Annotated in this window: 100 protein-coding genes, 1 tRNA gene and 1 pseudogene (1 of these 102 only partly in view); 29 read left to right on the forward strand and 73 right to left on the reverse strand. The window is 71.8% G+C overall.

The window, feature by feature from the left end:
* Window positions 1-657: CHAP domain-containing protein (locus tag HEQ75_RS00005; RefSeq protein WP_168026861.1), on the forward strand; the 657-nt coding region annotated here is incomplete at its 5' end.
* A gap of 28 nt (window positions 658-685) precedes the next feature.
* On the forward strand, window positions 686-1192 hold the full coding sequence (locus HEQ75_RS00010) for a cupin domain-containing protein (protein ID WP_168026862.1): 507 nt from the start codon (window positions 686-688) through the stop codon (window positions 1190-1192).
* A 213-nt stretch (window positions 1193-1405) separates the two neighbouring features.
* Here the strand turns inward: HEQ75_RS00010 and HEQ75_RS00015 are convergent, their stop codons facing one another.
* Genes HEQ75_RS00015 through HEQ75_RS00025 form a run of 3 tightly spaced genes read right to left on the reverse strand, consistent with a single transcriptional unit; the run spans window position 1406 to window position 4857 of the window.
* A complete protein-coding gene (locus tag HEQ75_RS00015) occupies window positions 1406-2371 on the reverse strand; it encodes a lysophospholipid acyltransferase family protein (RefSeq protein WP_168026863.1) in 966 nt (321 codons plus the stop codon).
* Window position 2372: 1 nt separating this feature from the next.
* Window positions 2373-3761, reverse strand: a complete 1389-nt coding sequence (locus HEQ75_RS00020) for a cytochrome P450 (RefSeq protein WP_235961152.1) — start codon at window positions 3759-3761, stop codon at window positions 2373-2375.
* Window positions 3762-3789: 28 nt separating this feature from the next.
* A complete protein-coding gene (locus HEQ75_RS00025) occupies window positions 3790-4857 on the reverse strand; it encodes an alcohol dehydrogenase (protein ID WP_168026864.1) in 1068 nt (355 codons plus the stop codon).
* Between the two features lie 161 nt (window positions 4858-5018).
* Between HEQ75_RS00025 and HEQ75_RS00030 the strand changes: the two genes are divergently transcribed.
* Window positions 5019-6311, forward strand: coding sequence for an NtaA/DmoA family FMN-dependent monooxygenase (locus tag HEQ75_RS00030; protein ID WP_168026865.1), 1293 nt, complete (start codon window positions 5019-5021; stop codon window positions 6309-6311).
* A gap of 120 nt (window positions 6312-6431) precedes the next feature.
* On the opposite strand, the gene HEQ75_RS00035 is transcribed toward HEQ75_RS00030, so the two are convergent.
* The 17 genes from HEQ75_RS00035 to HEQ75_RS27985 form a co-directional block, all read right to left on the reverse strand.
* Entirely contained in the window at window positions 6432-7403 is a 972-nt protein-coding gene (locus HEQ75_RS00035; protein WP_209318271.1) for a tripartite tricarboxylate transporter substrate-binding protein, read from the reverse strand.
* A gap of 73 nt (window positions 7404-7476) precedes the next feature.
* Window positions 7477-8349 (reverse strand): alpha/beta hydrolase, encoded by an 873-nt coding sequence (locus HEQ75_RS00040; RefSeq protein WP_168026866.1) that lies wholly within the window; start codon window positions 8347-8349, stop codon window positions 7477-7479.
* Between the two features lie 64 nt (window positions 8350-8413).
* Entirely contained in the window at window positions 8414-9607 is a 1194-nt protein-coding gene (locus HEQ75_RS00045) for a toxic anion resistance protein (protein WP_235961153.1), read from the reverse strand.
* Window positions 9604-10389: a hypothetical protein gene (locus tag HEQ75_RS00050; RefSeq protein ID WP_168026867.1), complete on the reverse strand. Its 786-nt coding sequence runs from the start codon at window positions 10387-10389 to the stop codon at window positions 9604-9606. Before HEQ75_RS00050 ends, HEQ75_RS00045 begins: the two co-directional genes overlap by 4 nt.
* Window positions 10390-10636: 247 nt before the next feature.
* On the reverse strand, window positions 10637-11533 hold the full coding sequence (locus HEQ75_RS00055; protein WP_168026868.1) for an ABC transporter permease: 897 nt from the start codon (window positions 11531-11533) through the stop codon (window positions 10637-10639).
* Window positions 11530-12477, reverse strand: coding sequence for an ABC transporter permease (locus HEQ75_RS00060; protein ID WP_168026869.1), 948 nt, complete (start codon window positions 12475-12477; stop codon window positions 11530-11532). Before HEQ75_RS00060 ends, HEQ75_RS00055 begins: the two co-directional genes overlap by 4 nt.
* Window positions 12478-12610: 133 nt before the next feature.
* Window positions 12611-14125, reverse strand: a complete 1515-nt coding sequence (locus HEQ75_RS00065) for an ABC transporter substrate-binding protein (protein ID WP_168026870.1) — start codon at window positions 14123-14125, stop codon at window positions 12611-12613.
* Window positions 14122-15180 (reverse strand): ABC transporter ATP-binding protein, encoded by a 1059-nt coding sequence (locus HEQ75_RS00070; protein ID WP_168026871.1) that lies wholly within the window; start codon window positions 15178-15180, stop codon window positions 14122-14124. Before HEQ75_RS00070 ends, HEQ75_RS00065 begins: the two co-directional genes overlap by 4 nt.
* Window positions 15177-16163 carry an ABC transporter ATP-binding protein gene (locus HEQ75_RS00075; RefSeq protein ID WP_168026872.1) on the reverse strand — a complete coding sequence of 329 codons (987 nt, stop codon included), beginning with the start codon at window positions 16161-16163 and terminating at the stop codon, window positions 15177-15179. The genes HEQ75_RS00070 and HEQ75_RS00075 overlap by 4 nt, the downstream gene beginning before the upstream one ends.
* On the reverse strand, window positions 16160-16861 hold the full coding sequence (locus tag HEQ75_RS00080) for a DUF1028 domain-containing protein (RefSeq protein ID WP_168026873.1): 702 nt from the start codon (window positions 16859-16861) through the stop codon (window positions 16160-16162). The genes HEQ75_RS00075 and HEQ75_RS00080 overlap by 4 nt, the downstream gene beginning before the upstream one ends.
* Window positions 16862-16993: 132 nt before the next feature.
* Window positions 16994-18964, reverse strand: a complete 1971-nt coding sequence (locus HEQ75_RS00085; protein ID WP_168026874.1) for a methyl-accepting chemotaxis protein — start codon at window positions 18962-18964, stop codon at window positions 16994-16996.
* Between the two features lie 75 nt (window positions 18965-19039).
* On the reverse strand, window positions 19040-20029 hold the full coding sequence (locus HEQ75_RS00090; protein WP_168026875.1) for a branched-chain amino acid ABC transporter permease: 990 nt from the start codon (window positions 20027-20029) through the stop codon (window positions 19040-19042).
* A 3-nt stretch (window positions 20030-20032) separates the two neighbouring features.
* A complete protein-coding gene (locus HEQ75_RS00095; protein WP_456237371.1) occupies window positions 20033-20920 on the reverse strand; it encodes a branched-chain amino acid ABC transporter permease in 888 nt (295 codons plus the stop codon).
* Window positions 20921-21000: 80 nt separating this feature from the next.
* The gene (locus HEQ75_RS00100; protein WP_168026876.1) at window positions 21001-22245 is read right to left on the reverse strand and encodes an ABC transporter substrate-binding protein; all 1245 of its coding nucleotides are present in this window, start codon (window positions 22243-22245) and stop codon (window positions 21001-21003) included.
* Between the two features lie 52 nt (window positions 22246-22297).
* Complete coding sequence (locus tag HEQ75_RS00105; protein ID WP_209318282.1) at window positions 22298-22990, reverse strand: ABC transporter ATP-binding protein; 693 nt, start codon at window positions 22988-22990, stop codon at window positions 22298-22300.
* A 19-nt stretch (window positions 22991-23009) separates the two neighbouring features.
* Window positions 23010-23786, reverse strand: a complete 777-nt coding sequence (locus tag HEQ75_RS00110; RefSeq protein WP_328733089.1) for an ABC transporter ATP-binding protein — start codon at window positions 23784-23786, stop codon at window positions 23010-23012.
* Between the two features lie 183 nt (window positions 23787-23969).
* Window positions 23970-28727, reverse strand: coding sequence for a Calx-beta domain-containing protein (locus HEQ75_RS27985; RefSeq protein ID WP_168026879.1), 4758 nt, complete (start codon window positions 28725-28727; stop codon window positions 23970-23972).
* Window positions 28728-28965: 238 nt separating this feature from the next.
* Here HEQ75_RS27985 and HEQ75_RS28970 point away from each other — a divergent pair, with 238 nt between their 5' ends.
* The gene (locus HEQ75_RS28970) at window positions 28966-29583 is read left to right on the forward strand and encodes a GAF domain-containing protein (RefSeq protein WP_168026880.1); all 618 of its coding nucleotides are present in this window, start codon (window positions 28966-28968) and stop codon (window positions 29581-29583) included.
* Window positions 29584-29597: 14 nt separating this feature from the next.
* Here HEQ75_RS28970 and HEQ75_RS00125 read toward each other — a convergent pair whose 3' ends face one another.
* The 7 genes from HEQ75_RS00125 to HEQ75_RS00155 form a co-directional block, all read right to left on the reverse strand.
* Window positions 29598-30911 carry a TRAP transporter large permease gene (locus tag HEQ75_RS00125; RefSeq protein WP_168026881.1) on the reverse strand — a complete coding sequence of 438 codons (1314 nt, stop codon included), beginning with the start codon at window positions 30909-30911 and terminating at the stop codon, window positions 29598-29600.
* Entirely contained in the window at window positions 30908-31462 is a 555-nt protein-coding gene (locus tag HEQ75_RS00130) for a TRAP transporter small permease subunit (protein ID WP_168026882.1), read from the reverse strand. Before HEQ75_RS00130 ends, HEQ75_RS00125 begins: the two co-directional genes overlap by 4 nt.
* Before the next feature lie 71 nt (window positions 31463-31533).
* Window positions 31534-32601 (reverse strand): C4-dicarboxylate TRAP transporter substrate-binding protein, encoded by a 1068-nt coding sequence (locus tag HEQ75_RS00135; RefSeq protein ID WP_168026883.1) that lies wholly within the window; start codon window positions 32599-32601, stop codon window positions 31534-31536.
* 17 nt (window positions 32602-32618) lie between these two features.
* Window positions 32619-34994, reverse strand: coding sequence for a xanthine dehydrogenase family protein molybdopterin-binding subunit (locus HEQ75_RS00140; protein WP_168026884.1), 2376 nt, complete (start codon window positions 34992-34994; stop codon window positions 32619-32621).
* Entirely contained in the window at window positions 34991-35452 is a 462-nt protein-coding gene (locus HEQ75_RS00145; RefSeq protein ID WP_168026885.1) for a (2Fe-2S)-binding protein, read from the reverse strand. Before HEQ75_RS00145 ends, HEQ75_RS00140 begins: the two co-directional genes overlap by 4 nt.
* Window positions 35453-35455: 3 nt before the next feature.
* Window positions 35456-36286 carry an FAD binding domain-containing protein gene (locus tag HEQ75_RS28975; protein WP_168026886.1) on the reverse strand — a complete coding sequence of 277 codons (831 nt, stop codon included), beginning with the start codon at window positions 36284-36286 and terminating at the stop codon, window positions 35456-35458.
* Between the two features lie 145 nt (window positions 36287-36431).
* Entirely contained in the window at window positions 36432-37208 is a 777-nt protein-coding gene (locus HEQ75_RS00155) for a cyclase family protein (protein WP_168026887.1), read from the reverse strand.
* A 188-nt stretch (window positions 37209-37396) separates the two neighbouring features.
* Between HEQ75_RS00155 and HEQ75_RS00160 the strand changes: the two genes are divergently transcribed.
* Window positions 37397-38560 carry a multidrug effflux MFS transporter gene (locus HEQ75_RS00160; RefSeq protein ID WP_168026888.1) on the forward strand — a complete coding sequence of 388 codons (1164 nt, stop codon included), beginning with the start codon at window positions 37397-37399 and terminating at the stop codon, window positions 38558-38560.
* A gap of 2 nt (window positions 38561-38562) precedes the next feature.
* On the opposite strand, the gene HEQ75_RS00165 is transcribed toward HEQ75_RS00160, so the two are convergent.
* The 10 genes and pseudogenes from HEQ75_RS00165 to HEQ75_RS00210 form a co-directional block, all read right to left on the reverse strand.
* The gene (locus tag HEQ75_RS00165) at window positions 38563-39735 is read right to left on the reverse strand and encodes a hypothetical protein (protein ID WP_168026889.1); all 1173 of its coding nucleotides are present in this window, start codon (window positions 39733-39735) and stop codon (window positions 38563-38565) included.
* The gene (locus HEQ75_RS00170; protein ID WP_168026890.1) at window positions 39732-40706 is read right to left on the reverse strand and encodes a Bug family tripartite tricarboxylate transporter substrate binding protein; all 975 of its coding nucleotides are present in this window, start codon (window positions 40704-40706) and stop codon (window positions 39732-39734) included. The genes HEQ75_RS00165 and HEQ75_RS00170 overlap by 4 nt, the downstream gene beginning before the upstream one ends.
* Before the next feature lie 138 nt (window positions 40707-40844).
* Window positions 40845-40921: transfer RNA gene (locus HEQ75_RS00175), tRNA-Pro, on the reverse strand.
* A 159-nt stretch (window positions 40922-41080) separates the two neighbouring features.
* Window positions 41081-41393 (reverse strand): annotated as a pseudogene (locus HEQ75_RS00180) (MerR family transcriptional regulator); the annotation flags it as partial.
* The gene (locus tag HEQ75_RS00185) at window positions 41390-41710 is read right to left on the reverse strand and encodes an integration host factor subunit alpha (RefSeq protein WP_168026892.1); all 321 of its coding nucleotides are present in this window, start codon (window positions 41708-41710) and stop codon (window positions 41390-41392) included. The gene HEQ75_RS00185 and the pseudogene HEQ75_RS00180, both read right to left, overlap by 4 nt.
* 138 nt (window positions 41711-41848) lie before the next feature.
* The gene (locus tag HEQ75_RS00190) at window positions 41849-42835 is read right to left on the reverse strand and encodes a beta-ketoacyl-ACP synthase III (protein WP_168026893.1); all 987 of its coding nucleotides are present in this window, start codon (window positions 42833-42835) and stop codon (window positions 41849-41851) included.
* 11 nt (window positions 42836-42846) lie between these two features.
* Window positions 42847-43914 carry a phosphate acyltransferase PlsX gene (gene plsX / locus HEQ75_RS00195; protein WP_168026894.1) on the reverse strand — a complete coding sequence of 356 codons (1068 nt, stop codon included), beginning with the start codon at window positions 43912-43914 and terminating at the stop codon, window positions 42847-42849.
* A 46-nt stretch (window positions 43915-43960) separates the two neighbouring features.
* Window positions 43961-44161, reverse strand: coding sequence for a 50S ribosomal protein L32 (gene rpmF, locus HEQ75_RS00200; RefSeq protein ID WP_168026895.1), 201 nt, complete (start codon window positions 44159-44161; stop codon window positions 43961-43963).
* A 129-nt stretch (window positions 44162-44290) separates the two neighbouring features.
* Complete coding sequence (locus HEQ75_RS00205) at window positions 44291-44827, reverse strand: YceD family protein (RefSeq protein WP_168026896.1); 537 nt, start codon at window positions 44825-44827, stop codon at window positions 44291-44293.
* Window positions 44824-45369, reverse strand: a complete 546-nt coding sequence (locus tag HEQ75_RS00210; protein ID WP_168026897.1) for a ubiquinol-cytochrome C chaperone family protein — start codon at window positions 45367-45369, stop codon at window positions 44824-44826. The genes HEQ75_RS00205 and HEQ75_RS00210 overlap by 4 nt, the downstream gene beginning before the upstream one ends.
* Before the next feature lie 107 nt (window positions 45370-45476).
* Between HEQ75_RS00210 and HEQ75_RS00215 the strand changes: the two genes are divergently transcribed.
* A complete protein-coding gene (locus HEQ75_RS00215; RefSeq protein WP_168026898.1) occupies window positions 45477-46028 on the forward strand; it encodes an outer membrane protein assembly factor BamE in 552 nt (183 codons plus the stop codon).
* On the opposite strand, the gene HEQ75_RS00220 is transcribed toward HEQ75_RS00215, so the two are convergent.
* From HEQ75_RS00220 to rpiB, 10 genes are all read right to left on the reverse strand, one after another.
* Window positions 46029-47237, reverse strand: coding sequence for an MFS transporter (locus HEQ75_RS00220; protein ID WP_168026899.1), 1209 nt, complete (start codon window positions 47235-47237; stop codon window positions 46029-46031).
* Window positions 47237-48196, reverse strand: coding sequence for a thiamine-phosphate kinase (gene thiL, locus HEQ75_RS00225; RefSeq protein ID WP_168026900.1), 960 nt, complete (start codon window positions 48194-48196; stop codon window positions 47237-47239). Before thiL ends, HEQ75_RS00220 begins: the two co-directional genes overlap by 1 nt.
* 4 nt (window positions 48197-48200) lie before the next feature.
* Window positions 48201-48728, reverse strand: a complete 528-nt coding sequence (gene nusB, locus HEQ75_RS00230) for a transcription antitermination factor NusB (RefSeq protein ID WP_328733104.1) — start codon at window positions 48726-48728, stop codon at window positions 48201-48203.
* Entirely contained in the window at window positions 48716-49195 is a 480-nt protein-coding gene (gene ribH, locus HEQ75_RS00235; protein WP_168026901.1) for a 6,7-dimethyl-8-ribityllumazine synthase, read from the reverse strand. The genes nusB and ribH overlap by 13 nt, the downstream gene beginning before the upstream one ends.
* Window positions 49192-50319 carry a 3,4-dihydroxy-2-butanone-4-phosphate synthase gene (gene ribB / locus HEQ75_RS00240; RefSeq protein ID WP_168026902.1) on the reverse strand — a complete coding sequence of 376 codons (1128 nt, stop codon included), beginning with the start codon at window positions 50317-50319 and terminating at the stop codon, window positions 49192-49194. The genes ribH and ribB overlap by 4 nt, the downstream gene beginning before the upstream one ends.
* Complete coding sequence (locus tag HEQ75_RS00245; RefSeq protein WP_168026903.1) at window positions 50316-50918, reverse strand: riboflavin synthase; 603 nt, start codon at window positions 50916-50918, stop codon at window positions 50316-50318. The genes ribB and HEQ75_RS00245 overlap by 4 nt, the downstream gene beginning before the upstream one ends.
* Window positions 50919-52031 (reverse strand): bifunctional diaminohydroxyphosphoribosylaminopyrimidine deaminase/5-amino-6-(5-phosphoribosylamino)uracil reductase RibD, encoded by a 1113-nt coding sequence (gene ribD / locus HEQ75_RS00250; protein ID WP_168027141.1) that lies wholly within the window; start codon window positions 52029-52031, stop codon window positions 50919-50921.
* A 2-nt stretch (window positions 52032-52033) separates the two neighbouring features.
* Window positions 52034-52486, reverse strand: a complete 453-nt coding sequence (nrdR, locus tag HEQ75_RS00255; RefSeq protein WP_168026904.1) for a transcriptional regulator NrdR — start codon at window positions 52484-52486, stop codon at window positions 52034-52036.
* 176 nt (window positions 52487-52662) lie between these two features.
* Window positions 52663-53961: a serine hydroxymethyltransferase gene (gene glyA, locus HEQ75_RS00260; RefSeq protein ID WP_168026905.1), complete on the reverse strand. Its 1299-nt coding sequence runs from the start codon at window positions 53959-53961 to the stop codon at window positions 52663-52665.
* Window positions 53958-54419 carry a ribose 5-phosphate isomerase B gene (rpiB, locus tag HEQ75_RS00265; protein ID WP_168026906.1) on the reverse strand — a complete coding sequence of 154 codons (462 nt, stop codon included), beginning with the start codon at window positions 54417-54419 and terminating at the stop codon, window positions 53958-53960. Before rpiB ends, glyA begins: the two co-directional genes overlap by 4 nt.
* Window positions 54420-54678: 259 nt before the next feature.
* Here rpiB and HEQ75_RS00270 point away from each other — a divergent pair, with 259 nt between their 5' ends.
* The 3 genes from HEQ75_RS00270 (at window position 54679) to HEQ75_RS00280 (ending at window position 57344) form a co-directional block, all read left to right on the forward strand.
* On the forward strand, window positions 54679-55974 hold the full coding sequence (locus HEQ75_RS00270; RefSeq protein WP_209318272.1) for an O-acetylhomoserine aminocarboxypropyltransferase/cysteine synthase family protein: 1296 nt from the start codon (window positions 54679-54681) through the stop codon (window positions 55972-55974).
* Window positions 55971-56975, forward strand: a complete 1005-nt coding sequence (gene hemB / locus HEQ75_RS00275) for a porphobilinogen synthase (protein ID WP_168026907.1) — start codon at window positions 55971-55973, stop codon at window positions 56973-56975. Before HEQ75_RS00270 ends, hemB begins: the two co-directional genes overlap by 4 nt.
* Before the next feature lie 75 nt (window positions 56976-57050).
* Window positions 57051-57344, forward strand: coding sequence for a hypothetical protein (locus HEQ75_RS00280; RefSeq protein WP_168026908.1), 294 nt, complete (start codon window positions 57051-57053; stop codon window positions 57342-57344).
* An 80-nt stretch (window positions 57345-57424) separates the two neighbouring features.
* Here HEQ75_RS00280 and HEQ75_RS00285 read toward each other — a convergent pair whose 3' ends face one another.
* Window positions 57425-58261 (reverse strand): alpha/beta fold hydrolase, encoded by an 837-nt coding sequence (locus HEQ75_RS00285; RefSeq protein ID WP_168026909.1) that lies wholly within the window; start codon window positions 58259-58261, stop codon window positions 57425-57427.
* 1 nt (window position 58262) lies between these two features.
* Window positions 58263-59495, reverse strand: coding sequence for a CaiB/BaiF CoA transferase family protein (locus HEQ75_RS00290; RefSeq protein ID WP_168026910.1), 1233 nt, complete (start codon window positions 59493-59495; stop codon window positions 58263-58265).
* Window positions 59496-59631: 136 nt separating this feature from the next.
* On the opposite strand from HEQ75_RS00290, the gene HEQ75_RS00295 reads away from it, so the two are divergent.
* Window positions 59632-61143, forward strand: coding sequence for an aldehyde dehydrogenase family protein (locus tag HEQ75_RS00295; protein ID WP_168026911.1), 1512 nt, complete (start codon window positions 59632-59634; stop codon window positions 61141-61143).
* Window positions 61144-61348: 205 nt separating this feature from the next.
* Here the strand turns inward: HEQ75_RS00295 and HEQ75_RS00300 are convergent, their stop codons facing one another.
* Complete coding sequence (locus HEQ75_RS00300; RefSeq protein WP_168026912.1) at window positions 61349-62377, reverse strand: DUF1796 family putative cysteine peptidase; 1029 nt, start codon at window positions 62375-62377, stop codon at window positions 61349-61351.
* A gap of 148 nt (window positions 62378-62525) precedes the next feature.
* Between HEQ75_RS00300 and HEQ75_RS00305 the strand changes: the two genes are divergently transcribed.
* From HEQ75_RS00305 to HEQ75_RS00315, 3 genes are all read left to right on the forward strand, one after another.
* Window positions 62526-64871 carry a penicillin acylase family protein gene (locus HEQ75_RS00305; RefSeq protein ID WP_168026913.1) on the forward strand — a complete coding sequence of 782 codons (2346 nt, stop codon included), beginning with the start codon at window positions 62526-62528 and terminating at the stop codon, window positions 64869-64871.
* 24 nt (window positions 64872-64895) lie between these two features.
* Window positions 64896-65381: an RDD family protein gene (locus HEQ75_RS00310; RefSeq protein WP_168026914.1), complete on the forward strand. Its 486-nt coding sequence runs from the start codon at window positions 64896-64898 to the stop codon at window positions 65379-65381.
* A gap of 67 nt (window positions 65382-65448) precedes the next feature.
* The gene (locus HEQ75_RS00315) at window positions 65449-66231 is read left to right on the forward strand and encodes an arginyltransferase (RefSeq protein ID WP_168026915.1); all 783 of its coding nucleotides are present in this window, start codon (window positions 65449-65451) and stop codon (window positions 66229-66231) included.
* A 15-nt stretch (window positions 66232-66246) separates the two neighbouring features.
* Here HEQ75_RS00315 and HEQ75_RS00320 read toward each other — a convergent pair whose 3' ends face one another.
* Window positions 66247-67389: an alpha/beta hydrolase gene (locus HEQ75_RS00320; RefSeq protein ID WP_168026916.1), complete on the reverse strand. Its 1143-nt coding sequence runs from the start codon at window positions 67387-67389 to the stop codon at window positions 66247-66249.
* Window positions 67390-67554: 165 nt separating this feature from the next.
* Between HEQ75_RS00320 and panC the strand changes: the two genes are divergently transcribed.
* Window positions 67555-68382, forward strand: coding sequence for a pantoate--beta-alanine ligase (gene panC, locus HEQ75_RS00325; RefSeq protein WP_168026917.1), 828 nt, complete (start codon window positions 67555-67557; stop codon window positions 68380-68382).
* A gap of 52 nt (window positions 68383-68434) precedes the next feature.
* On the opposite strand, the gene HEQ75_RS00330 is transcribed toward panC, so the two are convergent.
* The gene (locus HEQ75_RS00330; protein WP_168026918.1) at window positions 68435-68806 is read right to left on the reverse strand and encodes a YraN family protein; all 372 of its coding nucleotides are present in this window, start codon (window positions 68804-68806) and stop codon (window positions 68435-68437) included.
* A 34-nt stretch (window positions 68807-68840) separates the two neighbouring features.
* Here HEQ75_RS00330 and ggt point away from each other — a divergent pair, with 34 nt between their 5' ends.
* Entirely contained in the window at window positions 68841-70520 is a 1680-nt protein-coding gene (gene ggt / locus HEQ75_RS00335; protein ID WP_168026919.1) for a gamma-glutamyltransferase, read from the forward strand.
* Between the two features lie 41 nt (window positions 70521-70561).
* Window positions 70562-71047 carry a CreA family protein gene (locus HEQ75_RS00340; protein WP_168026920.1) on the forward strand — a complete coding sequence of 162 codons (486 nt, stop codon included), beginning with the start codon at window positions 70562-70564 and terminating at the stop codon, window positions 71045-71047.
* Between the two features lie 44 nt (window positions 71048-71091).
* Here the strand turns inward: HEQ75_RS00340 and HEQ75_RS00345 are convergent, their stop codons facing one another.
* The 6 genes from HEQ75_RS00345 to HEQ75_RS00370 form a co-directional block, all read right to left on the reverse strand.
* Window positions 71092-72141, reverse strand: a complete 1050-nt coding sequence (locus HEQ75_RS00345) for an ABC transporter ATP-binding protein (protein ID WP_168026921.1) — start codon at window positions 72139-72141, stop codon at window positions 71092-71094.
* The gene (locus HEQ75_RS00350) at window positions 72134-73114 is read right to left on the reverse strand and encodes an ABC transporter ATP-binding protein (protein ID WP_168026922.1); all 981 of its coding nucleotides are present in this window, start codon (window positions 73112-73114) and stop codon (window positions 72134-72136) included. Before HEQ75_RS00350 ends, HEQ75_RS00345 begins: the two co-directional genes overlap by 8 nt.
* Entirely contained in the window at window positions 73115-74050 is a 936-nt protein-coding gene (locus HEQ75_RS00355) for an ABC transporter permease (protein WP_168026923.1), read from the reverse strand. It lies immediately after the preceding gene.
* 1 nt (window position 74051) lies between these two features.
* Window positions 74052-75035, reverse strand: coding sequence for an ABC transporter permease (locus HEQ75_RS00360; RefSeq protein ID WP_168026924.1), 984 nt, complete (start codon window positions 75033-75035; stop codon window positions 74052-74054).
* Between the two features lie 61 nt (window positions 75036-75096).
* Window positions 75097-76689, reverse strand: a complete 1593-nt coding sequence (locus tag HEQ75_RS00365; RefSeq protein WP_168026925.1) for an ABC transporter substrate-binding protein — start codon at window positions 76687-76689, stop codon at window positions 75097-75099.
* Between the two features lie 116 nt (window positions 76690-76805).
* Window positions 76806-77882 (reverse strand): AI-2E family transporter, encoded by a 1077-nt coding sequence (locus tag HEQ75_RS00370; protein WP_168026926.1) that lies wholly within the window; start codon window positions 77880-77882, stop codon window positions 76806-76808.
* 144 nt (window positions 77883-78026) lie between these two features.
* On the opposite strand from HEQ75_RS00370, the gene otnI reads away from it, so the two are divergent.
* From otnI to HEQ75_RS00390, 4 genes are all read left to right on the forward strand, one after another.
* Window positions 78027-78806: a 2-oxo-tetronate isomerase gene (gene otnI, locus HEQ75_RS00375; protein WP_168026927.1), complete on the forward strand. Its 780-nt coding sequence runs from the start codon at window positions 78027-78029 to the stop codon at window positions 78804-78806.
* Between the two features lie 3 nt (window positions 78807-78809).
* A complete protein-coding gene (locus tag HEQ75_RS00380; RefSeq protein ID WP_168026928.1) occupies window positions 78810-79454 on the forward strand; it encodes an isochorismatase family protein in 645 nt (214 codons plus the stop codon).
* Window positions 79455-79474: 20 nt separating this feature from the next.
* Window positions 79475-80359, forward strand: coding sequence for a 2-hydroxy-3-oxopropionate reductase (locus tag HEQ75_RS00385; protein WP_168026929.1), 885 nt, complete (start codon window positions 79475-79477; stop codon window positions 80357-80359).
* Between the two features lie 256 nt (window positions 80360-80615).
* Complete coding sequence (locus tag HEQ75_RS00390; protein WP_168026930.1) at window positions 80616-81491, forward strand: helix-turn-helix domain-containing protein; 876 nt, start codon at window positions 80616-80618, stop codon at window positions 81489-81491.
* A gap of 110 nt (window positions 81492-81601) precedes the next feature.
* On the opposite strand, the gene HEQ75_RS28650 is transcribed toward HEQ75_RS00390, so the two are convergent.
* On the reverse strand, window positions 81602-84235 hold the full coding sequence (locus HEQ75_RS28650) for a bifunctional acetate--CoA ligase family protein/GNAT family N-acetyltransferase (RefSeq protein ID WP_268887687.1): 2634 nt from the start codon (window positions 84233-84235) through the stop codon (window positions 81602-81604).
* 91 nt (window positions 84236-84326) lie between these two features.
* Between HEQ75_RS28650 and HEQ75_RS00400 the strand changes: the two genes are divergently transcribed.
* Window positions 84327-85286 (forward strand): alpha/beta hydrolase, encoded by a 960-nt coding sequence (locus tag HEQ75_RS00400; protein ID WP_168026931.1) that lies wholly within the window; start codon window positions 84327-84329, stop codon window positions 85284-85286.
* 99 nt (window positions 85287-85385) lie between these two features.
* On the opposite strand, the gene HEQ75_RS00405 is transcribed toward HEQ75_RS00400, so the two are convergent.
* Window positions 85386-86537 (reverse strand): amidohydrolase, encoded by a 1152-nt coding sequence (locus HEQ75_RS00405; RefSeq protein WP_168026932.1) that lies wholly within the window; start codon window positions 86535-86537, stop codon window positions 85386-85388.
* Window positions 86538-86707: 170 nt separating this feature from the next.
* Here HEQ75_RS00405 and HEQ75_RS00410 point away from each other — a divergent pair, with 170 nt between their 5' ends.
* Complete coding sequence (locus tag HEQ75_RS00410) at window positions 86708-88594, forward strand: autotransporter assembly complex protein TamA (RefSeq protein WP_328733123.1); 1887 nt, start codon at window positions 86708-86710, stop codon at window positions 88592-88594.
* Entirely contained in the window at window positions 88578-92435 is a 3858-nt protein-coding gene (locus HEQ75_RS00415; RefSeq protein ID WP_168026934.1) for a translocation/assembly module TamB domain-containing protein, read from the forward strand. The genes HEQ75_RS00410 and HEQ75_RS00415 overlap by 17 nt, the downstream gene beginning before the upstream one ends.
* Before the next feature lie 13 nt (window positions 92436-92448).
* On the opposite strand, the gene HEQ75_RS00420 is transcribed toward HEQ75_RS00415, so the two are convergent.
* Genes HEQ75_RS00420 through HEQ75_RS00430 form a run of 3 tightly spaced genes read right to left on the reverse strand, consistent with a single transcriptional unit; the run spans window position 92449 to window position 96885 of the window.
* The gene (locus HEQ75_RS00420; RefSeq protein WP_168026935.1) at window positions 92449-94131 is read right to left on the reverse strand and encodes a methyltransferase domain-containing protein; all 1683 of its coding nucleotides are present in this window, start codon (window positions 94129-94131) and stop codon (window positions 92449-92451) included.
* A complete protein-coding gene (locus tag HEQ75_RS00425) occupies window positions 94128-95849 on the reverse strand; it encodes a M28 family peptidase (protein WP_168026936.1) in 1722 nt (573 codons plus the stop codon). The genes HEQ75_RS00420 and HEQ75_RS00425 overlap by 4 nt, the downstream gene beginning before the upstream one ends.
* Before the next feature lie 40 nt (window positions 95850-95889).
* Window positions 95890-96885: a Bug family tripartite tricarboxylate transporter substrate binding protein gene (locus HEQ75_RS00430; RefSeq protein WP_168026937.1), complete on the reverse strand. Its 996-nt coding sequence runs from the start codon at window positions 96883-96885 to the stop codon at window positions 95890-95892.
* Between the two features lie 128 nt (window positions 96886-97013).
* Here HEQ75_RS00430 and HEQ75_RS00435 point away from each other — a divergent pair, with 128 nt between their 5' ends.
* The 5 genes from HEQ75_RS00435 to HEQ75_RS00455 all read left to right on the forward strand — a co-directional run bounded on the left by HEQ75_RS00435 (window position 97014) and on the right by HEQ75_RS00455 (window position 104292).
* Window positions 97014-98828 (forward strand): ABC-F family ATP-binding cassette domain-containing protein, encoded by a 1815-nt coding sequence (locus tag HEQ75_RS00435; protein WP_168026938.1) that lies wholly within the window; start codon window positions 97014-97016, stop codon window positions 98826-98828.
* Entirely contained in the window at window positions 98825-100039 is a 1215-nt protein-coding gene (locus tag HEQ75_RS00440) for a M24 family metallopeptidase (RefSeq protein ID WP_168026939.1), read from the forward strand. The genes HEQ75_RS00435 and HEQ75_RS00440 overlap by 4 nt, the downstream gene beginning before the upstream one ends.
* A 98-nt stretch (window positions 100040-100137) precedes the next feature.
* A complete protein-coding gene (locus HEQ75_RS00445) occupies window positions 100138-100794 on the forward strand; it encodes a glutathione S-transferase family protein (RefSeq protein WP_168026940.1) in 657 nt (218 codons plus the stop codon).
* A 285-nt stretch (window positions 100795-101079) separates the two neighbouring features.
* A complete protein-coding gene (locus tag HEQ75_RS00450) occupies window positions 101080-103032 on the forward strand; it encodes a BCCT family transporter (RefSeq protein WP_168026941.1) in 1953 nt (650 codons plus the stop codon).
* 6 nt (window positions 103033-103038) lie between these two features.
* Complete coding sequence (locus HEQ75_RS00455) at window positions 103039-104292, forward strand: MFS transporter (RefSeq protein ID WP_168026942.1); 1254 nt, start codon at window positions 103039-103041, stop codon at window positions 104290-104292.
* 20 nt (window positions 104293-104312) lie between these two features.
* On the opposite strand, the gene HEQ75_RS00460 is transcribed toward HEQ75_RS00455, so the two are convergent.
* From HEQ75_RS00460 to HEQ75_RS00505, 10 genes are all read right to left on the reverse strand, one after another.
* Entirely contained in the window at window positions 104313-105302 is a 990-nt protein-coding gene (locus HEQ75_RS00460) for a Bug family tripartite tricarboxylate transporter substrate binding protein (RefSeq protein WP_168026943.1), read from the reverse strand.
* A gap of 42 nt (window positions 105303-105344) precedes the next feature.
* Window positions 105345-106532 (reverse strand): hypothetical protein, encoded by a 1188-nt coding sequence (locus HEQ75_RS00465; protein WP_168026944.1) that lies wholly within the window; start codon window positions 106530-106532, stop codon window positions 105345-105347.
* A gap of 109 nt (window positions 106533-106641) precedes the next feature.
* Entirely contained in the window at window positions 106642-107136 is a 495-nt protein-coding gene (locus HEQ75_RS00470; RefSeq protein ID WP_168026945.1) for a GAF domain-containing protein, read from the reverse strand.
* A complete protein-coding gene (locus tag HEQ75_RS00475; protein WP_168026946.1) occupies window positions 107133-108035 on the reverse strand; it encodes a branched-chain amino acid ABC transporter permease in 903 nt (300 codons plus the stop codon). The genes HEQ75_RS00470 and HEQ75_RS00475 overlap by 4 nt, the downstream gene beginning before the upstream one ends.
* Window positions 108035-108904, reverse strand: a complete 870-nt coding sequence (locus HEQ75_RS00480; protein WP_168026947.1) for a branched-chain amino acid ABC transporter permease — start codon at window positions 108902-108904, stop codon at window positions 108035-108037. Before HEQ75_RS00480 ends, HEQ75_RS00475 begins: the two co-directional genes overlap by 1 nt.
* A 24-nt stretch (window positions 108905-108928) precedes the next feature.
* Entirely contained in the window at window positions 108929-110131 is a 1203-nt protein-coding gene (locus tag HEQ75_RS00485) for an ABC transporter substrate-binding protein (protein WP_168027144.1), read from the reverse strand.
* Window positions 110132-110181: 50 nt separating this feature from the next.
* Window positions 110182-110895 carry an ABC transporter ATP-binding protein gene (locus HEQ75_RS00490; RefSeq protein WP_209318274.1) on the reverse strand — a complete coding sequence of 238 codons (714 nt, stop codon included), beginning with the start codon at window positions 110893-110895 and terminating at the stop codon, window positions 110182-110184.
* Window positions 110892-111665, reverse strand: coding sequence for an ABC transporter ATP-binding protein (locus tag HEQ75_RS00495; RefSeq protein ID WP_209318275.1), 774 nt, complete (start codon window positions 111663-111665; stop codon window positions 110892-110894). Before HEQ75_RS00495 ends, HEQ75_RS00490 begins: the two co-directional genes overlap by 4 nt.
* A gap of 54 nt (window positions 111666-111719) precedes the next feature.
* Entirely contained in the window at window positions 111720-111917 is a 198-nt protein-coding gene (locus HEQ75_RS00500; protein WP_168026948.1) for a hypothetical protein, read from the reverse strand.
* Window positions 111918-112050: 133 nt separating this feature from the next.
* Window positions 112051-112677, reverse strand: coding sequence for a nuclear transport factor 2 family protein (locus HEQ75_RS00505; protein ID WP_168026949.1), 627 nt, complete (start codon window positions 112675-112677; stop codon window positions 112051-112053).
* Between the two features lie 99 nt (window positions 112678-112776).
* Here HEQ75_RS00505 and HEQ75_RS00510 point away from each other — a divergent pair, with 99 nt between their 5' ends.
* A protein-coding gene (locus tag HEQ75_RS00510; RefSeq protein ID WP_168026950.1) for a Bug family tripartite tricarboxylate transporter substrate binding protein crosses the window boundary here: on the forward strand, window positions 112777-113538 show its 5' portion. It continues 252 nt past the right edge of the window; only the first 762 of its 1014 coding nucleotides appear in the window; its start codon is at window positions 112777-112779; the stop codon falls past the right edge of the window.

The raw sequence follows: 113538 nt of genomic DNA on the forward strand, positions 1-113538 counted from the left end.
CGCGGTCTTTGCCCGGCTGCCGGCCGCGCCCCGGCGGCGCAACCGGCCCGCCGCCCCGATCTGCGCCTGGCCAGCCTCGGCGTGGTGCGCCCGGCCGGCGCGGCCACGGCCGGCGCCCTGCACGGCACCCCCATCCTGCCGGTCGCCATCACCTCCGGTCTCTCCTGCGTGCCCTTCGCCCGCATGGCGACGGGCATGACGATCAGCGGCGACGCCCGGCTGTGGTGGAACAACGCCGCCGGCACCTATGCCCGCGGCCAGGCGCCGGAACGCGGCTCGGTGCTCGCCTTCACCGCCTCGGGCGGGATGCGGCGCGGCCATGTCGCCGTCGTCTCCCGCATCCTCGGGCCGCGCACCATCCATATCGACCACGCGAATTGGGGCGGCCCCGGCATCCGCCGCGGCACGGTGATGCGTGGCGTGGTGGTGATGGACGTGTCGGACCGTAACGACTGGACGGCGGTGCGCGTGCAGGTCGGCCATGACAGCAGCAACTTCGGCCGCACCTACCCGACCCATGGCTTCATCTACAACCGCCCGGCCGGCACCCGCATGATGACCGCCGAGGCGCCCGCCCTGGTGGAGGTGGCGCAGGCCGCCCCCTCCCCGCATGCCAGCCAGCACCACCGCCTGGCGGCGCAACTCTTCGAGGAATAGGGCGTCATCCTCGGCGGAGGATCGGCCCATGCATGAACGTGGCCCCCATGGGGCGGAGCGTCTGTTCCTGGCCGATGCCAGGGACCAGGGCGGGGAGATCCCCAACAATCCCCGCCTGCCTGTCCTGGTGCATCGCGGCGCCCTGCCGCCCGGCGATCCGGCGGCGGCCGAGGCGATCTTCGCCCGCCATAACTGGTTGCCGGCCTGGCGCAACGGCATCTTCGCCATCGACCACTACCACCCGAACGCGCATGAGGCGCTGGCCATCGCGCATGGCCGGGTGCGCGTGCGGCTGGGCGCGGAGGCGGGCGTGACGCTGGACCTGGCCGCCGGCGATGTGGTGGTGCTGCCCGCCGGCACCGCGCACCGCAACCTCGGCCAGTCCGAGGATCTGCTGGTGGTCGGCGCCTACCCGCCCGGCGACCCGCCCGAGCAATTCACCGGCCGGCCCGGGGAGCGTGAGCGGGCGCTTCATGCCATCGCCGCCACGCCGTACCCGCCCTGCGACCCGGTGACGGGGCATCCCTACCGGTAGCGGGAGCCTCTCCAAGCCTGGCGATCCCGCCTTGCCTGACCAGATCCAAAAGTCCTTGCCTTCTGTGATCAAAAATACGTTCGGATGCTTACTGCTCAACGCCTGTCGCACTGGAGCCGTTTCACCGCCAGCGAAGGCGGTAAAGCGGCTCCAGCTTACCGTTTCGACGCATTTTCCGAGGCGCCTTGCGAAGCCGCAAGGCTTGAAAATGCTCTAACGGTCCGACTGGAAGACATGCGCCATGAACCACTGTTCAGGATGCGCGCGCACCACCTGCTCCACCACCGCATCCAGCGCGGCGATATCGGCCAGCACCGCCTGGCGGCCGCGGCCGGGCGGGCCGATCGGCACCTCCGGCAGGATATGCAGCCGGAAGCGGGCGGCCTGCCCCAGCCTTTCAGCATAGGCCGGCACCAGCGCCGCGCCGGTGGCCGCCGCCAGGCGCACGGCGCGCATGATGTTGCCATCCAGCCGCAAGGGGCGGCCGAGCGCCGGTGCATGCACCCGCCCCTCCCAGAACTCGTCCACATAGTACAGCAGCGCCGCTTCCCGGCTTTCCAGGATGCGATGCGCCTCGAACACCGCGCCGAGGGTGGGCGCCACGGCGACCGCGGCCTGCGCCCCGGCGGCCTGGCGGCTGCGGTTGCGGGCGCGGTCGGCGATGCGCATGCGGAAGCGGTTGGGCAGGCGCTGGTAGATGGCGTGGAAGGGGATGCCCAGCATCGGCATCGCCGCATGCACCACCTCCCAATACCCCACATGCAGCCCGGCGATGATGATCGGCCGGCCGGCCTCGCGCGGGCCGGTCAGGTGCTCCGCCCCGGTGATCTCGATCCGTCCCTCTGCCCGGAAGCGGTACAGGGCGGCGAATTCCACGAAGCTGCGGCCGACATGCTGCCAGTGGGCGCGCAGCATCGCCTCGATCTCGGCGTCGTTCGCCGCGGGGCGCAGCTGCCGGAACAGGGCGCGGGCGCGGTCGGAGCCGACCTGCCGCTTCGCCCCCGCCCGCAGCCCCATCCGCGCCCCGATGGCGGAGGCGGTGTCGGTCGGCAGGGCGCCCAGCAGCCTGTGCGGCAGCCAGTCCGCGAATCCCTGCAGCGGGTCGCGCAGCCAGTAGCGCAGCAGCGCCTGGCGGTCCTGCCAGCGCCAGGGCGGCGCATGGTAGAGGTGATCCGTCATGCTAGCGGGGGGTCAGGCGCATCGGCAGGGTCTCCCCCGGCCGCAGCGTCAGCCGCGCCACCGGCATCACCTGCACCCCCGGCTCCAGCGCCAGGCGGAAGCTGCCGGCCAGCGCGGCCAGGCAGATGGTGGCCTCTGCCAGGCCCAGATGCTGGCCGGTGCAGATGCGCGGGCCGGTGCTGAAGGGGATGTAGGCGTGGCGTGGGGGCTTCGGCGCGCCCGGCATGAAGCGGTCCGGGATGAAGGCATCCGGCTGGTCCCATAGCGAGGGCTTGCGGTGCAGCAGCCAGGGGCAGACCAGGATGATGCTGCCCTTCTTCACCAGCCGGTCGCCGATCCGGTCCGGCCCCAGCGCCTCCCGCGACAGCAGCGGCACGGGGGGGAACAGGCGCAGCGTCTCCTCCACCACCGCCCGGGTGAAGGGCAGGCTGGGCAGGTCCGCCAGGGTCGCCACGCGGTCGCCGAGCACGCCGCGCACCTCGCTGGCCAGCCGCTCCGCGCTGGCGCTGTCCTGGGACAGGCAGAACAGCGCCCAGGCCAGGGTGTTGGCGGTGGTCTCATGCCCTGCCATGAACAGCACGATGGCCTCGTTGCGGAAGGCCCGACGGTCCATGGGCGCGTCGGTGCCGGGCACCTTGGCTTCCGACATGGCGCGGATCAGCGAGGCTTCGCCGGCATCGGCGCCGCCATCGAGGATGCCGGCGATCAGCCCGTCCACCACGGCATGGATGCGCTGCGCCGCGCGCCGCACGCCGGGCCCGTGGAAGCGCGGCCACCAATCCGGCAGGCCGAGCAGCGACAGCACGTCGGTCTGGCCGATGCGCGCCTGGTAGTCGGCGAAGGCGGCGACGACCTTGCCCGCCGCCTCCTGCCCCAGGGCACGGCCGAAGATGGTGCGGCAGATGATCTCGGCGGTGAGGTGGCCCATCTCCGCCAGAACATCCACCGGGCCGGGCGGCAGGGCGCGCCACTGCGCCCGGCGTTCCGCCGCCGCTTCGGTGATGGCCGGCGCCAGCTCCGCCAGGCGCGAGACATGGGTGACCGGCGCGACGACGCGGCGGCGCTCGCGCCACAGCGGGCCGTCGCTGACGAACAGCCCGTCGCCCAGCAGGGGGATCAGCGCGTGGCGGTGCTGCGGGCTCTTGCGCTGGAAGTTCTCGTGCCGCTCCACGAACACGTAGTGGACGCTGTCCGGGCTGTTGCACACCACCACGTCGCGCAGGAACAGGCGGCTGCCATAGACGTCGCGCTCGAAGGAGGATTTGGCCCAGACCGCCAGCCAGTTCTCCCGCGCCACGCGCAGCATCTGCCGCAGCGGCATCCCCTTGTCGGGGCGCGGCGGATAGGGCGGCACGAAGGGGGTCGCCGGGGCAGTGACTTCGGTCAGCATGTCCCGGACACTACATCGGCGCGGCGGTCTACGCAGCCTCCGCCGTCAGCACGATGCGCCCCGTCACCTGGCCGGCGCGCAGGCGCTGCAGGGCCGAATCGGCATTGGCCATCGGCTCCCGCGTCACCGGGATGCCGGGCAGGCCGCCGCCCTGGGCGATCTTCACCAGCGCCCGCAATTCCTTCGGGTTGCCGACATAGCTGCCGCGCACGGTCAGCGCCCGCATGGCCATCAGCGGCAGCGGCACGGTGAGTTCACCGCCGAACAGCCCCACCTGGATCAGCCTGCCGCCCTTGGTCAGCGCGTCGAAGCACATCCGCGCGGTCTGGCTGCCATTCACCAGGTCGATGATCGCCTCCACCGGCCCGCCGCACAGCGCCACCAGCCGCTGCACCGTGTCCTCCCCGCCGGCTTCCAGCGTGTCGCTGGCCCCGGCCTCCCGCGCCGCGGCCAGCTTCTCCGCGCTGAGATCGACCGAGACGATGCGCCGGTGCCCCATCGCCTTCAGCACCGCGATCGCCTGCAGGCCAAGCCCGCCGGCGCCGACCAGCACGATGGCCTCATCCGGCGCCATCGGCATCACCTTGTTGATCGCCGAATAGACGGTGATGCCGGAACAGGCATAGGTGGCCGCCAGCGCCGGGTCGATGTCACCCGGATCGACCAGGTGGCGCGGCTCCGGCACCAGGATGTGGGTGGCGTAGCCGCCATTCTGGAAGATGCCGAGCGCCCGGCCCTGGACGCACATATTGTCCTCCTCCGCCCGGCATTTGGCGCAGGTGCCGCAGCCGACCCAGGGGAAGACGATGCGGGTCTGGCCGACGGCGAGCCCCTGCCCCTCGGCCTCCGGCCCCCATTTCACCACGCGGCCCACCGTCTCATGCCCCATGGCCAGCGGCAGCGTCACGCCGCGGTCCAGCAGCCGCATCTTGCCGCGGCTGCCGAGGTCCCATTCGCCTTCCCAGACATGGATGTCGGAATGGCAGACGCCGGCATGGGTGACTTCCAGCAGCACCTGGCAGCCGGTGGGCTCCGGCGTCGGCAGCTCGATCTCCTGCAGTGGCTTGCCCACTTCCACCATGGCCCAGGCCTTCATCGCGGCGTTCCCCCAACATCCCTGGCGCAAGGCGACCATCGCCGCCGTCCGCGGTCAAGCTTGACAGGCGGGCTTCCGCACCCTGGGATGGTGCGGCGGCGCCGGTGAAGCGCCGGCCCAGGGACACAGCCGGTCGCATCCTGCCCGAGAGGATGTCGCCCATGCCCTGCGCCCCCTTCCACCTCGCCTGGTTCGTCTCCCGCGGCTACGGACCCAAGGCCTGGCGCTACGACTGGGGCGGCGACCCGTCGCGCTGGATGATGCCGGACCTGTTCGTCGACCTGGCGCGCTCCATGGAGCGGGCCGGCTTCGACTACGTGATGATGGAGGACAGCTGCAACGTCCCCTACACCTACCAGGGCAGCCACGACGCCTACCTGAAATACGCCATGGCGGCGCCGAAGCTCGATCCCGCCGTGCTGGTCCCCTACATGGCGATGGCGACGCGGCGAATCGGGCTGGTGACGACGCTGTCCACCACCGAATACCCGCCCTTCCTGCTGGCCCGGCTGATGAACTCCCTGGACCATGTGACGGAAGGCCGCGTCGGCTGGAACATGGTGACCGGCAGCAATGATGGCGGCGCCCAGAACTATGGCATGGACCGGCAGATCGAGCATGACGAGCGCTACGACCGCGCCGACGAATTCGCCGAGATCGTGACCCGGCTTTGGGAAAGCTGGGAGGCGGATGCGATGGTGCTGGACCGGGAGGCGCCGCTGTTCGCCGATGGTGCCAAGGTTCACCCCATCGACTACCAGGGCCGCTACCACAGCTGCCGCGGGCCGCTCAGCGCGCCGCGGTCGCCGCAGGTGCGGCCGGTCCTGTGCCAGGCGGGCGGGTCCGCCCGCGGCCGCCGCTTCGCCGCGCGCTGGTCGGACACCATCATCACCGCGGTGCGCGACGTGGGCGCGATGAAAGCGACGCGGGAGCGCATCCGCCAGGACGCCGTGGCGCTGGGCCGCGACCCGGACGGGATCAAGGTGCTGTTCCTGGTGGACCCCCTGGTGGACCACAGCCTGGCCGCGGCGGAGGACCGCCGGCGCATCCTGGAGGCGGATGTGGCGCTGCATGCCGACCAGCATTTGGCCTCCCTCTCCCGCCTCAGCGGGATCGACTTCGCGCGGTTCCCACTGGACGAGCCGCTGCCGAAGCTGACCAGCAACGGGCATCAATCCGTGGTGGACCATTTCACCGGCCGCACGCCGCGGGAACTCGCCATGCGCGCCGAACTCGGCATCCGCTTCACCGGCACGGTGGAGCAGGTGGCGGGGATGATGGAGGAGGCGATGCAGGAAGCCGGCGGTGACGGCTTCCTGATCGTCCATGCCGATTTCACCCGCCGCTACGTCGCCGAGATCTGCGACGGGCTGGTGCCGGCCTTGCAGCGGCGCGGCCTGACCCGCCGCGCCTACGAGCACCGGACCTTCCGGGAGAACCTGCTGGCCTATTAGAGCCGCTTCACCGAAAGTTAGAGCCGCCTCACCGAAAGCGGGGACGGTGAAACCGCTCTGGCCGATTGTTCCAACGCTTGCTCCGGGTCGCCCTGCGAAGCCGGGAGGCTTGCAGAGCCCCTAGTCGGGCCGGATGTTGTTGTCCCGGACCACGCGGCCCCAGGTGGCGATCTGGCGGGACAGGAAGGGGCCGAATTCGGATTCGCCCTTGGGATCCAGGTCGATGCCGAGGCCGATGACGCGGGCCCGCACCTCCGGCACCGCCAGCGCCTCCCGCAGCGCGGCTTCCATGCGCTGCTTGATCGGCGCCGGGATGCCGGCCGGGCCGAGGAAGCCCCAGAAGGCTCGCGCATCCACCCCCGGCACGCCGACCTCGGCCAGCGTCGGGATGTCCGGCATGGAGGGCGACCGCGTGGCGCCGGTCTGCGCCAGGGGCACCAGGGCCCCGCTGTCGATATGCACGCCGATCGCCGGCCGCGTCGCGATCGGCATGTCCACCTCGCCGGCCACGGCGGCAACGGCGAGCGGGCCGCCACCGCGATAGGGCACATGCACCAGCTGCAGCCCGGCCGCCTTGCCGACCAGCGCCATGGTCAGGTGGGCGAGCGAGCCGTTGCCGATGCTGCCATAGGTCAGCGTGTCCGGCTTCGCCTTCGCCGCCGCCGCCATGGCCGCGAAGCTCTTGAAGGGGCGCGTGCGATGCGCCGTCAGCACCATGGGCGCGGTGCCGAACAGCAGCAGCGGTGTCATGTCCTTTTCGGTGTCGAAGCCCATGTTCGGGATCAGCGCCGGGTTCACCGCATGGGTGTCGAAGACCAGCACCCAGTGGTTGCCATCCGGCGCGCTGCGCGCCACGGCGCCGGTGCCGAGGGAGCCGGAGGCGCCGGGGCGGTTCTCCACCACCACATTGGCGCCCAGGATGCGCATCAAATGCGGCTGCAGCAGGCGGGCCAGCGCATCCGTGCTGCCGCCCGGCGGGAAGGGCGGAACGATGCGGATGGGACCGGAGGGCCAGGCGGGCTGGGCGTGCAGCGCAGGCGCGGCCAGCGCGGCGCCGGCCGCCAGCAGCAGGCGGCGGGTGAGATGCGGCATGGAGATCCTCCCGGGTTTCTTGCTTGCCCGGGATTAGGCCCGGCCGGCGCCGGCAGCGCAAGCCGGCCGAGCGTCAGCCCGCCGCGATCGCCGCCGCCCGGCGCGCCATGCCGCCATTGTCGTGGCCGACGCCCGGCACCGTTTCCAGCCGCCAGTGGAAGGGCACCCCCAGCCGCCAGGCGACAGCGCGGGCCTCGGCATAGAAGCGCATGCCGCGCGCCAGGCGGTGCGGCCCCTGGGCCATGGCGCCGGGCTGGCGCGGGATGGAACGGTGATCCGGGTCCACGTCATCGGCGCCGAGCAGCACCGTGACGGGCCGCGCGAAGGCGGCCGCCAGCCGCTCATCGGGCACGCTGGTGCCGCCCAGGCCGAAGGGGAAGGCCACGTCCCGCACCGGCATGGTGTAGGAGCCGGCATTGGCGGTGATGATCGCCTCCGCCTGGCTCGCTTCCGCCAGCAGCAGGTAGCGGTGGACGAATTGCGCGCCGGCGGAATGGCCGAACAGCGCATAGCCCGGCCGCGTCGCGCCGGTGCGCGCCCGCACGGCCTGCCAGATCCGGTCGATGGCGCCGAAGGTCCAGGCCTCCGGCGGGTTCGGCACCAGCGCCTGCGTCACCACATTGCCCCAGTTGTAGGAGGCGACGGTGGGGAACAGCGCGCGGGAAAATTCGGGCGCCACCACCAGCAGCTTCGCCGCATCCGCCTGCGGCGCCCATTGCGCCAGGTAGCGGTCGGCGTCGCGCTGCAGCCCGTGCAGCACCAGCAGCACGCGCCCATCCGTCTGCCAGCCGGGCGGCCGGTGCAGGAAGACGCGCATGGGCCCGGGCCCGAGCGCCCTCGGTTCCTCCATCTCGAACACGGATTGCGCGGCGGCGGGCTGGGCGGCCGCCTGGCGCGGCAGGGCGGCGATGGCCCCCAGCGCCATCAGGCCTCGACGATGCAGCATGGCGTGGTCCTCCGCCGCCAGCTTCCGCCCGTGCCCGGGCGGGCGCAAGCAGCGACCGCGCGCCTCACACCGGGCGCGGCGCCGGCGGCGGGGGCTTGGCCGCCTTCAGGGCGCGGCGCACATCCATCTCCAGCTTCTCCAGCTCCTCGGCCGCCCGAAGGCGCTGGCCGCGCGCCTCGTCGGCGATGCGCAGGCTGTCCTCGATGGTGGCCACCAGCGCCGCATTGGCCTTCTGCACGGCGGCGAGGTCGAAGACGCCGCGTTCCAGCTCGGTGCGGGCTTCCAGATTGCCGCGGCGCAGCGTCTCGGCATTGGCGGTCAGCAGCTGGTTGGTCAGGTCGGTGGCGGCCTTCACCGCCTGGCCGGCTTCCCGCATCCGGTGGATGGCCAGCGCCTGGGCCAGCTGCTGGCGCCACAGCGGCACGGTGTTGGCCAGCACGGAGTGGATCTTGCTGGCCAGCGCCTTGTCGTTTTCCTGGATCAGCCGGATCGAGGGCAGCGCCTGCATCGCCACCTGCCGCGTCAGGCGGAGGTCGTGCACGCGGCGGTCCAGCTCGTCGCGCGCCCCGCGCAGGTCGCGCAGCTTTTGCGGCGCCAGATCATCCGTGGAATGGGCGACGGCCGCTTCCATCGCGGGGATGGCCTCGGAATCCGTCTTGCGCAGCACCTCCTCGCCGGCCTGGACATGGGTGCCCAGGGCGTGGAACCACTCCAGCGTCGCCTGGTAGAGCCGCTCCAGCCGCTCCACATCCTCCAGTAGCCGGGTGCGGTGGGTGTCCAGCTTGTCGCCGATGCCCTCGATCTGGCCCTTCACCGTCTCGTACCGGCCGATGATCTCGGTCACCTCGGCGCCGGCCTTGGTGAAGATGCGGGCAAAGAAGCCGGGGCGCTCATCCAGCTTGGTCACGTCGAAGCCGCGCAGGGTCTGCAGCAGGCTGGCCAGCGTCCGCCCCGCCTCCCCCGTCTCCTGGTTCCGCGCGCCTTCCAGCATGGCATCCGCCGCGGCCTGGGCCTGGGTCTGGGTCTGCTGGCCGAAGCGCAGGATGGAGCCGGGGTCGGAAAGGTCGATCTGCTGCGCCAGTTCGCCCAGCGCGGCCTCCGGCAAGGGGGCGCGGCTGGGCGCGGCCTCGGCGAGGTCGCGCTCCGCGGCCTCGCGGGCCACGGCCATCGTCGTGGGCGCGAGGATCACCTGCGGCGCCGGCGGCGCCTCGGTGGTCGTGCCATGGGGCTTGGGGCCGTTCCGCCTGGTCGTGCTCATGCGTAACCCTCCTGGCGCAGCCTTTCGGACAGCACCTTCACCTGGATGTCGAGCGCCGCGCTTTCCTCCGCCCGCAGCTTGGTGCGCAGGTCATCGGCCGCCCCCTGCATGTCGGTCAGCAATTGCGGCAGGCCGGCGGGCGGTTCCGCGCCGGCGGCCAGGCGCTGCGCGATGCGGTCCAGCCCGTCCAGGTGCACGGCCAGGAAGCGGCGGGCCAGCGGCAGCCGGTCCGGCCGCGCATCCAGGTCGTCCAGCACCGCATCCATGGCCTGGGCGATGCCGGCCATGCGCGGCTCCGCGCTGATCCGCGCCAGGCGGGCGCGGTGTTCCGCCAGCGGCCCGGGCGGCGGCGGCGGCGCGGGGGCGGCCGGCGGGTCCACCTCCACCTGCGCGCCGTCATACATCAGCCGGGTGCCGAGCCACGCGCCGGCGGCCAGCAGCAGCGGGATGGGCATGTCCATGCGCGCGCCCAGCAGGGCGACCAGCCCCGTGGCTACGGCGACCAGGATCGCGGCGCGCCGCGTGTCGCCGCGCCGGCCGCGCCGCAGCGTGCGCACGGCGAGGAGGGGCAGGAGGATGCCGAGCCCGGCGGCGACCAGCCCGCGCGTGTTGCCGCGCACCACCTCCACCACCACGTCGAACAGCAGCGGCCAGGTGAACAGCGGCAGCAGCAGGCCGCGGGTGCCGTTGCGGAACTGGCTGAAGGCGCCCTCGACCTTGGCGCGGGTGTCGCGCCAGGGGTCGTTCTGCCACGGGCGGTCGCGCGGCGGGGTCCCGGACATCAGCGGAACAGCGCGATGGCGCTGGCCAGCCAGAGGCTGAGCGACAGCAGCCAGAAGCCGGCGACGCGGCGGGCCGCGGCCGGCAGGGTGGGCAGGAGGATGCGCGGGGTCTTGGGCATTTCCGCCTTCAGATCGCCGCGCGGGGCCGCCGGATCAAGCCCTGGGGGCCACCTTCGGGCAATGAACTGCGTGGCAGCCGCTTTGCGCCACCGCGCGCCGTGTCGCCGCCGGTCGGCGCGCCGAGGCCTCAGCGCCGGTCGGCGCGGGGGTCCAGCGCGTCCCGCAGCCCGTCGCCCATCAGGTTGAAGGCCAGCACCACCACGAAGATCGCCGCCCCGGGTGCGATGGCCAGCCAGGGTGCCGTCTCCAGGAAGCGCTGGGCGCTGTTCAGCATGGACCCCCAGCTCGGCGCCGGCGGCTGCTGGCCGAGGCCCAGGAAGCTCAGCGACGCCTCGGCGATGATCGCCTCCGCGATCGAGAGCGTGGACTGCACCAGCAGGGGCGGGACGATGTTGGGCAGCACATGGACGAAGGCGGTGCGCCAGGGCGGGTTGCCGAGGGAGCGCGCCGCCTCCACCCAATCCGTGGATTTCGCGTCCAGCGCCATGCCGCGGGACAGGCGCACGAAGACCGGGCTGGCGGTGATGGCAATCGCCAGCATCGCATTCTCCAGCGCCGGGCCGAGGAAGGCAGCCAGCGCGATGGCCAGGATCAGGAAGGGGATGGACAGCATGGCGTCCGCGATGCGGGAGATCACCGCATCCACCCAGCCCCCCGCCAGCCCTGCCAGCAGCCCGACCGGCACCCCCAGCAGCACCGCGCCGAGCACGGAAATCACGCCCGCCATCAGCGAGGCCCGGGCGCCCCAGATCATGCGGGAGAGCACATCGCGGCCATTCTCATCCGTGCCGAACCAGAACAGCTCGCTGGGCGGCTTGCGGATGCGCGACCAGCTCGTGGCGATCGGGTCGTAGGGCGCGATCCAGGGCGCCAGGGCGGCCACCAGGACGAAGGCCAGCACGACGATGAAGCCGGCCAGCGCCAGGCGGTGGCGGACGAAGCGGCGGATGGCGCGGCGCGTCGGGCTTTCGCCCCGCGCCGGGGGCGCGGCCGGGGCGGCCGGGCTGGCGGCGGTCGCGCTCATGCCTGCCGCAGCCGCGGGTTGATGGCCATGTAGAGGATATCCGCCAGCAGGCTCAGCGCCACGAAGATCAGCGCGGTGGCCAGCACCACGCCCTGCACCACCGGGTAGTCCCGGTTGAACACCGCATCCACCACCAGCTTGCCGAAGCCGGGGATGGTGAAGATCTGTTCCGTCAGCACCGCGCCGGCCAGCAGGCGGCCGAACTCGATGGTGCCCAGCGTCACCACTGGGATCAGCGCGTTGCGCAGCGCGTGCTTCCACACCACCACGCGTTCCGTCAGCCCCTTGGCCCGCGCCGTGCGCACGTAATCCTGGCTGAGTGCCGTCAGCATCGCCGCCCGGGTGTGGCGCATCAGCACGGACGCCACGCCGGTGCCGAGCACGAAGGCCGGCATGATGGTCGTCGCCAGCGACTGCACCGGATCCTCCCACAGCGGCACGTAGCCCGAGGGCGGCAGCCAGCCGAGCTGCACGCTGAAGAACAGGATCATCATGATGCCGAGCCAGAAATTCGGCGTGGAGATGCCGAACAGCGCCACCGCATTGGCCAGCCAGTCCCAGGCCGTGTCCTTCTTCACCGCGGACAGGATGCCGAGCGGCACGCCGATGACCAGCGCGATGAGGAAGGCCATGGAGGCGAGCTGCGCCGTGACCGGCAGTTTCTCCAGGATCAGGTCGGAAACCGGCATGCGGATGCGCCAGGAGAAGCCGAAATCACCCTGCAGCACATTGCCGATCCAGTAGAAATATTGTGCCCAGATCGGCTGGTCCAGGCGCAGCTCGGCGCGGATCTGCGCCAGCACCTGCGGGTCGCCGCGTTCCTCCCCGGCCAGGATCACGGCCGGGTCGCCGGGCATCAATTGCTGCAGCCCGAAGATGATGAAGGACAGGATCACCAGCGTCGGCAGCACCTGGCCGAGGCGTTTCAGAAGCCAGTTCCACATGTCAGGTCAGCTCCCGGCCCCTGCCCCCAACCCGACCCTCCCCCGCCTGCGGGGGGAGGGAGAAGAAGCCTTCCCCTGCGCCAGCGGGGAAGGCTGGGTGGGGCCATCGCAACCGCGCCCCACCCCTGCCCGCTCAGTTCAGGCGCATGCCCTGCAGCCGGATCATGCCGTCCGCGATCGGCTGGTAGCCGGTCAGCCGCGTGTTGTGGATCATCACGTTCTTGCGGTGCCACAGGTAGATCCGCATGTGATCCTGGCCCAGCGCCTGCTCCATCACCTGGCGGTACATGTCCCGCCGGCGCGCCACATCCTGCTCGGTCCGCGCCTGCACCAGAAGCTGGTCGACCGCCGGGTTGGCATACCGGCCGTCATTCTGCCCGCCGGTGGAGTGGATGAAGGAGAAGATGTTGCCGTCCGGATCGGTCCGGCCGGACCAGCCGACCAGGAAGGTCTCGAACTCACCGCGCCCGGCGCCTGCCAGGGCGGAGGCGAATTCGGAGGCGCGCAGCGTCACCTCGAAGCCCGCTTCCTTCGCCATGGCCTGGATCACCTCGCCCACCTGGCGCAAATCCGGGTTGTTCGGGATGGTCAGCTCCACCGGCACCGGCGCGGTGAAGCCGGCTTCGCGCAGCAGCGCGCGGGCGCGGCCGACATCGCGCGGCTCCGGCTGGAAGCCCTGGACATGGAAGCTGCTGGCCGGCGGCACCGGCTGGCGGGTCGGCGTGTACATGCCCTCATAGACCACCTGCACGATGGCGGCGCGGTCGATGGAGAGTTCGAAGGCGTGGCGCACCCGGGCATCGCGGCCCATCGGCGTGTTGGCGCGCGGGCCGTTGCCGATGTTGATGGTGATGCCCTGGTAGCCCAGCTCATCCACCGGCACGCCGCGCAGGCTGCGGTTGCGCTGGATGGAGCGCAGGTCGTCCGGCTCCATCCGCTCACCGAATTCCACGGCGTTGGATTGCAGGTTGGCCAGCCGCACGGTGTTGTCCGGGATCGGCAGGTAGGTGACGCGGTTCAGGTGGATGTTCGCGGCATCCCAGTATTCCGGGAAACGCTCCAGCACGATGCGCTCCTGCGCCACCCGCTCGACGAAGCGCATGGGGCCGGCGCAGACCGGGCGGGTGCCGAAATTGCGCCCGGCCGCCTCGGCGGCCTTCGGCGACAGGATCATGCCCGCGCGGTCGGTCAGGGTCGCGATGAAGGCGGCGTTGGGCCGGCCGAGCTTGATGCGCACGGTCAGCGGGTCCACCACCTCGATGGACGTCACCGCGCCCATCTCGGAGCGGCGAAAGCTGCCCTGCATGGTCAGATGCCGGTTCAGCGAGTAGCGCACCGCCTCGGCGTCCATCATCTCCCCGTCGTGGAAGCGCACGCCTTCGCGCAGCTTGATGGTCAGCGTGGTCGGGTCGTCCCAGGTGAAGCCGGTGGCCAGCTGCGGCACCGGCTCCAGCGCCGCGTTGATGTCGAACAGCTTGTCGCAGAAGCCCATGTAGACGATGCGCCCGACATAGGTGCGCGACAGGGTCGGGTCGAGGATGTCCGGGTCCTCGCGCAGCGCCAGCCGCAGGTTCTGCCCGAGCGCGGGCGGCGTTGCGCCGAAGGCGGCCAGGGCGACGAGCCCGGCGGCGAGGGTCTTTCGGATCATGCCAGTTCTCCTGTTCTTTGCTTCTGGTCGGTGAAGTAGGCCTGCAGGCGGCGCAGCCTCTCGCCCCCGGCATCGGTTTCCCGGGCGGCCGGCGCGGCGGGCAGGCTGTCCTGGAAGTGGCAGGCGGCCCGGTGCACCGCGCCGGCCAGCGGCGGCGGGATTTCGGCGCAGATCGCCTGGGCGTGCGGGCAACGGGTGCGGAAGCGGCAGCCGGAAGGCGGTTTGATCGGGCTCGGGATGTCGCCTTCCAGCAGCGCCGCCGGCCCCTGCCCCTGCCCGGGCACGGCGGCCAGCAGGGCGCGCGTATAGGGGTGGCGCGGGGTGCGGAAGACGGCGTCGGTGGCGCCTTCCTCGACGATGCGGCCGAGATACATCACCGCCACCCGGTCCGCGATGTGGCGCACCACGCCCAGGTCGTGGCTGATCAGCACGAAGGTCAGGCCCAGTTCCCGGATCAGATCCTGCAGCAGGTTCACCACCTGCGCCTGCACCGAGACATCCAGGGCAGACACTGGCTCGTCGCCAATGATCAGCTTCGGCTGGCTGGCCAGGGCGCGCGCGATGGCGATGCGCTGGCGCTGGCCGCCGGAGAATTCATGCGGCCAGCGCCGGGCGAGTTCCGGCCGCAGCCCGACGCGGGAGAGCAGTTCCGCCACCCGCTGCGTCTCCTGCGCCCGCGGCACGATGCGGTGCAGCCGCAGCGGCTCCGCCACCGCCTGCTCCACCGTCATCCGCGGGTCGAGACTCGCGAAAGGGTCCTGGAAGATCAGCTGCATGTCGCGCCGCCGGGCGCGCAGCGCGGCGGGCGACAGCGTGCGCAGATCCTCGCCCTCGAACAGGATCTGGCCGGAATCGGGTTCGATCAGCCGCAGCGCCAGGCGGCCGAGGGTGGATTTGCCGCAGCCGCTCTCCCCGACGATGGCCAGCACGCTGCCCTTGGGCACCGCCAGCGACACCCCATCCACCGCGCGCACCGCGCCACGGCGGCGGCCGATGGCATCGCGGACGGGAAAGCCCTTGGCGAGGTCGCGGAGTTCGAGCAGCGGTGCCGTCACGCCGCCGCCTCCAGCAGGGTGTCGAGCGGCGCGCGCCAGCAGGCCACGTCATGGCCGGGCAGGATGGCGGCCAGCGGCGGTTGCTGCGCACAGCGGTCGAGGGCGAAGGGGCAGCGGGGGGCGAAGCGGCAGCCCGGCGGCGGGTGCAGCAGGTCCGGCACCGTGCCCTCGATGCTCGCCAGCCGCGCCACGCCGCCTTCCAGCCGCGGCGCGGCGCCCAGCAGGCCGATGGTGTAGGGGTGCTGCGGCCGGGCGAAGAGGGAGGCCGCCGGCGCGCGCTCCGCGACCCGCCCGGCATACATCACCACCACCTCATCCGCATGGTCCGCCACCACGCCGAGGTCGTGGGTGATGAGCACCACGGCGGTGCCGCTTTCGGTCTTCAACTCGTCGATCAGCGCCAGGATCTGCGCCTGCACGGTGACGTCCAGTGCCGTGGTCGGCTCGTCGGCGATCAGCAGGCGCGGGCGGCAGGCCAACGCCATGGCGATCATCACCCGCTGCCGCATGCCCCCCGACAGCTGGTGCGGGTAGTTGCGGGCACGGCGCTCGGGTTCCGGGATGCGGACGCGGGCGAACATCTCCACGGCGCGGGCGAAGGCGGCGTCCGGCGCCAGGCCCTGGTGCAGGCGCAGCGCCTCCGCCACCTGTTCGCCGGCGGTGAAGGCCGGGTTCAGGCTGGTCATCGGTTCCTGGAACACCATCGCCATGGCGCCGCCGCGCCGCGCCCGGCGCTGGTCCGGCGTCAGCGCCAGCAACTCCTCGCCATCCAGGCGGATGCCGCCGCCGATCTCGGCGCCCTGCGGCAGCAGCCCCATCACCGCCAAGGCGGTGACCGACTTGCCGCAGCCGCTTTCGCCCACCACGGCCAGCGTCTTCCCCGCTTCGACGCGGAAGGAGATGCCATCAACCGGCCGCAGCCGGCCGCGATCGGTGGGGAATTCCACGCTGACCTGGGTGAGTTCGAGCATCGGCGGGCTCATGCCTGCGTCGCCTCCGCCATGGCGGCCTGGATCACCGCGCGGTCGAAGACGCCAGGATGGTCGCGCCCCGGCAGGAAGCGACGGAAATGGCGCAGGTAGCCGCGCCAGACGCCATGCAGGCGGCGCAGTTCAGCCAGCGGGTCCGGATGGTCGTCCACCCGCAGGTCGAGGTCCGGATAGGGATCGGCGGAAGCCACCTGCATCGCCGCGGATTGCCGGCCGCGCTTGTCGCCGCCCGCCGCCTCCCCGGCCTCCATCGCCAGCAGCAGGCGCTCGGCCATCGGCAGGCCGGTGGCGGCGAGCGCCGCGTCCAGCGTGGCGCGCAGCACCTGCGGCCCGGCCAGCATGTTGCCCGCCACGGAGACATCCGGCGCGGAGAGATGCCCGCACCAGCCGATGCAGGCGCTGCCGGTGTGCTGCGCGCTGCGGCCATCCGCGGCCAGCAGATGCGCCTGGCGGCTCGCCTGGCCGGGATCGGCGGCCACCAGCTCGGCCAGCGCCGCCGCCGCCCCCTGGCCCGCCCGCAGCCGTGCCAGCGAATCCGGCGCCAGGAAGGGGTTCACCAGCGCCTGGGTGCTGGCGGCACCAACCCCGCCTTCGACGCGCGGGCACAGCGCGCCCGCCGCCAGGAAGCGGCTGGCGACCGCGACGCCGAGTTCACCGGTCGTTGGATCGCGCAGGAGGATCGACCACGTCATCCCTGCTTCATGACAGGCTGGCGGGGCGGCGCAAGCCTGACCTGTGCCGCCTTTGTCCCTCCCGCACCCGGGATTGCCCGCGCGGCGGACACTGTGCCGCCGGACCGGGCAGCCGGCGGCGCCCGCCCGGCTTCAGGCCGCCTGTCGCGCCGGCACCCTGGCCAGGATCGCGGCGATTTCCGCATCCGACAGGCCAGGCGCGACAAAGCGCAGCCGGATGCGCCCGGCTTCCGCCTGCACCACCTCCGCCGCCTGGCGCCGGCCGAGGCCGGGCAGTTCCAACGCCACCGCCATCCGTGGCGCCAGGCCGCCCAGTGCCTCCGCGGTGCCGAGCGACGTGCCGCGGATCGACAGGTCCTGCGTCGTCACCGCCAGGACCCGGCCGCCGCCATGCAGCCGCGTGGCGATGCCAACGGCATGGCGCGGCGCGGCGCGGCGATCGACCTCCGGCGTCGCGGTGCGGAGGTTGCGCACCAGCGTGTGCTGCATCGTCTCCAGCCCGGCCAGGACATCTGCCGCCAGGTCGCGCATCGCGCCGGCACGCTCCGCCACCGCATCGCCGGCCTGGGTGACGGCGCTGAGGCGCCCAGTCATCTGCCGCGCCGCGGCGGCGGTGCCGACCACGGTGCGGGCGATGTCGGCCGTCGCCTCGTTCTGCTGGGCCATGGCCGCGGCGATGGTGGAGGAGATGCCGTCGAGCTGGCCGATGCTCTCCAGCGTCGCCTGCACCGCGGCGACCGCCGCCTGGGTGGCGTTGCCGACCTCGTCAATGTGCCGGGCGATGTCTTCCGTGCTGCGGGCGGTCTGGGTCGCCAGCTGCTTCACCTCCCCGGCCACCACGGCGAAGCCCTTCCCGGCCTCGCCGGCGCGGGCGGCCTCGATGGTCGCGTTCAGCGCCAGCAGGTTGGTCTGGCCGGCGATGTCGCCGATCAGCCGCGCCACGGCGCCGATGCGCCCGACCGCCTCCTGCAGCCCGGTGATGGCGCGGGTGCCGGCTTCCGTGTCCTGCACCGCACGGCGCGTCGCGGCGGCGGCGGCCGCCACCTGGTCCGAGATGCTGCGGATGCTGGCGGTCATCTGCTCGGTCGCCGCCGCACCGGATTCGGCGTGCTCCAGCACCTGGTGGGCGGCATTGCCCACCTCGGCGCCGGCGGCGCGGGCATCCTGCGCCCGCTCCCCCATCGCGCCGGCGCCTTCGGTCATCCGGTCCACGCTGCCGCCGATGCGCTGCACGGCATCCGCCGTCTCGCGCTCCACCGCATCGGCCATGGCCCGCAGCGCGCGGGCCTGCTCGGCCTGCGCCGCCAGGCGCAGCTCCTCCTGCGCCGCGCGCAGCCGCACCGTCTCCGCGCTGCGGTCGCGCAGCACGCCCAGCGCCCCGCCCATGGCGCCCAGCTCGTCCTTCCAGGGCGTGTGCGGCGGTCGGCCGTCCAGCCGCCCCTCCGCCACCTCCGCCATGCCGCGCGTCAGCTCGGCCAGCGGGCGCGAGATGCGCGAGCGGATCAGGTACAGCGCGGCCAGGCTCACCAGCAGCGCCAGGGACACCAGGGCGCCCAGCACCCACTCGTACCATTCGGCCAGACGCAGCCCCGCGGCCAGCCGCGCCTCGGTGCGTGCCAGCACGCTGTCGGCCAGCGTGCCCAGCGATTCGGTCAGCGGGTCGATGTCGCGGTACAGGGGGCCGAGCACAAGCGCCTCCAGCGCCGCGGAGTCGCGCGCCGCCAGGGCGGCGCCGATGGCGCGCGTGGTGGTCTCCGCGGCTTCGCGGCGGCGCACCACCTCGGCCCAGGCGGCGGCGTCGGGCGGGTCGCGGTCCAGATCGGCGAAGCTGCGGGCGATGTCGGCCTGCGCCTTGTCGAGCCCGGCGCGCGCCTCATCCCATCCCATCCCGCCATTGCGCACCTTGTGGCTGAGATCGACCACGGAGACCGCATAGGCGTCGGACAGGACCTTCAGGCCGAGCAGTGGCGCCACCGCCTGGGACCGCATCGCCGCCAGGCCCTCCGCGTCATGGCGCGTTGCCGACCAACCGAGCAGGCAGGCGGCACCGACGCAGAGCGCCAGCGCCAATTGGACGGCAGACAGCAGCAGCCTGACGGGCATTGGCGGATTCCATGCTTGATCCGCTGCACTCTCGCCCGTGCCTGTTAATCCCGACTGAACATGATCAACCTGGGATTACAGGCGCACCTTCAGCAGATTGCCGATCTCGCCCACCACGCCGCGCCGGAAGGCCAGCACGCAGGCCACGAAGATGACGCCCTGGATCACGGTGACCCAGGCGCCGAACTCCGCCAAGTAGTTCTGCATGGTGACGATCACCGCGGCGCCGACCACCGGCCCGAAGACGGTGCCGAGGCCGCCCACCAGCGTCATCAGCACCACCTCGCCGGACATGTTCCAGTGCACGTCGGTCAGCGTCGCGATGCCGAAGACCATCGCCTTGGTGCCGCCCGCGACCCCGGCCAGGCCGGCCGAGAGCACGAAGGCCAGAAGCTTGTAGTCATCCGTCCGGTAGCCGAGCGAGGTGGCGCGGGGCTCATTCTCCCGCACCGCCTTCATCACCTGGCCGAAGGGCGAGTGCACCACGCGGTGCACCAGCAGGAAGCCGCCGAGGAAGATGGCCGCGACCAGCCAGTACAGGGTGAAGTCGGTGTCCAGGGGAATGAGGCCGAACAGACGCCCGCGCGGGATCTGCTGGATGCCGTCCTCGCCACCGGTGAAGGGCGCCTGCAGGCAGAAGAAGTAGACCATCTGTGCCATGGCGAGGGTGATCATGGCGAAGTAGATGCCGGACCGGCGGATGGCCAGCCAGCCGATGCCGAGCCCGAGCACCGCGCCCACCGCGCCGCCGCCGATGATGGCGATCTCCGGTGTCAGGCCCCACACCTTGGCGGTGTGGCCGGCAATGTAGCCCCCCATGCCGAAGAAGGCGGCATGGCCGAAGGACAGCAGCCCGACATAGCCGATGAGCAGGTTGAAGGCGCAGGCGAACAGCGCGAAGCACAGCACCTTCATCAGGAAGACGGGGTAGAGGAAGAAGGGGCTGACCAGCACGAAGGCGACCAGCACGCCGAAGGCCAGGGCCTGGGCGCGGGTGAAGCCGAACAGCCCGGCTTCCTCATGGACGGCGTCGGGCGCGGCGACGCTGATGGCGGTATCGGCCATGTCTCAGCCCCTTCCGAACAGGCCGGCGGGCCGCGTTAGCAGCACGATCGCCATGATGACGAAGACCACGGTGGCGGAGGCCTCCGGGTAGACCACCCGGGCCAGTCCCTCGATCAGCCCCAGGCCGAAGCCGGTGACGACGGAGCCCATGATGGAGCCCATGCCGCCAATCACGACCACGGCGAAGACGGTGATGATGAAGTTGGCACCCATGGCCGGGTTCACCGAATAGATCGGCGCCGCCAGCACGCCGGCGAAGGCGGCCAGCGCCACGCCCGCGCCGTAGGTCAGCGTCATCATCCGCGGCACGTTGATGCCGAAGGCCTGCACCAGTTCCGGCCGTTCCGTCGCGGCGCGCAGATAGGCGCCGATCTTGGTCTTCTCGATCACCAGCCAGGTGGCCAGGCACACCAGCACGGAGGCGATGACGACCCAGACGCGGTAGCCCGGCAGGAACATGATGGGAATGTCGATGTTCAGGGCGTTGAAGGCCGCCGGCGGCGCATAGGGCAGGCCGGAGGAGCCGAAGCCGTTGCGGAACACGCCCTCGATGATCAGCGCCAGGCCGAAGGTCAGCAGCAGGCCGTACAGATGGTCCAGCTTGTACAATCGGGCGATCATCGTGCGTTCGATCACCACCCCGAAGACGCCGACGATCAGCGGCGCCAGCACCAGCGCCCCCCAGTAGGGAATCCCGGCCCAGGCCAGCAGCATCCAGGCGACGAAGGCGCCCATCATGAACTGCGCCCCATGGGCGAAGTTGATCACGTTCAGCATGCCGAAGATGATGGCGAGGCCGAGCGAGAGCAGCGCGTAGAAGGCGCCGTTCACCAGCCCCAGGATCACCTGAGGCGCCGCCATCTCGAGTTCGAAGAGCAGGTTTTCGATCACCGGGCGCGGGCCTTGCCGTGATGGATGTCAAGCCGAGGCCGCCCGGCGGGGGATCACCCCCGCCGGGAAGCCGCGCGGTCTCAGCTGCGGACCAGGGCGCAGCTGCCCTCGGTCAGCGGGCGGAAGGCCTGGGCGCCCGGCGTGGTGCCGAGCAGCTTGTAATAGTCCCAGGCGCCCTTGCTCTCGGCCGGGCTCTTCACCTCGAACAGGTAGCAGGGGTGGATCTTGCGGCCATCGGCGCGGATCGTGCCCTCGCCGAAGGCATCGTCGTTGGTCGGCATCGCCTTCATGCGGGTCACCGCATCGACGCCGGAGGCCTTGGCCGCCGCCACGCCCATGTCGCCCACCGCCTTCAGGTAATGCAGCACGGAGGCATAGCAGCCGGCCTGCACCATGGAGGGCTTGATGTTGCCCGGCATGGCACCGAGGCGCTGCGTGAAGGCGCGGGTCTTGTCGTTCAGATCCCAGTAGAAGGTCTCCGACAGCACCAGGCCCTGCGCCACTTCGAGGCCCAGCGAGTTCACATCGGTGATGAACACCAGCAGACCGGCCAGCTTCACCCGGCCGCCGCGGGTGATGCGGAATTCCGCTGCCTGCTTGATGGAGTTGATGGTGTCGCCGCCCGCATTGGCCAGGCCGATGACCTGGGCGCGGGAGCGCTGCGCCTGCTGCAGGTAGGACGAGAAATCGGTGGTGCCCGGGAAGGGCGTGCGGACGGCGCCGAGAACCTCGCCGCCCTGGGCCTTCACGAAGTTGCCCGTGTCACGCTCCAGCGCATGGCCGAAGGCGTAGTCGGCGGTGATGAAGAACCAGGACTTGCCGCCGGCCCGCACCATGGCGCCGCCGGTGGACTGCGCCAGCATCCAGGTGTCGTAGGTCCAGTGCACCGTGTTCGGCGAGCATTGTGCGCCGGTGAGGTCCGAGGTCGCGGCGCCGGAATTCAGGAAGACCTTGTTCTTCTCGCGCACCAGGGTGTTGGTGGCGAGCGCGACGGAGGAGGTGGGAACGTCCACGATCACGTCCACGCCGTCGCGGTCGATCCACTGGCGCACCACGGTGGAGCCGACATCCGGCTTGTTCTGGTGGTCGGCCTGCACGACCTCCACCGTCACGCCGCGCTGGGTGATGCCGGATTCCTTCACCGCCAGTTCCACCGCCTGGGTGGAGCCGGGGCCGGACAGGTCGCGATAGGTGCCGGACTGGTCGTTCATCACGCCGATGCGGATGGTGTTCGCGGCCTGGGCGCGGGCGCTGCGGAAGGGCAGGCCGCCGAGCGCCGGAAGGGCGGCGGCACCGGCAAGCAGCGTGCGGCGATTGATGGTCATGGTTCCGATTCTCCCCAGAATATGGCTCAGCTTTTTTCAGTCCGACCCGGGTTCAGACCCCCAGGTATTCGTGCAGCCGGTCGAGGCTGGCGGTCAGTTGGTCATTCGCCACCATGTCCACGATGCGACCATGTTCCATCACATAATGGCGGTCCGCCACGGTCTGCGCGAAACGGAAGTTCTGCTCCACCAGCAGCACGGTGAAGCCGCGCTGCTTGATCTCCCGGATCATCGCGCCGATCTGCTGCACGATCACCGGCGCCAGCCCTTCCGAGGGCTCGTCCAGCAGCAGCAGGCGGGCGCCGGTGCGCAGGATGCGGGCGATGGCCAGCATCTGCTGCTCGCCGCCCGAAAGCTTGGTGCCCGGGCTGCGGGCGCGTTCCTTCAGGTTCGGGAACAGCGTGTAGATCTCATCGAGCCCGAGCCCGCCCGGCGCGATCACCGGCGGCAGCATCAGGTTTTCCGTCACATCGAGGCTCGCGAAGATGCCGCGCTCCTCGGGGCAATAGGCGATGCCGGTGCGGGCGATGAGGTCGGAGCGCAGGCCGATCGTCTCCCGCCCCTCGAAGCGGATGCTGCCGGCGCGGCGGCCGACCAGGCCCATCATGGCGCGCAGCGTGGAGGTCTTGCCGGCGCCGTTGCGGCCCAGCAGCGTCACCACCTCCCCCTCCCGGATATCGAGGGAGACGCCGTGCAGCACATGGCTTTCGCCATACCAGGCCTGCAGGTCGCGGATTTCCAGCATCGCGGGGGCCGCGGTTCCGTCACGCATGCTGGGTGCTCCCGGCGATGGCGGGGTCGGTGCCGAGATAGGCGGCCTGGACCTCCGGGTTGCGGGAGACGGTGGCATAGTCGCCCTGTGCCAGCACGCGGCCGCGCGTCAGCACGGTGATGGTGTCGCACAGCCCTTCCACGACCTTCAGGTTGTGCTCCACCAGCAGCACGGTGCGGCCGGCCGCCACCCGCTTCACCAGGGCGACGATGCGGTCGACATCCTCATGCGTCATGCCGGCCGTCGGCTCGTCCAGCAGCATCATCACCGGGTCCAGCGCCAGGGTGGTGGCGATTTCCAGCGCCCGCTTGCGGCCATAGGGCAACTGCCCGGCGGTGAGCCGGGCGTAGCCGGTCAGGCCCACATCCTCCAGCAAGGCCATGGCGCGGTCGTCAAACTGCTTCAGCAGCCCCTCGGAGCGCCAGAAGTCGAAGGACCCGCCGCGGCGGCGCTGCAGGGCGAGCCGCACATTCTCCAGCACCGTCAGATGCGGGAAGACGGCGGAAATCTGGAAGGACCGCACCAACCCCAGCCGTGCCACCTCGGCCGGCTTCAGGCCGGTGATGTCGCGGCCATCATAGCGGATCACACCGCGCGTCGGCGGCAGGAACTTCGTCAGCAGGTTGAAGCATGTTGTCTTGCCGGCCCCGTTGGGGCCGATCAAGCCGTGGATGCTGCCGCGCGCGACTTCAAGCCGCACATCGCTGACCGCGGCGAAGCCGCGGAATTCCTTCGTCAGCCCCTCAGTCTCGAGGATCGTATCGACCACTCGCGGACGCCCCCAATTGTGCTTGCTTTTGTTCGATCGGCCTTGCTTCCGGATGCCCGTTCCAGATCGCCAGCCAATGCGCTTCTGCCGCATTCATGAAGGCTGGCGCGACGCGGCGCAAGTCAAAGAAGTGGATCGCGGTCGGGAAGTTCTGATATTTTTCTGGCATACTAGGGACTTAGGCTACCCAATTATGGAAAGGTCCCTGGCAAGCAGCGCATCGCCGGTCAGGACAGCAACAAGCATCCGCGATTCCACGCCGATGCCATCGGCATCCCACCACAGCCGGGCACGCGCGCTGTCATAGACCAGTTGGCCGACGCCATCGGCGCTGTCGGCGAAGCCGTTCCCGTTCACCAGGAAGCGGCCCTGCGCCATCAGGTCCATGCCGGCCACGAGGCCGCCACCGAAGCCGGCGGCGGAGATCTCGATGCTGTCGCGGCCACTCTCGAAGCCGACAAGCAGGTCGCGGCCATCGGCCTCGACCTCCAGGAAGCGGAACACGTCATTGCCCGCCCCGCCAGTCAACCGGTCATAGCCGAGGCCGCCTTCCAGCGTGTCATCGCCGTCATGGCCCAGGATGGTGTCCCGGCCGGCCATGCCGCGCAGATGGTTGTCGCCGGCATTGCCGATGATGCGGTTGTCGAGGTCCTGCCCCGCGCCATCCGCCGCATCACCCACCAGCATCAGGGTTTCCGTATTGGGGGTGAGGATCCAGGAGAATTTGGCGATGATCCGGTCATCGCCGCCGCCCGGCACCTCCAGGACGATGACATCATCCCCATCCTGCACGACATAGCGATCGGCCCCGGCACCGCCGGCCATGGTATCGGCACCCGGGCCACCCACCAGGAAGTCGTTCCCCTCGCCGCCTTCGAGCATGTCGTTGCCGGCGCCGCCAGCCAGCGTGTCATCGCCCGCGCCGCCTTCGAGCATGTCATCGCCGGCGCCGCCGGCCAGGCTGTCCGCCAGCGCGCCACCTTCCAGCGTGTCCGGTCCGGGTCCGCCCCGCTCCTGCACCGGACCTTGCGGCGCGGCATCGTCGTTGCGGATCTGCGCGATGGCGAAGGACGTGTCGCGCACCACCCCCGCCGGCGCCGCGCCGAGCAGGATGCCGACTCCCTCGTCCAACTCATGCACCGTGTCGCCGGCCACGCGCAGCGTCAGCACCACCAGGGTCTCGCCCGCTGCGAATTGCAGGGTGCCGGAGGGCAATGCGCCGGCTTCGAAATCCGCCGCATCCACCGGCGCGGCGCCATCGCCCAGCGCCTGCCAGTCGAGGCTGAAGGCGCGCGTCAGGTCACCATCCCGCGTGACATTGAACTGCAACGCCGTGACGCCGGAATTGCCCTCCACCACGAAGGGCGCGGCACTGGCGATGCGCACCACGCTGTCCCGCGGCAGGTCGTCATTGCCGATGCGGCCCGTGGCCTTGGTGGTGCCGTACTCGATGCCGGCGGGGGCGGTGCCGAGGCTGAGCAGGAAGGCCTCATCCGCCTCCACCTCCGTATCGCCGGCGACCCGCAGGGTGACGGTCGCGGTCTTGGCATTGGCGGCGAAGGTCACCAGGCCGGCGGGCAAAGCACCGCCGACGAAATCCGCCGCATCGGCCGGGTTGGCGCCGCTGCCGGTGACCGACCAGGGAATCTTCTTCTCGGTGTCGGAGGCGCCAAGCCGGGCGAGGGTGAAGCGGTACTCCGTGGTGCCGGAATCACCCTCCTCGGCCGTGACCTCCGTCGTCGTCAGGCTGACGCTGGCATCGTCGTTGCGGATGGTGCCATTGGCCGATCCGGTGCCGATCACGGTGCCCGCGCTGTGCAAGCCGAGGTCGACGCTGAAGCGCTCATCCGCTTCGAAGACACTGTCGCCGCGCACCGGGACGGTGATGGTGGCGCTGGTCTCGCCAGGCGCCAGGGTCACGAATCCGGCCGGCAGCACATAGCCCACCGGCAGCGTACCGATGACGAAATCCTCGGCATCCACCGAACTGCCCGGCAGCGTGGCGACCGACCAGAGCACGGAATGGCTGGTGCCCGTGAAGCCCTCCCGCGTCACGGTGAAGGTGAAGGGGGTGGAGCCCCCCTGCCCCTCGGTGCGCCCGGCATTCAGCGCGGCGAGTGACAGCACCGCATCATCGTTGCGGATCACACCCTCCGCGCTGGCCTGGCTGAGGGTGACGCTGATCGCGCCGGTTTCCCCGCCGATCACGCCGCCGCCCAGGTCGATGCCACCCGGACCGCCGCCGACCTCGCCACCAACCACGCCGCCGGTCCCGGTTCCGCCGCCAGGGACTGGAAGCGACAGCACCACCTGGAACGGCTCATCCGCCTCCAGCACGGTATCGCCCATCACCCGCACGGTGATGTCCAGCGCCGTCTGGCCGGCGGCGAAGCTGACCTGGCCGAAGGGCAGGACACCGCCGAAGAAATCCGTGCCATCGGCCGCATCGGTGACAACCGCCCAATCCAGCAATTGCGCCGCCGCCGTCTCGCCGCTGCGGGTCACCTGGAAGGTGAAGCTGGCAACCTCGCCATGCCCCTCCAGCCGGTCGGCGTCGCGCGGCGCGATGGCGATGTTGGTGTCGTCGTTGCGGATGGTGCCGATGGCGAATTCCGGATCGAGCCCGCCGATCGAGGCCAGGCGGACCGCATAGCCCTCATCGGCCTCGGCCAGCGTGTCGGGGGCGAGCCGGATCTCGATGGTCCGGCTGGTCTCGCCGGCGGCGAAGGCGACCGTGCCGCCGGGCAGCAGGCCACCCGCGAAATCCGCGGCATCGGCGGCGTTGTCGCCAATCCCTTCGACTGTCCAGCCGATGCTGGCGGCCGCCGTGGTATCGCCGCTGCGGGTGACGGTGAAGCGATGCACACCGCCGAGCAGCGCGCCCTCCGCACCATCGGCGGCGGTGGGAAGAACGGCGAAGCCTCCGGTGGCCGCGAATTCCTGCGTGCGGAGGTCGAGGATGCCGTTGCGGAACTGGACGAACTCCATCTCCAGCAGCGTATCCGTGCCCAGCGCGCCGAAGACCTGCCAGCCGGTTGCGCTGACCTCGCTGTGCCGCTGCACGGTGACATCGTTGAACAGCGCATCATAGACCGCGGTATCCAGGCCGGACCCGCCCAGGATCCGGTCGTCACCTTCCATCCCCTGGATCGTGTCGGCCCCGCCGCCGCCCAGCACGCTGTCATCGCCCATGCCCGTGACGATGCGATCCGCCTGGTCGGAACCAACCACGGTCGCCTCGCGATCGCGCGGATCGCCGGCGATGGTGGTCCAGCCCAGCTTGCCGCGCAGATCCAGCGTGCCGCCCTGGGTCAGCGCCAGATCAATGCCGCGCGAGGCGCCGTTGTCCCCGCCGGTGGTGCTGATGCTCTCGAATTGCTGGAACAGGCCGGGGGCGGCGCGGACGCGAAGCTGGTTGGTCACCAGGCTTTCGATGTCGAGGATGGTGAAGCCATCGAGCGTGGTGGCGTCGGCATGCACGCTCAGCGTGTCATGATCCGCGCCGCCATCCAGCAGATCAGCGCCACCGCTGCTGGACAGCACATCCTCGCCGGCGCCGCCATGCAGGCTGTCGGCTTCCGGCACCCCGGCGGCGTCGCCGGATTCCAGCACGTCGTTGCCGGCGCCACCCAGCAGACGGTCGTTTCCGATGCCGCCATGGATGAAGTCGCGACCGTCATGCCCCTCCAGGACGTCATCGCCGGCGCCACCCCCCATGGTATCGCCGCCGCGGCCGCCGATCAGGGAATCGGCGCCGCCGGAGCCTTGGATCTCCGCCCGGTAGAGTCCGGTGAAATCGAGGTCTTCGATCCGGTAGGTCAGCGCTTCCGTCAGATCCAGCGCGCCGGCTTCGGTCAGCAGCAGCCGCGCGATATTGCTGTCGGGCACGATCTTCTCGAAGCCTGCGAAGATGGCGGCGCTGGCGCGCACGAAGGCATCGCCGCTGCGCAGACCCTCGATGCCGAGGAGGGTCAGGCCATCCAGGCTGCGCAGCGCACCCGCCGGCGAGACCCAGTCGAACCCTTCGCCACCATCGACCAGGTCGGCGCCATCCATGGGGCGCAGCGTATCGTCGCCGGCACCGCCGAGCAGCGTATCGCCGGATGTATCGCCGCTGAGCAGGACATCATGGCCCTCGCCCCCGAGCAGCCGGTCACGCCCCGCGCCACCCTCCAGCGTGTCGTCGCCGCCCTGGCCATCCAGAACATCATCCCCGGCGGCGCCGAGGATCGAATCCCTGCCCTCGCCGCCGGTCAGCGTATCGCCGCCCTCGCTGCCGAGCAGGTCGACCCCGACCCAGAGCGTCGAACCATCCAGCGGGCTGACGGAGGAAAGCTGCCGCCGCAGATCCAGCAGGCCGGGCGCGGCCAGGACCAGATGCACGGAGGGAAGGCCGACCACGCCGCTCCCCGCGATATCCTCGAACCCCGCGAATTGCGCGGCGGTGGCGGTGATGAGGTCGCCGCCGGTGACCAGCACCTCGATGTCGCGGATCGTCCGATCGACCAGGGTCACGCGGTCGCCGTCGAGGAAGGACAGGGTGAAGCGCAGCGAATCCCAGCCTTCGCCGCCATCGACGATTCCGCCGCCCCGGGCGGGCGCCCAGAGGAAATCGTCGCCCGCCTCGCCATGCAGGGAATCGGCGCCGCTGCCGCTGCTGAAGGCCAGCGCCAGCAGGAAGTCCGTGCCATCGCCGCCGCGGACCAAATCATTGCCGAAGCCGCCCTGGAGCTGGTCATTGCCAGCGCCGCCCAGCAGCGTGTCGTCGCCACCGCTGCCATCCAGCGTATCGGCCCCGCCCAGGCCGGAGAGCAGGTCCGGGCTGTCCTCGTGCTGCCCCGCCCCCGGCAGGTCTGGCACGGCCGGCCCGCCGAAAATGCGGTCGGCGAGCTCCGTTCCGACCACCGTATCGGCGCCGGTCGTTCCGAACAGATCAGGCATCGGTTGCCCCTATGGACCCGGCGCAACGTTTCCCGTTTTTTTAATCCATTGTCAAAATGTCAATTGCGCTGACGGCTTGATCGCGTTTTCTGTGCATCCGCTTCATGATCGCGCCGCGGATCTTTGTTCCCGTGACTTTTTCTTCATTCCGGATCGTCGAAAGGATCTATCTCATGGTCGCCTCCCCGATCCGGCAGAGCCGGCGCGGCATCGCCAGCTTCCGGACGGGGGCCTGCCCGTGAACGAGACCCTGATGCGCGATGGCATCGCGATGATCGGGGCCGCCGGCGCCGCCGCCATGGCCGCGCCGGGGCCGGAGGAAGCCATCCGCGCGCTGACGCAAGGCTGTTTTGATTTGCTCGGCGACCGGGAGGCCCATGCGCGCCCCGGCGCGCTGAAGCCCGGGGAGCGTGACTATGTCATCGCCGGCAGCTTCTTCGTCACGCCTGACCGGCAGTACCACATGCTGGTCGGCAGCATCGGCTTCCCGCCGGAACAGGAACGGCTGCTGGTGCCGATCGATGGCGGCCATCCCGGCTGGGTCCATGCCAACCGCCGCCCGCTGCTGCTGGAGAACACGGACGAGCATGGCAGCTTCCGGCAGTACCTGAAGACCTCCCGCATGGGGTCTTCCATCTTCGCGCCCATCCTCTTCCGCGGCGAATTCCACGGCCAGATCATCATGGCGGCGCAGGCGCGCTGGGCGATGCGGCCGGCGGATCTCGCCGTGCTGGAAGCCTGCGCGCAGATCGCCGCCGGCGCCTGGATCGCCCAGGGCGGCCCGGCATGGCTGGCCGCCACCTACCCGCCGCCCAACGCCTTCCGGGTGAACCGGGAAGGCGTGGACGCAGCATAGCCGCCGGCCAGGCCCTATCGCGCAAACACCAGGGACAGGCCCGGGAAGGCGACGATCAGCGCCAGCACCGCCAGCATCACGCCGATGAAGGGGATGCAGCCGGCGAAGATCGTCTCCAGCCCGATGCGCCGGTCGTTCAATGTCGCCTTCACCGCGAAGGCGCCGATGCCGAAGGGCGGTGTCAGCAGCCCGACCTCCACGGCGATGACGGTGATGATGCCGAAGTGGATCAGGTCCAGGTTGAAGGCCATGGCGATCGGCGCCGCGATCGGCGTGACGATCAGCAGGATCGAGGAACTGTCCACGATCATGCCCAGCAGCAGCACGAACAGGATGTAGACGAACAGGAAGCCATAGACGCCAAGCCCCAGCGCCTGGATCAGGTCGGCGATGGAAGCCGGGATGCCGGCCATGGTCAGCATCCGCGAATACATGCTGGCGGCGATCAGCAGGAACAGGATGCCGACGGAAACGAAGCCGGTCTCCACCAGGATGCGCCAGAACTTCGCCAGATTCAGCCGGCGCCGCAGCAGGGCGATCAGCAGCGCCCCGAAGGCGCCCACCGCGCCGGCTTCCGTCGGCGTGAAGATGCCGCTGTACAGCCCGCCCAGCACCAGGCCGATCAGCGTGGTGATGGGCACCGATTTCATCAGCAGGCTGCGCGTGGTCTCCTCCGGCGGCGGGGCCATCTGCGCGGCGCCGGGCTGCACCCAGTCCGGCCGGAAGGTGGCCATCAGCCAGATCATCAGCATGAAGCCCGCGGCCATGACCAGGCCCGGGATGATGCCGGCCAGGAACAGCCCGCCGATCGAGACCTCCGCCAGCACGCCGTAGATGATCAGCAGCAGGGAGGGCGGGATCAGCATGCCGAGGATGGAACTGCCCGCGACGCAGCCCACCGCGAAGCGCGGCGAATAGCCGAAGCGCATCATCTGCGGCACCGCCACCTTGGTGAAGACGGCGGCGGAGGCGATGGAAATGCCGGTGACGGCGCCGAACACCGCATTGGCCAGCACGGTTGCCATGCCAAGCCCGCCGCGCAGCCGCCGCAGCAGATGCTGCGCGACCTCGAAGGTGTCCTTCCCCACATCGCTGACGGACACCAGCAGCCCCATCAGCACGAACAGGGGGATGGTGGCGAAGAGATAGTCGGAGATCGCGGCATAGGAGGCGAGCGCCAGCAGGCGGCCGGCGAGATCCCAATTCTCGCGGATCAGCCCGATGCCGATGTAGGAAAGAAAGACCAGGCCGATGCCGATCGGCACGCCCGCCAGCACCAGCCCCGCCATGATGGCAATGAGCGCGAGGCCGATCTCGATCTCGATCATGCCGGGCGCCCCGCGCGCAGCAGGCCGCGCACCACCTGCACCAGGCTGGCCGCCCCTGCCCCGGCGCAACCGATGAGGATGGCCAGGCGGATCGGCCAGGTGGGCAGCGTCCAGACCCCCTGCACGCCGAAGAATTCCGCCTGCTCCCAGCTTTCCAGGAATTGCGGCAGCGTCGCGTCGAAGATCACCCAGAAGACAAAGACACCGATGCCGGCGAAGGCCGCCTCCAGCGCCTGGGTCGTGCGCGGCGCGCGGGCGGCCAGGCGGTTGAGGAACATGTCGGCGCGCGTCATCCGCTGCGCATGGATGGCGGCGGGCAGTTGCAGGAAGACGATGGCGACGATCATCTTGGAGGCGATCTCCGCCACCCCGTCCAGCGGCGCGTTGAAGAAGGACCGCCCGACCACGTCGGTCACGATCAGCACCATCATGGCGGCGATCATCAGCGTGCCGGCGCTGTTCAGCAGCCAGAGCAGCAGGCCGAAGGGATCCTTCGGCGGTCGTGCCGCCGCCTCCTGCGCCGCATCGCTGACGCTATCCAGTTCCGCCATGCGGCATGTCCCATGCAAAAGCCCTCCCCCGCCTGCGGGGGAGGGTTGGGTGGGGGAGGAGCGTCCGTCGACTACGCCGTCCAGGCGCGGCCCGGCGTCGCGCCGCCGGCGCGAAGCCCGTCCATATAGGCCGCCAGCACCTTCTTGGCCGGCTGGCCGCGGCCCTCATTGGTGCGGGCCCAGTCGCCGGCGATGTCCGGCAGGCCGTCCACCCAGCGCTGCCGCTCGGCGGCCGGCAGGGTGGAAAGCTCGGCGCCCTTGGCGACCATCTCGCGCATGTTCGCCTCGCTGGTCGCCAGCACGCGGTTGGTCAGCGCCGCGGTATAGGCCTTGCCGCCGGTGCGGAAGGCGGCCTGCACCACCGGGTCCAGCCGGTTGAAGGTCTGCCGGTTCATGCCGATGCCGCCGACATACATGCAGCCGATGTTCACCTTGGTGATGTACTTCGCCACCTCATGCACCCGGACCGGGAAGATGCCGGAGGGGAAGGACATGGTGCCGTCGGACACGCCGGTCTGGATATCGGTGTAGTAGGTGGTCAGCGCGCCGTTCACCGGCACCGCGCCAGTGCCGCCGAGCCAGGTGGCGGAGACACCGGGGGCGCTGATCTTGCGGTTGCGCAGGTCGTCCACCGTGCGCACCGGGAAGGTGGTCCACAGGTCGTAGGTCTCGGTGCCGCAGGTGCCGAGATAGACCATGTTGTTGTCGGTCCAGGCCTTCTGCATCTCCGGCATCTCGGCCGTCATCTTCTCCATCACGTCCACCTGCAGGCGCAGATTGTCGGTGGCGAAGGGCGTGAAGTAGGTGACGTTCTGCAGCGGCATGGCGCTGCCTTCCCACAGCGTGCCGACGAAGCCGACATCGGTGATGCCATCCTTCACGGCGTTCCGCGTCTCGGTGAAGCGGTACAGCGTGCCGCCGAACGCCTCGCGCCAGCGGATGCGGAAGCGCGTGCTCTCCAGCGCCTGGTTCACCGCCGGCATCAGCGCCTGCTGCATCGCCCAGATCCAGGCGATGGTGGTGGGGTGGCTGGCGGCGATGGTGATGTTGATCTGCGTCTGCGCGGCGAGGATGGCGGGCGTGGCGAGCGGCGCGGCGGCGGCGGTGCCGAGCAGCGCCCGGCGGGTAAGGTTCTGCATGGTTGTTTCTCCCTGTCTCAGATCTTGCCCAGCGCCGTCAGGATGCGCGCCGGCGTAAAGGGTTGCGCGAAGACGCGGGCGCCGAAGGGCCGCAGCGCGTCGTTGATGGCGTTCTGCACGGCGGCCGGTGCGCCGGCCGTCCCCGCCTCCCCGGCCCCCTTGGCGCCGAGGGCGGATTCCTTCGTGGGTGTCTCCACATGCGCCACCGCGATATCCGGCATCTCGCCCGCCATCGGCAGCAGGTAGTCGGCGAGGCTGCCGGTCAGCAGCTGCCCCTCCGGCGAATAGACGCAGTGTTCCAGCAGCGCGCCGCCGAGGCCCTGCACCACGCCGCCGCGGATCTGCTCATCCACCAGCATCGGGTTGATCACGGTGCCGCAATCCTCGACGCACCAATGCTTCAGCAGCGTGACGAAGCCGGTCTCGACATCCACTTCCAGGTAGCTGGCCTGCGCCCCGTTGGTGAAGGCGAAGGGGTAGTCCTTCGGCGTGTAGTGGCGCGTCGCCACCAGCTCGCGCGGCAGATCCTTGGGCAGCGTGTCGCCGCGGAAATAGACGATGCGGCCGAGTTCCTCCAAGGCCAGGCGCTCGGCCCCCGTCGCGCGGTCCACCACGGCGCCGCCGCGCACATCCAGGCTTTCGGGCGCCGCCTGCAACATGGCGCCGGCGATGACCAGGATCTGCTCGCGCAGCGCGTTCCCTGCCTGCAGCGCCGCCTCCCCGCCGATGCCCGCGCCGCGGCTGGCCCAGGTGCCGCCGCCATAGGGCGTCGTCTCCGTATCGCCCGTGGTAACGCGCACCCGCGACAGATCCACGCCGACGGCGCCGGCGACGATCTGCGCCAGCATCGCCTCCGTCCCCTGCCCCTGTTCCGTGACGCCGGAGGCGATGGCGATGCTGCCATCGGGGTCGAGCCGCACCGTGGCGCCATCCATGGCGGAAATCCGCGCCCCGCCGATGCCGTACATGAAGGGGGATGGGTTGGTCAGCTCGATGAAGCTGGCGATGCCGATGCCGCGATACACGCCCTTCGCCCGCAGCGCGTCGCGCTCCGCCTTCAGCGCCTCGTAGTCCATCATCGCCAGCAGCTTCGTCAGGCAGGCGTGGTGCGACAGCCCCTCGAAGGCCAGATTCGCCAGGTTCCTGAACGGGTAGCCATCATCCGGCAGCAGGTTGCGCCGGCGGATCTCGGCCGGGTCCATGCCGATGGCCTCGGCGGCGAGGTCAACAAGCCCTTCGGTCACGGCCGTGGCGATGGGGTGGCCCACGGCGCGATACTGGCAGGTGGGCGTCTTGTTCTGGAACACCACGGTGGTGCGCGCCTTGTAGCCGCGCAGCCCATAGGGCCCGCCGCACAAATTCACCACCTGGTTGCCCTCCACCGCGGAGGTGCGGGGGTAGACCGAATAGGGACCGATGCCGGTGAGGTCGTCGATCTCCATCGCGGTGATCGTGCCGTCCTTCGTCACCGCCGCGCGGGCCGTGATGCGATGGTCGCGGGCGTGGATGTCGGAGACCATGCCCTCGATCCGGTCGGCGCTGAACTTCACCGGCCGGGCCAGCATCCTGGCCAGCGCCGCCGTCGCCATCTCATCCGGATAGACATGCACCTTGATGCCGTAGCTGCCGCCGACATCGCGGCAGATGACGCGCACATCGCCCTCGCGCAGGCCGAGATGCTTCGCGAACACCGTCTGCATCATGTGCGGCGCCTGGTTCGAATGGTACGCCGTCAGCCGCCCCTCCGCCGGGTTCCAATCCGCCAGGATGGCGCGGCCTTCCAGGCACACCCCGGTATGCCGCCCGGTGTGGAAGGTGGCCTGCACCACGACGCCGTCCGGATCCGCGAAGCAGGAATCGGGTTCGCCGCCGACATGCTCGCGCTGGAACGCCAGGTTGTCGCCCAGCTCCGGATGGATCACCAGCGTGCCGGCCGCGAGCGCCGCCTCCATATCCACCGCGGCGGGCAGCGCCTCCCACGCCACCTCGATCAGGCCCACCGCATCCTCCGCCTCCGCCCGGGTGCGGGCGACGACGGCGACAACGGGCTCGCCCTGCCAGCAGGCGCGATCGATGGCGAGCGCGTGCTGCGGGGCGGATTTCAGCCCCTTCAGGTGGTGCAGCACGCCGACCCAGGGGGTGCAGACCGCGGCCATCTCCGCACCGGTCACCACCCGCACCACGCCCGGCGCGGCCTTGGCCGCGGTGCTGTCGATGGCCAGGATACGGGCATGGGCGTGCGGGCTGCGCAGGAAGGCGACGTGCACCATGCGCGGCAGGCGCAGGTCATCCACATACTGCCCGCGCCCGGCCAGCAGGCGCTTCGCATTCGGCCGCGGCACGGACCGGCCGATATAGGAGTTGGGCCGATCGACGGCGGAAAGCTCGCTCATGCGCGGGAAGCCTCCTCGATGGCGTCGACGATCGCGTGGTAGCCGGTGCAGCGGCAGTAATTGCCGCTGATGCCCTCGCGGATCTCCTCCCGCGTCGGGGTCGGGTTCGCCTTCAGCAGCGTGGCGGCGGCCACCAGCATGCCCGGCGTGCAGAAGCCGCATTGCAGCGCGTTGCGGGCCAGGAAGGCGGCCTGCAGCGCGGCGATGGCGCCCGATTCGGTCAGCCCCTCCACCGTCCAGACCTCGGCACCCTCCGCCTGCACCGCCAGCATCAGGCAGCCGCGCAGCATCGCCCCGTTCACGATCAGGGAGCAGGCGCCGCAGACACCATGCTCGCAGCCGGCATGGCTGCCTGTCAGGTCCAGCGCCTCGCGCAGGAAATCCACCAGATGCGTGCGCGGCTCCACCATCGCGGAAACCGGCTCGCCATTCACCGTCAGGGTCAGGGGCAGACGCATGGCTCAGTGCCCCTTCAGCGCGGCGGCGGCGCGGCCCAGCAGCACGCGCGCCAGGTGGTGGCGCAGCGCGGGCGGGCCGTGCAGGTCGGCGGGCGGGTCGATCTCGCCGGCCAGCGCGGCCTGCGCGCCAGCCAGGTCGCCGGCGACCAGCGCGGCTTCGGCGCGCGGCGTGCGCAGCGGCGTGCCGCCGACGCCGAACCAGGCCAGTGCCACACCCGCGCCCGGAGGGCCCGCCTGGGCCGCCAGCCCGACGATCGCATAGTCGCCATGCCGCCGGGCCAGTTCCTGCAGGGTGCAGGCCTGGCCGGCGCGGGAGGCGATTTCCACCGCCGCCAGCACTTCATCGCCGCGCAGCGCGGTCTGGTACAGGCCCTGGAAGAAATCCACCGCCGCCACCCGCCTTTCCCCGCCCCGGCTGGCCAGCACCAGCGTGGCGTCCAGCGCCAGCGCGCAGGCCGGCAGTTCCGCCGCCGGGTCGGCCAGCGCCAGCGACCCGCCGATGGTCCCCCGCGTGCGGATCGCCGCATGGGCGATATGCGGCACCGCCCGGGCCAGCAGCGGCGCGTGCCGGGCCACCAGCGGGTCCGCCCCCAGCTCGGCATGCCGGGTCAGCGCGCCGATGCGCAGCACGCCATCCGCGAAGCCGATACCACGCAGCGCCTCCACCCCGTTGATGTCGAGCAGGATGCCGGGGCTGGACAGGCGCAGATTCAGCGCCGCGACCAGGCTCTGGCCGCCGGCGAGCAGGCGCGCGGACTCGCCGTGCCGGTCCAGCAGGTCGAAGACCTCCGGCAGGCTGGCGGCGCGCGCATAGGCGAAGGGGGCAGGTTTCACCGCTCCGTCGAGGCTCCCTGGACATTCCGCCGCGATCGGAGCGCGGCTTGTTGTTCCGCAGAGTTGTCGGTGCCGCCGGCTTTGTCCAGCGGCGGGCGCATGACGCTGCGGCCAGGCCGGGCCCCGGGGCGCGGCGCCGCGCCCCTCACGCCTCGAAGATCGCCACCGCCCGGCACCAGCCACCGGAGGCGCGGCGGATCTTCACCGGCAGGCAGCTGACGGTGAAGCCGGTGGCGGGCAGGTCGTGCAGGTTGGTCAGCTTCTCGATCTGGCAGTAGCCACGCTCCCGCCCCGCCTTGTGGCCTTCCCAGATCAGGCTGGCATCGCCCGTCGCCGCCACCTTCGCCCTGGTGTGGACGAAGGGCGCGTCCCAGGACCAGCCATCGGTGCCGACCACGCGCACCCCCTGCCCGGTCAGCCACAGCGTCGCCTCCCGCCCGAAGCCGCAGCCGCGGGCGACGTAGTCCGGGCTTCCGTAGGCGGCGCCAGCCGAAGTATGCGCCAGCACGATGTCGCCCGGTTGCAGCGCATGACCGATGGACGCCAGCGCCGCCTGGACCTCCGCCGCGCTCACCACATGGCCATCCGGCAGGGCCGAGAAATCCAGCCGCACGCCGGGGCCGATGCACCAGTCCAGCGGCACCTCGTCGATGGTCAGCGCCGGCGCGCCGCCATCCATGGTGCTGGCATAGTGCCAGGGCGCGTCGAGATGCGTGCCGTTATGGGTGGAAAGGCGGATCCATTCCATCGCCCAGCCCTCCCCATCCGGCAGCTGGTCGGTGGTGATGCCGGGGAAGAAGCCGGCCAGCTCCTCGGCCGAGCCCTTGTGCGTGCGGTATTCGATGGCCGGGCCGTAGCCAGGCGGGTCCGCCACCACGTCATTCTCCAGGGGCAGCGAAAGGTCGACGATCCGACGCGGCATTGCTTGTTTCCGTCTCCATCCCTTTGCTCAGCCTAGCGCTGGCAGCACAGGCTGGTGCAACCCCCATCTTTGTCAGGGCCGGCCACGCCATTCGGCGGTGGCGCCAGGCTTCCGGCACGGGCAGGTTGCAGCGACGCCACCGGCCCCCTGCCGGCCTTCCCCCGCCGGCCTTCCCCTGATGGATCCGCATGCCTCGCTGGCTTCCCCTTCTCCTCGGCTTCCTCACTGCTGTCGGACCGCTGTCCACCGACATGTACCTGCCCGCCTTCCCCGCCATCGAGGCGGAGCTGGGCCAGCGCTGGGGCGGCGTGCAGGCGACGCTTTCCGCCTGGTTCCTGGGCCTCGCCTTCGGCCAGCTGGTGCAGGGCACGCTGGCCGACAGGCTGGGCCGGCGCCGGCCGCTGATCATCGGCACCGCCGTCTATACCCTGGCCTCGATCGGCTGCGCGCTGGCGTCGGACATGCTGGCCCTGTCGCTGTTCCGCTGCATCGCGGCCTTCGGCGGCGCGGCCAGCGCCGTGATCCCGCGCGCCATGGTGCGCGACCTGGCCACCGGGCTGGATGCGGCGCGGCTGATGTCGCGGCTGATGCTGGTGATGGGCGCGGCGCCGATCCTGGCGCCGACGCTGGGCGGGCTGCTGCTGGAGGCGGCCGGCTGGCGCGCCATCTTCTGGGTCTCCGCCTTCTACGGCCTGGCCTCCTGCCTGCTGGCCTGGGTTCTGCTGCCGGAGACGCTGCCGCCGGAACGCCGGCTGCGGCGCTCGCCACTGGCGCTGGTCGGCGATTTCGGCCGAATCGGCGTGGAGCGCGGCTTCCTGGCCAATGCCCTGATGGGGGGCGCCACCATGTTCATGGTGTTCGTCTTCATCGGCGGCGCGCCGGAGGTCTACATCGCGCAGTTCGGCATCGCGCCGGCGGAATTCGGCCTGCTGTTCGCCGCCAGCGCCACCGGCTTCATCGGCCTGACGCAGCTGAACCCCTGGCTGCTGCAGCGCATCGGCGCGCAGGTGCCGCGGCTGGCGCTGCGGGTCTGCCTGGGGGCGGTGCTGCTGCTCACGCTGTCCGCCTTCACCGGCTGGGGCGGCTTCCTGGGCCTTTATCTGCCGGCCTGCCTGGCGCTGGCCTGCAGCGGGCTGGTGTTCCCGAATTCGGCGGTGGGTGCGCTGGCGCGGCACGGGGTGCGGGCGGGCAGCGCCTCCGCCCTGCTGGGCACGCTGCAATTCGGCCTGGCGGCGCTGGGCGCGGCGCTGGTCGGCGCGCTGACCGAGGAAACGGCGCAGCCCATGGCCCTGCTGATGCTGGCCGGCGTTGCCGGGGCCCTGGTGGCGGACGGTCTGCGGCCGACGCGCTGAGATCAGCCCGCCTGCGCCACCGCCATCGCCGCCACCGCCTGCGCCACCGCCTCCGCCCGCGCCGCGTCCACGCTGTGCGGCCAGCGATCCTCCGGCGCGTGGAACCAGGGGTTGCTGCCGATCAGGGAGAGGTAGCGACCGCCGCGCTGCTCGATCTCATGCGCCTCGCCATTCGCCTTGCCGCCGGTCTCCGCCGCGATCGCCTCCGCCGGGTAGCCCGCCGCCGCCAGCCGCGCCGCCATCGCCGGGGCCAGACCCGCGACATTGCTGCGCACCGTCAGCCGCGCATCCTCGGCCGCGCCCAGATTGGCGCCGAGGTGGATCACGAGGTGCGAATCGCGGGCCAGGGCCGGCTCCGCCGCGAAGGCGGCCCGGGCGCCGAAATGGCCCAGCTCATGCCCGCAACTCGCCAGCGCCACCACGCCGCGCGATCGCGGCGCGCCGGACAGGGCACGCAGCGCGGTCAGCCAGGCCAGGATGCCGCCGCCGCGCTCCGCCGTGCTGGTCCACCAGGAGGTGCGGGGCGTCAGCAGCACGAGCTTCGGCGCCGCGCCCGGCAGCGCCGCCCGCACCGAATCCGAGACATCCGGCGCCCGCACCCCCTGCACCACCAGCCGCGCGCGGGCGGCGGCGGCGGCAAGCGCCAGCAGCCGCGCCGCATCATGCCCGGCAAGCTGGAGCACCGGCGGGCCGAAGGGCCGGTCCTGGTCATGTGCGTTCAGCGGCGCCAGCCCGTCGGGCCGGGTGCGCAGCGCGATGACCAGGCCCTGGTGCCGGCTCTCCGCCCGGGCCCGGGCGAAGGGATTGCCCGGCAGGCTGGCCGCGCCCGGATGCATCTCCGCCACGCCGATGTCCGCCACGGAGCCGATCGGGCCGAGCGTGCCAACCACGCCTTCCGGCCCGGTCAGCCCGCCATCGAACAGCGGCAGCCCCTCCATCACGCCCGCCTCGGTCTCGAGACGCGCGGCCCCGGGGATCAGCCGCTGGAAGGCGGTCGGCAGCAGCATGGCGGCGGCCCCGGCCTGCTCGGCCAGGCCGCATAGCCAGCGCGCCGAGGCACGGTCCCCGGCACTGCCGGCGCGGCGCTCGCCGAAGGCGTCATAGGCGGCGAAGAAGGCGCCGGCGGGGAAGGTGGACGGAAGGTCCGGGGGCGCGGAAGCGGCGCGGGCGGTCATTCCACCCGCACGCCGGACAATGCCACCAGCCGCACCAGGCGCTGGTGCTCCTCCGGCCATTTCTCGGCATAGGCGGCCGGGGTGGGCGAGAGGATGATGGCCCCGCCGTCGCGGGTCAGCGCCTCGCGCAAGGCCGCGTCGCCCTCCACCGCCTGCTTCACCGCGGCGTGGAGGCGCGCCACCACCGCCGGCGGCAGGCCCTTCGGCCCGATGAGGGAGGAGATGCTGGTCACCACCGGCCCGCCTTGCACCACTTCGCCCAGCGTCGGCACGGCCGGCATCACCGGCATCCGCCCGCCGCCGCCGGTGATCAGCACGCGGATCAGACCGTCCTGCGCCCGAGGCACGGCGATGTTGCTGATCGCGAAGGACCAGTCCACCTCGCCCTGCTCCACCGCCAGCGCCGCCTGGTTGGCGCCGCGATACGGCACATGCACGCCCTGCGCGCCGATCAGCTTCAGCATGGCGGCCGCCGCCATGTGCGCCGGCGTGCCGACACCGCCCGAGCCGTAGCGCAACCCCTCCCGACTTTCCCGGCAGGCCGCGAGGAGCGCCGCCGCATCCCGCCAGGGCGCCGCCTGGCGCACGCACAGCACGGCCGGCTGCTCCGCAATCTGGGTGACCGGGGTGAAATCCTGTGCCCAATCATAGCCGGGATTGCGCTGCATGACGGCCTGGGTGATCGCCGTTCCGCCGCCCCAGAGCAGGGTGTAGCCATCCGGCTCCGCCCGCGCGACGGCCTGGGAGGCGATGAGCCCGCCGGCGCCGGCGCGGTTCTCGATCACCACCTGGCCACCCAGATGCTCCTGCGCGCGGGCCATCACCTGGCGCGCGACGGTGTCGGAGGATGAACCGGCGGCGAAGGGCACGATCACCCGCACCGGGCGGCGCGGCCAGTCCTGGCCCTGGGCGAGGGCCGGGCGCAGGGCGAGCAATCCAGGCGCGGCCAGCAGAAGCCTACGGCGCAGCATGGCGGTTCCTCCGTGTTCTTGGGAGGAAGGCTAGGAGCCCGGGGCGCGCGGCGTCAACGCGATTGCGGAGCCGGCGGGGCAGGTGCCGGTCACGGCGGAAAGGTCGTGCCGCGGGAGAGGTCGGCCAGGGGATCCGGATGGTCGGAGCGGCGGGATTCGAACCCACGACCCCCAGTCCCCCAGACTGATGCGCTACCAGACTGCGCTACGCTCCGACTGCAAGGGCCATAGCATCGCCCCCTGCCCGGCGCCAACCCCCGGTGGCGGAAATCAGCCGCGGGCGGCCAGCGCCCGCAGCTCATGCGCCAGGCGCTCCAGCGCGTCCAGCGCATCGCGCACGGGCTCCGGCGCCTCCGGCTCCTCCAGGTCGCCCAGCGGCAGTTCCGGCGCGCCGCCCTCCTCCAGCCCGCCTTCCCGCAGCAGGCGCTGGACGCCCTTGATGGTGTAGCCCTGGGTGTAGAGGAGGTCGGAGATGCGCTTCAGCAGCGCGATGTCCTCCGGCCGGTAGTACCGCCTTCCGCCGCCGCGCTTCAGCGGCTTCAGCTGCGGAAACTTCGTCTCCCAGAACCGCAGCACATGCTGCGGAATCTGCAGGTCGTCCGCCACCTCGCTGATGGTGCGGAAGGCGGTGGGCGCCTTGCGCGGCTTGCCGCGCGCGGCGTCGCCTTCCGGGCCGCCGTCACTCATGCGTCGTCATCGGCCGTTCGCCCGATGGCCAGGCCCGGGTTCAACCGTGCCTTGAGCACATGGGAGGGCCGGAAGGCCAGCACCTTGCGGGGCTGGATCGGCACCTCCACCCCGGTCTTCGGGTTGCGGCCGACCCGCCTGCCCTTCTGCCGCACGACGAAGGAGCCGAAGGCGGAGATCTTCACCGCCTCCCCGGCTTCCAGCGCCGCGGACATGCGCTCCAGCACCGTCTCCAGCAGCTCCGCGCTCTCGTTCCGGGAAAGGCCGACCTGCGCGTAGATCGCTTCCGCCAGGTTTGCCCGTGTGATCGTCGTCATGCCCGAACAGGTCCTTGCAACCCCTTCAAGTCACAACAAAGCCGGGTTCCTGGAGGGTCGTCAACCTTGCGTGTTTGACAGTTGTGGCGGTGGCTTCGCTGTACAACTCAGCGACGCCGTCCAAACCCTTGGAAAGGATCAGAAGCGGGCGAGCGCGGCGCCCCAGGTCAGCCCGCCACCGATGGCTTCCATCAGCACCAGATCGCCCTCCGCTATGCGCCCGTCCCGCGTCGCCTCGGCCAGCGCCAGCGGGATGGAGGCGGCGGAGGTGTTGGCGTGCCGATCCACGGTCACCACCACGCGGTCCATCGGCAGGTGCAGCTTGCGGCCCATCGCCTCGATGATGCGGATATTGGCCTGGTGCGGCACCAGCCAGGCGACGGCGTCATGGTCCAGCCCATGCGCCGCCAGCGCCTCGTCCACCGCCGCGGCCAGCTTGGTGACGGCGTGCTTGAACACCTCCCGTCCCGCCATCCGCACCACCCCGGTGCCGCCGGTGGACCCCGCCCCGCCATCGACCTGCAGGATGTCGCCATGCCGTCCATCGGCGTGCAGATGGGTCGACAGCAGGCCGCGCGACGTCTCCGCCTCCGTCGCCACGCGCAGGAACAGGGCGCCGGCGCCGTCGCCGAACAGCACGCAGGTGCCGCGGTCCGACCAGTCCAGGATGCGGGAGTAGATCTCCGTCCCCACCACCAGGATGCCGCGCGCCTGGCCGGTGCGCAGCATCGCGTCGGCGATGGAAAGGGCATAGATGAAGCCGGTGCAGGCGGCGGCGATGTCGAAGGCGAAGCCCTGCGTCACGCCCAGCGCGCCCTGGATGCGCGCGGCGGTGGAGGGGAAGGCGCTGTCCGGCGTGGCGGTGGCGACGATCACCGCATCGACATCGGCCGCACCCGCCCCGGCCTGGGCCAGCGCCGCGCGGCAGGCGGCCGCCCCCATGGCGGAAGCGGTCTCGCCCGGCGCGGCGAAGTGGCGGCGACGGATGCCGGTGCGCTCGACGATCCAGCTATCCGTGGTGTCGAGGCCCTTCTCCGCCGCCAGCTCGTCATTGCTGACGGAACGCGCCGGCAGGTAGCCGCCGGTGCCGGCGATGAAGCCGCGAAGGGGCCGGCCTTGGGACATTCCGGGAAACCTCAGCGCGGTGTGGCGGCAAGCCGTGGGGTGGGGCTGGGCAGCAGCGCCAAGCCTTCCCGGATCCGGTCGTTGAAGCGATGCGTCACCATGTCCATCGCGACGTCCATGGCATGGGCGAAGCCGATGGCGTCGGTGCCGCCATGGCTCTTCACCACCACGCCGTTCAGGCCGATGAGCACGGCGCCATTGTAGCGCCGCGGGTCCATCCATTCACGCAGCCGGTCCAGCGCCGGGCGCGCCAGCAGGTAGCCCAGCCGCGCCGGGATGGAGCTGGTGAAGACCTGGCGCAGCAGGTCGCGCATCAGCTTCAACGCGCCCTCCCCGGTCTTCAGTGCCACATTGCCGGTGAAGCCGTCGGTCACGATCACGTCCACCGTGCCGGCGGCAATGTCGTGGCCTTCGACGAAGCCGCGGAAATTCGCGCCGAGATGGCTGTCGCGCAGGGTCTCCGCCGCCAGCCGTACCCGCTCATCGCCCTTCAACTCCTCGGAGCCGACATTGAGCAGGCCGAGCGTCGGGTTGGTCAGCCCCAGCACGGCGCGCGCGAAGGCATCGCCCATGATGGCGAACTCGATCAGGTTGCGCGCATCGGTCTGCAGGTTGGCCCCGAGATCCAGCATCACCACGTCGCCGCGCGCGGAGGGCCCGATGGCGGCCAGCGCCGGCCGGTCGATCTCCGGCAGCGTCTTCACCACGATCTTGGCCAGCGCCATCAGCGCGCCGGTATTGCCGGCGGACACCACGCCCGAGGCTTCGCCCTGCGCCACCGCGTCGATCGCGACCCGCATGGAGGAACCGCGCACGCGCAGTGCCGCCGTCGGCTTCATGTCGCCCGGTATCGCCTCCGGCGCATGGCGCAGGCTGCAGGCCTTGGCCGCGCGCGGCCGGCGTGCCAGCAGCGCCCCCACCCGGACCTCGTCGCCCGCCAGCAGGAAGCGGGCACCGGGATGGCGTTCCGCCGCGAGCTCGATCCCGTCGAGGATGGATTCCGGGGCATGGTCGCCACCCATGGCATCGATCGCCAGGGCGAATTCGCATGGCCCGCGCCCTGCCGGGCTTTTGCCCATCACGTTCAAAGACTGCGCCGCATGGGCAGACGCCCTCTTCCGCGGGTCAGACGCGCACGACGCCCTTGGCCTTGTCGGCCGCCATCACCTCACGGCCGTCATAATGGCCGCAATGCGAGCAGACATGGTGCGGGCGCTTCAACTCGCCGCAATTCGAGCATTCGATATGCGCGGAGGCGGTCAGAGCCTGATGGCTCCGGCGCATGCCGGCGCGGGAGGGCGAAACCTTTTTCTTCGGAACGGCCATGGTGCCGAGCCTTTCTCGTCAACAAGCTGCAATATCAGCGGAGCCGCGGGCATTAGCACCGCGCGGCCCCACGGCGCAAGGCATGCGCAAACCGGGCCAAGCCCTGCGCAAGCGGGCCTCGCCCCCCGCTCAGTTCCGCTTCAGGCGGGCCAGTGCGGCAAAGGGATTCGGTCGCTCGGGGGGCGTATCGGCCAAATCGGCCTCCGGCTCAAGCGCCCCGGCCGAGGGATCGACCAGATCGGGCGGAATCGCCGCATCCGGCGCCCTGGGATAGGGATCCATCGCCAGGGCAAGCTGTTCCGCCACCACCTCCCCCAGATCCACCATCCCGCCCTCGGTCTCGATCTCGTCGGGGCTGTCCGGGTTGTCGTCCGTCGCGGGGGTGCCTTCCGGCAGCAGCAGCAGGTCAAGCGGCGCCAACACGGCCTGCGGCACCGGCTCCAGCGTCACCACGCATTCCTGCACCACCTCAGCCTCCAGCGTCCCGGTCAGGCGGGTGGTGCCGTCGGTGGCCGGCACCAGCAGCAGCCGCGCCTCCAGCCGCGCCACGGCGGGAATGCTGAAGCGCCGCGCCAGGGCGGCGCATTCGGCCGGGCCGGCGCGCAGCTCGACGCGGCGCGGCGCCTCGCCGCCCAGGCGATGCGGGCGGGAGAATTCGGGGCTCATGCGGCAAGTTGCTCCGGGAAACGCACCTGGCCTCGGCGCAGCGCGGCCACATCCTGCGCCGACAGGGTCCGGTCAAGCGCGATGGCGAGCCCGGCCAGCCGCTCCGCCGCGCCGGGCGGCGGCGCCTCGCCGCGCCAGATGTTGCGCGCCAGCGCGGCGGCCAGCGCGGCGGCATCCGCCGCGTCCAGCGCCGATTCGTAGGCTGCGGCGCGGCCATGGAAGGCTTCCCACATGCGCTTCACGCGCTTGCCCACCACCAGATCGCCGACACCCATCTCCCGCAGGTTCACGTCCATGTCGGCGAACATCGCGTCGAACACCGCCTGCGCCAGCTTCGGCCCGGCCGGGTCGGCATCGCGCCGCAGCCGCCGGATCAGCAGCGCCACATGCAGCGAGACCAGATCGAATCGCCCGTCCAGCGTGTCCGGCACGCCGAGACCGCCGAAGAAGCCCGGCTGGCGCGACGCCGAGACCGCCGCCGTATACAGCGCGAAGCCGGCCCGCTCATGCGGCCGCCGCCCCAGAAGGCCCAGCAGGCCCATCGAAAGACTCCTCCCTCGCCATCCCGCCGCCCCGGGCCGCGGCCGTTGACCGCAACCCGCCGGGGTGGCATTGCCGGCACATGGAGCGCCCCATGCACCCGGTCAACATGCCTCGGCCCACACGCATCTCCCGGGCGCCTGCGACGCCGGTCCGCACGGCGCTGGCGCTCGCCGCCCTGCTCGCCGCCGGCGGCTGTTCCTGGCTGCCCTCGGTGCCCGGCGCCGGGCTGTTCGAAAGCCCGCGCCAGCTGCGCGGTCATGCGGTGGAGGAGGAGGCACTGGCGCAGATCACGCCCGGCGTCAGCTCCCGCGCCGATGTCGAGACGCTGCTCGGCTCGCCCTCCGCCACCGGCACCTTCGACAGCAATGTCTGGTACTACATGAGCAGCGTCACCCGGCAGCGCCCGGCACAGACGCTGCAGGTGGAGGAACAGCGCGTCGTCGCCGTCACCTTCACCGCCAATGGCACGGTGGAGGACATCCGCCGCTTCGGGCCGGAGGATGCGCGCCCGGTGCAGGTGGTGCAGCGCATCACCCCGGCCCCGGGCAATGACCGCACCCTGCTGCAGCAGCTGTTCGGCAATATCGGCCGCCTGGCGCCCGGCGTGGGCGGCCAGACCAATACCGGCCCCGGCGCGCCCTCCCCCACCACCCGCTGATCAGGCGGGGCGCGCGACCGCCGGGCGCAGGAACAGGGTCAGCCCCAGGGCGAAGGCCAGCGCCGGCAGGACCAGCAGGTTCAGCGGCACCCAGCCGGCGCCGGCATGGATGGCGCCGGAGCCCAACGCCGTGCAGGCGACGGTGCCGAAGACGATGAAGTCATTCGCCGTCTGCGCCTTCACCCGCTCCTCCGGCGCATGGGATTCGCCCAGCATGGTGGTGGCGCCGGTGAACATGAAGTTCCAGCCCAGCCCCAGCAGCACCAGCGCGGCAACGAAATGGCCGAAGCTCTCACCATCCACCGCCACGGCGACGCAGAGCGCGTTCAGCACGATGCCGGCGGTGATGATCTGGCGGGCGCCGAAGCGGGCGATCAGCCGCCCGGTGAAGAAGCCAGGCGCGAACATCGCCACCGCATGCGCCTGGATCACCGTGGCGCTGGCGCCGACACCGAAGCCGCAGGCCATCATCTCCAGCGGGGTCGAGGTCATCAGCAGGTTCATCACGCCATAGCCCATCGCGGCGGTGCCGGCGGCGGCCAGGAAGGCGGGGCGGCGCAGGATGCGCGCCAGCGGCACCGCCACCTTCGGCCGCGGCGGCGGCGGCGGCAGGCGCACCTGGGTCAGCAGCACCGCACAGAGAATCGGCAGCACCGCCAGCGCGAGGTAGGTGCCGAGGAAGAGGAAGGGCGCGAACAGATCCTTGCTGTGCTTCACCAGTTCCGGCCCGAAGATCGCCGCCAGCACCCCGCCGGCCATGACCAGCGAGATGGCGCGCGGCCGATAGGCCGGGGAGGCCACCTCGGCGGCGGCGAAACGGTAGTGCTGGGCGATGCCGAAGCCGATGCCGGCGGGCAGCGCGCCCAGCGTGTAGACCCAGAAATCCCCCATCCAGATGCCCAGCGCGAAGGTCAGCGCGCCGCAGAAGGAGCCCGCCGCCCCCATCAGGAAGCCGACGCGCCGGCCCAGCCGGGCGAAGATGATGCCGGCGGGGATGGAGGCGGCCATGGTCGCCACCATCTGCAGCGCCAGCGGCAGTGTGGCCAGCGCCTTGTCGCTGGCCAGGCTGTAGCCGACCAGCGCCCCCATCGCGACCTGGCCGACCACCGAGGCGTTCATCAGCGCCTGGCAGAAGAACAGCAGCCGCACATCACGCTTCATGGCGCGCTCGGCGCCGCCCAGGGTCTCTTGCACCTTGGTATCGGGCATCAGAAGTGGCTCCAGCCGCCAGCCGGCAGCGCAAGGGGGTTGCCAGCGGCGTCCAGCACGCGGACCCCCGCGCCGGGCAGGAAGCGACCGATCCGCGTTGCCGCGACGCCAGCCGCCGCGGCCGCCGCCCGGATGCGGGGCGCATCCGCCGGCGCCGCGGCGAAGACCAGCTCGTAGTCGTCGCCGCCTGTCAGGATGCGCGGCAGCAGGTCGGCATCGGCGGCCAGCGCGGCGCGAGCGGGGGCGGAAAGCGGCACGGCGGCGGCCCCGATCTCCGCTGCGCAGCCCGCGGCGCGCGCCAGGTGGCCGAGGTCCTGCACCAGCCCGTCCGAGACATCCATCGCCGCCCGCGCCAGCCCCACGAGGCACTGCCCCAGGGCGATGCGGGGCTGCGGCAGGCGGTAGCGGCCGGCCAGATGGTCATCCGGCGGCAGGCGACCGGTCAGCGCCAGCAGCCCCAGCGCGCCATCGCCGATGCTGCCCGAGACCCAGACCTCGTCGCCCGGCCGGGCGCCTGCCCGGCGCAGCGCCGCGCCCGGCGCGACATGGCCAAGGATGGTCAGCGACAGGCAGGCGGGGCCTTGCGTGGCCACCGTGTCCCCGCCCAGCAGCGTGATGCCGAACTCCCGCTGGTCCGCCGCCAGCCCGGCGGCGAAGCCGGCGATCCAGTCCTGCGCCACGCCGCGCGGCAGCGCCGTGGTCATCAGATAGGCCAGCGGCACCGCCCCCATGGCGGCGAGGTCGGACAGGTTCACCCGCAACAGCTTCCGCCCCAGCGTCTCCGGCGGGTCGTCCGGCAGGTAGTGGACGCCGGCCACCATGGCATCGGCGGCCAGCACCAGGGTGCGGCCCGGCGGCGGGTCCAGCAGCGCCGCGTCATCTTCCAGCGCCAGCGCCCCCGGCCCGGCCAGGGGCGCGAAGTGCCGCGCGATCAGCCCGAATTCGGCCGGCAGGGCCATGGCATCAGCCGCGCGGCGCGGCGGCGAATTCGTCGGCGCGCAGGCTGCGTGCCAGCGCATCCAGCACGCCATTGGCGAAGCGCGGCTCATCGCCCACGAAGAAGCCGTTGGCGATGTCGAGATACTCGTTGATCACGACGCGCGCCGGCGGCTCATGCGGCACCGAAAGCTCCCCGGCCGCGGCGCGCAGCAGGGCGCGCAGCACCGGGTCCAGCTTCTCCAGCGGCCAGTCCTTGGCCAGGGCGGCGGCGATCGCCACGTCCAGCTGCTCGATGCGGGCCGCGGCGGTGCGGACGATGCGGGCGAACAGCTTGGCATCCACCTCCGGCACCCGGCCTTCGCCGAAGCTGTCCTCGGCCTCGTTCGGGCCCAGCCGGTGGCGGACGAACTGGTCGATCACCGTTTCCGGATTCTCGCCGGCCTGCTCGCTCTGGAACAGGGCCTGCACGGCGGCGACGCGCGCACCGGTGCGCGGGCGGCCGGAGGGGGCCGGGCGGGGCCCCTTGCCCTTGCCGCCGCTCACAGCGCCCACCGGCGCTTCAGCGCCAGCTGGCCGAGCACGGCATGCGCCGCCTCCGCGCCCTTGTTGTGGCCGTCATCGCGCGACCGGGCGATGGCCTGGTCCAGATTGGCCACCGTCAGCAGGCCGAAGCCCAGCGGCACGCCGGTTTCGGCGGAGATGGCCATCACGCCCTGGCAGACGGCGTCGCAGATGAAGTCGTAATGGTCCGTCTCGCCCTTCACCACGCAGCCCAGCAGAAGGTAGCCGTCCCAGTTGCCCGGGGCGGCCAGGGCCATGCGCAGCGCGGCCGGCAGTTCAAAGGCGCCGGCCACATCCACCACATCCGCCGTCCCGCCGGCGGCTTCCAGCACCTGCCGGGCGCCGTGCAGCATGCCGCCCACCACATCCGCATAATAGGGCGCCTGGATCACCAGCACCCGGGGCGGCGCCCCGGCAATGGCGGTTGCGGCGCGTTGCGGCGCGTCTTTCGTACTCACGTGTTGTCCTTCGGAATCGGTCGCGTCTCGACCACGTTCAGGCCGTAGCCTTCCAGCCCGACCACGGGGCGCGGGTTGTCGGACAGGCGGATGATGTCGCGCAACCCCAGATCGGCCAGGATCTGCGCGCCGATGCCATAGTCGCGGATCTCCGTGCTGGCCACCCGCCGGTTGCGCCCGGCGCGCACCTGCTGCGAAAGCCCGTCCGGCCGCCAGTCGCGCAGCAGCACCACCGCGCCGCGCCCGGCGGCGGAAATCGCCCGCATCGCCGCGTGCAGCCCCTGTTCCGCCCGCCCCGCCACCAGATCCCGCAGCAGGGAGGAGGCATGCATCCGCACCAGCGCCGGCGCCGGGGTGGAAAGGTCGCCCTTCACCAGCGCCAGATGCTCGCCCTGGTCCAGGGTGGAGGCATAGACGATCACCCGCCAGGTGCCGCCGATGGCCTCCACCTGGCCTTCCTCCACCCGCCGCACCAGGCGTTCCGTCCGCCGGCGATGCGCGATCAGGTCGGCGATGGTGCCGAGCTTCAGCCCATGATGCTGGGCGAAGGCGACGAGGTCCGGCATCCGCGCCATGGAGCCATCGTCGTTCATGATCTCGCAGATCACGCCCGAGGGGTTCAGCCCGGCGAGGCGGGAGAAATCCACCGCCGCCTCGGTATGCCCGGCGCGCACCAGCGTGCCGCCATCGCGCGCCACCAGCGGGAAGACATGGCCGGGGGTGACGATATGCTCCCGCCCCAGCTCCGGGTTGATCGCCACCGCCACGGTGCGCGCCCGGTCGGCGGCGGAGATGCCGGTGGTCACGCCGTCCCGCGCCTCGATGGAGACGGTGAAGGCGGTGGCGTGGCGGGTGCCGTTGGACTGCGCCATCAGCGGCAGGCCGAGCTGTTCCACCCGGTGCCGGGCCAGCGCCAGGCAGATCAGCCCGCGGGCGTGCTTGGCCATGAAGTTGATGGCGTCCGGCGTGGCGAACTGCGCCGGGATCACCAGGTCACCCTCATTCTCCCGGTCCTCGTCATCCACCAGGATGAACATGCGGCCGCGGCGGGCTTCCTCCAGCAATTCCTCGGTGGGGCTGAGGAAGTCGTGGAAGTTGGTGGTCTGCGTGGTCACGGTGCTCATGCGTTGAATTCCCGCAGCCGCGCCACGTAGCGGGCCAGCATGTCGATCTCGATGTTGACGGCATCGCCCGGCCGCAGCGTGGCGAAGCCGGTCACTTCCGTGGTGTGCGGGATGATGTTCACGCCGAATTCGTGCCCCTCCACCTCGTTCACGGTGAGGGAGACGCCGTCGATGGCGACCGAGCCCTTCGGCGCGATGAAGCGGGCGATGGCGGCGGGCACGCGGAAACGCCAGCGGGTGGAGCCGTTCTCCGGCGTGGCGGACAGCACCTCCCCCAGCCCGTCCACATGGCCGGACACGACATGCCCGCCCAGCTCGTCGCCCATGCGCAGCGGCCGTTCCAGGTTGATCCGGCGGCCCACCTGCCAGCCGCCCAGCGTCGTCTTCGCCAGCGTCTCGGCCGAGGCCTCGACGGTGAAGGCCGCGGGCTCCAGCGCCACCGCCGTCAGGCAGCAGCCGGAACAGGCGATGGAGGCGCCGAGCACCGCACCCTCCAGCCAGCCTTCCGGCACGGCGACGGTCAGGCGCATGTCCTGCCCCTCCCCCATCGGCACGAGGGCGGACACCTCCCCCTGGGCGGTGATGATCCCGGTGAACATTCAGCCAGCCTCGCGCTCGAACTCGGTCAGGATATCCGCGCCGATGGTGCGGTGCGCCACGCGGCGGAACTTGGGCGCCTCGGCGAGTTCAGACAATGGGCCCGACGGATCCAGGGCATAGGCGGCGGGAACGCCGTCCCCGCCGATCACCATCGGCGCGTGGAACCAGGCCAGCCGGTCCACCAGCCCTTCCCGCAACAGCGAGGCTGCGATGCCGGACCCGCCTTCGGCCAGGACCCGGGTGATGCCGCGCGCGGCCAGCGCCAACAGGATGCCGCGCATGGCCAGGCCCTCGGGGCCCGCCGGCATCTCCAGCACCTCCACCCCGGCCTCTCGCAGCGGGGCGAGCGCGGAATCCGGATGGCCGGCCAGGGTGGCGACCAGCGTCGGCACCTGCCGCGCCGTGCGCACCAGGCGCGCGGAGGGCGGGATGCGCAGCCGGGCATCGGCCACCACGCGCGGCGCCGGGATCGGCACGCCGCCGGGCAGGCGGCAGGTCAGGTCCGGGTCGTCATCCAGCACCGTGCCGCTGCCCACCAGGATGGCGTCGTGCCGGGCGCGCAGCCCATGCGCGGCGCGGCGCGCCTCCGGCCCGGTGATCCAGCGGCTCTGCTTGGAGGCGGTGGCGATGCGGCCATCCAGCGTGGTGGCGAGCTTCAGCGTCACCAGCGGCAGGCCCTGGCGCAGCCGCTTGAGGAAGCCGGCATTCAGCGCCGCCGCATCCGCCGCCAGCAGCCCCTCCTCCACCGCGATGCCGGCCGCGCGCAGCCGGGAAAAACCTTCGCCATCGACGCGCGGATCCGGGTCGCGCATCGCCACCACCACCCGGGCGACGCCGGCGGCGATCATTGCATCGGTGCAGGGTGGGGTGCGGCCCCAATGGCAGCAGGGCTCCAGCGTGACATAGGCGGTGGCGCCACGGGCGGCATGGCCGGCGCGGCGCAGCGCCTCCGTCTCCGCATGCGGGCGGCCGCCGGGCTGGGTCCAGCCGCGCCCGACCACGGCGCCATCCGCCGCGACGATGACGCAGCCGACCGCCGGGTTGGGCCAGGTATTGCCCAGGCCGCGCCCGGCAAGCGCCAGGGCGGCCCGCATGTGCGCCGCGTCTTCCACGGTCAAGATCCGTCGATCTGCCCCAGGAACTGCCGGAAATCCTTGGCTTCCCGGAAGTTGCGGTAGACGCTGGCGAAGCGGACATAGGCCACCTCGTCCACGTCGCGCAGCGTTTCCATCACCACCTCGCCGATGCGGCGGGAGGGCACTTCGCTGTCCGCCTCCACTTCCAGGCGGCGCTGGATGCCGGTGACGATGCGCTCGATCCGCTCGTCGTCGAAGGGGCGCTTGCGCAGCGCCACGCGGACGGACCGCGCCAGCTTGTCGCGGTCGAAGGGCACGCGGCGGCCATCGGTCTTGATCACCACCAGCTCTCGCAGCTGCACGCGCTCGAAGGTCGTGAAGCGGTTGCCGCAGGCCGGGCAGGACCGCCGGCGCCGGATCGCGCCGCCATCCTCCGCCGGACGGCTGTCCTTCACCTGCGTGTCCTCGTGCCCGCAGAAGGGACAGCGCATGGATCTATGCCCTCAGCCGCGCCGGAGGCACGCCATGGGCGTGACGGGCGCGCGCTTGCCTTCGCGCCCTGCACGGCTGCGGCAGCTCAAGCTGATGGCCCGGGCGTGGCGTCCGTCCGGACGCGCGGCCCGCCGAAGTGCGCGGGCCGCCAGCGTGGGTGGTTTTCACCTTGCCCTCAGTAGATCGGGAAGCGGCGGCAAAGCTCCAGCACGCGGGCCTTCACGGCGCCCTCGACCGCCTCGTTGGCCTCCGGGCTGTTGGCCTGCGCCAGCCCGTCGAGCACGTCGCCGATCATCTTGCCGATCTCGGTGAACTCGATCTCAGAAAAACCGCGGGTGGTGGCCGCCGGGCTGCCGAGTCGGACGCCGGAGGTCACCATCGGCTTCTCCGGGTCGAAGGGGATGCCGTTCTTGTTGCAGGTCAGGTGGGCGCGGTTCAGCGCACCCTCCGCCGCCTTGCCGGTCAGCTTCTTCGGCCGCAGATCCACCAGCACCAGGTGGTTGTCCGTGCCGTCGGTGACGAGGTCGAGCCCCTGGCGCTTCAACTCCGCCGCCAGCGCCTGGGCATTGGCCACCACCTGGCGGGCATAGCTGCGGAATTCGGGGCGCAGCGCCTCCCCGAACGCCACCGCCTTGGCGGCGATCACATGCATCAGCGGGCCGCCCTGCAGGCCGGGGAAGACGGCGCTGTTGAACTTCTTCGCCAGCGCCTCGTCATTCGTCAGGATCATGCCGCCGCGGGGGCCGCGCAGGGTCTTGTGGGTGGTGGTGGTGACCACATGCGCATGGGGAAAGGGCGAAGGATGCGCGCCGCCGGCGACCAGCCCGGCGAAATGCGCCATGTCCACCATGAAGAAGGCGCCGACCTCGTCCGCAATCTGGCGGAAGCGGGCAAAGTCCCAGGTGCGGGCATAGGCGGACCCGCCGCCGATGATGACCTTGGGCTTCGTCTCCCGCGCGATGCGGGCCACTTCCTCCATGTCGATCAGCTGGTCCTCGCGCCGCACCGTATAGGGCGCCACCTTGAACCACTTTCCCGATTGGTTGGCGGGGGCACCGTGGGTCAGGTGGCCGCCGGCGGCCAGATCCAGGCCCATGAAGGTGTCGCCCGGCTGCATCAGCGCGAAGAACACCGCCTGGTTGGCCTGCGCCCCGCTATGCGGCTGCACATTGGCGAAGCCGCAGCCGAACAACTGCTTCGCGCGCTCGATCGCCAGGGTCTCCGCCACATCGACCACCTCGCAGCCGCCATAGTAGCGGCGGCCGGGGTAGCCTTCCGCATACTTGTTGGTCAGCACCGAGCCCTGCGCCTCCAGAACGGCGCGGGAGACGATGTTCTCGCTGGCGATCAGCTCGATGCCATCCTGCTGGCGCACCAGCTCCTCATGCAGGGTGGCGGCGATGGCCGGGTCGGTCTCGGCCACGGGGGCCTGGAAGAATCGGGCGGGGGTCACCGCCGGCGTGGTCTCGTTCATCGGGACGGGCTCCATCCGGGGCTGAGCTTCAGGACTCGCCGGTCGTGCCGGCCGCCCTCATAGGGGGTGGTGAGGAAGACGTTCAAGGCGTCCAGCGCCACCTCCGCGCCGATCATCCGGGCGCCGAGGGCCAGCACATTGGCATCATTGTGCTGCCGCGTCAGGCGCGCGCCGGTGGCGTCATGCACCAGGGCGCAGCGGATGTCGGGGTGGCGGTTGGCGGCGATGGAGATGCCGATGCCGGTGCCGCAGACCAGGACGCCAAACCGCACCGTGCCTTCGGCCACCGCGGCGCAGACGGCGGCGGCGAAATCCGGGTAGTCGACGCTTTCCGGCCCATGCGTTCCGAAATCCTGCACGGGATGGCCGGCGGCTTCGAGCGCCGCGCGCAGCGTGGCCTTCAGGCCGATGCCGGCATGGTCGGCGCCGAGGGCGATGGGGGTTTCGGCAGGGATCATGCCAAGGCTGTTACCATGCCATGTGTCCGCCCGGAACCACTGCCGCCAGGGGTTGTGGCGCATCCCAGACCTGCGCCGCCGCCGCCGCCGCGCGGCCTGGACTGGACGCGGCGCGGGCCCATGGCAGGATCTTTCCCGCCTGCCCTGGGGCGGGAGACGCCGCATCCCCTGCCCGGCGCCGGCGCAGCAGCCCAAGCCCCGCCTTGCCTCCGCCCCCCCGGACGTGGAACGGATGCGGCCGGGACAGGAGAACCAGATCATGGCGTCGTCGGCAAATCCGGAAACCATCGCCCTGCACGCCGGCTGGCGCGCCGACCCCACGACGGGTTCGGTGGCGGTGCCGATCCACCAGACCACCAGCTTCCAGTTCCAGGATACCGGCCACGCCCAGCGCCTGTTCGGCCTGGCGGAGATGGGCAACATCTACACCCGCATCATGAACCCCACCGTGGACGTGCTGGAAAAGCGCGTGGCGGCGCTGGAAGGCGGCGTGGCGGGGCTGGCGCTGGGCTCCGGCCAGGCGGCGACCACCTTCTGCGTGCTGAACCTCTGCGAGGCGGGGGACAACATCGTTTCCTCCACCGACCTCTATGGCGGCACCTGGAACCTGTTCGCCAACACGCTGAAATCCTTCGGCATCGAGGTCCGCTTCGTGGACCCGGCCAACCCGCAGGCCTTCGCCGACGCCACCGATGACCGCACCCGCTGCTGGTATGCGGAAACCCTGCCCAATCCGAAGCTGCAGGTCTTCCCGATCGCGGAGGTGGCGGCGCTGGGCCGCAAGCTCGGCGTGCCGCTGATCATGGACAACACGGCCGCCCCCATCCTGTGCAAGCCGCTGGCGCTGGGCGCGGCCATCGTCATGCATTCCACCACCAAGTGGATCGGCGGCCACGGCACCAGCATCGGCGGCGTGGTGGTGGATGGCGGCAATTTCGACTGGGAGGCCAATGCCGCCCGCTTCCCCACCCTGAACAAGCCCGATGCCAGCTACCACGGCGCCGTCTGGACCCAGGCCGTGAAGCCGCTGGGCCCGATTGCCTACATCATCCGCATGCGGGTGATCCTGCTGCGCGACCTGGGCGCGCCGATGGCGCCGATGAACGCCTTCCTGACCCTCCAGGGGCTGGAGACGCTGCCCCTGCGGATGGAGCGCCACTGCGCCAACGCCATCAAGGTCGCGGCCTTCCTCGCCGGCCACCCGGCGGTGGCCAGCGTGACGCATCCCAGCCTGATGACCGGCGAATCGAAGCGCCGCGCCGATGCCGCGCTGAAGGGCGGCTATGGCAGCCTGATGGGCTTCGAGCTGAAGGCGGGCGCCGAGGCCGGGCGCAGGTTCATCGAGGCGCTGACGATGTTCTACCACGTCGCGAATATCGGGGACGCTCGCAGCCTGGCGATCCACCCGGCCACCACCACCCACAGCCAGCTCTCGGCGGAGGAGCAGGCGGCCTCCGGCGTCAGCCCCGGCTATGTGCGTCTGTCCATCGGCATCGAGCATATCGACGACATCATCGCCGACCTGGACCAGGCGCTGGCGGCCGCCGCGGCATGAGCGGCTATCCGGCCCAGCGCCCGCGTCGCAACCGGGTGGATGCCTTCACCCGGCGGATGGTCGCGGAGAACAAGCTGTCCGTCGATGACCTGATCTGGCCGATCTTCGTCATCGAGGGGACCGGCACGGAAACCGAGGTGGCGTCCATGCCCGGCGTCAGGCGGGTGACGCTGGACCGGTTGGCGGCGCATGTGGCGCCGGCGGCGGAACTCGGCATCCCCGCCATCGCCCTGTTTCCCGCCACCGACCCCGCGAAGAAGGATGCCGAGGGGAACGAGGCGAAGAATCCGGAGAACCTGATGTGCAGCGCCGCCCGGCTGCTGAAGCGGGAATTCCCGGACCTCGGCCTGGTCGGCGACGTGGCGCTCGACCCCTATACCGACCACGGCCATGATGGCGTGCTGCGCCCCGGCCCGGGCGGCATGTATGTCGCCAATGACGAGACGGTGGAGATCCTCGCCATCCAGGCGGTGATCCAGGCCGAGGCCGGCATCGACATCATCGCGCCGTCGGACATGATGGATGGCCGCATCGGCGCCATCCGCACGGCCCTGGATGCGAAGGGGCTGATCCACACGCGGATCATGTCCTACGCCGCCAAATACGCCTCCGCCTTCTACGGCCCGTTCCGTGATGCGGTGGGCTCCGGCGCGTCGCTGAAGGGCGGCGACAAGAAGACCTACCAGATGGACCCCGCCAACACGGACGAAGCCCTGCGCGAAGTGGCGCTGGATTTGGCGGAGGGTGCGGACATGGTGATGGTCAAGCCGGGCATGCCCTATCTGGACATCGTCCGCCGCGTGAAGGACCGCTTCGCGGTGCCGACCTTCGCCTACCAGGTGAGCGGCGAGTACGCGATGATCATGGCGGCCGTCCGGAATGGCTGGCTGGACCATGAGCGGGCGATGATGGAGAGCCTGCTGGGCTTCAAGCGCGCCGGCGCCGATGGGGTGCTGAGCTATTTCGCGGTCGATGCCGCGCGGAAGCTGCGGGCGGGCTGAGGGGCACCCGCGCAGGCTTTGCTTGAACCGGAGGGGCCGCGGGCGGTAGATTGCTGCAATGCGGGATCGGGAAGCATGAGCAGCGTCGCCCTCTCCGACATCCGCGCCCAGCGCGCGGAGGTGGAAGCGCGGCTGGCCTATGCCCATGCCCGCGACGCGGAGGGGAAGGTCCTGGCCTGGTGGCGTCTGCACCTGGCGCGGCAGGCCCGCCTGGCGGCGCTGGGCGCCGATGGTTCCGCCCGCCTGCCCGCCCTGCCGGACCCGCCGCCCGGCGCGCTTTCACGCTGGCAGGCGATTGCGCTGCGCATGCGCCTGATGCGGCTGGATTCCGCCCGCCCTGCCGGCCGGGTGATGCGCCAGCTCGGCTAGAGCATTTCCAGGTCGTCGTCGGAGAAGGCCCGCGGATTTGAACGGGCATGAAGGCAGAGACGCGGTTCTTTCTGGCTCCCTCAGGCTGCCAGGAAATCCGCCACCGCCGCAACCTGATCCGCCGCACGCAGCGCGGGCGCATGGCCGACGCCGGCGAATTCGCGCAGCGCCACGCCGGGGCGCGCCGCCATCGCCGCGGCCGTCGCGGCCTCCAGCACGTCGCTTTCCGCCCCGCGCAGGATCAGCGTTGGCGCCACCACCCGGTCCCACACCGCGCCCAGCTCGATCGGCGCGGCCCTGGCCCGGGCGAGGGGCACGGCGATGGCCGGGTCGTGGTGCGGGGCGATGCCACCATCCGGCAGGCGCCGCGCGCTGGTTTCCGCCATGTGGCGCCAGGCCGCATCCTCCAGCGGGCCGAAGCCGGCATGGACCTGGCGCAGATGCGCCTCCAGCCCGGCCAGATCCTCGAAGCGGTGGCCCTGGCGCGCATAGGCGGCGATGCGCACGGTGGCGGCTTCCGGCACATGGCTGCCGATGTCGTTCAGCACCAGCCGCCGGATCGGACTGCCCGGGGCCGCCGCCAGCAGCATGCCGCAGATCCCGCCCAGCGAGGTGCCCACCCAGTCCACCGGCCCGTCCAGCCGCGCCAGCAGGTGCCCCAGCGCCACCACATAGGCGGGCGGCGCATAGGCCATCGGGTCCGGCAGCCAGGCCGAATCGCCGCGCCCGGGCAGGTCCGGGCACAGCACGCGGCGCCCCTGCCCGGCCAGCGCCGCCGCCAGCACGTCGAAATCCCGGCCGTTGCGGGTCAGCCCATGCACGCAGACCACGGCGGCGCCCTCGGGCGGCCCCCATTCCGTCCACGCCAGCCGGTGGAAGGCCGCACCCAGCAGATAGCGCAGCCCGCCCCGGCGCATGTCAGACGACCCCCTTCTCCCGCAGCGCTGCGATCTGCGCCTCGGTCAGGCCAAGCAGGCCCGCCAGCACCTCCTCGGAATGCTGGCCGAGCTGCGGCGGCGGCACGCGGTAATCGGCCGGGGTGGCGGAGAGCCGCACCGGGTTGGCGATGACCTCCACCGTGGCGCCGGAGGCGTGCGGCATCTCCACCACCACCTTGCGGGCCTGCACATGCGGGTCCGCGAACACCTTCTCCAGCGTGTTGATCGGGCCGCAGCCGATCTTGGCGGCTTCCAGCGCCAGCACCCATTCATCCGTGCTGCGGCTCTGCATCACCGGGGTCAGCGTCTCCGTCACGAACTGGCGGTTCGCCACCCGCGCCGCATTGGTGGCGAAGCGTTCATCCGAAAGCAGCGCCTGCTGGCCCGTCACCTCGCAGAAACGGGCGAAGGTGGGATCATTGCCGACCGAGAGCACGATATGCCCATCCCGCGTCGGGAACACCTGGTAGGGTACGATGTTCGGGTGCTGGTTGCCCAGCCGCGGCGGGTTTTCCTTCGTCGCCAGGTAGTTCATCCCCTGGTTGGCCAGCCAGGCCACGCTGGTGTCCAGCATGCCGATATCCACCTGCTGGCCCTGGCCGGTGCGTTCCCGGTGGCGCAGCGCCGCCAGGATGCCGATGCAGCCATAGAGGCCGGCAAACAGGTCGGCCACCGGTACGCCCACCTTCTGCGGCAGCCCGTCCGGCTCCCCGGTCAGGGACATCACGCCACCCATCGCCTGGATCAGCGAATCGTAGCCCGGGCGGGGCGCATAGGGGCCGGTCTGGCCGAAGCCGGTGATGGAGCAGTAGATCAGGCCCGGGAATTTCTGGGTCAGCTGCTCGAAGCCCAGCCCGTACTTGGCCAGGGCGCCGACCTTGAAATTCTCCACCAGGATGTCGCAGCCATCCAGCAGCTGGTGGATGATGGCCTGGCCTTCCGGCTTGGCGATATCCAGCGTCAGCGACTTCTTGTTGCGGTTGACGCCCAGGAAATAGGCGCTCTCTTCGGTTTCCGGCCAGACCGGCGGCGCGAAGCCGCGGGTGTCATCACCCGCGCCCGGCTTCTCGATCTTGATGACCTCGGCGCCCAGGTCGCCCAGCATCTGCGTGCAGGTGGGACCAGCCAGGACCCGGGTGAGGTCCAGGACCCTGAGGCCGCGCAGCGGCCCGCTCGGCGCCTTCTCGATGGACAATGCAGCCTCTCCCCTCATCTGCGGCCCGGAAACCTGCGACCCGGGGGGTTACCCCGGCATTGCCGGCGGCGGCCGCCGGCCGCATCTTGCGGCGACCGGCCGGCGCATCCGGCGGCCGCCGCTTATAGTGCCGTGATCCTGCGGGAGGAAACCCATGCTCGACCTGCCCCACAAGACCCCCGAGGCGCCGACCACCGACCCCTTCGCGCTGGCTCGCGCGCTGTCCGGCGTGCATCTGATCGAAGGGCGCCTGGTGCCTGCCCGCTCCGGCAAGACCTTCCCCGTGGTGAACCCGGCGACCGGCGAGCAGGTGGCGGAAGCGGCGGAAGGCGATGCGGCGGATGTCGATGCCGCCGTGCAATCCGCCGCCCGGGCGCAGAAAGCCTGGGCCAAGGTGCCGGCGCGCAAGCGTGGCGCCCTTGTGCATGCCTGCGCCGCCGCCATCCGCGCCCATGTCGATGAACTCGGGCTGCTGATCGCGCTGGAGACCGGCAAGGCGCTGCGCACCGAAAGCCGCGTCGAGGCCGGGGTGGTGGCCGATGTGTTCGAGTTCTTCGGCGGGCTGGGCGGCGAGCTGAAGGGCGAATCCGTGCCCTTCGCCCCCAACGTGCTGTCCGTGACGGTGCGTGAACCGCTGGGCGTGGTCGGCGCCATCATCCCCTGGAACGTGCCGATGCTGCTGATGGCGCTGAAGGTCGCGCCTGCCCTGGTGGCCGGCAATGCCGTGGTGGTGAAGTCCGCCGAGGAAGCGCCGCTGGCGGTGCTGCGCATCTGCGAGATCCTGAACCGCATCCTGCCGCCGGGCGTGTTCAACATGGTCTCCGGCCAGGGCCCGGAATGCGGCGCGCCGCTGGTCGCGCACCCGCTTGTGAAGAAGGTGACCTTCACGGGTTCGGTGGAGACCGGGAAGATCGTCTACCGCGCCGCGGCGGAGAAGCTGATCCCCGTCACGCTGGAACTCGGCGGCAAGTCGCCGATGATCGTCTTCGCCGATTGCGACTTCGCCAAGACCGTCTCCGGCGCGCTGACCTCCATGCGCTTCACCCGCCAGGGCCAGTCCTGCACCGCCGCCAGCCGCATCTATGTCGAGCGCCCGATCTTCGAGCGCTTCGTGGCCGAGATGAAGCAGGCGGTGGACGCCATGGTGATGGGCGACCCGCTGGACGAGAAGACCGATATCGGCACCATCATCAGCCAGGGCCAGTTCGAGAAGGTGCAGGCCTTCATCGACGAAGGCACGGCCACGCCCGGCGCCACCGCCCATGTCTGCTCCGCCATGCCGTCCGACCCGGCCTTGAAGAAGGGTCTGTTCATCCGCCCCGTGATCTTCACCGGCCTCGATGCCTCCAGCCGCCTGGTGCGGGAGGAGATCTTCGGGCCCGTCACCGTGATCCAGCCCTTCGACGATGCGGAGGCCGTGCTGGCGGAGGCGAATGACAGCGACTACGGCCTGGCGGCTTCGCTCTGGACCAACAACCTGAAGGTCGGGCTGGACCTGGCGCACCGGCTGGAGGCCGGGCTGGTGCAGATCAACCAGAACCTCGTGGTGCAGGCCAACCTCAGCTATGGCGGCGTGAAATCCTCCGGCCTCGGCAAGGAAGCCTCGCTGGAGGCGATGCTGGAGCATTTCACGCACAAGAAGACCATCATGGTGAACATGGACTGACGGCCGGCGCCGGCACCTGGCCGATCTCGTCGGGCCTCGGCCACGGCGGCGGCCTCGTGCCGCCGGCGCGCACGGGTGCGCCGACGCAGGCGTCGGCAACCCGCGCCGCCACGGGGGCACCTGATGACGGGCGGTCCGGCCCCCGTCCCGGCCGCTGCACCATCTGGCCGCCAGGCCCGCGACAGACCGGCACCGTGCGCTGCGGCTACACCGTCAGGCTGGCGCAGGCCGGGTCGAGGCGCGTCGCCGCCTCGATCACGCTGTCGGCCATCGCGGCCTCGAAGGCCAGGCCCTCCGCGCGGGTGGACCACGCCGCCTCGTGCCAGACATAGGGCGGGGGCGGCATCGGGCGATGCCGGACCAGCAGCGGCAGGCCGCCGTCGGGCAGCGCCTCCGCCCCTCCCGTCCCGCCGGTCCAGGCGCCGCTGACCAGCACCAGCAGCAGGCAGCGGTTGGCGATCCGTGGCAGGCAGCGCTCCAGCCGCTGGCGAATGCCCTCCATCTCGGCGACGCCGAAGGGGCTGGACCAGTGCAGCAGCAGCAGGGCGCCGCGGCCATCGGACAGGGCCGATTCCAGCGCCGCGATCCGCCGGCGGTACAGGGCCTGAAGCCGGGCGAATTCGCCCTCCGCCCAGTCCGGCCCGATCTCGTGGTTCCACTGGATGTGGTATCGCGCGTGGAAGCTGTGCCCCCGCTGCGGCCCGAAGCGCAGCTGCGCCGGGTCCAGGTAGTCCGCGAAGCCATCGGCCATGGCGGACAGCGCCGCGAAGCGGGGATGCACGGCAAGGTCGAACGGCATGGACGGCTCGCCCAGGCGCCGGCCGGGCTTCAGCCCCCATTTGGCGGCCAGGTTCCGCGGCAGGCAGTCCTGCCCCAGCGAGATCACGTTCAGGCGCTGGTGCACCGCGCGATTCGACAGGTTCGCCATTCGCGCCAGCAGCACCTGGAGAAGATAGAGCAGTCGCCCGGCATCCGGCTCCGGCATGCCGGCCGCACCCAGCGCCCCCGCCTTCGCCCGCAGATCGGCGATATCCTCCGCCGTTAGTCGCACCCGTGGGCTGACGAAATAGCCGGCATAGGCGGCGCCGAAGGCGCCAGGGCGGCGATAGGCGCCCTCCTCCCCATCTTCCGCGACCTGCTGCCAATGCGCCGCAAGGAAGGCGTCGAAGGCCGGGAAGCGGGCCTCCACCGTGGCCAGGAGTTCGGGAATCCGGTCGGGGGTCGCCAGGAACATGGAGCTCTCCGCGGGCGTGGAGTCCAGGTGTCCGGCGCCGGCCGGCCTGGGTCAAGCGGCAGCGTGGCGCGGCGCGCGCGCCGCGGTCGTTGCGGCCCGCATCCCGTACCGCTTCCCTTCCTGGCCCATCGGGTCCATCTGGCGCCCCATGCGCTTTCTCCTCCGCCTCCTCGGCCGGCTGCTGCTGCTGGCCTTCATCCTGGCCGGCTTCGCCGCGGCCTTCGCCATGGCCCTCGTCTTCACCTCCCTGCCCGATGCGCGGGAGGAGCTGGCGATCCCGACCCTGTCTGCGCCCGTCGCCATCACGCTGGACGGCCAGGGCATCCCCCGCATCCGCGCGGCGAATGAGCGCGACGCCGCGGTTGCCATGGGCTGGCTGCATGCGCGGGACCGCATGTTCCAGATGGAGGTGATGCGCCGCGGCGCCGCCGGCCGCCTGGCGGAACTGGCCGGCCCCGCCGCGCTGCGGCTGGACCGATTCTCCCGCACCCTCGGCCTGCTGCCGCGCGCCGAGGCGGACCTCGCGGCGCTGGATGCAACGACGCGCGACCTGCTGGATGCCTATGCGGAAGGGGTGAACGCGCTGCTGGCGGTGCGCGGGCGCCTGGCCGCGCCGGAATTCCTGGTGCTGGGGGAGCCGGAGCCCTGGAAGCCGGAGCATTCGCTGCTCTGGGGCAAGGTCATGGGCCTCTGGCTGTCCGGCAACTGGCGGCGGGAGCTGGAGCGTGCGGCGCTGGACGCGGCACTGCCGGCGGAGAAGGTGGAGGATCTGTGGCCGCGCGATGCCAGCCCGGGCCGCCCGGACCTCGCGGCGGCCCTGCCGCCCGGCCTCGATCTCGCCGGCCTGCTGCGGCAGGTGCCGGTGTTCGGAGAGGATGCGCCGCTGCCGGCCTCCGCCTCGAACGCCTGGGTGGTGGCGCCACGGCGCAGCGCCAGCGGCGCGGCGCTGCTGGCCAGCGACCCGCATCTCGGCTTCAACGCCCCCGTCCTGTGGTACCTGGCGCGAATCGACCTGCCGGATGGCGCCTTCCGCGCCGGCGCCACCGCGCCCGGCGTGCCGGCCATCGTCATCGGCCGCAACCAGTCGCTCGCCTGGGGCTTCACCACCACCCATTCCGACACCCAGGACCTGTTCCTGGAACGCCTCGCCGGCCCCGACCACTACGAGACGCCGGACGGCCCCCGCCCCTTCACGGTGCGGGAGGAGGTCATCGCCGTGCGCGGGCAGGAGGCGCCGGAGCGCCTGCTTGTGCGGGAGACGCGGCACGGCCCCGTCGTCTCCGGCCTGGAGCCGAGGCTGGCGGAAAGCGCGGAGCATGTCTTCGCCGTCGCCATGGCCAACCTGGCGCCGGGGGACACCACGGCCACAGCGCTGCTGGCGCTGAACCGCGCCACCTCGGTGGCAGAGGCGCGGGCGGCGGCGGCCACCTTCTCCGCCCCGCCGCAGACCCTGCTGGTGGCGGATGCCGCCGGGCGCATCGCGCAATACCTGGTCGGCCGCACCCCGGTCCGGGCCGGTGGCGATGGCAGCCTGCCGGGCCGCGGCTGGGATGGCAGCGCGGACTGGACCGGCTTCGTGCCCTTCGACGCCATGCCGCATGTCGAGGACCCGGAATCGGGCCAGATCGTCAACGCCAATGCCCGCCCGGCGCCGCCCGGCCATCCGGTGTTCCTCGGCCGGGACTGGTATGGGGATTGGCGCCTGCGGCGCATCCAGGCGCTGCTGGCCGCCCGTCCGCAGCACGACGCCGCCGGCTTCGCCGCCATGCAGAACGATGTGCTTTCCCTGCTGGCCGCCGAGATCCTGCCCGTGCTGCGGCAGGTTGTGCCGCCGGCGGGCCTGCCGGCACAGGCCCATGCGCTGCTGCGCGACTGGGACGGCACGATGCGCGCCGAGGCGCCGCAGCCGCTGATCCACCACGCCTGGCTGCACCACTTCGAGGCGCTGGCCCTGCGGGCGGGCGGGGCGCCGGAGGGCACGGGCGCCGGGCCGGAATTCCTCGCCCGCCTGCTGCTGGATCCCGCCCGCGGCGCGGCCTGGTGCGGGGCGGAGGGCTGCGGGCCGCTGCTCACCCGCGCGCTGGGCGAGGCGGCGGCGGAATTGGCCGCCGCCCATGGCAATGACCCCGCCGCCTGGCGCTGGGGCGCCGCCCATGTCGCGCGCTTCGAGCACCCGCTGCTGCGCTTCGTGCCCCTGCTGGGCGCGGCCACGCGGCTGGAGGCGGCAACCGGTGGCGATGGCGAGACGATCTCCCGCGGCGGGATGCGCGGCAGCGGCACCAACCCCTTCCTGCACCAGCACGGCGCCGGGCTGCGGGCGGTGTTCGACCTGGCGGATCCGGACGGCACGCTGGCCATCATCGCCACCGGGCAATCCGGCCATCCGCTGTCGGATAATTTCGCCTCCCTGCTGCAACGATGGCAGGAAGGTGGCGTTCTTCGTCTCACGCGGCATCCTGAAATCGAGACGGGTGCCATCCGCCTGACACCGTGAACCCGAATCGGAGCGTCCTGCACCGTGCCCGCCCCCCCAAGCCCTTTCGATGGCGTGCTGTGGCGCCGCATCGCCGCCTGGGTGGTGGATGCGGCGCTGCTGCTGGTGCTGTCCTGGCTGATCTGGGGCGGTGCGGCGCTCGCGGCGGTGCCGACGCTTGGCCTGCTGGGCGGGCTGCTGCTGCTGCCCTGGGCGCTGCTGCTGCCGATCCTCTATGGCACGCTGAGCATCGGCTCCACCCTATCGGCCACGCCCGGGCAGGCGCTGCTGGGGCTGACCGTCCGTTCGGAGGCGGATGGCGCGCCGCCCAGCCTCGGCCAGGCGCTGACGGCGACGGTGCTCCACGCGCTTTCCTGGGCTGCCGGGGGCCTGCCGCTGCTGGCGCCGCTGTTCTCCACCCGGCGGCGCACGCTGCACGACCTGTTCTCCGGCACGCTGGTGCTGCGGGTGGACGCGCTGGCCCGGTCAATCCCGGCGCGGCCGGACCACCATGACGGCTCGCTCGCCTGATACGGTTGCCGCGGCGCAGGCGGTGGTTGATTTGCGACGGCTGAGCGCGGAGACTACGCCCAAGCCAATGCTGCATCGCCCCACACGCCGTCCGCAATTCTTCTACACCACCGCGCCGCTGCCCTGCCCTTATCTGGCCGGCCGGACGGAGCGGAAGATCGTCACCGAGCTGGCTGGCTCGGAGGCGGAAATGCTGCACGACCGGCTCTCCCGCGCCGGATTCCGCCGCAGCCACAACATCGCCTATTCCCCGGTCTGCCCCGGCTGCCGCGCCTGCATCCCCATCCGCATCGTCGCCGATGCCTTCCAGCCGGACCGCACGCAGCGCAAGCTGATCCGCGCCAATGCCGACCTGACCACGGCGGAACTGCCGGCGCGGGCAAGTGCCGAGCAGTTCAGCCTTTTCCAGCGCTACCAGGGCGCGCGGCATGGCGATGGCGACATGGCGGCGATGGGCTTCTACGACTATCGCGCCATGGTCGAGGACACGCCGATCACCACGGGGGTGGTGGAATTCCGCGACCCCGCCGGCAAGCTGCTCGGCGCCTGCCTGACGGATTGGCTGAGCGACGGGCTTTCCGCCGTCTATTCCTTCTTCGAGCCGGAGGCGGCGCGGCGCAGCCTGGGCACCTACACCATCCTGTGGCTGGTCGCCCGCGCCCGCGCCCTGGGCCTGCCCTATGTGTATCTGGGCTACTGGGTGCCGCAGAGCGCCAAGATGACCTACAAATCCCGCTTCCGCCCCAGCGAGACCCTCTCGGGCGGCGTCTGGCGCGTGCTGCCGGAAGACCCGGCGGAGATGGCGGATCAGACGCCGGAAAACCGCGCCAAGCTCAGCGTCGGGGATTGAGCCCCGCCGCCGCCCTCAGGCCAGGAGGGCGTGGCGGCTGCGTTCCGCCTCGGTCTGCAGGGCGGCTTCCAGCGCGGTGAAGGGCGGCGCGGCGCCGGACAGCAGCGCGGCGATGGCGGCGCGGGCCTTCACATCATTGCGGTACCATTGGTGCTGCACCACGTCCCATTCCGTGCCGCCCTTGGCCAGGATCCGGTCGCGGCTGCCCCAGTCGAGCCCGGCGAAGCAATCCACCACCTGCACCGCCTCCGGCAGCCCAGCCAGCGAGGCCGGGCCGTAATGGCCGAGACGGCGATTGCCATTGGCGATCTTGCTGAGCTTCGACAGCGTGGTGTCCTGGCTGGTCAGCACGCAGACGCGCTCCGCCAGTTGCGGCAGCAGGCGCATCGGCTGGCCCGGCTCGAAGCAGGTGCTCTCGACATCGGCGGCCACCAGCAGCGCCTGGGCGAACAGCCCGCCGAGCTCGCGCGTCAGCAGCCCGTTGTTCATCGCCGCCAGGCCGCTGGCCAGGGCGTGGTTGCCCATGCTGTGCGCCAGCAGCGCCAGGCGCGGCGCGCCGGCCCGCTGCCGGGCGCGCCACACCTCCCGCAGCAGGCGGGCCACCGCCGGGCCGGCGGCGGTCGCGTCCCTCTGGTCGTCCAGGTACTGCGTCGCCACCCCGGCTTCCTCCTCCAGCCGCGACAGGTCGATCACCTGCCCGTCGGAGGGCCAGGAGAAGGCGAGGATCGCCAGGTCCAGCTTCGCGTCGGCGTAGAACTCCTCGATCTGCGCGGCACGCTGCATCGCGTCGCTGAAACTGTTGGCAAAGCCGTGGATGAACAGCAGCGGCAGCGCGCCGCGGGCGGCCGCCCCGGCCAGCCAGCCATCCAGCACGCGGGCGCAGGCGCCGTGGTCGGGGTCCTTGAAGTCGTCATCGCCGTCGATCGCCGGCGCGCGCAGCAATTGCCGCGGCGCCTCGGTCTCGATCGGATCGCCCACCCAGCTGATCTCGACCTGGCCAAGCCAGAGCTGGCGGGCGCCGGCCTTGCCTTCCGCCGCATCCTTGCCGAAGCCCTCGGACAGTTTTTCCCGGTTGGTGGCGAAGCTGATGGTGGTGCTGTGCCTGGCTGGCTTCACGGCCGGCTTCACGGCCGGCTTGCTGGCGCTGCGCTTCGGCATGGACCCACCCCCGGTTGCGGCGGCATCCGATCATGCGCGGGCCGGCGCTGTCCAGGCGCATGTGCTGGCCGGCGAACTGCCCTGCGCCAGCTGCGCTGGACCTGCGGCGGCAGGCCCGCGAGCCTGCGGTGCTGTCATGGGGAGCCTCGACATGGAGCTGGGCCGATGCTGATCCTGCGCGACCTGCAGGCGCTGCGGCGCGCCAGGGCCGAGGCGTGCGCCGGCGCGCGCCGCCTGGCGCTGGTGCCGACCATGGGGGCGTTGCACCAGGGCCACCTGGCACTGGTGGCGGCGGCGCGCGCGGCGGCGGAGACGGTGGCGGTTTCCATCTTCGTCAACCCGCTGCAGTTCAACCCGGCCGAGGACCTGTCCCGCTACCCGCGCGACGAGGAAGGCGACCTGGCCAAGCTCGAATCCGCCGGGTGCGACCTGGTGTGGATGCCGGACGTGCCGACCATGTACCCGCCCGGCAGCGCCACGCGCATCGAGGTCGCCGGCCCGGCCCAGGGGTATGAGGGCGCGGTGCGGCCGGAGCATTTCCGCGGCGTCGCCACCGTCTGCACCAAGCTGTTCAGCCAGACCCAGGCGGATGTGGCGGTGTTCGGGGAGAAGGATTGGCAGCAGCTGCAGGTGATCAACCGCGTCGTCGCCGACCTCGACCTGCCGGTTCGCATCCTGCCGCACCCCACGGTGCGGGAGGGTGATGGCCTGGCCTGTTCCTCCCGCAACCAGCTTCTGGGGCCGGCGGAACGCGCCCTGGCGCCCCTGCTGCCGCGCACCATGCAGGTGGCGCTGGATGCCATCCGCGCCGGCGCCGCCCCGGCGGCCGAATTGGCGCGGGCGGAGGCCCGGCTGCGGGGGGCCGGATTCGCGCCGGACTACCTGGCGCTGGTGGAACCCGCGACGCTGACCCCCTGGCAAGGCGGGCCGGGCCGGCTGCTGGCGGCGGCCCGGCTGGGCGCGGTGCGGCTGCTGGACAACATGGCGCTGTAGCGCGCGCCCCTCATACCCGGCGCAGGAAGGTTTCACCTTCGTGCGCCGCCTGTCAGCCCTGCCGGATCGCATCGGCGATGCGGCGGAGGCGGCCGGCGGCGTCCACCAGCAGCAGGTCGAAGCGCACGCCGGCCGCGCCATGGCCGGGGTTGGCCGCCATCCAGGCCTCGCCGGCTGCCAGAAGCCGGGCCTGCTGGCGCGGCGCCAGGGCCTGCGCCGCCCCGGCCAGCGTGGCCCGGGCCTTGACCTCGACGAAGACCAGCAGCCCGTCGCGTTCCACCACCAGGTCGATCTCGCCGGCAGCGGTGCGGCAGCGGCGCGCCAGCGGCGCAAATCCCTCCGCCACCAGCGCGGCCTCGGCCAGCGCTTCCGCCTGGCGGCCGCGTGCCTCGGTGGCGCGGCGGATGGCAAGTCGTTCGTGCATCGCCTAGTCTGTGCACAACCGCACGGTGAACCCAATGCGCGCTGTCCTGCTCTGCCTCGTCTTCCTGCTGCCCAGCCTGGCGGAGGCGCAGCCGGCACGGCGCCACATGGTGGCCGCGGCCAATCCGCTGGCGGCGGATGCCGGCCTCGCCATGCTGCGGCAGGGCGGCAGCGCCGTGGATGCGGCGGTGGCCACCGCGGTGATGCTGACACTGGTGGAGCCGCAGGCCAGCGGCATCGGCGGCGGCGCGCTGCTGCTGCATTTCGATGCCGAGACCCGCGCCCTGTCCGGCTGGGACGGGCGGGAGGCGGCGCCGCAGGCCGCCACCCCCGGCCTGTTCCTGCGCCCGGACGGCACGCCGATGCGCTTTCCGGAGGCGATGGAAGGCGGCCGCAGCGTCGGCGTTCCCGGCCTGCTGCGGATGCTGGAGGCGGTGCACCGGGACCAGGGCCGCCTGCCCTGGGCGGCGCTGATGCAGCCGGCCATCGATTTGGCCGAATCGGGCTTCCCCGTGCCGCCCCGCATGGCCGCCGCCATCGCCGCCAACGCCGATTCGCTGCGCCGCGACCCGGGCGCGGCGGCCTATTTCTTCACCACCGAAGGCGCGCCCCTGCCCGCCGGCCACCTGCTGCGCAACCCGGCCCTGGCCGAGACCCTGCGGCAGGTCGCGGCGCAGGGCGCCGATGCGCTGCATCGCGGCCCGATCGCGGCCGCCATCGCCGCCGCCGTGCAGCGCCACCGCAACCCGGGCGGCATGGATGAGGCCGACCTGGCCGGCTACGCGCCGCAGCGCCGCGCCCCGGTATGTGCCCGCTATCGCCTTCATTTCGTCTGCGGCTTCGGCCCGCCGAGTTCAGGCGGCGTCGCGGTCGGGCAGATCCTCGGCGTTCTGGAGCATTTCGACCTGGCGCGGCTGGACCCCGCGGGGGCCGATGCGGCGCATCTCCTGGGCGAGGCCGGGCGGCTCGCCTTCGCCGACCGCAACCTTTACCTGGCGGATGCGGATTTCGTGCCGGTGCCGCTGCGCGGCCTGCTGGAACCCGCCTACCTGACCCAGCGCGCCCAGTTGGTGGACCGCGACCGCGCCATGGCCCCGCCGCGCGCCGGCAACCCGCGCTGGCGGGAAGTGCGGCTGGCGCCGCAGCCGATGGAGCAGGAAGCCGGCACCTCCCACATCTCGGTGGTCGATGGCTTCGGCGATGCGGTGTCCGTCACCACCACGATCGAGGCGGTGATGGGCAGCCGCCTGTTCCTGCATGGCTTCCTGCTGAACAACGAGCTGACCGATTTCAGCTTCCTCCCCGAAGCCAATGGCCGGCCGGTGGCCAACCGGGTGCAGCCGGGCAAGCGCCCGCGTTCCTCCATGTCGCCCACCATCGTGCTGGATGGATCCGGCCTGCCCGTCCTGCTGCTGGGCTCGGCCGGCGGGGCGCGCATCATCGGCCATGTGGCGCAGAGCCTGGTGGCGATGCTGGATTGGGACATGCCGCCGGCCCAGGCGCTTGCCCTGCCGCGCATCGGCGTGGTCGGCGTCGCCGCGGTGGAGCTGGAGGCCGGCACCCCGGCCGCCGCCCTGGCCCCGGCGCTGGAAGCGCGCGGCCATCGCGTTGACGTGCGCGCGATCAACTCCGGCCTGACCGCGATCCGCCTCACGCCGCAGGGTATGCTGGGCGCGGCCGATCCGCGGCGCGAGGGCGTGGCCCTCGGCGATTGAGGCCGCGCCGGCGCACCGCCCGGCCGAGGAAGGAAACACCGATGCGACGCCTGCTTGCCTGCCTCATGCTTTGTGCCAGCCCGCTGCCCTTCGGCGCCGGCCTGGCGATCGCGGCGGAGGACACGGTCGAGATCGGCCATGTGAACACGGCCATCACCAATCTCGGCCTGACCCGCAGCCACCGCGTGGTGGTGGAGCGCTTCACGGACCCGGAGGTGCGCGGCGTCTCCTGCTACATCAGTCAGGCCCGCACCGGCGGGCTTTCCGGCATGCTCGGCGTGGCCGAGGACCCAGCGCGCTTCGCCCTGACCTGCACCGCGACCGGCCCGGTGGAAGTGCAGCCCGGTGCCCGCCGAGGCGAACGGGGAGAGGTGGTGTTCGAAAGCAGCACCAGCCTGTTCTTCAAGGAAACCCGCGTGCACCGCTTCCTGGACACCGACCGCAACGCGGTGGTGTACCTGGCCTGGAGCACCCGGCTGATCGACGGCTCGCCCTTCAACGCGGTGGCGGTGGTGCCGGTGCGGTAGACGGGCGAAGCCCTTCCCCCCCACGGGGGAAAGGGCTTCGGCGGTCACGCGGCGTCGCGGCCTTCCTCCACCGCGTGGCAGGCGACCAGGGTCTGCGGCGTGCCGCGGGCCGGGATCATCTCCGGCCGCTCGGCCTTGCAGCGGTCATTCGCCAGCGGGCAGCGCGGGTGGAAGGGGCAGCCGCTCGGCGGGTCGATCGGGCTCGGCACCTCCCCGCCCACGGGGATGCGCTGCCGCCCGGTCATCTCCAGGTCCGGAATCGCCTCCATCAGGGCCTTGGTGTAGGGGTGGCGCGGGGTCTCGAACAGCGTCTCCGCCGGCGCCAGCTCCACCAGCCGGCCGAGATACATCACCCCCACCCGGTCGCTCACCTGCCGGACCACGGCCAGATTGTGGCTGATGAACAGGTAGGTCAGGCCCAGCCGCGCCTGCAGATCCTTCATCAGGTTCAGGATCTGCGCCTGCACCGAGACATCCAGCGCGCTGGTCGGCTCGTCGCACACCAGGAATTCCGGGTTGGAGGACAGGGCGCGGGCGATGGAGATGCGCTGGCGCTGGCCGCCGGAGAATTCATGCGGGAATTTCTGGCCATCGAGCGGGGACAGGCCGACCTGGGTCAGCAATTCCGCCACCCGCGCCTCGATCTGCGCGCGGGTCTGCGCCAGGCCGAAGGCGCGGATCGGCTCGGCGATGATGTCGGCCACCCGCCAGCGGGGGTTCAGGCTGGCATAGGGGTCCTGGAAGATCATCTGCATGCGCCGGCGCTGCGCCGCTTCGCGCCGCGCCTGCGCCAGATCCTGCCCGTCGAAGGTCACGCCGCCGCGGCTGGGCGGATAGAGCCCCACCACCAGCCGCGCCACGGTGGATTTGCCGCAGCCGCTTTCGCCGACCAGGGACAGGGTGGTGCCCCGGGCGATGGCGAAGGAAACGCCATCCACCGCGCGCAGCAGGCGCCGCCCCTCGCCCGCCATCAGGCGCTGCACCAGGGGGCGGGAGACGTCGAAATGCCGCGCGACGTCGTGGGTCTCCAGCATCGGGCCCGCGCCCGTGCTTCCGAAGGTCGGGCTGACGCCCTGGATGGCGACGTCACGCATGCTGCGGCGCTCCGTCATACAGCCAGCAGGCGGCCAGATTGCCCTCGGCGGGCATCAGCTCCGGGCGCTCCACCCGGCAGCGGTCGAAGACCTGCGGGCAGCGCGGGTTGTAGGGGCAGCCGCGCGGAATGGCGGATAGCCGCGGCATGGCGCCGTCGATCTGCTGCAGCCGGTCCAGCCGCCGCCCGACCGGCGGGATGGAGCCCATGAGCCCCGAGGAATAGGGGTGCGCCGCGTGCTGCACCACGCGCCGCACGGCGCCGATCTCGACGATGCGGCCGGCATACATCACCGCCACGCGGTCCGCCGTCTCCGCGATCACGCCCATGTCGTGGGTGACGAGCATCATGCTGGTCCCCTTCTCCCGCGCCAGGGATTTCAGCAGCGCGATCACCTGCGCCTGGATCGAGACATCCAGCGCCGTGGTCGGCTCATCCGCCACGATCAGCTTCGGCTCCGCGCACAGCGCCAGCGCGATGACCACGCGCTGGCGCATGCCGCCGGAGAATTCATGCGGGTAGCTGTCGATGCGCTGGGATGCGGCGGGGATGCCCACCAGCTCCAGCCATTCGATCGCCTTGGCCCGCGCCTGCGCCGGGTTCAGCGGCAGGTGGGTGGTCATGGTCTCCACCAGCTGCCGCCCCACGGTGTAGAGCGGGTTCAGCGTGGTCAGCGGGTCCTGGAAGATGGCGCCGATCTCCCGGCCGCGGATGCGGCGCAGCTCGGCATAGGGCAGGTTGTCGATGCGCCGCCCGTTCAGCAGGATCTGCCCGCCGGCGATGCGGCCGGGCGGTTCCAGCAGGCCGATGATGGCGGCGCCGGTCATGGATTTGCCGGCACCCGATTCACCCACCACGCCCAGCACCTCCCCCGGCGCGATGGAGAAGGAGACGTCGTCGAGGGCCACGAGGGTGCCGCGGCGCGTCGGGAATTCGACGCGCAGGTTGCGGACTTCAAGCAGGGGTACGGTCATTTATCGGAGCTTCGGATTCAGGGCGTCGCGCAGCCAATCGCCCAGCAGGTTCACGGACAACACCAGCAGGATCAGCGCGATGCCGGGGAAGATGGTGATCCACCATTCGCCGCTGAACAGGAAGTCGTTGCCGATGCGGATGAGGGTGCCGAGCGAGGGCTGCGTCGGCGGCACGCCGACGCCGAGGAAGGACAGCGTCGCTTCCGCCAGCACGGCGAAGCCCAGGTTCAGCGTGGCGATCACCAGCACCGGCCCCAGCACATTGGGCAGCACGTGGCTGACCATGATCCGCGCGCGGGAGATGCCGATGACGCGCGCCGCCTGCACGTATTCCTTGTTGCGCTCGACCAGCGTCGATCCGCGCACGGTGCGGGCGAAGGACGGCCAGTTGCTGATGCCGATGGCGAAGATCACGACATACAGCGCGATCTGGTCATGCACCTCCCTCGGCAGGGCGGCGCGCACCACGCCATCGATCAGCAGCGCGATCAGGATGGTGGGGAAGGTCAGCTTGATGTCGGCGATGCGCATCAGCACCGCATCCACGGTGCCGCCCAGGTAGCCTGCCGCCAGCCCCGCGGTGATGCCGATGGTGACGGAGAGCAGCACGGCGCAGAAGCCGACCAGCAGCGAGACCCGGGCGCCATACATGATGGCGGAGAGCACGTCCCGCCCCTGGTCATCGGTGCCGAGCAGGTAGGACGGGTCGCCATCCGCCTCCCAGGCCGGGGGCTTGAAGGCGTCCATCAGCTGGAGCGAGGCGAGGTCGAAGGGGTTGTGCGGTGCGATCCACGGCGCCAGCACGGCGCCGCCGATGCAGACCAGCGCGACGATGGCGGAGGCGACCGTGACCGGCGAATGGCTGAAGGACCACCACAGGTCGCTGTCCAGCATCCGGCGCAGCGCGCCGGGCCGGCGGAGAGCGGCATCCGACATCTCAGTGCGCCCCCTTGCCACGGCCGATGCGGAGCCGCGGGTCCACCGCGTAGTACAGCAGGTCCACGATCAGGTTGATGGTGACGAACATCAGCGCGATCAGCAGCAGGTAGGCGGACATCACCGGGATGTCGGCGACACCGACGGACTGGATGAACAGCAGCCCCATCCCCGGCCACTGGAACACCGTCTCCGTCACGATGGCGAAGGCGATGATGGCGCCCAGCTGCAGGCCGGTGATGGTGATGACCGGCACCAGCGTGTTCTTCAGCGCATGGCCGAAATGCACCGCCCGGTTGGTCAGGCCGCGGGCGCGGGCGAACTTGATGTAGTCCGTCCGCAGCACCTCCATCATCTCCGCCCGCACCAGGCGCATGATCAGCGTCAGCTGGAACAGGCCCAGCGTGATGGAAGGCAGGATCAGCGCCTTCAGCCCCGACCAGGTCAGCAGGCCGGTGCTCCACCAGCCGAGGTTGACCGTATCGCCCCGCCCGAAGCTGGGCAGCCAGCCAAGCCAGACGGAGAAGACCAGGATCAGCAGGATGCCGATCAGGAAGGTGGGGAGCGAGACGCCGATCAGGCTGAAGGTCAGGAAGAAGCGGCTGAGCCAGGAATGGCGATAGAGCCCGGTATAGACCCCCATCGGCACGCCCACCGCCAGCGCCAGGAAGGCCGCGCACAGCGCGAGTTCCAGCGTTGCCGGCGCGCGTTCCACGATCAGCTGCGCGACGGGGCGCGACAGCCGGTAGGACAGGCCGAATTCGCCCTGCAGGGCGTTCCAGACGAATTTGCCGAACTGCACGAAGAAGGGCTGGTCCAGCCCGAGGTCGGCGATCAGCGCGTCGCGCTGGGCGATGGTGTAGTCCTGCCCCAGCATGATGGCGACCGGATCGCCGACATAGGCGAACATCGCGAAGGACAGCAGCGAGACCGTCAGCATGACGGGCAGCGCCTGCAGCAGGCGGTTGACGATGAAGGCGAACACGGGTGCTGGCAGTCCTTTGCAAGATGACGGCGGCGCCCGACGGCGCCGCCGGGCCCGCTCGTCAGTCGATGCGGGCGAAGCGGAAATAGGGCTGGTTGTTGGCGGCGTGCGGGATGGTGAAGTTGCTCCGCATCGCCCAGGGAATCATCTGGTGGTGCAGCGGGATGTGCGGCACGTCCTCCCGGTACAGGCGCAGCGCCTCATGGATCGCGGCGGTGCGTTCCGGCCCGGACTGCGTCTTCATGCGCTGCACCAGCGCATCCATGCGCGGGCTGGTATAGCCGCCATAGTTCCAGATGCCGTCGCCCTGCTGGCCGTTGCGCGTGGCCAGCAGCGACTGGAAGGAATACAGCGCATCCAGCGTCGGCACGCCCCAGCCCAGCAGGTAGGCGCTGGTGTCCTGGCGCTGGATCTGGGCGAAGAAGGGCGCCAGCGGCTGCGCCTTGACGCTGGTGCGCACGCCGATGCGCGTCCACATCGCGGCGATCGCCTGGCAGATCTGCTCGTCGTTGATGTAGCGGTTGTTGGGGCAGTCCAGCGTCAGGCCGAAGCCGTTCGGGAAGCCGGCTTCGGTCAGCAGGGCGCGGGCGCGGGCCGGGTCGAAGGCCAGGCGGGTGTCCTCCGCCTGGCTGTAGCCGTTGACCTGCGGCGGGAAGAAGGTGCCGGTGACCACGGACTGGCCGCGCATGGTGGTGCGGTGGATCGCCTGGATGTCGATCGCGTGATACAGCGCCTGGCGCACGCGGAGGTCGGCCAGCGGGTTGCGGCCGCGCACGTCCGAATACAGCAGTTCCGGCCGCGCCACGTCGAAGGCCAGGAAGATGGTGCGCACCTCCGGCCCTTCCAGCACGCGGATGTTCGGCGCGTTGCGCAGCCGGTTCAGGTCCTGCAGCGGCGGGTCCAGCACGAAATCAACCTCGCCCGACAGCAGCGCGGCGACGCGCGTGGCGTCCGAGGAGATCGGCCGGAAGATGATCTCCTGCACGTTGGACCGCGCGGCATCGGGCTCCCGCCAGCCATACCAGTCCGGGTTGCGGCGCAGCACGGTGCGCACATCATTCTCCCGGCTGGCCAGGATGAAGGCGCCGGTGCCGTTGGTGTTGCGGGTGGTGTGCATCTCCTCTCGCGCCCGCGTGTTCTGCGGGCGGGCGGCACCATTCGCCTCGGACCAGGCCTTGGACATCATGTAGACGGAGGCGAACTTGTTGGGGAGGATCGGGTCCGGGATGCGGGTGACGATGTCCACCGTCCGGTCATCCACCTTCACCACCTCGGCCACCGTATCGACATAGATGCCGAAATTGGAGGTGGGCTGGCGCGCGCGGGTGACGCTGAACACCACGTCATCGGCGGAGAAACCCTCCCCGCCATGGAACTTCACGCCGGGGCGCAGCACGAAGCGCCAGCGCATCGGCTCCACCTGGGACCAGGACAGCGCCAGGCCCGGGCGCAGTGTCAGGTCCGCGTTGCGGGCGATCAGCGGATCGTAGATCTGCTGCAGCACCATCGTCACGGTGCCGACATTCTGGCTGTGCGGGTCCATGGTATTGGGATCGCCGCTGGCGGCCCAGCGGACGGTCTGGGCGGCGGCGGGCGCCGGCATGGCGGCCCCCAGCGCGAGAATGGCGGCGGCCGCCAGAAGCAGTCTACGCATCACCCCGGTACTCCCTGTTGCGGGCAGCGGCGGGTCGTCGCGCCCGCCTGCTCCCCCGGAAACCTGCCTGAAGCCCTGGTCCATATCGTGCCGTGCCCAGCCGCGAAAGCCCGATCTCAAGCGCCATCGGGCCCGCGCGGGATGGCGGTGCCGTCCGCGGCCCACTCGCGCAGCAGGGTGAAGCCGACGGCGAGGAGAACCGGCCCGAGGAACAGGCCGAGGATGCCGAAGCCAATGACGCCGCCGATCGCGCCCAGCAGGGTCAGCAGCAGGGGCAGGTCGGCACCGCGGCTGATCAGCCAGGGGCGTATGACATTGTCCACCGAGGAGATGCCCGCCGCCCCGTACACCAACATGAACAGGCCCCAGCCGGTTTCCCCCTGGGTGAACAGCCAGATGGTGGCCGGTATCCACACCAGCGGGGCGCCCACCGGCAGGATGGACAGCACGCCGGCCACCACGCCCAGCAGCACCGGCTGCGGCACGCCGGCGATCCACAGGCCGAAGACGGTCATCGCCCCCTGCACCACGGCGGTGCCCAGCAGGCCATAGACCACGCCGCGGGTGACGTTGCCGGTCAGCAGGATGAGCCTGCGGGTGCCGGGGCCGGCCATCTTCTCCATCACCCGTTCCGCATGGGCCGCCATGGCGGGGCCGTCGCGGTAGAAGAAGAAGGCCAGGAAGATCGCCATCAGCAGCTCCGCCAGCCCGGACAGCAGCGCCAGCAGCACCGCCAGCGCATTGCTGGCGATCTCGCCGGCATAGGGGCTGATCGTGTCGAACAGGCCGGCGAAGGTGGAATCCCAGCCCATCAGCAGGGTTGTCACATACTCCCCCACGAAGGGCAGCCGGCCGAGCCAGGCGGCGAGGCTCGGCAGGCCGGTCAGCAGCAGGCTTTCCACCGAATTCCGCAGGCCCTCGATCTCCTCCCGCGTCGTCGGCGTGGCGAAGACCAGGGGCAGGCCGATCAGCACGAATTCGAGGATCACCATGATGGCCGCGGCCTTGCCGGGGCCGAGGCCGGTGCGTTCGCGCAGGATGCGGAAGGCGGGCCAGGTGGTGTAGGCCAGGATCACCGCCCAGAGCAGGGCGGAGATGAAGGGCCGCATCACCCAGAAGCAGCCGAGCCCCAGCGCGACCAGCGCACCAAGCCCGAGAAGCCGCGCGGGGCGGATGGACTGGTCCTGGGGCATGCGGTCTCCGGCGTGGGGCTAGAGGCTTAGCGGAAGCCGCGCCGCCGCGCATCAGCGCCGCGCATCACCCCGCTGTAACCCGGCGGGCTTGCCCGCCGCCCTGGGCCAAGGCATCACCCGGCGATCCTGGGAGGGAGCCCCGCCATGCCGCGCTTTGCCGCCAACATCTCGCTGATGTTCACCGAGCTGCCGTTCCTCGACCGGTTCGAGGCGTCCGCCAAGGCCGGCTTCAAGGCGGTGGAGTTCCTGTTCCCCTATGATTTCCCGGCCGCCGAGATCGCCACCCGGCTCAAGGACAATGGCCTGTCCCAGGTGCTGTTCAACGCGCCGCCCGGCGACTGGGGCCAGGGCGAGCGCGGCCAGGCCGCCCTGCCCGGCCGCCAGGCGGAATTCCGCGAAGGCTTCAGGAAGGCGCTGGACTATGCCGCGGCGCTGTCCTGCCCGCGCATCCATGTCATGTCCGGCCTGGCACCCGCCGGCTGCCCGCATGATGCGATGACCGGCACGCTGGCCGCCAACCTGGCCTGGGCGGCGGAACAGGCCGCACCGGCCGGCGTCAAGCCGGTGATCGAGCCGATCAACCACCGCGACATCCCCGGCTTCTTCCTGAACACCACGGACCAGGCCGCCGCCGTCATCATGGCCGTGGGCGCCGAGAAGGTCGGTCTGCAGTTCGACCTGTACCACTGCCAGATCACGGAGGGCGACATCGTCAAGCGGATGGAGAAGCACCTGCCGCTGATCGCCCACATGCAGGTGGCGGACAATCCCGGCCGCAACGAGCCCGGCACCGGCGAGGTGAACTGGCCCTTCGTCTTCGGCCGGATCGACGCGCTGGGCTTCCGCGGCTGGATCGGCTGCGAATACCGCCCGGCCGGGGAGACGGTCGCCGGCCTCGGCTGGTTCGCCCCCTACAAGGGCTGAGCCATGGGCCCCGCCCTGCATCCGGAGAGGGATTTGCTGCTGGTCGTCGACCCGCAGCCGACCTTCATGGCGCTCTGCCCGGCGGAGTTGCCGGTGCCGGGGGCGGAGGCGGTGATCCCGGTGATCAACCGCATCCTGGCCGGGCCGATCGCCCGCGCCGTGGTGACGCAGGACTGGCACCACCCGCAGCACCTGTCCTTCGCGTCCCAGCATCCGGGCCGGGCGCCGCTGGAACAGGTGGAACTGCCCTACGGCCCGCAGACGCTGTGGCCCGACCATGGCGTGCGGGCGACGCCGGGGGCGGCAATCCACCCGGCGCTCGACCAGGCCAAGGTGGTGCTGGTGCTGCGCAAGGGCTTCCGCCGCACCATCGACAGCTATTCCGCCTTCCGGGAGAACGACCGGGCGACCGGCACCGGCCTGGCGGAATGGCTGCGCGCGGTGGGCGTGCGACGCCTGTTCATCGCCGGCATCACCCGCCCCTATTGCGTCGACTGGACGGCGGAGGACGCGCTGGCCGCCGGCTTCGAGACCTGGCTGGTGGAGGATGCCTGCGCCCGGCTGGGGCCGGACGCGCTGCTGGCGGCCAGCCGGGCCCGGCTGGCCGCCGCGGGCCTGCGCTTCACCCGGGCCGACGACCTCATCTGACCCGCAACGGAGACCACGACATGAAGATCGGCTTCATCGGCCTGGGCATCATGGGCAAGCCCATGGCCCAGCACCTGCAATCCGCCGGCCACGAGATCCTGGCGCCGGACCGTGCCAGCCTGACCGCCGAGCTGCGGGCGGCCTTCACCATCCTGCCGGATGCCGCCGCCGTGGCGGCGGCGGCGGAGGTGGTGATCCTGATGGTGCCGGACACCCCCGATGTGGAAGCCGCGCTGTTCGGTGCGAAGGGCGTGGCGGAGGGGCTTTCCCCCGGCAAGCTGGTGATCGACATGTCCTCGATCAGCCCGACCGCCACCAAGGGCTTCGCCGCGCGCATCGCCGAGAAGGGCTGCGACTATCTGGACGCGCCGGTCTCGGGCGGCGAGGTGGGTGCGAAGCAGGCGACGCTGACCATCATGGTGGGCGGCAGCGAGGCGGCCTTCGCGCGGGGCAAGCCGCTGTTCGAGTCGATGGGCAAGAACATCACCCTGGTGGGTGAGACCGGCGCCGGCCAGACCTGCAAGGTCGCCAACCAGATCATCGTCGCCCTGACCATCGAGGCGGTGGGCGAGGCGCTGGTCTTCGCCAGCAAGGCGGGGGCGGATCCGGCCAAGGTGCGGCAGGCGCTGATGGGCGGGCTTGCCACCTCACGCATCCTTGAACTGCACGGGGAGCGGATGATCAAGCGCACCTTCGCGCCCGGATTCCGCATCGAACTGCACCAGAAGGATCTCAACCTCGCCCTGCAGGCGGGCAAGGAACTTGGAGTCGCCCTGCCGAATACGGCCAGCACGGCCCAGCTATTTGCCGCCTGCGCGGCCCTCGGTGGTGCCGGATGGGACCACTCCGGGATGGTTAAGGCATTGGAAACATTGGCAGCCCATAAGGTCGCGCCGGACGCCTGACGAACCGCGTGAGACGTGGCGGCCATTTTGATGGCCGCCGCGTCGCCACGGGTCATCGATGCCCGTATCGGGGGCAGCCCCCGCCCCGCTCCACAACCAATGGATGTGGACCGCCGGGAACAGCTACAATTTTTCCGTGTTTTTCGCGTTGCTTCCGGCGCGCCTGTCCCGCATTTTAGGTCTAGAAGCTTGGTCCCTGAGATTCCGTCTCCGGCACCATGGTTGTATCTTAGCAACGAGACCTACGGGGGATTGCATGCGCTTCGCGGACATAGGGCAGCAACTGCGGGCCTATCGCCTCGAATCCGGCCTCCGGGCCGAGGAGATCGCGGCGCGACTGGGTGTCTCGCGTGCCGCGCTGTACCGTTACGAGAAGGGCGAGGTCATCAAGCTGGACACGATCCGGCGGCTGGCCGAACTGCTGAAGATCTCGCCGCTGTCGCTGCTGGGCATCGGCGTGGAGTATTTCGCGCGCCCCCTCGCCTTCCAGGAACGCCTGCGGCAGGTGGAAGAACAGGCCGACCAGATCCTGCTGGTCGGCGGCGCCATCTGCTACCAGACCACGACCGACGCCTTCGACGGTGCCGTCGGGGAAGCCTGGACCGAGGCCGCGGATGCCGCGCCGGAACGGCTCCAGGCGCGGGCCAGCGCCGACCAGGCACTCGGCCTGCTCGCCGCCCGCAAGCGCCTGCATGCCGCCCGCCGCCCGACCATCATCGCCATCCTCGGTGAAGCCGCGCTGCGCCGCTTCCTGCAGGAAGGCGTCGCCGCCGGCCTGCCGGTGCCGGACCGCACCCGCCAGCGCTGCCTCGCCGCCGCACGGGCGGAGGCGGAGGCGATCGCCGCGATGATGGAAAGCGTGCCGATCGGCGTGCAGCTGGGCCTGGCTTCGGGCGTCGAGCCGACCGGCGGCTTCATGGTGCTGCGCGGGCGGGAAAGGGCGCATGTCGTCGCCTCCCCCTTCCCGGCCGACACGCCCCCCAATGGCGGCCTCGGCGTCGGCTCCATCACCGCGGCGGATGAGGCGGTGGCCGCGCATCAGCGCGTGGCGGAAGTGGCCTGGCGCGATGCGATGAAGGGCGTCGCCGCGGCCGCCCGGGTTCGGGAGATGATCCGCAGCGTCCCCGGCTGAGGGACGACAGACCGTTTCAAACCACCCGCGGGTCGGCCCGGCGGCGCTGTTCCGCCCCTGCCGCGGTGCCGGTCCTGCCGCAGCAACCGGCAACGGCTGCCCCCGACGTCCTAGTCGACGCGGCGCCGGGCCTCCACCACCTCCTCATCCTCCGGGCTGCGTCGCGTGGTGAAGCCGAGGGCGCGGATGAAGCCCAGCATCGGCACGTTATCCGCCAGCACCTGGCCGACGATCTCACGGATCCCGGTCTCGCGCGCCCAGGCGAACAGCAGGTCCATCAGGTGGCGGCCGAGGCCCTGGCCCTTCATGGAGCGGTCCACCACCACGGCGAACTCACCGGTCTCGCCATCCCCCTCCCGGATCAGCCGGGAGACGCCCAGCATGTCCTCCGTTCCATCCTCCCGGGGGCGCACGGCGACGAAGGCCATCTCCCGGTCGTAATCGATCTGCGTCAGCCGGGCGACCAGCACCGCCGGCAATTCCCGCATTTGGCTGAAGAAGCGCCAGCGCACATCCTCCGGCGTCAGGCGGCGGAACATCTCGGCATGGGCTTCCGCATCCTCGGGGCGGATCGGGCGCACCAGCAGGGGCGGGCCGCTGCGCGGCTGCCAGGGCCGCACCCACTCCTCGGGATAGGGCGGCACGGCCAGCAGCCGCCCCTGCCCGGCCGGGCGAAGCGTGCAGGCAGCGTCCGCTGCGGTGACGCCGCCGGCATCGGCGAAGAGCGGGTTCACGCCGAAGCCGGCGATTTCGGGGAAGTCCACGGCGATCTGGGACAGCCGCACCAGCGCCTCCGCCACCGCGTCCAGCGGCACCGGCTTGTGGTCGCGGTAGCCGGCCAGCAGCGGCCCGGCACGGGTGCGGTCGATCAGCGCGCGGGCCAGGGCGTGGTTCAGCGGCGGCAGATCCAGCCCCTCATCGCCCAGAAGGTCGGCCGCCGTGCCGCCCAGGCCGAAGCCCAGGAAGGGGCCGAACATCGCATCCTCCGCCAGGCGCATGCGCAACTCCTGCGCCCGCCCGGCCTGGCGCTGCACCAGGAACCCGGCCAGCCGCGCCGCAGGGCGCTCCGCCGCCGCCCGCGCCGCCATGGCCAGTGCCGCCGCCTGCACCGCCGCGGCATCACCCAGGCCGAGCACCACGCCGCCCAGTTCCGTCTTGCGGTCGATATCCGGGCTGCGCAGCTTCAGCACCACCGGGAAGCCCAGCGCCTCTGCCACCCGTCCGGCTTCCGCCGCATCCGCCGCCACCCGCCCCGCCACCACGGGCAGGCCATAGGCGGCGAGGATCGACAGCGCCTCATCCTCCATCAGGGCCAGCCGACCCTCGGCCCGCACCGCCGCCAGCAGCGCCGCGACGCGGCTGCGATCCGGCTGCAGGGCCAGCACCTGCCGCCCCGGCAGCTCGGCCGCCGCCGCCCGGTTGCGCCGGTCCTGCAGCAGGTGCAGGGCGCCGCGCACCGCGGCTTCCGGCGTCGGGAACACCGCCAGCCCGGCCTGCGCCAGCGCCGCCCGCTGCGGCCCCGCCGTGGCCTGGCCGGCCCAGCCCACCAGGATGGGCGCGGCGCGGGTGGCGCGCGCGGCGGCGGACAGCGTGGCCGCGATCAGTGCCGCATCCTCGCCCGCCGCCGGGGCGTGCAGCGCCACCACCGCATCCACCCCGCGCACCGCGGCCAGCATCGCCGCCGCCTCGCCCAGCGCGTTGCCGGATTGCGCGCCGAGCACCAGCGGGTTGCGACCGGACCAGCCGGGGCGAAGGCCCATCGCCAGCGCCTGGGCCGCGTCCTCCGGGATATCGGCCAGCCGGGCGCCGCCGGCCAGCACCGCGTCGGCGCCGAGCAGCGCTGGGCCGGTGGCATTGGCGACCAGCGCGATGCCGCCGCCCGGCGCGGCGCCGGCCATCAGCTTCACCCGGGCCAGCGTCTCCGCCGCCGAGAGCAGATCATCCAGCCCCGCCACCCGCAGCACGCCGGCGCGGCGCAGCGCCGCCTCCATCACCGCATCGGCGGTGCCGGAGGGATCGGCCAGCCGCCCGCCGGCGCGGATCGCCACCACCGGGCGCATCCGCGCCGCGGCCCGCGCCGCCGAGATGAACAGCCTCCGGTCCTTGATGTGGCGCAGTTCCAGCAGGATGGCGCCGGTGCCGGGGTCACGGGAAAGCCAGTCCAGCGCATGGGCGAAGCCGAGATCGCTGTTCTCGCCGATGCCGATGACATGGCTGAAGCCGACCGATTCGGCCTCCGCCCAGTCCAGCACGGCGCGGGCGAGGGCGGAGGATTGCCCGACCAGGGCCAGCCGCCCGCGCCGCGGCGGCAGGTGGGAGAGCGAGGCATTGAGCCCGATGCCGGGGACGCAGATGCCGAAGCTGCCCGGCCCCAGCGCCCGCATCCCGGTGCGCCGGCAGATCGCCGCCAGCCCGCCGGATGCCTCCCCCACCGGGCCGGGCACCACCGCCGCGCGGCAGCCCCGCGCGGCCAGGGCGGCCATGGCCGGCTCCAGCGCCTCGGCCGCCAGGGACAGAACGGCGAGGTCCGGCGCCTGCGCCAGCCCGGGGATCTGCCCGACATCGCCCGGTCCCAGCGTCACAAGGGTGCCGGTGAAGCCACCCGCGGCGAGGTTCGCCGCCAGCGGGGCCGTGGCCGGCAGCGCCGGATCGGCCAGCAGCAGCACATGGCGGGGCCGGTACAACGCCTGTTCGCGGAAGCGGCTGGCGGAGGGGTTCGGCAGGCTCATTGTGCAGCGCACCATGCGTCGGAGGGTTGGCGCCCGCAAGTCGCCGGGGCTTGCAGGGGCGGCGATTCCCGCCTCCGATACCGGAGGACCGGTTACAGGACGCACCATGCCCGCCCAAGATCCGCGCTGGGACCCCGAGATGCTCGCCTTCCAGGCCATGATGGAGGCGCGCGCGGCGGATCAGCCGCCGATCCTGCTGGTGCCGCCCCTGGACGCGGCGCGGGCGCAGACCGATGCGCTGAACACGCCGCTGACCGAAGGCGGGCCGGTGATGGCGGAAAGCGCGGATCGCTGGCTGCCCGTGCGCGGCCGGCGGCTGCTGTGCCGGCTGCATCGCCCCCAGGCCGGGGCGGGGCCGCTGCCGGTGCTGGTCTACATCCATGGCGGCGGCTGGGTCTGGAACAGCATCGACACGCATGACCGGCTGATGCGCGAATACGCCAACCGCGCCGGCTGCGCCGTGCTCGGCCCGGACTACGCGCTCAGCCCGGAGGCCCCCTTCCCCCAGGCGCTGGAGGAATGCGCCGCCGTGCTGCGCTGGGTGGCGACGCAGGGCGCCGCATGGGGGCTGGACCCGTCCCGCATCGTGCTGGGCGGCGACAGCGCCGGGGCGAACCTGGCCATGGGGGTGGCGCTGCTGCTGCGGCAGACGGATCCGGCGCTGAAGCTGCGAGGTTTATTGTTGAATTACGGGGTCTTCGACGCCGATTTTGCCACACCGTCTTATGCGGAATTCGCCGATGGCTACTTCCTGACGCGGGAGAAGATGCGCTTCTACTGGGATTGCTACGCGCCGCGGCCGGCGGACCGGCTGAACCCGCTGGCGAGCCCGCTGCGCGGCGACCTGACCGGCCTTCCGCCCTGCCTGCTGCACATCGCGGAGCTGGACGTGCTGGCCGCCGAGAACCGCGCGATGGGGGACAAGCTGCGCGCGGCCGGGGTGGCGGTGGAACAGGCGGTGTTCCCGGGCACCGCGCATGGCTTCCTGCGTTCCATGAACCACGTGGCCGCGGCCCGCAGCGCGGTGGAACAGGCCGGCGCCTGGCTGGGGCGGGTGCTCGGCTGACCGCCCCGGAACCAATGCACGAAGGCGCCGGGAACATCCCGACGGCATCAGCGGGCAGCAAGGCCGGCCGCCGGGTCCCCGGCACGCCCGGGGCGCGGCTCAGCCGCCGGCCAGCGCCCGCTTCGCCACTTCCGCCAGGAAGCCGCTGGCCACCGGCAGCACATCGTCGTTGAAGTCGTAATGCGGGTTGTGCAGTTCGCGCCCGCCCTCGGCCGGGCCGTTGCCGATCCAGACGAAGGCGCCCGGCGCCTCCTTCAGGAACCAGGAGAAATCCTCCCCGGTCATGGCCGGCGGCAGGTCGCGGCGCAGCGGGGCCACCGCGGCGGCGGCGGCGGCGGCCAGGTCGCGTTCCGCCGGGTGGTTCGCCGTCACCTCCACACCCTGGCGCCAGCCGATCGTGGCCATGACGCCGCAGGTGGCGGCGATGCCTTCGGCGACCCGCACCAGCCCCTCTTGGATCGCCTCCCCGGCGCTTCCCTCCAGCCAGCGGGCGGTGCCCTTCAGCACCACGCGGGCCGGGATCTGGTTCTGCGCCTCGCCGCCCTGCACGATGGTGACGCTGACGACGCCGCCGGCCACCGGGTCCAGGTTGCGCGCGACGATGCTCTGCAGCGCCACGATGCAATGGCCGGCGGCCAGCATCGGGTCGCGGGAGAGGTGCGGCAGGGCGGCGTGGGCGGCGTGGCCATCGAAGGTGATGTCGAAGCGGGCGCCGGCGGCCATCACGGCCTTGTCATGCACGGCGATGGTGCCAACCGGCAGCCCGGGCCAATTATGCCAGCCGAAGATGCGGTCCATGGGGAAGCGGCTGAACAGCCCCTCCGCCACCATGCTGCGGGCCCCGCCACCCCCTTCCTCCGCCGGCTGGAACACCAGATGCACCGTGCCCGTCCAGGCCCTGTCCTGCAGCAGAAGCTGCGCCGCGCCCAGCAGGGCGGTGGTGTGGCCGTCATGGCCGCAGGCATGCATCACGCCGGGGACGGTGCTGCGCCAGGGCAGGTCCTGGTTCACTTCCTGGATCGGCAGCGCGTCCATGTCGCCGCGCAGGCCGACGCTGCGGTTGCCGCCGCCGCGGCGCAGCGTGGCCACCACGCCATGGCCGCCGAAGCCCTCGGTGATCTCGGTCACCCCCATGCCGCGCAATTTCTCCGCCACGAAGGCGGCGGTGGCCTGTTCATGCAGGGTCAGGCCAGGGTTGGCGTGCAGGTGGCGACGCCAGGCTGCGAGGGTCTCGGCGAATGCGGTGTCCATCGGCGGATCCTACAGCAAGGGTGGGGCCGGGGAAATTGGCGCGGCGGGGCGTTACGGCTTCGGTCGATGGCCCGCTGGGCGGCGGCGGCCGCCACCAGGGCTTGCATGTCCGCGCCCGATACCCACCCCTGCGATGGAACCCGCCGCGCTTCCGGGCGCTTGCAGACCAGGTGAAACACTCCATTCGCGCTCCCCTCGCCGGCCTGTTCCTGCTCCTCGCCGCCCCTGCCGTGGCGCAGGCACCGGCCGTGCCGGACGCCGCCGAGTCGGCGCCGATCCCGGCCGCCGCGGCCGGCACCATCCCCTACACCGTCACCTTCACCCCGATCGGTGCGCCGGCGCTGGACGAGCCCATCGAGCAGGCCTCCCGCCTCCGACGCCTGGCGGAGGAAGCACCGGTCGATGCCTATGGGCTGGTGGCCCGCGCCCTGGGCGAGCCGCCGCGGCTGGACGAGGTGCTGCGCGCGGAAGGCTTCTGGGCCGGGCGCATCAGCGTGCGCCTGGCCGGCGAGCCGGCGGATGCCCCGGGCCTGGCGCAGCGCCTGGCCGCCCTGCCGGCGGGCAGCGGCGTGCCGGTGGAGGTCACCGTCACCCCCGGCCCGCGCTACCGCTTCCGCCGCATCGCCCTGCGCGCGGAGGATCCGGCCGGCGCCGGCCCGGTGGATGCGCTCGGCCAGCCGCCCGGCCTGCTGCCCGGGGAGCCGGCGCGCACTGGCCCGGTGCTGGATGCGGAGGCGGCGCTGCTCGACCGGCTGCGCGTCGCCGGCCATCCGCTGGCGGCGGTGGTGGACCGGGAAGTGCTGGTGAACCACGAGGAGCAGGTGATGGACGTCACCTGGACCCTGAACCCCGGCCCGGAAGCCCGCTTCGCCAGGCCGGCGATCGCCGGCGACACCGCGGTCAGCCCCGGCCTGCTGGCGCGCATCACCAACCGCCTGGCGGGCGAGCCCTATGCGCCCTCGCGGCTCGATGCGACGCGGCGAGAATTGCTGAACCTCGGCGTCTTCGACAGCGTGCGCGCCCGGGCGGCGGGGCGGCTGGATGCGGCGGGCAATCTGCCGGTGACCTTCACCGTCTCCGACCGCCCGCGCAACGCCGCCGGCGTGACGCTGGCCTATGAGACGAATTACGGCCCCACCACGTCGGTCTACTACGAACGCCGCAACCTGTTCGGCAATGCCGAGCGGCTGCGGCTGGAGGCGGAGGCGTCGCGCCTTGGCAGCGAGACGGACGACACCAACCTGCGGCTGTCAGCCAATCTGCGCCGCCCCGGCCTGATCGATGGCCGTACCACCCTGGTGCTGGAGGCGAAGACGGAGCGGGAGCGGCTGGACGCCTATGACCGCGACGGCGTCACCCTCTCCGCCCTGCTGGAACGGCCCTTCGGCGACAATTGGGTGCTGCAGTCCGGCCCGACCTTCGAGACCGGGCGGATCGGCCGCGATGACAACCTGGAGCCCTTCACCCTGGCCGGCCTGGTGATGGGCGCGCGCTACGACAACACCGATTCGCCGCTGGATCCGCGCCGCGGCTTCCGCGCCAGCCTGCTCGCCGTGCCCTATGCCGACATCGCCGAGGGCGGCGGTTTCGTGCGCAGCGTGGCGACGCTGCGGACCTATTTCGACCTGACCGGCAGCGGCAGCAGCATCCTGGCGCTGCGCGGCTCGCTCGGCAGCCTGCTGTTCGCCGACCGGACCGTGCCGCTGGACAAGCGCTTCTATGCGGGCGGCGGCGGGTCTGTGCGCGGCTACGCCTATCAGGGCATCGGCCCGCGCGACTCCCAGGGCCGGGCGGAAGGCGGGGCGAGCCTGGTGGAGGGTTCGGTGGAGCTGCGCCAGCGCCTGTCCGGCGCGCTCGGCATGGTCGCCTTCCTCGATGGCGGCTCGGTGGGGGAGGAGGAGACGCCGGACTTCGAGGAGGTGCGGCTCGGCGCCGGCCTTGGCGTGCGCTACGCCACGGCGATCGGGCCGCTGCGGCTCGATGTGGCGATACCGCTGAACAAGCAGTCCGGCGATGATGGGTATGGCCTGTATGTCGGACTTGGCCAGGCCTTCTGAGGCGCGGCAGGCGCCACCCCCCCGCGGTCGACGCTGGCTGCGCTGGACGCTCGCGCTGCTGCTGCTGCTGGTGCTGCTGCCGGTGGCGCTGTTGGGCGGCGCCCTGCTCTACGCCAACAGCGAAGGCGGGCGGGCGCGGCTGGCGGGCCTGGCGGAATCCTTCGTGCCCGGGCTGCGGCTGGAAGGCCTGGGCGGCCCCCTGCCCGGCCGGCTTTCCATCGCCCGGCTGACGCTGTCCGATGACCAGGGCGTGTGGCTGGAGATGCAGGATGTGGCGGTGGACTGGGACCCGCGCGCCCTGCTGTCCGGCACCGCCCAGGTGAACCTGCTGGCGGCGGAACGCCTGGCGGTGCTGCGCCTGCCGCAGGGCGAGACGGCGCCGGTGGCGGAGGATGCGCCGCCCGGCCCGCTGCTGCCGCAACTGCCGCAGCTTCCCGTGGCGGTGCGGCTGGAGCGGCTGGCCCTGGCGCGGATCGAGCTGGCGCCGGCGGTGGCCGGCCAGGCGGCGGTGCTGCGCGCGGAGGGCCAGGCGCTGCTGGATGCCGCCGGCCTGACCGCCAGCCTGGATGTGACGGCGCCGCAGGGCGCGACCCGGCTGGCCCTGCAGGCGGCGCTGCGCCCGGCAAGCGGCCGGCTGACGGCGGAGATCCACCTGCACGACGCCGCCGGCGGCCCGATCCCGGCGCTGATCGGCCAGGCGGGCCGGCCGATCGACCTGGACCTGACCCTGGATGGCCCGGCAGAGGAAGCCGCGCTGACGCTGCGCGCCGCGGCCGGGCCCGGCCTGTCGCTGGATCTCACCGGCACGCTGCGCGCCCCGGCGCTGGACCGGCTGGGCGCCACGCTGCGCGGCACCGCCGATGCCTCCGCCCTGATGGAAGGCCCGCTCGCCGGCCTTGCCGGGCCCTTGGCGCTGGCGCTGGATTCAGGGCGCATGGCGGATGGCGCCATCGACCTGCGCCGGCTGGAATTGCGCGGCGCCGCCGGGCGCATCGCCGCCCGCGGCATCCTGGCGGCCGACCTCGCCACCGCCGACCTGCTTGTGGAGGCCGACCTCGCCGGCTCCCGGGCCTTCGCCGCGCTGCTGCCGGAAGGCGTGCTGGCCTGGGACGGGCTGGCGCTGCGCGGCACCGTGCAGGGTCCCCTGGCCGCGCCCAGCGTCGATGCCACGCTGGCAGCGCAGGGCTTCGCCTCGCCCCTCCATCCGGTGCAGGCGATGCTCGGCGCCACCCCGCGCGTGACGCTGCGCGCCACGGCGCCGGGGCGGATCGCGCTGCTGCGGGTGGCGGGTGCGGCGCTGCAGGCCCAGGCGGAAGGCCAGGTGGGAGAGACGCTGGACCTGCGCTTTTCCGCCGACCTCGCCTCCGTCGAAGGCGCGGCGCCGGGCCTGGGCGGCGCGCTGCGGCTGGAAGGCACCGCCAGCGGCCCCCTCGCCGACCCCAGCCTGACGGTGCAGGTACAGTCCGACCGGCTGGAGATGGCCGGCCAGGTGCTGGAGGCGCTGCGGCTGGAGGCGCGCATCGCCAACCCGGCCTCCGCCCCGGCCGTGCAGGCGGCGGCCAGCGGGCGTTTCCAGGGCCTGCCCCTGGCGCTCGATCTCCGCGCCGCACCGCTGCCGGAGGGCCGGGTGCGGCTGGAGGCGGCCAGCGCGCGGCTGGGTCCGGCGACGCTGACGGCAGACGGCGTGCTGGACACCGGCAGCCTGGTCTTCAGCGGCGATGCCACCCTGGCGGCGGAGGCGCTGGCGCCGCTCTCGGCCATTGCCGGCACGCCGCTGGCCGGCGCCTTGCGGCTGGAGGCGGCATTGTCCGCCCAGGATGGCCAGCAGGCGGTGCGTCTGCGCCTGGCCGCGCCGCGCCTGACCGTCTCCGGCACCCAGGCGCGCGACATCACGGCGACGGTGGAAGGCACACTGGCGGCGCTGGACTTTGCCCTCTCCGGCCAGCTCTCCGGCACGGCGATGGCGGCGCGCGGCCGCCTGGCGACGCTGGAGGATGGCGCGCGGCGGCTGGAGCTGGCGGCGCTGAGCCTCGCCGGCCAGGGCGAGACCATCCGCCTCGCCGCCCCGGCCCGGCTGGTGCTGCGCCCGGATGGCGCGGTGGAGGTGGCGGCGCTGTCCGTCACCAGCGGCCGCGGCGGCACGCTGAACCTCGCCGGCACCTGGTCGGCGGCGCGGGCCGATCTGCGCGCCACGCTCAACCTGCCGGACCTGGCGGGCATCGCGCCGCTGGTGCCCGGCGTGACGCCCAGCGGGCGGGTGCAGGCGGAGGCACGGATCACCGGTCCCGGCACGGCGCCCGCCATCGCTGCCACGCTGCGCGCCAGCAACCTGCGCGCCGGCGCGGCCTGGGCGCGCGGCCTACCGCCGGCCGGGGTCCAGGCGGAAGCCACCCGCACCGCCGAGGGCGCCATCACCGCCCGCGCCACGCTCGGCCTTGGCGCCGGCACGCGGCTGGTGGCGGCGGCAAGGCTGCCGCAGGGGCCGACCGGGCCGCTGGACGGGTCGCTGGACGGGCAGGCCGACCTCGGCGCGCTGGCGCAGCCGCTGCTGGCGGCGGGGGCGGACCGCGTGGCCGGGCGGCTCGACCTCGGCCTGCGCATCGGCGGCACGGTGGCGAACCCGGTCCTCGGCGGGCAGGCGCGGCTGGCCGGCGGCTCCTACCGCAACGCGGTGCTGGGCGTGGCGCTGACCCAGCTGGCCGGCACCATCGCCGCGGAGGGGCCGCGCCTGCGGCTGGACCTCACCGGCCGCACCGCCGGCCAGGGGCGCATCGCGCTGGGCGGCACCGTGGCGCCGCTGGAGGCGAGCCTGCCGGTGGACCTGATGCTGCGCGCGGTGCAGGCGCAGCCCGTCGCCTCCGACCTCATCACCGCCGCGGTGGATGCGGAACTGGCGCTGACCGGCGGGCTGGCCACCGGGTCGCGCCTGGCCGGGGTGGTGCGGCTGCGGCGGGCGGATATCCGCGTGCCGGATCAGCTTCCGGCTTCCGTCCGCAGCCTGGGCCCGGTGACGGAGGTGGGCCGCGTGCCGGGCCGTGCCACGCCGCCACCGCGCCGCACGGCGGCGACAGCGCAGGCGGAGGCGGCGGCGCCGATCGCGCTCGATATCCGCTTCGAGGCGCCGCGCGGCGTCTTCGTGCGCGGCCGCGGCCTGGATGCGGAGCTGGGCGGCACGCTGCAGATCGGCGGCACCGTCGCCAGCCCCGAGATCGTCGGGCAACTCGCCCTGGTGCGGGGCGAGTTCCAGATCGTCGGCCGCCGCCTGACCTTCAGCCGCGGCCGGCTGGATTTCAGCGGCGGCCTGATCCCGGACCTGGATTTCGAGGCGACCAGCCAGACCGGCGGCACCACCGTCTCCGTCGCCATCACCGGCCCGCCGGGCCAGCCCGTGATCACCTTCTCCTCCTCGCCGGAGTTGCCGCAGGACGAGATCCTGGCGCGGCTGCTGTTCGACCGGCCGGTCAGCGCGCTGTCCGCCTTCGAGATCGCGCAGATCGCCCAGGCCATCGCGGGTGCCACCGGCATTGCCGGCGGCGGCGCCGCGGGGGTGCTGGACCGGGTGCGGCAGACGCTGGGGCTGGATCGGCTTTCCGTGGGCGGCGGCGGCGAGACGGCGGGCCGGACCACGACGGCCGAGGAGCGCTCCGGCCCGACGCTGGAAGCCGGGCGTTACGTGGCCGATGGCGTCTTCGTCGGCGTGCGCCAGGGGACAGAGACAGGGTCCTCCCGCGTCGGGGTGCGGGTCGACATCACGCCGCGCATCAAGCTGGAAGCCGAGACCGGCGACCGGGAGGCCGGGGAGCGCGTCGGCGTGACCATGGAATGGCAATGGGGGCGCTGATCCAGGGCACGGATCACGCCAGCTGCGGGACCCGCCGCAGCAGCGCCGCATCCAGCGCCGCGCGCCGCTGCCAGAGGCTGTCATACCAGGCCCGGCGGAGGCCGAGCTGCTGCGCCAGCAGCCGCTCCGACCGCACCCAGGCGCGCGCCGCCTCCGCCATCGCCAGCGCCCGGCCGCGATCGGCCAGCAGCGACCGCAGGGCGGCCAGCAGCGCCTCCGGCGTCGGCAGGATCAGCCCGGTTTCGCCATGCCGCAGGGTGCCGGCATAGACCACCGGGCTGGCCAGGCAGCACAGGCGATGGCCGCCGGCCTCCACCGCCTTGAGGTCGGATTTCATGCGGTTGAACCGGGTATCGGCCAAGGGCAGGAAGGCCAGTTCACAGCGCGCCAGCACCGCGCGATAGCCGGCGTAGTCCGCCGTGGGCGTGAACCGCTTGTGCGGCGTCGCCAGCGCCGCATGGCTGGTGCGGTCATGCACCACCTCCACCGCCAGCCGGCCATCGGCCTCGGCCAGGGCCTGGTTCAGGGCGGGCAGGAAGGGGGCGATGTCGGCTTCCCGGTTCAGCGCGCCGAAGAACAGCGTCAGCCGGCCCGGATCCCGGAAATTCGCCGGCTCCGGCAGTTCGGCCAGGGTGTTGGGGAAGACCGCGACCTCCGGGTTCCAGGCGGCGAACAGCGCGCGCAGCGGCTCGGTCGAGGTCTGCACCGCATGCACGCCGCTGAAGGCCAGATTGCCGTTGCGCGCGATGGAGGGCCAATGCGCCGGGTCGTCGTCGAATTCCTGCACCAGCAGCGCGCCGGTGGCGCGCGCTGCTTTCAGATAGGCGACGGCCTGCGGGCTGTCCAAGAGGCGGCGCTGCAGGATCAGCACATGCGGCAGGCCGGCCCGCGGCGCGGGCAGGTCGCCGGACTGGCTGACCTCCACCCGCACGCCGGGCTGGCTGGCCAGGGCACGCATCGGCTGCAGCACCCGCACATCGTTCACGCCGCCCACCGGCTTCAAGGTGCGCGCCGCCAGGAACAGCCGCCGCGGTGCGCGGGGCGTGGCGCGCCAGACATATTGCAGGGGGGCGGCGCGGCGCAGCCAATCCGCCGGCGTGGTGCCAAGCGCCGCCAGCGCGGGTTCCAGCGCAGCCGCCAGGGTCTCCGCCTTTTCCGCGTCGAAGACCCGCGGCGCCACGTCCACCGGCACCAGCCCGGCCTGTTCCAGCGCCTGGCGCATGCCCTCCGCGGTGAACCAGCGCAGATGCGTTCGGTCGAACAGGCCCTTCTCCTCGTAGCGCCAGCCGCCGGCCAGCAGGCGGGCGGTGAAGGACCAGTGCTCCAGGTTCGGCACGCAGGCCAGCAGCACACCCCCCGGCGCCAGCAGCGGCGCATCGCGCGCCAGCACGGCCCAGGGGTCGCGCAGGTGTTCCAGCACGTCACCGAACACCATCGCGTCCAGGCTGCCCGGCGCCAGCGGCGGCGCCACCGCCTCCACATCCAGGCGGTGCAGCGCGTCGTAATGCGGTGCCGCCAGCGCGGCCAGGGCCGGGTCGGGCTCGATCCCGATCAGCGCCGCCGCCGGGTTGCGCCGCCGGAAGGCCGCCCCCAGCGCGCCCGCGCCGCAGCCCACATCCAGCACACGGCGCGCATCCAGCGGGATGCGCGCCAGCAGGTCCGAGTTCGCCACCAGGCCGTAGGTCGCTTCGGTCACGGGGCGGGCACGGCCTCGGCGGCGGCGGCGAGGGCGGCCAGCACATGGTTCGCGCCGCGCCGCAGCTGGGTGGTGGCGAAGCCCAGCGCCTGGGGCGGGTAGCGGTCCAGCGCTTCCGCCACCGCCAGATGTGTCAGGGGCGGCGCCGGCAGGCCGAAATCGCGGCGCCAGCGCGTGCCCCTCGTGTAGTCCAGCGGCACCAGTTGGCGCAGCACGGCGAGCCGCGTCGCGCTGGCCACCGCCGGCGACGGGCCGGCGCCCTCGAAGGCGTCGAGCCGCGCCGCCAGCGCGGCCATGGCCGCCGCAACATCCGAAAAATCAAATCGTTCCCCGGCCGCCTTCGCATAGCGGTCGAGGTGTGTCCGCAGCTCCGCCAGCAGCGCGCCGGGGTCGAGCGGCAGCGCCGCCTGCGTCGCCATGCGGAACACGGCCAGCGCATACAGCCGGATGTCGGTCAGCAGCACCCCCGGATCCGCCACCTCCAGCTGGTCGCGGTCGGTGTGCCAGGCGGTGTTGCCGCCATTGCCCATGACGAAATACCAGCCGCGCCGTTCCACCTCCGCCTTCGGGATGCGGGAGGAGGCGGAGAAGCAGCCGGAGATGCCGAGGTTGTTGAAGGAGAAGTCGCTGGATTGCGTCGGCCGCTTGCCGCCGGCCACCTGGCCCGTCGCGTCGCGCACCGCCGCCGTCACGAAGGCGCGGTTCTCTGCCATCCAGGGAATGGTCGGGTAGTCGGTGGCGTCGCGGCAGCCGGGGCTGTCGCAGTTCATATGCGCCACGCAATGCTGCGCGAGATCCAACGCGTGCTGGTCGGCATACCAGGTGGAGCCGGCGAACTTGCCGGTGGAGTGGCCGGGCCACCAGCAGACACGCACGCCGCGCCGCAGCTTGGCCCGATGCGCGTGCAGGGTGCGGGCGACCTCCAGCAGGCAGGCATCGCCGGTGGCGTTGTCGCCGACGCCGACATCCCAGGAATCGTAGTGGCCGTGCAGCAGCACGAAGCCGGGCTCGGTGCCCGGGATGCGCACTTCCGGCAGCACCTGGTCGAACCAGCCTTCCTCCACCACCGTGGTCAGGGTGGCGCTGGCGCCGCGGGCGGCGGCGGCGATCAGCTTCTCCCCGTCCGGGCCGCTGACGGCGCAGCCGGGGATGGGCGTGCGGCCCGGCAGGTCGTCCAGGTCCGGCGTGCCCCAGATGGCGCTGCCGCTGCCCCAATGCCGGTCCGGCCCGGGGTTCACCGCGATGACCCCGGCGGCACCCAGCGCGGCGAAGTGCAGGATGCGCTCCGCCAGGATCATGCCGCGGAACACCACCAGCCGGCCGCGCAGGTCCGGCACGCCCGGCGCCGGGTCGTAGCCCGGGCCGAACAGGGGCGCACTCGCCGGTGTCCAGCCCGGCGGCGGGCCCACCGGGTTCTCGACGAAGACCAGCGGTGCCGTCAGCCCCTCCGGCGCCGTCTCCGCCAGCTGCGCCGGGCGGGCCGGGAGGCGCAGGCCATCGAGCGTCACCTGCGCGGCCTTCGGCACGGCCAGGTACAGGCGCGGCCGGTGCACCGTGACGGGCAGGCCGAGCGCCCGCAGGCGGCGGACGATCTCCTCCCCCGCCGCCGCGGCCTCCTCCGGGTCCTGGCGCCGCATGGTGGAGAACCGCTCGACCAGCGACCAGGCATCCTCGATGCGGGCGGTGGCCATCAGCGCGGCTTCGTCGGGCGTGGTCATCGGGGTCAGGGCCTGTGTTCGGGCGGGGATCGGCAAGCGCTCAGTCCAACGTCACGCCGGTGGCGCGCACCACGCCGGCCCAGCGTTCGATCTCGGCCAGGACGTAGCGCTGGGTTTCCTCCGGCGTGGTGCCGCCGGGGGTGACGCCGATGGCGGCATAGCGCGTGCGCACCGCCTCGCTCGCCAGGGCGCGCCGAAGCTGGGCGTAGAAGGCCTGGACCACATCCTCCGGCACCCCTGCCGGCCCGGCCAGGCCGAACCAGTTGGTGGTGACGACCTGGGGAAAGCCCTGCTCCGCCAGGGTGGGAATCTCCGGGAAGGCGGCGCTGCGCGTCGCGGTGGACAGCGCCAGCGGCCGCACCGCGCCGCTGCGGATGTGCACCGCGGCGGAGGGCAGGCTGTCCCACATCCCTTCGATCCGCCCGCCGATCACATCCGCCGTGGCCGCCTGGGCGCCGCGATAGGGCACATGGGCGATGTCGATGCCGGCGGCGGCCTTCAGCAATTCCCCGGTCAGGTGGTGCAGCGTGCCATTGCCGCCGGAGCCGAAATTCATCGCCCCGGGCCGGGCCTTGGCAGCGGCGATGTAGCCGGCCAGGTCGCGGAAGGGCTGGTCGCGCCCGACGATCAGCACCAGCGGCAGCGTGCCGATCAGCGTGATGTTGCGGAAATCCCGCCGGGTGTCATAGGGCAGGTCCCGGCGCAGCGACGGAAAGATGGCCTGGGGGCCGACATTGGTCGTCATCCAGGCATAGCCGTCCGGCGCCGATTTCGCGACATGGTCGGAGGCGACGACCCCGCCGGCGCCGGCGCGGTTCTCCACCGGGAAGGGCTGGCCGGTCTGCTCCTGCAGCGCCTGGGCCAGGGTGCGCGTCAGGATGTCGGAGGCCCCGCCCGGCGGGGCGGAGGAGATCATTCGCACCGGGCGGGTCGGCCAGCTGGCCGGCGTCGCGGCCGCCTGGGCGGCCGCAGACTGGGCCAGGGCGGCCTGGGCGGGCGCCAGGGCAATGGCGGAAAGCAGCAAGCGACGGCGCATCGGCGGTGTCCTTGTCTGGGGGAGGCTGCCGCGATGGGACACGGGCCGCGCCGCAGAGGCAAGACGATGCCGGACCGGCACCACGGCGATGCTTGACGTGCGGCGCGTCGCCCCGCAATCCCCCCGGCATGGCTCCTCCCCCCCTGCTGCACCTGCGCGACATCCGGCTGCGCCTCGGCTCCACCCAATTGCTGGACGGGGCGGAGATTGCGGTCGGCCCCGGCGACCGGCTGGCCCTGGTGGGGCGCAACGGATCGGGCAAATCCACCCTGCTGAAGATCGCCGCCGGGATCATCGAGCCCGATGCCGGCACGGTCTTCACCCAGCCGGGCGCGACCATCCGCTACCTGCCGCAGGAGCCCGATTTTTCCGGCTTTGCGACCACCGGCGCCTATGTCGAGGCCGGCCTCGGCCCGGGGGACGATCCCTATCGCGGGCGGCTGCTGCTGGAAGGCTTCGGCCTGACCGGGGCCGAGAATCCCGCCACGCTGTCGGGTGGCGAGGCGCGGCGCGCGGCACTCGCCCGCGTGCTGGCGCCGGAGCCCGACATCCTGCTGCTGGACGAGCCCACCAACCACCTGGACCTGCCGGCGATCGAATGGCTGGAACAGGAACTCGGCCCGCTGCGCAGCGCCCTGGTGCTGATCAGCCATGACCGGCGCTTCCTGGAACGCCTCTCGAAATCCATGGTCTGGCTGGACCGCGGCACCACCCGCCGCCTCGACCAGGGTTTCGCCCATTTCGAAGCCTGGCGCGACCAGGTGCTGGAGGAGGAGGAGACCCAGGCGCACAAGCTGGCCCGCAAGATCGTGCGGGAGGAGCATTGGCTGCGCTACGGCGTCACCGCCCGGCGCAAGCGCAACGTCAAGCGACTGGCCGGGCTGCAGGATCTGCGCAAGCGGCGGCGCGAGCGGGTGACGGCGCCGGGCACGGTGCGCATGGCGGCCAGCGAGGGCGAGGCCTCCGGCAACATGGTTGCTGCGCTGGAAGGCGTCACCAAGGGCTATCCGGGCGCGGCGCCGGTGGTGCGGGACTTCTCCACCCGGGTCATGCGCGGCGACCGGGTTGGCATCGTCGGGCCGAACGGCGCCGGCAAGACCACGCTGCTGAAGCTGCTGACCGGCGCGCTGGCGGCGGATGAGGGCATCGTGCGGCTGGGCGCCAGCCTGCAGATGGTGACGCTGGACCAGACCCGGCAGAGCCTGGACCCCACCACGACGCTGCAGGACGCGCTGACCGGCGGGTCCGGCGACGTGGTGCGGGTGGGGCAGGAGACGAAGCACGTCGTCGGCTACATGAAGGATTTCCTGTTCCTGCCGGAACAGGCGCGCACGCCGGTCGCCGCGCTGTCGGGCGGGGAGCGGGGGCGGCTGATGCTGGCGCGCGCCATGGCCACGCCGTCCAACCTGCTGGTGCTGGACGAGCCGACCAACGACCTGGACCTGGAGACGCTGGACCTGCTGCAGGAATTGCTGGCCGAGTATGGCGGCACCGTCATCGTCGTCAGCCACGACCGCGACTTCCTGGACCGTGTCGCCACCAATGTCATCGCCTCGGAAGGCCAGGGGCAGTGGCTGGACTATGCCGGCGGCTATTCCGACATGGTGGCGCAGCGCGGCCGCGGCGTGCAGGCGAAGGAACGCGCCGCCGCCGCTGCCTCGGACAAGGCGCGCGGCGGCGCGGCGCCGCCGCGGGCCGAAGCGCGCGCCCGGATGTCCTTCAAGGACAAGCACGCGCTGGAATCCCTGCCCGGCCGCATCGCGCAGCTGGAGAAGGAGATGGCGGTGCTGCAGAAGGCGCTGGCCGACCCCAACCTGTATACCGCCGACCCCGCTGGCTTCACCGCCCGCACCAACCTGCTGGCCCGCAAGCAGGCGGAGCGCGATGCGGCGGAGGAGGATTGGCTGCGCCTGGAAATGCTGCGTGAGGAGCTGGAAGGATGACCATCGGCGTCGGCGGGTCCGACTTCGCCACCGAACTCGGCCGCATTCCCAACCGCCGCGACGCGGTGCCGCCGATCGGGGCGGAGGAGCATGCACGCCGCCTCGCCGCCGCGCAGGCGCGCATGGCGGAACTCGGCATTGCCGCGCTGTGGCTGGACGGCACCACCAACCTCGCCTGGCTCACGGGCCTCAGGCATGGCCAGTCCGAGCGCCCGGTCGGCGCCGTGCTGCCGGCGCGCGGCGCGCTGACCTATCTCTGCCCCGCATTCGAGGTGGAGCGGCTGAAGACCATGCTCACCCTGCCCGGCGAGGTGCGCGGCTGGGAGGAGGATGAGGATCCCTACCTCGCCTTCACCGACATCCTGCGCGCGGCGGATGTGGCGGGCGGCACGGTGGCGCTGGATGACCTGGCGCGGGTCTTCGTGGCGGAGGGGATGCGCGGCGCGCTGCCGAACCACCGCTTCATCGCCAGCGCCCCGGTCACCAGCCATCTGCGGCAGCGCAAATCGGAGCACGAGGTCGCGCTGCTGCGCCAGGCCATGGGCATGACGCTGGACATCCAGGCCGCCGCCGCCCGCGCGCTGCGCCCGGGCGTGACGACGACCGAGGTCGGCGACTTCCTCGCCGCCGCCCACCGCAAGGCCGGCTTCGATTCCGGCCCGGCCTTCTCCATCGTGCTGTTCGGCGAGGCCACGGCCTATCCGCATGGCGTGCCCTATCCGCAGACGCTGGCGGAGGGCGACGTGGTGCTGATCGATGTCGGCGCGCCGCTGCATGGCTACATGTCCGACATCACCCGCAGCTACATCTTCGGCGAGCCCAGCGCGCGGCAGCGGCAGATCTGGAACCTGGACCACGCCGCCCAGGCGGCCGGCATCGCCGCGGCGCGGCCGGGCATCGCGGCGGGGGCCATCGACGATGCGGTGCGCGGCGTGGTGGTCGCGGCCGGCTTCGGCCCGGGCCACAAGGTGCCCGGCCTGCCGCACCGCGCCGGCCACGGCATCGGCCTGGATGTGCATGAGGCGCCCTATTTCGTCCGCGGCGGCAAGGAGATCCTGGCCCCCGGCGCCACCGGCAGCATCGAGCCGACCATCGCCATCTATGGCGAGTTCGGCATCCGGCTGGAGGACCACATCGTCATCACCGAGACCGGCGCGGCCTGGCTGACCGCACCGGCGAAATCCGTCGATGATCCGTTTGGCGTGGCGTGACGACGCCCGGAGCAGGGGCGTGACGACGCCCGGAGCAGGGGCGTGGCGACGCCCGGAGAGAGGGCGTGACGACGCCCGGGCATGGGGAGTGAAGCACGATGCTGACGCTGTATGGCTGCCTGCGGTCCCGCGCCTCGCGCAATGCGTGGCTGCTGCATGAGGCGGGGCTGGACTTCCGGCATGTGCCGGTGATCCAGGCCTATCGCCTGGCGGACCCCGAGGCGCCGGACGCGCCGCTGCACACCCGCTCGCCCGATTTCCTCGCGGTCAATCCGAACGGCCACATTCCGTCGCTGGTGGATGACGGGCTGGTGCTGCACGAAAGCCTCGCCATCAACCTCTACCTCGCCCGCCGCCATGGTGGCGCGCTGGGGCCGGCCGATGCGGCCGAGGACGGGCTGATGGGCATGTGGAGCCTCTGGGCGGCCACCGAGGTGGAGCCGCACAGCATCGAGATCCTCTACAACCGCGTCGGCAAGCCGCCGGCGGAGCGCGACGCGGCGAAGGCCGAGGCCGCGGTCGCCGCGCTGCGCAACCCCGTGGCGGTGCTGGACCGGGCGCTGGCGGAAAGCTCCTTCCTGGTCGGCGGCCGCTTCACCGTGGCCGACATCAATGTGGCGGAGGTGATGCGCTACGCCCTGCCGGCACCGGAACTGTTCACCGATGCACCACGGGTGAAGGCCTGGATGGAAGCCTGCCACGCCCGCCCCGCCTTCCGCCGGATGATGGCCGACCGGGAGCGCGAGCCCGCCTGATCCAGGCCCCGGCCGGCGGGCACGCAACCGTGAAGGCGCCCGCCGCGCCGCCGGCCGGCGGGCCGAACCGCGCGGCCGAATCAGCCTGAATCAAGCGCCTGCGCCCTGTCCCGGCGGGCCGGGCAAGACCGGAGGCGGTGCGCCACGGCGCCGCGTTGCAACCTCCGTGGGTTGCGCTGCGTTCGACCCCGGGCCATCCCGGGCCGCCTCATCCCGAACCACCTGCCAGGGAGCCAGGCATGACAACGCAGAACGCCACCCTCCGCCGGCGCGGCGCCGGCCCGCATGGCTGAGGCGCCGGCCATCCCCCCCCGCAGGGGCCTGTGCTGGCCGGTTTTCCTGGCCTCGGGCGCGGTGCTGCTCGCCCTTGTGCTGTTCGCGGGACTTTGGCCCGAGCGGGCGGCGGCCGCCTTCTCCCGCGGCCAGGCCTGGGTGATCGGGCATTTCGGCTGGTTCTACATGCTGGCCGTCGCGATCTTCCTGCTGGTCGCCATCATGCTGGCCTTCGGCCGGCATGGTTCGGTGCGGCTCGGCGCGGATGACGAGACGCCGGAATTCGACAACGGGTCCTGGTTCGCCATGCTGTTCAGCGCCGGCATGGGCATCGGCCTGATGTTCTTCGGCGTGGCGGAGCCGGTGATGCACTACGCCACGCCGCCGCCCGGCACCCTGGCCACCCCGCAGAGCTTCGGCGCGGCGCGGGAGGCGATGATCTCCACCTTCTTCCACTGGGGGCTGCATGCCTGGGCGGTCTACGCCATGGTGGGGCTGGTGCTGGCCTATTTCGGCTTCCGCCGCGGCCTGCCGCTGACGTTGCGCTCCGCGCTGTATCCCTTCCTGGGCGAGCGGTTCCGCGGCTGGCCGGGGCATGCGGTGGACACCTTCGCGGTGATCGGCACCATGCTCGGCGTCGCCACCTCGCTCGGCTATGGCGCGGCGCAGGCCAATGCGGGGCTGGCGCATCTCACGGGGATGCCGACCGGGCCCTGGGTGCAGGTGGTGCTGATCATCGGCATCATCGGCATCGCCCTGGGCTCCGTCCTCCTCGGGCTGGATGCCGGCATCCGGCGCTTGTCCATCCTGAACCTGGTGCTGGCCGGGGCGCTGATGGGCTTCGTGCTGGCCACCGGGCCGACGCTGTTCCTGGTGCAGGCCTTCGTGCAGAACACCGGCGCCTACCTGGCCGACATCGTCGGCCGAACCTTCCGGCTGCACGCCTACGAGCCCTCCGGCTGGCTGGGCGGCTGGACCCTGCTCTACTGGGCCTGGTGGATCGCCTGGTCGCCCTTCGTCGGCATGTTCATCGCCCGCGTCAGCCGCGGCCGGACGATCAAGGAATTCGTGCTCGGCGTGCTGGTGGCCCCGGCCGGTTTCACCTTCGCCTGGATGACGATCTTCGGGAACACGGCCATCCAGATGGACATGGCCCAGGGCGGCTGGCTGTCCGCCGCCGTGGGGGCGGACGTGACCACGGCGCTGTTCCGCTTCCTCGACGCGCTGCCGCTGTCGGCCATCTCCGGCTGGGTGGCGACGCTGCTGATCGTGACCTTCTTCGTCACCTCCGCCGACAGCGCGGCGCTGGTGGTGGACACCATCGCCTCCGGCGGGTCGGAGGAGAATCCGGTGTGGCAGCGCATCTTCTGGTGCGTGTCCATCGGCGCGCTGGCGGCGGTGCTGCTGCTGGCTGGCGGGCTTTCCGCCCTGCAGACGGCCTCGCTGATCGGCGCCCTGCCCTTCACCGCCATCATGCTGGTGGCCTGCTGGGGCCTGGTTCGGTCGCTGGGGGAGGAGGAAGCGGCGCGCACCGGGCTGGTGCCGGCCCGCGCGCCGGCCGCGGCGGAAGGCTGGCAGCGCCGGCTGGGCGCGGCGCTGCACCGCCCCAGCCGCGGCACCGCCGAACGGCACCTGGACGCCGCCGTGCGCCCGGCGCTGGAGGCGGTGGCGGAAGAGTTGCGCAAGCGCGGCGCGCAGACCGAGCTGGCGACCGGCGACGGCCGCACCCAGCTGGCCGCCGAACTGCCGGGTGGCGCGCGCTTCACCTATGCGGTGCAGCTGCGCCCGATGAAGGAGGCCGCCTTCGCCCTGGCCGGCGCGCAGCCGACGGAGGCCAGCCGGCATCGCTGGTGGCGCGCGGAGGTGGCCGGTGCCGGCTACGATGTCTTCGGCTGGACGCGGGAGGACATCATCGGGGATGTGATGGGGGTGATGGACCGCGCCCTGGCCCGCAAGAACCGCTGATCGCCCATGTCGGGGGTCCTTCTCTCGGCCAGCTCGCTGTTCGGCGGCGTGGCGCTGCTGCTGACGGGGCATGGTCTGCTGACCCTGCTGCTGCCGCTGCGCGGCGTGGTGGAGGGCTTCGGGCCGGTGGCGATCGGCCTGCTCGGCTCCGCCTATTTCGCAGGCTTCGTGGCGGGGTGCCTGCACGGGCCGCATCTGGTGGGCCGCGCCGGGCACATCCGGGCCTTCGCCGCGGTGGTCTGTGGCGTTTCCGCCGTCGCCTTCGCCTATCCGCTGCTGGTGGGCGAAGTGGCCTGGGCGGTGATGCGCTTCGGCTTCGGCTACGGGCTCGCGGTGTTCTACCTGGTGGTGGAATCCTGGCTGAACGACCGCGCCACCAACGCCACCCGCGGCCTGCTGCTGGGCACCTACGTGATGATCAACCACGCCGCCATCGCCGCCGGGCAGATGATGGTGCTGGCCTATCCGGTGGCGGGGTTCGAGCTGTTCGCGGTGGCGGGGATCCTGATCAGCGTCGCTGCCATCCCCGTGGCGCTCAGCCGGGCGCCGCAGCCGGCGCCGGTGACGGATGTGCGGTTCCGGCCGGGGCGGCTTTGGCGCGCCTCCCCGGTCGGGCTGGTGGCCAGCCTGATGGTGGGGCTGGCCAATGGCGCCTTCTGGGGGCTGGGCGCGGTCTCGGCCACCGGCTTCGGGCTGGATGAGAATGCGGCGGCGGTGTTCATGACGGTGGCGGTGCTGGCCGGGGCGGTGACGCAACTGCCGATCGGCCGACTGTCGGACCGCATGGACCGGCGCCTGGTCCTGGCCGGGCTGCTGGTTGCCGCCATCGGCGTGGCGCTCGCGCTGGGGCTGGCGCGACCCAGCGGACCTGCCGGCTTCGCCTGGCTGCTGGTGCTGGCGGCCGCCTTCGGCGGTTGCGCCCTGCCCTGCTATTCCATCGCCGCGGCGCATGCCTACGACCATGCGGACCCGACCGACTATGTCGGCACCGCCTCCTCACTGCTGCTGGTCAATGGGCTGGGGTCCATCGCCGGGCCGATGGGCGCGGCGCTGCTGATGCGGGCGATGCCGGGCGGCGGCCTGTTCCTGTTCATCGCCGCGACCCAGGCGGCGCTGCTGGGCTTCGTGCTGTGGCGGCTGCGCCGGCGCGCCGCCCCCGCGCCGGAAGCAAGGGAAAGCTTCGACGTCGCCGCCACCGCCACGGTCGGCGCCGTCATCGCCCCGGGGGCGGAGCCGGCGCCGGACCAGGGCGGCCCATAGGCCAGCGGCCGTGGGTCCGGTCAGCCGAGCTGCGCGCCGGAAGCCCGCACCGCCGCCCCCCAGCGCACCCGTTCCGTCGCGATGAAGGCGGCGAATTCCGCCGGGCTCATCATCGGCGCCGGTTCGGCCCCACGGGCGCGCAGCGCGGCCACCACCGATTCCTGCCGCAGCCCTTCGCTGAACGCCGCGTTCAGCCGCGCGATCATCGGCTCGGGCGTGCCGGCCGGCGCAAAGATGCCGTCCCAGGCGCTGACCTGGAACCCCGGCAGGACGGAGGCCACGGTGGGCAGGTTGGGATGCGTGGCCAGCGGCGTGGCGGAGGTGACGGCCAGCGTCCGCACCGCGGCATTCTGCATGGCGGCGAAGGCGGCCGGGATCAGCTCGATCGCCATGTCGATGCGCCCGGCGGCGAGGTCCGTCATCGCCGCCGCATTGCCGCGATAGGGCACGTGCAGGATGTCCACGCCCGCCGCCATGCGGAACATCTCCGCCGCGATGTGGCCCGTGGTGCCGTTGCCGGCGGAGCCGTAGCTGGCCTTGCCGGGGTTGGCCTTCAGCCAGGCGATCAGCGCCGGCAGGGTCTCCACCGGCAGCTCGCGCTTCACCAGCACCACCAGCACGATGCGCGACAGCGGCGCGACGGGGGTGAAATCCTCATGCGGGCGGAAGTTGAGGCGGGGGTACAGCGCCTCGTTGATCGCATGGGTGCCGTTGGTACCGTAGAACAGGGTGTAGCCATCCGGCGCGGCGCGGGCGGCGACCTCCGCGCCGACATTGCCGCCGGCGCCGGGGCGGTTCTCCACCACCAGGGTCTGGCCGAGGCGGGCCTGCGCCGGGCCGGTGGCGAGGCGCGAGAGCGTGTCGCCACCGCCACCGGCCAGGAAGGGCACCACCAGCCGGATCGGCCGGTCCGGATAGGTCGCCTGCGCCCTTGCCCCGCCCGCCGCCAGCATCAGCCCGGCCGCCAGCGCACCCCGCCGCGTCAGGCGCGGCCCGTTCCCGTGATCCATTGCTTCCTCCCTTGATCGTCTTCTGTCGCCGCCGTGTCCCGCTTAGACCGGCCAGGCTTCCAGCAGGTCCACCGGATCGCCATAGGTCTCCGCCAGCGCACGCACCTTCGGATCGCGCAGCGACAGCAGGTAGCCATCCTCGACCAGCGGGCGGTTCCCCGCCGTCACCGTGGCGTCGTAGAGCACCAGGTCCATGTGGATGTGCGGCTCCTCCCAGTTCGGCATCACCCGGCGCAGATAGTCCGAGGGCTTGGGCGCGTTGATGCCGACATGCAGGCTGCCCGGGGAATTCGGGCCGGCCGGGTAGATGTCGAAGCGCGGCGCCTTCGGGTTGTGGCCGCAGCCCAACTCCTCCAGCGTCCCGCCGATCAGGTAGTCGCGCAGCACCTCCGCCGCGAAGCCCTCGCCGTGCACGGCGTGCACCAGATCGTCCTTGAATTCGACGCCGACCGGGCTTTCGAAGGGCTTGTCGAAGCCCACCGCCCAGTTCGCCCAGACGGTGCCGGTGATGCCCACCTTGTCCTCCGGCTTCAGCCCGACCATTGAGTATTCGAACAGGTTCGGCCCATGCGTCGGCAGGTAGTGCACGTAGCAGCCCGGCTCATCCGCCACATTGTGGCCGCGCCAGCGGTTGTGGCGCCGCAGGTGCTGCAGCATCGCATCGGTGTAGGGGATGCGGAGATCCGTGCCGCGCGGGTCGGACAGGCGGAGCGTGAAGTCGCCCTGTTCGGGGAACAGGCGGCCGGTGGCGCGGATGATCTCGCCCAGCAGATCCAGCGGGAACTGCGCCTGCGGCGTGTGCAGCAAATCCAGGTCGCGGAAGAAGGTGATCTTCACCCAGCGCTGCCCCTGGTTGCGGCGCAGCCCGATGCAGTAGGGATCCAGCACCGAGGCGAACCAGGTGGAGACCACGAAGGTGGCGCGGGAGAGCATCTCCTTCGCTTCCTCCGGCACCGTCACGTAGCGCGTGCTTTCGCCCATGTAGCTGGCGAAGGTGGCGCCGCGGCCGCGCGCCAGGCCCTGCACCGCCTGGATCACGCGCGGGTCCAGCAGCGGATCGGTCAGCATCACCACATGGTCGCCGGGGCGGATCGCCATCACCCGGCAGAAATTGTCCACGCCGCGCAGATAGGCGCCGAGATCGGCCGGGGGGTGCTGCACCGGCCGCGGCAGGCCGCGGCGCGTCGGCGCGGCCAGGATGTCTTCGATGCGCGTCGGGAAGCGCGACATGGGTGTTTCCTCCGCCGGGTCGTTGAGACCCTTACATCCCTAAGTATTGCGGAGGCAGGCGGGGGCCGTCCAGCCCCCGATTGGAAGGTTGGACGGCAGGGCGGCGGCGCTACCCGGCCGCGATCACCTGCAGCACGCCGGGCACGGCCAGCGCGGCGAAATGCCGGGCGGTGGCGATGTCCGCCTCGCTGTACCAGCCGGCCGCGTGCAGCAGGTTGATTGTGGCGATGCTGGCGCCGTTCCAGCGGACGGGCACGTTCAGCACGCTCTCGCAGCCCAGGCTGCGGATTAGCGCGTGGTCGTAGAAGACGTCGGTGATGTCGGCATAGGTGTAGCCCACATAGGGCACGCCCTCCCCCAGCACCTTCTGGAACCAGGGCGTGGTGGTGATCGGCTTGCGGCCGCCCACCGGGTATTCCTGCGGCATGTTGGAGTAGTACCGCTGGCTTTCCTGCGCGCCCGGATGGATCACCAGGATGGTGAACAGCTTGTGGCCGATGGCCTGGCCCATGGCGGCATCGAGGGCGTCGAACAGCGCGCCGGGCTGGCCGGGCTGGCCCATGGCATCGACAACGGGGGCAAAGTCGGGAACGGGGCGGGTCATGGGGACGCCTTGGTGCGGGTTGTCTCGGGGATCAGGCCCTGCGGCCGGAAGCGCAGCAGCAGGATCAGGCTGAGGGCGATGGCGCCTTCGCGCAGCGCCGCCTTCTGCACCGGGCTGACGCCCGGGATGGCGCCGGAGAGGAAGCGCGTGCCCTCCAGCAGCAGCATGACGAACAGCGCGCCGATAATCGCCCCGCGCATGGCGCCCACGCCGCCGGCGGTCAGCGCCAGCACGATGTAGATGGTCAGCAGCGGCGCGAAGCCCTCGGGCGCGATATAGGCGTTGTAATGGGCGTAGAGCGCGCCGGCCGCGCCCAGCACCGCGGCGCCGATGGTGAAGGCGCGCACCTTGAACCACAGCACCGGCTTGCCGGCGACGGCGGCCACGTCCTCATCCTCCCGGATCGCGCGCAGCACCCGGCCGAAGGGGGAATGCGACAGCCGCGCCAGCAGGATGAAGGCCACCGCCACGGCGGCCCAGACGATGCCGAGATAGATCAGGTTGAAGCCCTGCGGCGAGACATCGCCCCGCCACGGCCCGGGAATGCCGGAAATGCCATCCGTGCCGTTGGTCAGCCATATCTCGTTGGAGGCGACCAGGCGAATCACCTCGGCGAAGCCCAGCGTGACGATGGCCAGGTAGTCGCCGCGCAGCCGCGCCACGATCAGCGCCATGCCGGCGCCCGCCGCGGCCGCCACCACGGCGCCCGCCGCCCAGCCCAGCGGCATCGGCCAGAACAGCTTCGTGGTCAGCAGGGCGGAGGCATAGGCGCCGAGCCCGACAAAGCCGACCAGGCCGAGATTGACCATGCCCGCCAGGCCCCAGATCACGTTAAGCCCGAGCGCCATCAGCGCATAGAGGCCGGCGAAGACCAGCATGGCGACGAGATAGGCTTCCATCAGTTCCGCCCCCCGAGCAGCCCCTGCGGCCGGAACATCAGCACCAGCAGGATGGCGAGGAAGGCGGTGACGCTGCGGTAGGCGGGCTGCAACACCACGCCGGCCATCTCCTCCCCCACGCCCACCACCATGGCCCCGAGCGCCGCGCCGGGGATGGAGCCGAGCCCGCCGACCACGGCCGCGGCAAACACCGAGAGCACGACGCGGAAGCCGGTGAGCGGGTCGATCGAGGTATCGATGCCGATCAGCATGCCGCCGAAGCCGGCCAGCCCGCCGCCGATGAAGACGGCGACGCGGGCGATGCGGTTGGGGTCCACCCCCTTGATGTCCGCCAGCACGGGATTGTCGGCCACCGCCCGCATCGCCCGCCCGAGGCGGGAGAAGCCGAGCAGCAGGAACAGCGCCGCGGCGGCGACGATGGCGTAGCCGGTGTTCTGCAATTGCTGCGGGTTCACGCGGATGCCGTCGAAGCGCCAGTCGCGCAGGATCGGCAGGTCATAGCCGCGCAGATCATTGCCGAAGCCGAAGCGGATCACATTCTCCAGCAGGATGGTCATGGCGACGGAGGCGATGGCGACCGTCAGCGGCCCGGCCGCGCGCAGCGGCCGGAAGGCCGCTTCCTCCGCCAGCAGCGCCACGGCGCCGGAGGCCAGGAAGGCCAGCGGCAGGGCCAGCCCGATCGGCCAGCCATACACCGCATTCGCCACCCAGCCGGCGAAGGCGCCGATCGTGGCGAAGCCGGCAATGGCGAAGTTGGGGTAGCGCAGCACCGCGAAGATGCAGTTGAAGCCGATGGCGGGCAGCATCAGCACGCTGCCCGCCATGACCCCGTTCAGCAGCACCTGAACGAGGTCACGCCAATCTTCCATCCCGGCGTCTCTTCCAGCCCTGGGTCAGGCGAGTTCGAGCATGCGGTAGCGGCCGCCCTCGGCCACGTCGTAGCGGAACTTGGTGCCGCGGATGTCGCCGCGCTCATCGAATTCGCAGGGGCCGGAGGCGCCTTCGAAGTTCACCGCCTGGCCGGCGGCGATCAGCTTCAACCCGTCCGTGACGTTGTCCACCTTGGTGCCGTCGCCCTGGCAGATGCTGCGTACCGCGTCGCGGATGCCGGTGCCGGTGGCCTCCGCCGCCTTGGCCGCCGCCAGGATCGCCAGGCTGGCGTGGTCGTGCACCTGGGCCGAATAGGGGTCCACATCGGTGCTGCCGAAGCTGGCCTTCAGCCGGTTGAAGGCGGTGCTGTTCAGATCCGGGCTGGGCTGGAAGGTGGTGAGGCCGTTGGTCACCTCGTTCGGCAGGGATTCGAAGATCGCCGGCGGGGCGGCATAGGCGAAGGTGAAGCGGCGGCCGTCATAGCCGGCGCGGAACAGCTCGCGCAGCAGGATGGTGACATCCGGGCGGTAGCCGTTCAGCACCACCGTGTCCGGCCGCGCCCGCATGATCTGGTCGACCTCGGAGCGGAAGGCGGTCTTGTTGCTCTCGTAGATGATGAAGCCCACCACGCTGCCGCCGGCGGCGGAGAAGCGTTCCGTCATCACCTCCTGGCTGGACTGTGCGAAGGGGCTCTGGGCGGCGATGTGGAAGACGCGCTTCGCGCCCTTGGCGATCAGCCAGTTGCTGCCGGTGGTGATCTGCAGGCGGCTGTTGGGCTGGGTGCGGAAGATGTGGCCCTGGTGCGGCAGCAGGGTGATGCTGTCGGCGCCGGAGACGGTGAACAGCGGCACCCGGTTTTCCCAGCACAGCGGCGCCACGGCGGTGGTGACGGAGGATGCCCAGGTGCCCATCAGCGCCTGCACCCGGTCCACGTCGATCAGCTTGCGGGCGCCGCGCACGCCGGCATCCGGGTTGGTCTGGTCGTCCTCGAAGGCCAGGCGGATCTGCCTTCCCTTGACGCCGCCGGCGCTGTTGGCGGCTTCCACCACGCCCTGCGCGGCGCGCAGCATGGCCGGGCCATAGGGGCCGCCGGCGCCGGTCAGCGGCGGCAGCGCGCCGAAGACCAGGGGCTGGGTCTGGGCGAAGGCGCGGCCGCCGATGGCGAAGGCGGAAGCCGCACCGGCGGCGCCCAGCAGGGCGGCGCGGCGCCCGAGATTCGTCTGCATCATACCGTCAGCTTCCCTTGTCCTGTCGTTGCGTTGTCTTGTCGTTGCGCTCAGCCGCCCAGGAACAGGCGGCGCACCTCGGGGTCCGCCGCCAGCGCGGCCGCCTGGCCGGTGCGGGCGACGCGGCCATCCACCAGCACGATGCCGTCCTCGGCGATGGCCAGTGCCTCCAGCGCATTCTGCTCCACCATCAGGATGGCGGTGCCTTCGGCGTGGATGGCGGCGATGTCGTCGAACAGCCCCTGCGCCGCCTTGGGGCTGAGCCCGGCCGAGGGCTCGTCCAGCAGCAGCAGCTTCGGCGCCACCATCAGCGCCATGCCCATGGCCAGGATCTGCCGCTGCCCGCCGGACAGGGTGCGCGCGGCACGGCGGCGCTTTTCCGCCAGCATGGGAAAGCGCGCGAACAGCGCCTCCACCCGCTGCGCCACGGTGGCGCGGGGCTCCAGGTAGCCGCCCATCTCCAGATTCTCCCGCACCGAGAGGCTGGGGAAGATGTTGGCTTCCTGGGGCACGAAGGCGATGCCGGCGGCGGCGATGCTGCGCGGCGGCAGGCCGCCGAGCGCCCTGCCCTCCAGCCGGATGCCGCCGGCCTTCGGCTTCAGCAGCCCGGCGATGGCCTTCAGCAGCGTGGATTTGCCGGCGCCATTGGGACCCACGATCGCCGCCATGCGGCGCGCCGGCAGGGCGAGGTCGATGCCCTTCAGGATCTCATCCGCCGCGCCATAGCCGCCGACCAGGCCCTCCACCTCCAGCAGCGCGGTCATGCGTGCACCCGCCCGCCCATATAGGCTTCCTGCACCCGCGGATCGGCCGCGACCTCGGCGAAGCTGCCCTCCGTCAGGCGCCGCCCTTCCGCCATGACGATGACCGGGTCGCAGAGCGAGGCGATGAAATCCATGTGGTGCTCGACGATCAGCACCGTCATGCCCTCATCGCGCAGGCTCGCGATATGGCTGGCGATCTCGGCGGACAGGCTGGGGTTCACCCCGGCCACGGGTTCGTCCAGCAGCAGCAGGCGTGGCTCGGCCATCAGCGCGCGGCCGATTTCCATCAGCTTCTTCTGGCCGCCGGACAGCGCCGCGGCCTGGTTGTCCAGCACCCGGGTCAGGTTCAGCCGCGCCGCCACGGCCTTGGCGCGTTCGCGCAGCGCCTCCTCCCGCGCCCGCATCGCGGCGGGGCGCAGGATGGCGGCGGCCACACCCTCGCCGGGCTGTGCCGGGCCATACAGGAGCAGGTTCTCCAGCACCGTGAGGCGGGGGATGCCGCGCGCGATCTGGAAGCTGCGCACCAGGCCGGCGCCGGTGATGCGGTCCGGCCGCCAGCCGGTGATGTCCCGGCCATCCAGCCGCACCTGCCCCGAATCGGGGCGGATGACGCCGGAGATGCATTGGAAGGCGGTGGATTTGCCGGCGCCGTTCGGGCCGATCAGGGCCGTCACGGTGCCAGGCCGGACCGCAAGGTCCAGGCCGTCCAGCGCCACCACCCCGCCGAAGCGGCGGGAGAGGCCGCGGATCTCAAGGATCGGGGCAATCATCCCGCGGAGGCTACAACGCCCCCGGCCGCCCCGGAAGCAACCGCGTGGATAAGATTAAGCGGTCCGCACCGACAAGATGGTCCGATCCGCGGCCCGCGCCGGCGGACGCGGCATGGGCGGCGGCCGGTCCAGGGAGGTCGGTGCCGCGCGCTCCGCCATGAAGCGCCACAGCGCCGCCTCCTCGCCCGGCGTGACCTCCCGCAGCAGGCCGGAGGCGAGCAGTCTTTCGCGCCGGAATGCCTGATCGTCCATGCCCATCTCCTCGCGCCCCCAACGGCGCGGCCCTTCGCGGGTTGCTCCTACCCCGGCAAGACGACAGCCATCGGGCAGAGCCGTGATGAGCATATGACACCAGCTTCGATTAATATCTTGTTGAAAAATTGATCTATTCCGCCCAGCCATGCGGCGCGCCGGCCAGCCAGGCGCGGCCGGCGGCATACAGCGCCTGCACCCTTTCGCCCGTGAGCCCGGGCATGTCGGTCTTCACCGTGTAGCCGATCCGGGTCTGCAGATAGGCCAGGTGGCGGTAGCCTTCCGGGAAACGGGCCAGCAGGGCCGGGTCCAGTTCCAGCCGGGCGGCCGGGTCCACCGGGTCCATCCGGTCCTTCTCGTAGATCGGCTGGCGCAGCACGATGCCCCAGCGCCTGCCCCCGGGGCCCTCGCGTTCCTCGATGAAGTCGTGGAAGCGGCCGGTGCAGACGACATCCACCAGCACCCCATCGACCTCCGCCCGCTGGCTGATCGTCATCTTGGTCTGGGCAATGGCCCGTGACCCGGCGAGGTCGACCGAGCAGCCGCCGAGGAAATGCAGGATGGAGACCCCGCGCGCCCAGCCGGCTTTGGAGGCGGCGATGAAATCCGCCGCCGAGGCCTGGCACCAGGTGGCCATCATCCGCCCGTCATCGTGCCAGCAGGTGGCGAAGCGGTCCCAGTCGCCGGCATCGCGCCACACCGCCCAGTTCTGCACCAGTTCGGCGACCTGCAGGCGACGGAGGAAGGCGGTCTCGGACATGGGGCACTCCGGGTTGGGCGCGGCAAAAGACTTGACGCGCGGTGACACTGCCGTAAGGGGAAGGCAACAAACGATTGCAATAGCGCAGGGGAAATGTCCATGACCCGAGGGAACCTCCACAGCCTCACCCGCCGCGCCGCACTCGCCCTGCCCGGCCTGCTGCTGCTGCCGCGTGGCGCCGGCGCGCAGGCGGCCTGGCCGGACCGGCCGGTGCGCTTCATCCAGGGCTTCGGCGCCGGCGGCACCACGGACATCGTGGCGCGGCTGCTGGCACCGCACATGTCCGCCGCCTGGGGCCAGCCCGTGGTGGTGGAAAACCGCCCCGGCGCCGGCGGCACGCTGGCCGCCAACACCCTGGCGCGGGCCAATGATGGCCATACGCTGATGCTGCTGAACAACGGCTTCGCCGTCTCCGCCGCGCTGTACCGCAGCCTGCCCTACGACCCGCGCGCCGACATCATGCCGGTGGCCATGGTGGCCTCCACCGGCCTGGTGATCCTGGCCGGGCCGAACGGGCCGAAGGACCTGGCGGCGCTGATCGCGCAGGCCAAGGCGCAGCCGGATGCCATCAACTTCGCCACCGTCGGCGTCGGCTCCACCCAGCATTTCGTGGCCGAGGCGGTGCAATCCGCCGGCGGCTTCCGCATGACGCATGTGCCCTATCGCGGCACCCCGGCCGCCATCATCGCGCTGCGCAACGGCGAGGTGCAGGTGGTGGCCGAGACCGCCTCCGCCGTGCTCGGCCAGATCCGCGGCGGCGAGGTCCGCGCGCTGGCCATCACCTCCGGCACAAGGTCGCCGCTGCTGCCGGAGGTGCCGACGGTGGCCGAGGCGCTGGGCCAGGCCGGGGGTCAAGCGGGG

Origin of the sequence: Falsiroseomonas selenitidurans, assembly GCF_012103215.1 — a bacterium.
GTDB classification, from domain to species: domain Bacteria; phylum Pseudomonadota; class Alphaproteobacteria; order Acetobacterales; family Acetobacteraceae; genus Falsiroseomonas; species Falsiroseomonas selenitidurans.

Coding starts and splice junctions, on each gene's coding strand:
- HEQ75_RS00105 (WP_209318282.1), bottom strand. CDS start 22,990: ATGCTGGAAATCCGCGACCTGCAGGCCTGGTATGGCGAAAGCCATGTG.
- HEQ75_RS00130 (WP_168026882.1), bottom strand. CDS start 31,462: ATGGCGGAACTGGATAGCGTCAGCGATGCGGCGCAGGAGGCGGCGGCA.
- HEQ75_RS00435 (WP_168026938.1), top strand. CDS start 97,014: ATGGCTCCTCCCCCCCTGCTGCACCTGCGCGACATCCGGCTGCGCCTC.
- HEQ75_RS00140 (WP_168026884.1), bottom strand. CDS start 34,994: ATGAGCGAGCTTTCCGCCGTCGATCGGCCCAACTCCTATATCGGCCGG.
- HEQ75_RS00125 (WP_168026881.1), bottom strand. CDS start 30,911: ATGATCGAGATCGAGATCGGCCTCGCGCTCATTGCCATCATGGCGGGG.
- HEQ75_RS00065 (WP_168026870.1), bottom strand. CDS start 14,125: ATGATCCGAAAGACCCTCGCCGCCGGGCTCGTCGCCCTGGCCGCCTTC.
- HEQ75_RS00205 (WP_168026896.1), bottom strand. CDS start 44,827: ATGAGCCCCGAATTCTCCCGCCCGCATCGCCTGGGCGGCGAGGCGCCG.
- HEQ75_RS00210 (WP_168026897.1), bottom strand. CDS start 45,369: ATGGGCCTGCTGGGCCTTCTGGGGCGGCGGCCGCATGAGCGGGCCGGC.
- ribB (WP_168026902.1), bottom strand. CDS start 50,319: ATGAGCACCGTGACCACGCAGACCACCAACTTCCACGACTTCCTCAGC.
- HEQ75_RS00165 (WP_168026889.1), bottom strand. CDS start 39,735: ATGACCGCCCGCGCCGCTTCCGCGCCCCCGGACCTTCCGTCCACCTTC.
- HEQ75_RS00355 (WP_168026923.1), bottom strand. CDS start 74,050: ATGTCGGATGCCGCTCTCCGCCGGCCCGGCGCGCTGCGCCGGATGCTG.
- HEQ75_RS00385 (WP_168026929.1), top strand. CDS start 79,475: ATGAAGATCGGCTTCATCGGCCTGGGCATCATGGGCAAGCCCATGGCC.
- hemB (WP_168026907.1), top strand. CDS start 55,971: ATGAGCGGCTATCCGGCCCAGCGCCCGCGTCGCAACCGGGTGGATGCC.
- HEQ75_RS00320 (WP_168026916.1), bottom strand. CDS start 67,389: ATGCCGAAGCGCAGCGCCAGCAAGCCGGCCGTGAAGCCGGCCGTGAAG.
- HEQ75_RS00505 (WP_168026949.1), bottom strand. CDS start 112,677: ATGTCCGAGACCGCCTTCCTCCGTCGCCTGCAGGTCGCCGAACTGGTG.
- HEQ75_RS00480 (WP_168026947.1), bottom strand. CDS start 108,904: ATGGAAGATTGGCGTGACCTCGTTCAGGTGCTGCTGAACGGGGTCATG.
- HEQ75_RS00380 (WP_168026928.1), top strand. CDS start 78,810: ATGGGCCCCGCCCTGCATCCGGAGAGGGATTTGCTGCTGGTCGTCGAC.
- HEQ75_RS00270 (WP_209318272.1), top strand. CDS start 54,679: ATGGCGTCGTCGGCAAATCCGGAAACCATCGCCCTGCACGCCGGCTGG.
- HEQ75_RS00285 (WP_168026909.1), bottom strand. CDS start 58,261: ATGCGCCGGGGCGGGCTGCGCTATCTGCTGGGTGCGGCCTTCCACCGG.
- HEQ75_RS00450 (WP_168026941.1), top strand. CDS start 101,080: ATGGCTGAGGCGCCGGCCATCCCCCCCCGCAGGGGCCTGTGCTGGCCG.
- plsX (WP_168026894.1), bottom strand. CDS start 43,914: ATGGGCAAAAGCCCGGCAGGGCGCGGGCCATGCGAATTCGCCCTGGCG.
- HEQ75_RS00035 (WP_209318271.1), bottom strand. CDS start 7,403: ATGCCGCATCTCACCCGCCGCCTGCTGCTGGCGGCCGGCGCCGCGCTG.
- HEQ75_RS00495 (WP_209318275.1), bottom strand. CDS start 111,665: ATGATTGCCCCGATCCTTGAGATCCGCGGCCTCTCCCGCCGCTTCGGC.
- HEQ75_RS00030 (WP_168026865.1), top strand. CDS start 5,019: ATGCCCTGCGCCCCCTTCCACCTCGCCTGGTTCGTCTCCCGCGGCTAC.
- HEQ75_RS00025 (WP_168026864.1), bottom strand. CDS start 4,857: ATGAAGGCCTGGGCCATGGTGGAAGTGGGCAAGCCACTGCAGGAGATC.
- HEQ75_RS00490 (WP_209318274.1), bottom strand. CDS start 110,895: ATGACCGCGCTGCTGGAGGTGGAGGGCCTGGTCGGCGGCTATGGCGCG.
- HEQ75_RS00085 (WP_168026874.1), bottom strand. CDS start 18,964: ATGCCCGTCAGGCTGCTGCTGTCTGCCGTCCAATTGGCGCTGGCGCTC.
- HEQ75_RS00345 (WP_168026921.1), bottom strand. CDS start 72,141: ATGCGTGACGTCGCCATCCAGGGCGTCAGCCCGACCTTCGGAAGCACG.
- HEQ75_RS00100 (WP_168026876.1), bottom strand. CDS start 22,245: ATGACCATCAATCGCCGCACGCTGCTTGCCGGTGCCGCCGCCCTTCCG.
- HEQ75_RS00460 (WP_168026943.1), bottom strand. CDS start 105,302: ATGGATCACGGGAACGGGCCGCGCCTGACGCGGCGGGGTGCGCTGGCG.
- otnI (WP_168026927.1), top strand. CDS start 78,027: ATGCCGCGCTTTGCCGCCAACATCTCGCTGATGTTCACCGAGCTGCCG.
- HEQ75_RS00305 (WP_168026913.1), top strand. CDS start 62,526: ATGCGCTTTCTCCTCCGCCTCCTCGGCCGGCTGCTGCTGCTGGCCTTC.
- ggt (WP_168026919.1), top strand. CDS start 68,841: ATGCGCGCTGTCCTGCTCTGCCTCGTCTTCCTGCTGCCCAGCCTGGCG.
- HEQ75_RS00280 (WP_168026908.1), top strand. CDS start 57,051: ATGAGCAGCGTCGCCCTCTCCGACATCCGCGCCCAGCGCGCGGAGGTG.
- HEQ75_RS00020 (WP_235961152.1), bottom strand. CDS start 3,761: ATGCTGACCGAAGTCACTGCCCCGGCGACCCCCTTCGTGCCGCCCTAT.
- HEQ75_RS00430 (WP_168026937.1), bottom strand. CDS start 96,885: ATGCGCCGTCGCTTGCTGCTTTCCGCCATTGCCCTGGCGCCCGCCCAG.
- HEQ75_RS00350 (WP_168026922.1), bottom strand. CDS start 73,114: ATGACCGTACCCCTGCTTGAAGTCCGCAACCTGCGCGTCGAATTCCCG.
- HEQ75_RS00145 (WP_168026885.1), bottom strand. CDS start 35,452: ATGCGTCTGCCCCTGACCCTGACGGTGAATGGCGAGCCGGTTTCCGCG.
- HEQ75_RS00405 (WP_168026932.1), bottom strand. CDS start 86,537: ATGGACACCGCATTCGCCGAGACCCTCGCAGCCTGGCGTCGCCACCTG.
- HEQ75_RS00060 (WP_168026869.1), bottom strand. CDS start 12,477: ATGTGGAACTGGCTTCTGAAACGCCTCGGCCAGGTGCTGCCGACGCTG.
- HEQ75_RS00045 (WP_235961153.1), bottom strand. CDS start 9,607: ATGAGCACGACCAGGCGGAACGGCCCCAAGCCCCATGGCACGACCACC.
- HEQ75_RS00090 (WP_168026875.1), bottom strand. CDS start 20,029: ATGGCCGATACCGCCATCAGCGTCGCCGCGCCCGACGCCGTCCATGAG.
- HEQ75_RS28650 (WP_268887687.1), bottom strand. CDS start 84,235: ATGGTGCGCTGCACAATGAGCCTGCCGAACCCCTCCGCCAGCCGCTTC.
- HEQ75_RS00445 (WP_168026940.1), top strand. CDS start 100,138: ATGCTGACGCTGTATGGCTGCCTGCGGTCCCGCGCCTCGCGCAATGCG.
- HEQ75_RS00170 (WP_168026890.1), bottom strand. CDS start 40,706: ATGCTGCGCCGTAGGCTTCTGCTGGCCGCGCCTGGATTGCTCGCCCTG.
- HEQ75_RS00455 (WP_168026942.1), top strand. CDS start 103,039: ATGTCGGGGGTCCTTCTCTCGGCCAGCTCGCTGTTCGGCGGCGTGGCG.
- HEQ75_RS00300 (WP_168026912.1), bottom strand. CDS start 62,377: ATGTTCCTGGCGACCCCCGACCGGATTCCCGAACTCCTGGCCACGGTG.
- HEQ75_RS00475 (WP_168026946.1), bottom strand. CDS start 108,035: ATGGAAGCCTATCTCGTCGCCATGCTGGTCTTCGCCGGCCTCTATGCG.
- HEQ75_RS00390 (WP_168026930.1), top strand. CDS start 80,616: ATGCGCTTCGCGGACATAGGGCAGCAACTGCGGGCCTATCGCCTCGAA.
- thiL (WP_168026900.1), bottom strand. CDS start 48,196: ATGGCCCTGCCGGCCGAATTCGGGCTGATCGCGCGGCACTTCGCGCCC.
- HEQ75_RS00040 (WP_168026866.1), bottom strand. CDS start 8,349: ATGCTGCATCGTCGAGGCCTGATGGCGCTGGGGGCCATCGCCGCCCTG.
- HEQ75_RS00315 (WP_168026915.1), top strand. CDS start 65,449: ATGCTGCATCGCCCCACACGCCGTCCGCAATTCTTCTACACCACCGCG.
- HEQ75_RS00500 (WP_168026948.1), bottom strand. CDS start 111,917: ATGGACGATCAGGCATTCCGGCGCGAAAGACTGCTCGCCTCCGGCCTG.
- HEQ75_RS00485 (WP_168027144.1), bottom strand. CDS start 110,131: ATGCAGACGAATCTCGGGCGCCGCGCCGCCCTGCTGGGCGCCGCCGGT.
- HEQ75_RS00365 (WP_168026925.1), bottom strand. CDS start 76,689: ATGCGTAGACTGCTTCTGGCGGCCGCCGCCATTCTCGCGCTGGGGGCC.
- HEQ75_RS00080 (WP_168026873.1), bottom strand. CDS start 16,861: ATGACGTGGTCGATCCTCCTGCGCGATCCAACGACCGGTGAACTCGGC.
- HEQ75_RS00010 (WP_168026862.1), top strand. CDS start 686: ATGCATGAACGTGGCCCCCATGGGGCGGAGCGTCTGTTCCTGGCCGAT.
- panC (WP_168026917.1), top strand. CDS start 67,555: ATGCTGATCCTGCGCGACCTGCAGGCGCTGCGGCGCGCCAGGGCCGAG.
- rpiB (WP_168026906.1), bottom strand. CDS start 54,419: ATGATCCCTGCCGAAACCCCCATCGCCCTCGGCGCCGACCATGCCGGC.
- nrdR (WP_168026904.1), bottom strand. CDS start 52,486: ATGCGCTGTCCCTTCTGCGGGCACGAGGACACGCAGGTGAAGGACAGC.
- rpmF (WP_168026895.1), bottom strand. CDS start 44,161: ATGGCCGTTCCGAAGAAAAAGGTTTCGCCCTCCCGCGCCGGCATGCGC.
- HEQ75_RS00425 (WP_168026936.1), bottom strand. CDS start 95,849: ATGACCACGCCCGACGAAGCCGCGCTGATGGCCACCGCCCGCATCGAG.
- HEQ75_RS00465 (WP_168026944.1), bottom strand. CDS start 106,532: ATGTCGCGCTTCCCGACGCGCATCGAAGACATCCTGGCCGCGCCGACG.
- HEQ75_RS00400 (WP_168026931.1), top strand. CDS start 84,327: ATGCCCGCCCAAGATCCGCGCTGGGACCCCGAGATGCTCGCCTTCCAG.
- HEQ75_RS00470 (WP_168026945.1), bottom strand. CDS start 107,136: ATGACCCGCCCCGTTCCCGACTTTGCCCCCGTTGTCGATGCCATGGGC.
- HEQ75_RS00190 (WP_168026893.1), bottom strand. CDS start 42,835: ATGTCCCAAGGCCGGCCCCTTCGCGGCTTCATCGCCGGCACCGGCGGC.
- HEQ75_RS00185 (WP_168026892.1), bottom strand. CDS start 41,710: ATGACGACGATCACACGGGCAAACCTGGCGGAAGCGATCTACGCGCAG.
- HEQ75_RS00155 (WP_168026887.1), bottom strand. CDS start 37,208: ATGCCGCGTCGGATCGTCGACCTTTCGCTGCCCCTGGAGAATGACGTG.
- HEQ75_RS00050 (WP_168026867.1), bottom strand. CDS start 10,389: ATGTCCGGGACCCCGCCGCGCGACCGCCCGTGGCAGAACGACCCCTGG.
- HEQ75_RS00340 (WP_168026920.1), top strand. CDS start 70,562: ATGCGACGCCTGCTTGCCTGCCTCATGCTTTGTGCCAGCCCGCTGCCC.
- HEQ75_RS00135 (WP_168026883.1), bottom strand. CDS start 32,601: ATGCAGAACCTTACCCGCCGGGCGCTGCTCGGCACCGCCGCCGCCGCG.
- HEQ75_RS00330 (WP_168026918.1), bottom strand. CDS start 68,806: ATGCACGAACGACTTGCCATCCGCCGCGCCACCGAGGCACGCGGCCGC.
- HEQ75_RS27985 (WP_168026879.1), bottom strand. CDS start 28,727: ATGCCTGATCTGTTCGGAACGACCGGCGCCGATACGGTGGTCGGAACG.
- HEQ75_RS00370 (WP_168026926.1), bottom strand. CDS start 77,882: ATGCCCCAGGACCAGTCCATCCGCCCCGCGCGGCTTCTCGGGCTTGGT.
- HEQ75_RS00290 (WP_168026910.1), bottom strand. CDS start 59,495: ATGAGGGGAGAGGCTGCATTGTCCATCGAGAAGGCGCCGAGCGGGCCG.
- HEQ75_RS00015 (WP_168026863.1), bottom strand. CDS start 2,371: ATGACGGATCACCTCTACCATGCGCCGCCCTGGCGCTGGCAGGACCGC.
- HEQ75_RS00075 (WP_168026872.1), bottom strand. CDS start 16,163: ATGAGCCCGCCGATGCTCGAACTCACCCAGGTCAGCGTGGAATTCCCC.
- HEQ75_RS00215 (WP_168026898.1), top strand. CDS start 45,477: ATGCCTCGGCCCACACGCATCTCCCGGGCGCCTGCGACGCCGGTCCGC.
- HEQ75_RS00055 (WP_168026868.1), bottom strand. CDS start 11,533: ATGAGCGCGACCGCCGCCAGCCCGGCCGCCCCGGCCGCGCCCCCGGCG.
- HEQ75_RS00245 (WP_168026903.1), bottom strand. CDS start 50,918: ATGTTCACCGGGATCATCACCGCCCAGGGGGAGGTGTCCGCCCTCGTG.
- glyA (WP_168026905.1), bottom strand. CDS start 53,961: ATGAACGAGACCACGCCGGCGGTGACCCCCGCCCGATTCTTCCAGGCC.
- HEQ75_RS00295 (WP_168026911.1), top strand. CDS start 59,632: ATGCTCGACCTGCCCCACAAGACCCCCGAGGCGCCGACCACCGACCCC.
- HEQ75_RS00440 (WP_168026939.1), top strand. CDS start 98,825: ATGACCATCGGCGTCGGCGGGTCCGACTTCGCCACCGAACTCGGCCGC.
- HEQ75_RS00220 (WP_168026899.1), bottom strand. CDS start 47,237: ATGCCCGATACCAAGGTGCAAGAGACCCTGGGCGGCGCCGAGCGCGCC.
- HEQ75_RS00160 (WP_168026888.1), top strand. CDS start 37,397: ATGCCTCGCTGGCTTCCCCTTCTCCTCGGCTTCCTCACTGCTGTCGGA.